Origin of the sequence: Ensifer sp. SL37 (genome assembly GCF_026672675.1) — a bacterium.
Classification (GTDB): Bacteria; Pseudomonadota; Alphaproteobacteria; order Rhizobiales; family Rhizobiaceae; genus Ensifer; species Ensifer adhaerens.
The window spans coordinates 443873-554666 of the sequence record NZ_JAPPRN010000006.1; the positions used below are offsets into that span (position 1 = coordinate 443873).

113 protein-coding genes and 2 tRNA genes (2 of these 115 cut by a window edge) are annotated in these 110794 nt (G+C 62.9%); 56 read left to right on the forward strand and 59 right to left on the reverse strand.

Translation table 11 applies throughout. The annotated features are described in order from the left end of the window. The 4 genes from OVA00_RS14355 to OVA00_RS14370 form a co-directional block, all read right to left on the reverse strand. Nucleotides 1-318, reverse strand: partial view of a L,D-transpeptidase family protein gene (locus OVA00_RS14355; protein WP_034789236.1) — the 5' portion only. 471 nt of this gene lie to the left of the window's left edge; 318 of the gene's 789 nt are visible here — the first part of the coding sequence; the start codon lies at nt 316-318; its stop codon lies off the left edge, out of view. A 139-nt stretch (nt 319-457) separates the two neighbouring features. Beyond that, nucleotides 458-2791: a putative bifunctional diguanylate cyclase/phosphodiesterase gene (locus OVA00_RS14360; protein WP_268089224.1), complete on the reverse strand. Its 2334-nt coding sequence runs from the start codon at nt 2789-2791 to the stop codon at nt 458-460. Nucleotides 2792-2965: 174 nt separating this feature from the next. After that, nucleotides 2966-4336 carry a PepSY-associated TM helix domain-containing protein gene (locus OVA00_RS14365; RefSeq protein WP_268089225.1) on the reverse strand — a complete coding sequence of 457 codons (1371 nt, stop codon included), beginning with the start codon at nt 4334-4336 and terminating at the stop codon, nt 2966-2968. 124 nt (nt 4337-4460) lie between these two features. Continuing rightward, nucleotides 4461-4829: a hypothetical protein gene (locus OVA00_RS14370; protein WP_268089226.1), complete on the reverse strand. Its 369-nt coding sequence runs from the start codon at nt 4827-4829 to the stop codon at nt 4461-4463. A gap of 197 nt (nt 4830-5026) precedes the next feature. Here OVA00_RS14370 and OVA00_RS14375 point away from each other — a divergent pair, with 197 nt between their 5' ends. Next, nucleotides 5027-5689, forward strand: coding sequence for a glutathione S-transferase family protein (locus OVA00_RS14375; protein ID WP_034789232.1), 663 nt, complete (start codon nt 5027-5029; stop codon nt 5687-5689). 28 nt (nt 5690-5717) lie between these two features. On the opposite strand, the gene OVA00_RS14380 is transcribed toward OVA00_RS14375, so the two are convergent. Continuing rightward, nucleotides 5718-6656, reverse strand: coding sequence for a LysR substrate-binding domain-containing protein (locus OVA00_RS14380; RefSeq protein ID WP_060516259.1), 939 nt, complete (start codon nt 6654-6656; stop codon nt 5718-5720). An 89-nt stretch (nt 6657-6745) separates the two neighbouring features. Between OVA00_RS14380 and OVA00_RS14385 the strand changes: the two genes are divergently transcribed. Both OVA00_RS14385 and OVA00_RS14390 read left to right on the forward strand, forming a co-directional pair. Then, nucleotides 6746-6940, forward strand: a complete 195-nt coding sequence (locus OVA00_RS14385; protein ID WP_034789229.1) for a hypothetical protein — start codon at nt 6746-6748, stop codon at nt 6938-6940. Between the two features lie 40 nt (nt 6941-6980). Next, the gene (locus tag OVA00_RS14390; RefSeq protein ID WP_034789228.1) at nt 6981-7361 is read left to right on the forward strand and encodes an MmcQ/YjbR family DNA-binding protein; all 381 of its coding nucleotides are present in this window, start codon (nt 6981-6983) and stop codon (nt 7359-7361) included. On the opposite strand, the gene OVA00_RS14395 is transcribed toward OVA00_RS14390, so the two are convergent. Next, a complete protein-coding gene (locus tag OVA00_RS14395) occupies nt 7337-7927 on the reverse strand; it encodes a dihydrofolate reductase family protein (RefSeq protein ID WP_268089227.1) in 591 nt (196 codons plus the stop codon). The two genes, OVA00_RS14390 and OVA00_RS14395, sit on opposite strands and share 25 nt — an antisense overlap. Before the next feature lie 164 nt (nt 7928-8091). Here OVA00_RS14395 and OVA00_RS14400 point away from each other — a divergent pair, with 164 nt between their 5' ends. Beyond that, a complete protein-coding gene (locus OVA00_RS14400) occupies nt 8092-8997 on the forward strand; it encodes a bestrophin family protein (protein WP_268089228.1) in 906 nt (301 codons plus the stop codon). 17 nt (nt 8998-9014) lie between these two features. Here the strand turns inward: OVA00_RS14400 and OVA00_RS14405 are convergent, their stop codons facing one another. Together OVA00_RS14405 and OVA00_RS14410 are read right to left on the reverse strand one after the other, a co-directional pair. After that, entirely contained in the window at nt 9015-9635 is a 621-nt protein-coding gene (locus OVA00_RS14405; protein WP_060604103.1) for a glutathione S-transferase family protein, read from the reverse strand. 260 nt (nt 9636-9895) lie between these two features. After that, nucleotides 9896-10267, reverse strand: coding sequence for a hypothetical protein (locus tag OVA00_RS14410; protein ID WP_060603962.1), 372 nt, complete (start codon nt 10265-10267; stop codon nt 9896-9898). A gap of 92 nt (nt 10268-10359) precedes the next feature. Here OVA00_RS14410 and OVA00_RS14415 point away from each other — a divergent pair, with 92 nt between their 5' ends. Then, a complete protein-coding gene (locus OVA00_RS14415; protein ID WP_060603959.1) occupies nt 10360-11112 on the forward strand; it encodes a DeoR/GlpR family DNA-binding transcription regulator in 753 nt (250 codons plus the stop codon). Between the two features lie 64 nt (nt 11113-11176). Here the strand turns inward: OVA00_RS14415 and OVA00_RS14420 are convergent, their stop codons facing one another. Next, nucleotides 11177-12184 carry an asparaginase gene (locus OVA00_RS14420; protein ID WP_034789224.1) on the reverse strand — a complete coding sequence of 336 codons (1008 nt, stop codon included), beginning with the start codon at nt 12182-12184 and terminating at the stop codon, nt 11177-11179. A 71-nt stretch (nt 12185-12255) separates the two neighbouring features. Between OVA00_RS14420 and OVA00_RS14425 the strand changes: the two genes are divergently transcribed. The 3 genes from OVA00_RS14425 (at nt 12256) to OVA00_RS14435 (ending at nt 13875) form a co-directional block, all read left to right on the forward strand. Continuing rightward, nucleotides 12256-12993 carry a DUF3750 domain-containing protein gene (locus OVA00_RS14425; protein WP_134886156.1) on the forward strand — a complete coding sequence of 246 codons (738 nt, stop codon included), beginning with the start codon at nt 12256-12258 and terminating at the stop codon, nt 12991-12993. A gap of 89 nt (nt 12994-13082) precedes the next feature. Beyond that, a complete protein-coding gene (locus OVA00_RS14430) occupies nt 13083-13568 on the forward strand; it encodes an NUDIX hydrolase (protein WP_060603950.1) in 486 nt (161 codons plus the stop codon). A 10-nt stretch (nt 13569-13578) separates the two neighbouring features. Then, the gene (locus OVA00_RS14435) at nt 13579-13875 is read left to right on the forward strand and encodes a hypothetical protein (protein WP_060603948.1); all 297 of its coding nucleotides are present in this window, start codon (nt 13579-13581) and stop codon (nt 13873-13875) included. Nucleotides 13876-13887: 12 nt separating this feature from the next. Here OVA00_RS14435 and OVA00_RS14440 read toward each other — a convergent pair whose 3' ends face one another. The 4 genes from OVA00_RS14440 to OVA00_RS14455 all read right to left on the reverse strand — a co-directional run bounded on the left by OVA00_RS14440 (nt 13888) and on the right by OVA00_RS14455 (nt 17867). Beyond that, the gene (locus OVA00_RS14440; RefSeq protein ID WP_268089229.1) at nt 13888-14886 is read right to left on the reverse strand and encodes an NAD(P)H-quinone oxidoreductase; all 999 of its coding nucleotides are present in this window, start codon (nt 14884-14886) and stop codon (nt 13888-13890) included. A 95-nt stretch (nt 14887-14981) separates the two neighbouring features. Then, the gene (locus OVA00_RS14445; RefSeq protein ID WP_268089230.1) at nt 14982-16778 is read right to left on the reverse strand and encodes a GGDEF domain-containing protein; all 1797 of its coding nucleotides are present in this window, start codon (nt 16776-16778) and stop codon (nt 14982-14984) included. Nucleotides 16779-16996: 218 nt separating this feature from the next. Continuing rightward, the gene (locus tag OVA00_RS14450; protein ID WP_051659152.1) at nt 16997-17431 is read right to left on the reverse strand and encodes a DUF3995 domain-containing protein; all 435 of its coding nucleotides are present in this window, start codon (nt 17429-17431) and stop codon (nt 16997-16999) included. Nucleotides 17432-17465: 34 nt separating this feature from the next. Then, nucleotides 17466-17867 carry a hypothetical protein gene (locus OVA00_RS14455; RefSeq protein ID WP_162770763.1) on the reverse strand — a complete coding sequence of 134 codons (402 nt, stop codon included), beginning with the start codon at nt 17865-17867 and terminating at the stop codon, nt 17466-17468. Between the two features lie 83 nt (nt 17868-17950). Here OVA00_RS14455 and OVA00_RS14460 point away from each other — a divergent pair, with 83 nt between their 5' ends. Next, the gene (locus OVA00_RS14460) at nt 17951-18523 is read left to right on the forward strand and encodes a TetR/AcrR family transcriptional regulator (RefSeq protein ID WP_268089231.1); all 573 of its coding nucleotides are present in this window, start codon (nt 17951-17953) and stop codon (nt 18521-18523) included. A 2-nt stretch (nt 18524-18525) separates the two neighbouring features. On the opposite strand, the gene OVA00_RS14465 is transcribed toward OVA00_RS14460, so the two are convergent. Beyond that, nucleotides 18526-19074: an HdeD family acid-resistance protein gene (locus OVA00_RS14465; protein WP_034789210.1), complete on the reverse strand. Its 549-nt coding sequence runs from the start codon at nt 19072-19074 to the stop codon at nt 18526-18528. Between the two features lie 146 nt (nt 19075-19220). Here OVA00_RS14465 and betI point away from each other — a divergent pair, with 146 nt between their 5' ends. The 6 genes from betI (at nt 19221) to OVA00_RS14495 (ending at nt 26656) form a co-directional block, all read left to right on the forward strand. Then, nucleotides 19221-19823, forward strand: a complete 603-nt coding sequence (gene betI / locus OVA00_RS14470) for a transcriptional regulator BetI (protein WP_134886160.1) — start codon at nt 19221-19223, stop codon at nt 19821-19823. Further along, a complete protein-coding gene (gene betC / locus OVA00_RS14475) occupies nt 19820-21355 on the forward strand; it encodes a choline-sulfatase (RefSeq protein ID WP_268089232.1) in 1536 nt (511 codons plus the stop codon). Before betI ends, betC begins: the two co-directional genes overlap by 4 nt. Before the next feature lies 1 nt (nt 21356). Next, nucleotides 21357-22820, forward strand: a complete 1464-nt coding sequence (gene betB / locus OVA00_RS14480) for a betaine-aldehyde dehydrogenase (RefSeq protein ID WP_060584210.1) — start codon at nt 21357-21359, stop codon at nt 22818-22820. A gap of 272 nt (nt 22821-23092) precedes the next feature. Beyond that, nucleotides 23093-24742, forward strand: a complete 1650-nt coding sequence (betA, locus tag OVA00_RS14485) for a choline dehydrogenase (RefSeq protein WP_060603925.1) — start codon at nt 23093-23095, stop codon at nt 24740-24742. A 219-nt stretch (nt 24743-24961) separates the two neighbouring features. Next, a complete protein-coding gene (locus OVA00_RS14490; RefSeq protein WP_113294585.1) occupies nt 24962-25855 on the forward strand; it encodes a sigma-70 family RNA polymerase sigma factor in 894 nt (297 codons plus the stop codon). A 165-nt stretch (nt 25856-26020) separates the two neighbouring features. After that, complete coding sequence (locus OVA00_RS14495) at nt 26021-26656, forward strand: flavodoxin family protein (protein ID WP_089043836.1); 636 nt, start codon at nt 26021-26023, stop codon at nt 26654-26656. An 8-nt stretch (nt 26657-26664) separates the two neighbouring features. On the opposite strand, the gene OVA00_RS14500 is transcribed toward OVA00_RS14495, so the two are convergent. Together OVA00_RS14500 and OVA00_RS14505 are read right to left on the reverse strand one after the other, a co-directional pair. Then, nucleotides 26665-27144: a DUF6644 family protein gene (locus OVA00_RS14500; protein WP_090294736.1), complete on the reverse strand. Its 480-nt coding sequence runs from the start codon at nt 27142-27144 to the stop codon at nt 26665-26667. After that, nucleotides 27141-27530, reverse strand: coding sequence for a DUF6152 family protein (locus OVA00_RS14505; RefSeq protein ID WP_034789195.1), 390 nt, complete (start codon nt 27528-27530; stop codon nt 27141-27143). The genes OVA00_RS14500 and OVA00_RS14505 overlap by 4 nt, the downstream gene beginning before the upstream one ends. A 382-nt stretch (nt 27531-27912) precedes the next feature. Between OVA00_RS14505 and OVA00_RS14510 the strand changes: the two genes are divergently transcribed. From OVA00_RS14510 to cysN, 4 genes are all read left to right on the forward strand, one after another. Next, nucleotides 27913-29826 carry a HAMP domain-containing methyl-accepting chemotaxis protein gene (locus OVA00_RS14510; protein WP_268089233.1) on the forward strand — a complete coding sequence of 638 codons (1914 nt, stop codon included), beginning with the start codon at nt 27913-27915 and terminating at the stop codon, nt 29824-29826. A gap of 231 nt (nt 29827-30057) precedes the next feature. Continuing rightward, nucleotides 30058-30816, forward strand: a complete 759-nt coding sequence (locus OVA00_RS14515) for a phosphoadenylyl-sulfate reductase (RefSeq protein WP_034789190.1) — start codon at nt 30058-30060, stop codon at nt 30814-30816. Nucleotides 30817-30859: 43 nt separating this feature from the next. Continuing rightward, nucleotides 30860-31813, forward strand: coding sequence for a sulfate adenylyltransferase subunit CysD (gene cysD, locus OVA00_RS14520; RefSeq protein ID WP_060516276.1), 954 nt, complete (start codon nt 30860-30862; stop codon nt 31811-31813). Next, a complete protein-coding gene (cysN, locus tag OVA00_RS14525) occupies nt 31813-33318 on the forward strand; it encodes a sulfate adenylyltransferase subunit CysN (protein WP_192370705.1) in 1506 nt (501 codons plus the stop codon). Before cysD ends, cysN begins: the two co-directional genes overlap by 1 nt. A gap of 130 nt (nt 33319-33448) precedes the next feature. Here cysN and OVA00_RS14530 read toward each other — a convergent pair whose 3' ends face one another. After that, a complete protein-coding gene (locus tag OVA00_RS14530; protein WP_268089234.1) occupies nt 33449-33592 on the reverse strand; it encodes a hypothetical protein in 144 nt (47 codons plus the stop codon). 488 nt (nt 33593-34080) lie between these two features. On the opposite strand from OVA00_RS14530, the gene OVA00_RS14535 reads away from it, so the two are divergent. Continuing rightward, on the forward strand, nt 34081-34260 hold the full coding sequence (locus tag OVA00_RS14535) for a hypothetical protein (protein ID WP_034789185.1): 180 nt from the start codon (nt 34081-34083) through the stop codon (nt 34258-34260). A gap of 68 nt (nt 34261-34328) precedes the next feature. Here OVA00_RS14535 and OVA00_RS14540 read toward each other — a convergent pair whose 3' ends face one another. After that, a complete protein-coding gene (locus OVA00_RS14540) occupies nt 34329-35165 on the reverse strand; it encodes a glycosyltransferase family 8 protein (RefSeq protein WP_268089235.1) in 837 nt (278 codons plus the stop codon). A 356-nt stretch (nt 35166-35521) separates the two neighbouring features. After that, the gene (locus OVA00_RS14545; protein WP_034789415.1) at nt 35522-35935 is read right to left on the reverse strand and encodes a hypothetical protein; all 414 of its coding nucleotides are present in this window, start codon (nt 35933-35935) and stop codon (nt 35522-35524) included. Between the two features lie 288 nt (nt 35936-36223). Between OVA00_RS14545 and OVA00_RS14550 the strand changes: the two genes are divergently transcribed. After that, nucleotides 36224-37156, forward strand: a complete 933-nt coding sequence (locus OVA00_RS14550; RefSeq protein WP_326494136.1) for a ribose-phosphate pyrophosphokinase — start codon at nt 36224-36226, stop codon at nt 37154-37156. A gap of 210 nt (nt 37157-37366) precedes the next feature. Here the strand turns inward: OVA00_RS14550 and OVA00_RS14555 are convergent. Then, nucleotides 37367-37443: transfer RNA gene (locus OVA00_RS14555), tRNA-Pro, on the reverse strand. Nucleotides 37444-37762: 319 nt separating this feature from the next. Here OVA00_RS14555 and OVA00_RS14560 point away from each other — a divergent pair. Beyond that, nucleotides 37763-38200, forward strand: coding sequence for a hypothetical protein (locus tag OVA00_RS14560; protein ID WP_034801335.1), 438 nt, complete (start codon nt 37763-37765; stop codon nt 38198-38200). Between the two features lie 63 nt (nt 38201-38263). Here the strand turns inward: OVA00_RS14560 and OVA00_RS14565 are convergent, their stop codons facing one another. Then, nucleotides 38264-38446, reverse strand: a complete 183-nt coding sequence (locus OVA00_RS14565) for a YegP family protein (RefSeq protein WP_034801332.1) — start codon at nt 38444-38446, stop codon at nt 38264-38266. A 123-nt stretch (nt 38447-38569) separates the two neighbouring features. Beyond that, a tRNA-Gln gene (locus OVA00_RS14570) sits at nt 38570-38644 on the reverse strand. 203 nt (nt 38645-38847) lie between these two features. On the opposite strand from OVA00_RS14570, the gene OVA00_RS14575 reads away from it, so the two are divergent. The 4 genes from OVA00_RS14575 to OVA00_RS14590 are packed head-to-tail and all read left to right on the forward strand — an operon-like array spanning nt 38848 to nt 41148. Then, a complete protein-coding gene (locus OVA00_RS14575; protein WP_034801330.1) occupies nt 38848-39144 on the forward strand; it encodes a cupin domain-containing protein in 297 nt (98 codons plus the stop codon). 17 nt (nt 39145-39161) lie between these two features. Continuing rightward, nucleotides 39162-40085 carry an MBL fold metallo-hydrolase gene (locus OVA00_RS14580; protein ID WP_060516280.1) on the forward strand — a complete coding sequence of 308 codons (924 nt, stop codon included), beginning with the start codon at nt 39162-39164 and terminating at the stop codon, nt 40083-40085. A gap of 2 nt (nt 40086-40087) precedes the next feature. Next, nucleotides 40088-40540, forward strand: a complete 453-nt coding sequence (locus OVA00_RS14585) for a thiol-disulfide oxidoreductase DCC family protein (RefSeq protein ID WP_268089236.1) — start codon at nt 40088-40090, stop codon at nt 40538-40540. A gap of 11 nt (nt 40541-40551) precedes the next feature. Continuing rightward, nucleotides 40552-41148 (forward strand): DUF4166 domain-containing protein, encoded by a 597-nt coding sequence (locus tag OVA00_RS14590; RefSeq protein WP_268089237.1) that lies wholly within the window; start codon nt 40552-40554, stop codon nt 41146-41148. Nucleotides 41149-41173: 25 nt separating this feature from the next. On the opposite strand, the gene OVA00_RS14595 is transcribed toward OVA00_RS14590, so the two are convergent. Continuing rightward, complete coding sequence (locus OVA00_RS14595; RefSeq protein WP_034801322.1) at nt 41174-42082, reverse strand: DUF1499 domain-containing protein; 909 nt, start codon at nt 42080-42082, stop codon at nt 41174-41176. Between the two features lie 72 nt (nt 42083-42154). Here OVA00_RS14595 and OVA00_RS14600 point away from each other — a divergent pair, with 72 nt between their 5' ends. Continuing rightward, nucleotides 42155-42733, forward strand: a complete 579-nt coding sequence (locus OVA00_RS14600; RefSeq protein ID WP_268089238.1) for a hypothetical protein — start codon at nt 42155-42157, stop codon at nt 42731-42733. 353 nt (nt 42734-43086) lie between these two features. After that, nucleotides 43087-43359: a hypothetical protein gene (locus OVA00_RS14605; RefSeq protein ID WP_034801317.1), complete on the forward strand. Its 273-nt coding sequence runs from the start codon at nt 43087-43089 to the stop codon at nt 43357-43359. A gap of 49 nt (nt 43360-43408) precedes the next feature. On the opposite strand, the gene ppdK is transcribed toward OVA00_RS14605, so the two are convergent. Further along, a complete protein-coding gene (gene ppdK, locus OVA00_RS14610) occupies nt 43409-46075 on the reverse strand; it encodes a pyruvate, phosphate dikinase (RefSeq protein WP_034801313.1) in 2667 nt (888 codons plus the stop codon). Between the two features lie 317 nt (nt 46076-46392). Between ppdK and OVA00_RS14615 the strand changes: the two genes are divergently transcribed. Together OVA00_RS14615 and OVA00_RS14620 are read left to right on the forward strand one after the other, a co-directional pair. Next, nucleotides 46393-48273: a caspase family protein gene (locus OVA00_RS14615; protein ID WP_034801311.1), complete on the forward strand. Its 1881-nt coding sequence runs from the start codon at nt 46393-46395 to the stop codon at nt 48271-48273. 59 nt (nt 48274-48332) lie between these two features. Next, entirely contained in the window at nt 48333-50102 is a 1770-nt protein-coding gene (locus OVA00_RS14620; protein WP_268089239.1) for a caspase family protein, read from the forward strand. 1 nt (nt 50103) lies between these two features. Here the strand turns inward: OVA00_RS14620 and OVA00_RS14625 are convergent, their stop codons facing one another. From OVA00_RS14625 to OVA00_RS14635, 3 genes are all read right to left on the reverse strand, one after another. Further along, complete coding sequence (locus tag OVA00_RS14625) at nt 50104-53565, reverse strand: chromosome segregation SMC family protein (RefSeq protein ID WP_268089240.1); 3462 nt, start codon at nt 53563-53565, stop codon at nt 50104-50106. A gap of 105 nt (nt 53566-53670) precedes the next feature. Next, complete coding sequence (locus OVA00_RS14630; protein WP_268089241.1) at nt 53671-54507, reverse strand: DsbA family protein; 837 nt, start codon at nt 54505-54507, stop codon at nt 53671-53673. A gap of 221 nt (nt 54508-54728) precedes the next feature. Beyond that, complete coding sequence (locus OVA00_RS14635) at nt 54729-55235, reverse strand: DUF721 domain-containing protein (RefSeq protein ID WP_268089243.1); 507 nt, start codon at nt 55233-55235, stop codon at nt 54729-54731. A 92-nt stretch (nt 55236-55327) separates the two neighbouring features. On the opposite strand from OVA00_RS14635, the gene mutY reads away from it, so the two are divergent. Genes mutY through OVA00_RS14650 form a run of 3 tightly spaced genes read left to right on the forward strand, consistent with a single transcriptional unit; the run spans nt 55328 to nt 58124 of the window. After that, entirely contained in the window at nt 55328-56416 is a 1089-nt protein-coding gene (mutY, locus tag OVA00_RS14640; RefSeq protein ID WP_442780508.1) for an A/G-specific adenine glycosylase, read from the forward strand. Between the two features lie 59 nt (nt 56417-56475). After that, nucleotides 56476-57093 (forward strand): HAD family hydrolase, encoded by a 618-nt coding sequence (locus OVA00_RS14645; protein WP_268089244.1) that lies wholly within the window; start codon nt 56476-56478, stop codon nt 57091-57093. Between the two features lie 32 nt (nt 57094-57125). Then, nucleotides 57126-58124 carry a hypothetical protein gene (locus OVA00_RS14650; protein ID WP_268089245.1) on the forward strand — a complete coding sequence of 333 codons (999 nt, stop codon included), beginning with the start codon at nt 57126-57128 and terminating at the stop codon, nt 58122-58124. Between the two features lie 57 nt (nt 58125-58181). Here OVA00_RS14650 and OVA00_RS14655 read toward each other — a convergent pair whose 3' ends face one another. The 4 genes from OVA00_RS14655 to OVA00_RS14670 all read right to left on the reverse strand — a co-directional run bounded on the left by OVA00_RS14655 (nt 58182) and on the right by OVA00_RS14670 (nt 60828). Beyond that, nucleotides 58182-58583 (reverse strand): YkvA family protein, encoded by a 402-nt coding sequence (locus tag OVA00_RS14655; RefSeq protein WP_268089246.1) that lies wholly within the window; start codon nt 58581-58583, stop codon nt 58182-58184. Nucleotides 58584-58824: 241 nt separating this feature from the next. Then, entirely contained in the window at nt 58825-59955 is a 1131-nt protein-coding gene (locus OVA00_RS14660; protein ID WP_034801293.1) for a site-specific DNA-methyltransferase, read from the reverse strand. 198 nt (nt 59956-60153) lie between these two features. Further along, on the reverse strand, nt 60154-60504 hold the full coding sequence (locus tag OVA00_RS14665; protein ID WP_034801289.1) for an antibiotic biosynthesis monooxygenase family protein: 351 nt from the start codon (nt 60502-60504) through the stop codon (nt 60154-60156). Nucleotides 60505-60507: 3 nt separating this feature from the next. Beyond that, nucleotides 60508-60828 carry an NIPSNAP family protein gene (locus OVA00_RS14670; protein WP_268089247.1) on the reverse strand — a complete coding sequence of 107 codons (321 nt, stop codon included), beginning with the start codon at nt 60826-60828 and terminating at the stop codon, nt 60508-60510. A 95-nt stretch (nt 60829-60923) separates the two neighbouring features. Between OVA00_RS14670 and OVA00_RS14675 the strand changes: the two genes are divergently transcribed. Next, nucleotides 60924-61604, forward strand: a complete 681-nt coding sequence (locus OVA00_RS14675; RefSeq protein WP_060516294.1) for an ArsR/SmtB family transcription factor — start codon at nt 60924-60926, stop codon at nt 61602-61604. A 20-nt stretch (nt 61605-61624) separates the two neighbouring features. Here OVA00_RS14675 and OVA00_RS14680 read toward each other — a convergent pair whose 3' ends face one another. Then, nucleotides 61625-62293, reverse strand: a complete 669-nt coding sequence (locus tag OVA00_RS14680; RefSeq protein ID WP_034801282.1) for a GntR family transcriptional regulator — start codon at nt 62291-62293, stop codon at nt 61625-61627. 179 nt (nt 62294-62472) lie between these two features. On the opposite strand from OVA00_RS14680, the gene OVA00_RS14685 reads away from it, so the two are divergent. Together OVA00_RS14685 and OVA00_RS14690 are read left to right on the forward strand one after the other, a co-directional pair. Beyond that, complete coding sequence (locus OVA00_RS14685) at nt 62473-63168, forward strand: HAD family hydrolase (RefSeq protein WP_034801280.1); 696 nt, start codon at nt 62473-62475, stop codon at nt 63166-63168. Between the two features lie 228 nt (nt 63169-63396). Next, nucleotides 63397-64503: an ABC transporter substrate-binding protein gene (locus OVA00_RS14690; RefSeq protein WP_034801278.1), complete on the forward strand. Its 1107-nt coding sequence runs from the start codon at nt 63397-63399 to the stop codon at nt 64501-64503. Between the two features lie 68 nt (nt 64504-64571). Here the strand turns inward: OVA00_RS14690 and OVA00_RS14695 are convergent, their stop codons facing one another. Then, on the reverse strand, nt 64572-65123 hold the full coding sequence (locus OVA00_RS14695) for a hypothetical protein (RefSeq protein ID WP_034801474.1): 552 nt from the start codon (nt 65121-65123) through the stop codon (nt 64572-64574). Nucleotides 65124-65404: 281 nt separating this feature from the next. Between OVA00_RS14695 and thrC the strand changes: the two genes are divergently transcribed. The 4 genes from thrC (at nt 65405) to OVA00_RS14715 (ending at nt 71950) form a co-directional block, all read left to right on the forward strand. Continuing rightward, a complete protein-coding gene (gene thrC, locus OVA00_RS14700; RefSeq protein ID WP_113504592.1) occupies nt 65405-66805 on the forward strand; it encodes a threonine synthase in 1401 nt (466 codons plus the stop codon). Nucleotides 66806-66821: 16 nt separating this feature from the next. Further along, on the forward strand, nt 66822-68123 hold the full coding sequence (locus OVA00_RS14705) for a M16 family metallopeptidase (protein ID WP_060516297.1): 1302 nt from the start codon (nt 66822-66824) through the stop codon (nt 68121-68123). 306 nt (nt 68124-68429) lie between these two features. Further along, on the forward strand, nt 68430-69041 hold the full coding sequence (locus OVA00_RS14710) for a GNAT family N-acetyltransferase (protein WP_034801272.1): 612 nt from the start codon (nt 68430-68432) through the stop codon (nt 69039-69041). Then, a complete protein-coding gene (locus OVA00_RS14715; RefSeq protein WP_034801269.1) occupies nt 69041-71950 on the forward strand; it encodes an EAL domain-containing protein in 2910 nt (969 codons plus the stop codon). The genes OVA00_RS14710 and OVA00_RS14715 overlap by 1 nt, the downstream gene beginning before the upstream one ends. A 115-nt stretch (nt 71951-72065) precedes the next feature. Here OVA00_RS14715 and OVA00_RS14720 read toward each other — a convergent pair whose 3' ends face one another. Next, nucleotides 72066-72671 carry a YqgE/AlgH family protein gene (locus tag OVA00_RS14720; RefSeq protein ID WP_034801471.1) on the reverse strand — a complete coding sequence of 202 codons (606 nt, stop codon included), beginning with the start codon at nt 72669-72671 and terminating at the stop codon, nt 72066-72068. Between the two features lie 169 nt (nt 72672-72840). Here OVA00_RS14720 and OVA00_RS14725 point away from each other — a divergent pair, with 169 nt between their 5' ends. After that, nucleotides 72841-73683: a protein-disulfide reductase DsbD domain-containing protein gene (locus OVA00_RS14725; protein ID WP_268089248.1), complete on the forward strand. Its 843-nt coding sequence runs from the start codon at nt 72841-72843 to the stop codon at nt 73681-73683. A 73-nt stretch (nt 73684-73756) separates the two neighbouring features. Beyond that, nucleotides 73757-74242 carry a peroxiredoxin gene (locus OVA00_RS14730; protein WP_060516299.1) on the forward strand — a complete coding sequence of 162 codons (486 nt, stop codon included), beginning with the start codon at nt 73757-73759 and terminating at the stop codon, nt 74240-74242. Nucleotides 74243-74292: 50 nt separating this feature from the next. On the opposite strand, the gene rnhA is transcribed toward OVA00_RS14730, so the two are convergent. From rnhA to coxB, 13 genes are all read right to left on the reverse strand, one after another. Next, nucleotides 74293-74760: a ribonuclease HI gene (gene rnhA, locus OVA00_RS14735; protein ID WP_060516300.1), complete on the reverse strand. Its 468-nt coding sequence runs from the start codon at nt 74758-74760 to the stop codon at nt 74293-74295. Next, nucleotides 74757-75737, reverse strand: coding sequence for a homoserine kinase (locus tag OVA00_RS14740; protein ID WP_268089249.1), 981 nt, complete (start codon nt 75735-75737; stop codon nt 74757-74759). Before OVA00_RS14740 ends, rnhA begins: the two co-directional genes overlap by 4 nt. 40 nt (nt 75738-75777) lie before the next feature. Next, nucleotides 75778-76788: a 4-hydroxy-3-methylbut-2-enyl diphosphate reductase gene (ispH, locus tag OVA00_RS14745; protein ID WP_034801247.1), complete on the reverse strand. Its 1011-nt coding sequence runs from the start codon at nt 76786-76788 to the stop codon at nt 75778-75780. 3 nt (nt 76789-76791) lie between these two features. Beyond that, nucleotides 76792-77157 (reverse strand): DUF1304 domain-containing protein, encoded by a 366-nt coding sequence (locus OVA00_RS14750; RefSeq protein ID WP_090294771.1) that lies wholly within the window; start codon nt 77155-77157, stop codon nt 76792-76794. A 54-nt stretch (nt 77158-77211) separates the two neighbouring features. Next, nucleotides 77212-77979: an SURF1 family protein gene (locus OVA00_RS14755; protein WP_034801243.1), complete on the reverse strand. Its 768-nt coding sequence runs from the start codon at nt 77977-77979 to the stop codon at nt 77212-77214. Continuing rightward, nucleotides 77948-78331 carry a DUF983 domain-containing protein gene (locus OVA00_RS14760; protein WP_034801241.1) on the reverse strand — a complete coding sequence of 128 codons (384 nt, stop codon included), beginning with the start codon at nt 78329-78331 and terminating at the stop codon, nt 77948-77950. Before OVA00_RS14760 ends, OVA00_RS14755 begins: the two co-directional genes overlap by 32 nt. Beyond that, nucleotides 78328-78816 carry a L,D-transpeptidase family protein gene (locus OVA00_RS14765; RefSeq protein WP_268089250.1) on the reverse strand — a complete coding sequence of 163 codons (489 nt, stop codon included), beginning with the start codon at nt 78814-78816 and terminating at the stop codon, nt 78328-78330. Before OVA00_RS14765 ends, OVA00_RS14760 begins: the two co-directional genes overlap by 4 nt. Nucleotides 78817-78915: 99 nt before the next feature. Beyond that, nucleotides 78916-79794, reverse strand: coding sequence for a cytochrome c oxidase subunit 3 (locus tag OVA00_RS14770; protein WP_034801236.1), 879 nt, complete (start codon nt 79792-79794; stop codon nt 78916-78918). A 64-nt stretch (nt 79795-79858) separates the two neighbouring features. Further along, nucleotides 79859-80452, reverse strand: coding sequence for a cytochrome c oxidase assembly protein (locus OVA00_RS14775; protein WP_034801235.1), 594 nt, complete (start codon nt 80450-80452; stop codon nt 79859-79861). 11 nt (nt 80453-80463) lie between these two features. Then, nucleotides 80464-80604, reverse strand: a complete 141-nt coding sequence (locus tag OVA00_RS14780) for a hypothetical protein (RefSeq protein WP_043619862.1) — start codon at nt 80602-80604, stop codon at nt 80464-80466. Further along, nucleotides 80604-81560, reverse strand: coding sequence for a heme o synthase (locus tag OVA00_RS14785; protein WP_268089251.1), 957 nt, complete (start codon nt 81558-81560; stop codon nt 80604-80606). Before OVA00_RS14785 ends, OVA00_RS14780 begins: the two co-directional genes overlap by 1 nt. A 98-nt stretch (nt 81561-81658) precedes the next feature. Beyond that, entirely contained in the window at nt 81659-83347 is a 1689-nt protein-coding gene (ctaD, locus tag OVA00_RS14790) for a cytochrome c oxidase subunit I (RefSeq protein ID WP_034801224.1), read from the reverse strand. A 20-nt stretch (nt 83348-83367) separates the two neighbouring features. Continuing rightward, entirely contained in the window at nt 83368-84249 is an 882-nt protein-coding gene (gene coxB, locus OVA00_RS14795; RefSeq protein WP_034801222.1) for a cytochrome c oxidase subunit II, read from the reverse strand. A 366-nt stretch (nt 84250-84615) separates the two neighbouring features. Between coxB and OVA00_RS14800 the strand changes: the two genes are divergently transcribed. Continuing rightward, nucleotides 84616-85146 (forward strand): invasion associated locus B family protein, encoded by a 531-nt coding sequence (locus tag OVA00_RS14800; RefSeq protein WP_034801218.1) that lies wholly within the window; start codon nt 84616-84618, stop codon nt 85144-85146. A 130-nt stretch (nt 85147-85276) separates the two neighbouring features. On the opposite strand, the gene ribB is transcribed toward OVA00_RS14800, so the two are convergent. The 3 genes from ribB to OVA00_RS14815 form a co-directional block, all read right to left on the reverse strand. Continuing rightward, complete coding sequence (ribB, locus tag OVA00_RS14805) at nt 85277-86377, reverse strand: 3,4-dihydroxy-2-butanone-4-phosphate synthase (protein ID WP_060516306.1); 1101 nt, start codon at nt 86375-86377, stop codon at nt 85277-85279. Between the two features lie 39 nt (nt 86378-86416). Beyond that, nucleotides 86417-87514 (reverse strand): chorismate synthase, encoded by a 1098-nt coding sequence (gene aroC / locus OVA00_RS14810; protein WP_034801213.1) that lies wholly within the window; start codon nt 87512-87514, stop codon nt 86417-86419. 114 nt (nt 87515-87628) lie between these two features. After that, nucleotides 87629-90808, reverse strand: coding sequence for a bifunctional diguanylate cyclase/phosphodiesterase (locus OVA00_RS14815; protein WP_268089252.1), 3180 nt, complete (start codon nt 90806-90808; stop codon nt 87629-87631). A gap of 296 nt (nt 90809-91104) precedes the next feature. On the opposite strand from OVA00_RS14815, the gene OVA00_RS14820 reads away from it, so the two are divergent. Continuing rightward, complete coding sequence (locus tag OVA00_RS14820; RefSeq protein WP_034801209.1) at nt 91105-91365, forward strand: DUF1344 domain-containing protein; 261 nt, start codon at nt 91105-91107, stop codon at nt 91363-91365. Between the two features lie 156 nt (nt 91366-91521). Here OVA00_RS14820 and OVA00_RS14825 read toward each other — a convergent pair whose 3' ends face one another. The 4 genes from OVA00_RS14825 to OVA00_RS14840 form a co-directional block, all read right to left on the reverse strand. Beyond that, complete coding sequence (locus OVA00_RS14825; RefSeq protein ID WP_060516309.1) at nt 91522-92106, reverse strand: histidine phosphatase family protein; 585 nt, start codon at nt 92104-92106, stop codon at nt 91522-91524. 47 nt (nt 92107-92153) lie between these two features. Next, a complete protein-coding gene (gene fabI, locus OVA00_RS14830; RefSeq protein WP_034801205.1) occupies nt 92154-92972 on the reverse strand; it encodes an enoyl-ACP reductase FabI in 819 nt (272 codons plus the stop codon). A gap of 208 nt (nt 92973-93180) precedes the next feature. After that, nucleotides 93181-94272: a DnaJ C-terminal domain-containing protein gene (locus OVA00_RS14835; RefSeq protein ID WP_268089253.1), complete on the reverse strand. Its 1092-nt coding sequence runs from the start codon at nt 94270-94272 to the stop codon at nt 93181-93183. A 219-nt stretch (nt 94273-94491) separates the two neighbouring features. Further along, nucleotides 94492-94944, reverse strand: a complete 453-nt coding sequence (locus OVA00_RS14840) for an RT0821/Lpp0805 family surface protein (protein ID WP_034801195.1) — start codon at nt 94942-94944, stop codon at nt 94492-94494. A gap of 71 nt (nt 94945-95015) precedes the next feature. Between OVA00_RS14840 and pdxH the strand changes: the two genes are divergently transcribed. Further along, nucleotides 95016-95705 (forward strand): pyridoxamine 5'-phosphate oxidase, encoded by a 690-nt coding sequence (pdxH, locus tag OVA00_RS14845; RefSeq protein ID WP_082566261.1) that lies wholly within the window; start codon nt 95016-95018, stop codon nt 95703-95705. A gap of 371 nt (nt 95706-96076) precedes the next feature. Next, complete coding sequence (locus OVA00_RS14850) at nt 96077-96316, forward strand: GNAT family N-acetyltransferase (protein WP_113554629.1); 240 nt, start codon at nt 96077-96079, stop codon at nt 96314-96316. Nucleotides 96317-96349: 33 nt separating this feature from the next. Here the strand turns inward: OVA00_RS14850 and OVA00_RS14855 are convergent, their stop codons facing one another. Then, the gene (locus tag OVA00_RS14855; RefSeq protein ID WP_268089254.1) at nt 96350-97381 is read right to left on the reverse strand and encodes a polysaccharide deacetylase family protein; all 1032 of its coding nucleotides are present in this window, start codon (nt 97379-97381) and stop codon (nt 96350-96352) included. Between the two features lie 245 nt (nt 97382-97626). On the opposite strand from OVA00_RS14855, the gene OVA00_RS14860 reads away from it, so the two are divergent. Then, on the forward strand, nt 97627-98904 hold the full coding sequence (locus OVA00_RS14860) for a D-alanyl-D-alanine carboxypeptidase family protein (RefSeq protein WP_268089255.1): 1278 nt from the start codon (nt 97627-97629) through the stop codon (nt 98902-98904). An 86-nt stretch (nt 98905-98990) separates the two neighbouring features. Here OVA00_RS14860 and OVA00_RS14865 read toward each other — a convergent pair whose 3' ends face one another. From OVA00_RS14865 to OVA00_RS14875, 3 genes are all read right to left on the reverse strand, one after another. Beyond that, nucleotides 98991-99587: a hypothetical protein gene (locus tag OVA00_RS14865; RefSeq protein ID WP_268089256.1), complete on the reverse strand. Its 597-nt coding sequence runs from the start codon at nt 99585-99587 to the stop codon at nt 98991-98993. A 6-nt stretch (nt 99588-99593) separates the two neighbouring features. After that, the gene (gene tldD / locus OVA00_RS14870) at nt 99594-101009 is read right to left on the reverse strand and encodes a metalloprotease TldD (protein WP_268089257.1); all 1416 of its coding nucleotides are present in this window, start codon (nt 101007-101009) and stop codon (nt 99594-99596) included. 136 nt (nt 101010-101145) lie between these two features. Then, nucleotides 101146-102342, reverse strand: coding sequence for a winged helix-turn-helix domain-containing protein (locus OVA00_RS14875; RefSeq protein ID WP_268089258.1), 1197 nt, complete (start codon nt 102340-102342; stop codon nt 101146-101148). A gap of 132 nt (nt 102343-102474) precedes the next feature. Here OVA00_RS14875 and OVA00_RS14880 point away from each other — a divergent pair, with 132 nt between their 5' ends. The 5 genes from OVA00_RS14880 to OVA00_RS14900 are packed head-to-tail and all read left to right on the forward strand — an operon-like array spanning nt 102475 to nt 107014. After that, nucleotides 102475-103155 carry an energy-coupling factor ABC transporter ATP-binding protein gene (locus tag OVA00_RS14880; protein WP_034801169.1) on the forward strand — a complete coding sequence of 227 codons (681 nt, stop codon included), beginning with the start codon at nt 102475-102477 and terminating at the stop codon, nt 103153-103155. Then, entirely contained in the window at nt 103149-103754 is a 606-nt protein-coding gene (locus OVA00_RS14885; protein ID WP_082566263.1) for an energy-coupling factor transporter transmembrane component T family protein, read from the forward strand. Before OVA00_RS14880 ends, OVA00_RS14885 begins: the two co-directional genes overlap by 7 nt. Before the next feature lie 36 nt (nt 103755-103790). Then, complete coding sequence (locus tag OVA00_RS14890; protein ID WP_060516319.1) at nt 103791-104354, forward strand: biotin transporter BioY; 564 nt, start codon at nt 103791-103793, stop codon at nt 104352-104354. A 4-nt stretch (nt 104355-104358) separates the two neighbouring features. Beyond that, a complete protein-coding gene (locus OVA00_RS14895) occupies nt 104359-105855 on the forward strand; it encodes a class I adenylate-forming enzyme family protein (protein WP_268089259.1) in 1497 nt (498 codons plus the stop codon). Further along, nucleotides 105833-107014 (forward strand): thiolase family protein, encoded by a 1182-nt coding sequence (locus tag OVA00_RS14900; RefSeq protein WP_268090335.1) that lies wholly within the window; start codon nt 105833-105835, stop codon nt 107012-107014. The genes OVA00_RS14895 and OVA00_RS14900 overlap by 23 nt, the downstream gene beginning before the upstream one ends. A 188-nt stretch (nt 107015-107202) precedes the next feature. Here OVA00_RS14900 and OVA00_RS14905 read toward each other — a convergent pair whose 3' ends face one another. After that, nucleotides 107203-107604 (reverse strand): acyl-CoA thioesterase, encoded by a 402-nt coding sequence (locus tag OVA00_RS14905; protein ID WP_034801160.1) that lies wholly within the window; start codon nt 107602-107604, stop codon nt 107203-107205. A 16-nt stretch (nt 107605-107620) separates the two neighbouring features. Between OVA00_RS14905 and OVA00_RS14910 the strand changes: the two genes are divergently transcribed. The 4 genes from OVA00_RS14910 to OVA00_RS14925 form a co-directional block, all read left to right on the forward strand. Beyond that, a complete protein-coding gene (locus tag OVA00_RS14910) occupies nt 107621-108592 on the forward strand; it encodes a zinc-dependent alcohol dehydrogenase family protein (RefSeq protein WP_326494148.1) in 972 nt (323 codons plus the stop codon). 62 nt (nt 108593-108654) lie between these two features. Then, nucleotides 108655-109584, forward strand: a complete 930-nt coding sequence (locus tag OVA00_RS14915) for a histone deacetylase family protein (RefSeq protein ID WP_060516323.1) — start codon at nt 108655-108657, stop codon at nt 109582-109584. A gap of 2 nt (nt 109585-109586) precedes the next feature. Then, nucleotides 109587-109838, forward strand: coding sequence for an exodeoxyribonuclease VII small subunit (locus OVA00_RS14920; protein WP_034801154.1), 252 nt, complete (start codon nt 109587-109589; stop codon nt 109836-109838). 165 nt (nt 109839-110003) lie between these two features. Then, nucleotides 110004-110794, forward strand: partial view of a pirin family protein gene (locus OVA00_RS14925; protein ID WP_060516327.1) — the 5' portion only. Its footprint extends 133 nt past the window's final position; the window shows 791 of its 924 coding nt (coding positions 1-791); it begins with the start codon at nt 110004-110006; its stop codon lies beyond the right edge, outside the window.

Consider the following 110794-nt stretch of genomic DNA (forward strand, 5'->3'; position numbering starts at 1 on the left):
GTCGATCTGGCGATAGGGAATTTCCGGCACCTGATAGCCACTGTCGCTCACAGAGGCATAGATGTCCGAGACATAGAGGCCCTGCGGCGGAAGACCGGTTGGAACTGGCCCTGGGCCATCCTGCCTTTCATAGATGCCTTCGGCGCGCGGATCGGTAAACCGTCCCTCGACCGCTGGATTGCGGAACACCGGCGCCGTCTCATAGCGAAAGACATCCGTGTTCATCGACGAAGTGCAGCTCGCAAGACCGGCGGAGGCGAGCGCCACGCCGGACGAGCGAAGAAACTGGCGACGGGAGAAAAGGACTGAAGAGGACATCGAACTCTGGGGGCTTGAGTGCGGCATGAGGAGTGCTGCATGAATTTGCTTAACGAAATGCTACGCACAGCCCCCACGGATTGGGGCGATGCTTGCATTTACGGCTGGAACGAAGCTTGCGTCGCGAGGGTGGCAGGGCTCAAACGCTGTAGATACTGAACCGCGGCTGCAGCATCAGCGCCTCGAAATCCGGAGCCGAGAGCGGCCGGCTGAAGAAGTAGCCCTGAATTTCGTCGCAACCGCTCTGGCGCAGGAATTCCACCTGGGCCTGGTTTTCCACACCCTCGGCAATGACACGAAGGCCGAGGTTCCGCGCAAGCGAAATGATCGCGGCGGTGATCGCGTTGTCGTCGAGATCCGTCGGAATGTCGGCGACGAAGGACCGGTCGATCTTCAGTCGGCGCACCGGGAAGCGCTTGAGCGCGCTCAAGCTCGAATAGCCGGTGCCGAAATCATCGATCGCCAGGTGCACCCCGATCGCCTGCAGCTCGTGCATGGTGGCGATCGCGCCAGGGACATCCTGCATGATCAGGCTCTCGGTCAGTTCCAGTTCGAGGCAGAACGGGTCAAGCCCGGTCTCTGTGAGAATTGCCGCGACATGGGCGGCCCAGTTGCGCTCACGGAACTGGCGCGCCGAAACGTTGACACTGATGATCAGCGGCGGCAGGCCGGCATCCTGCCAGGCCCTGGCCTGGCGGCAGGCCGCGCGCAGCACCCAGTCGCCGATCGGCACGATCAGCCCGGTTTCCTCGGCGAGCGGAATGAACGCCGCCGGCGAGACCGTGCCGCGTTCGGGATGGCGCCAGCGCAGCAAGGCTTCGGCCGCGAAAACGCGGCCAGTCGCCAGATTCATCTGCGGCTGGAACTGCAGGAAGAACTCTTGCCGCGCGAGCGCCTGGCGCAGCTCCTCCTGCTGCTTGAGCTTCTCATGCGCCTTGGCGGCCATCTCTTCGGTGAAGACCTGCAGGTTGTTGCGGCCGAGCTCCTTGGCCCGGTACATCGCCATGTCGGCATTGGCGAGCAGTTCGCCGACCGTCTTGCCCTGATTGGGAAAACAGGCGACCCCCATGCTGCAGGTGACCTGCAGGCTGCGGCCCTCGATCTGCATCGGCGCGGCGATCGCTCGCCGGATATCCTCGAGCCGAGCCAGCACGATATCGCGCTCGCAGGGAAGCCCGTTCAAAAGCAGGATGAATTCATCGCCGCCGACCCGCACGACCATGTCGGACTTACGCACCGAAGCGCGCATGCGCGAGGCCGTGACCTTCAAGAGTTCGTCGCCGGCGGCGTGGCCGAGCGTATCGTTGACCAGCTTGAAATTGTCGAGATCGAGGAAGGCGAGCACCGCCCACTGGCCGCTGCCGCGCAGGGCTTCCAGCGCCTCGGCGACCTGTTCCTCGAACTGTGCGCGGTTGGGCAGACCGGTCAGCGCGTCGTGGTGCGCCATGAAGCTGATGCGATCGTCCGCCTGCTTGCGCTCGATCGCGATGCCGGCGAGATGCGCCGCCATGGCGATCAGTTCCTTTTGTCCGTCGTCGGGCACGCCGACGACATCGGAATAGAGCGCGAAGGTGCCGAGCACCTTGCGCTCACGCGAATGGATCGGGGTCGACCAACAGGAGCGGAAGCCGTAGGGAAGCACCAGCTCGCGATAATCGTCCCAGAGCGGATCGACCTGAATATCCGAGACGATCACCTGCTCGCCGCGCCAGGCGGCCGTGCCGCAGGAGCCCATGCGCGGGCCGATCTCGACGCCGTGGATGGTCGCGCAATAGGCCTCGTCGAGGCTTGGCGCTGCGCCGTGGAAGAGATAGCGGCCATCGGGCGACAGCAGCAGCACCGAGCCCTTGATGCCCGGCATCAAGGCTTCGATCAACAGGATCATGTCGCGGAAGAAGGCGTCGAGCGGCCGGCCGTTGGCGATCATCTCAAGCAGGCGCGCCTGCCCTTCGAGCAGCCGCTCGGCCGCCTTGCGGTCGGAGATGTCACGCGAAACGCCGACGATGCCGACGATCTTGCCGCTCTTGTTGCGCAGCGGCACCTTGGAGGTCATCAGCCAGCGATCGCGGCCCTTGCTGACGATGGCCCGTTCCTCGATGCCGAAGATCGGCTCGCCGGTTTCGATGACGCGACGCTCAATGTCGGCAATCGCCTTGGCCATCTGCGGCGGATGGAGATCGAAATCGGTCTTGCCGACGATATCCTTCATGGCTTCGAGCCCGTTGTCGGCAACCGTCACCTGATTGGCGATCAGGAACCGCCCCTCCACATCCTTGGCGTAGATGTAGTCCGGCACGTGGTTGATGATCGTCTCCAACCAGTAGTGGCGATCGGCGATATCGGGTTCGCTCGGAAAGATGCGCGCGACCTCCTCGGCCAGCCGATTGCTGGCGTCGATCAGGCGGCGCGTTTCCGCGTTGCCGCCGGCATTGAGAGCGGCATATCGCGGATTGCGGGACGTGTTCTTCGCCAAGCAAGGCCTCCCGACGCTCTTCGCCGCGTCGCTGGTCGATCTTTCCCCACTTCACGTTAGACGAGCAAGAGTTAGCTCTTCCTAAATAACTGTAGAAAAATCGTGTAGAGGTTGCAACGGTCAAGTTGCAAGAGGCGATAGAAGGGGTGGACGACGCCACCCCTTAATGTCCGCTCAGGACAACCGCCGGCGCACCGGTGCAACGCGCATCAGCAATTGATCGACGATCACCATGACGACGATCGCGATGCCCGTCAACGGAAACGCCAGCCCGAAGACAATGGCCATGAGCCACAAGCCCACATAGACGCTGCGCCGCGGCGGCATCGGGGGCACGCCGATGCGTCCCGCCGGGCGCCGCTTCCACCACATGATGACGGCGGAAAGGGAAACGAGCACGATGGAAATGCAGGCGGCCAGCATCAGGAGCTGGTTGACGCGCCCCCATTCCTGCCCCTTGTGCACGTTGATGCTCCATTCGATGGCCTTGCCGAACGCCGGGTAATCGCCAAAGGAAATGTCGACGAGCGGCTTGCCGGAATATTGATCGATATGGATCGTGCGCTCCCGCGCAAGGTCGGCGGGAAAGATGGCGGCCGTATAGACGGCAGTCTCGTCGAGCGGGATCGCGAGCTCGTAGCCGGGCAGCATGCCCTCAGCATCCGCGATCGCGACGGCGCGATCGATCCCGACCGGCTCGCCCGCGCCACCGCTGGACGCCGGAACCGGCGCGTTTTCCATCAGCCAATTGGCCCTGGGCAACACGTCGGTCGACACCTTGCTGGAGGTCGGGACCTCATCCCAAAGCGCTGCCGGATAGCCGAGCCCCATCGCCGTCAGCTTGCCGTTGACCGTTGCACCCCAATAGCCGGACCACAGAAGCCCGGAGAAGGCGAGAAAGACGATCAGCAGGCCGGCGCCGATACCGGTCACCGCATGGAGATCGCGCCAGAACACCCGGCGTGCCGGCGTGCCGCGCACGGTCAACACACCGCCGGTCTGCTGGCGCGGCCACCAGAGATAGATGCCGGTGAAGACCAACAGGATGGCAAAGCCCGCAACGATCTCGATGATTGTTTCGACCGACTTGCCGAAATAGTCGAGGCTGTGCAGGTCCTCGACCACCTGGTTGAACTCCTCCGATGGCGCGACCCGGTCGAGGATCGCGCCGGTGTAGGGATCGACGAAGACCAGCATGCGCGCCTTGCCGATGCCGACAGTGACGCGTGCGGAGCGATCCACGCCGGCCGGCGTGCGATAGGAGACGGCAGCGCTGCCGGGCACGGACTCCACCGCCGTCGCGACGATCGCCGAGGGCGACATCCGTTCGGCGCCCACTGCCACGACGTTGCGGTAGGCAAAGACGGTATCGTCGATCTCGTCGTTGAACAGATAAAGCCCCCCGGTCAGCGCCAGGCTGATCATAAAGGGGATGACGAGCAGGCCGGCAAAGAAGTGCCAGCGCCAGATGGCACGGTAGAGCGAGATGCCGCGCTCTGTGGCCGCGGGGCTGTCCACGGCATTGGTGAAGGATGCGGTTGTCATGGTTTTCTCCGGGAAGGACCGTTTGCACGGCTTCGCCTCTTGGTGATCGGGACGACCGCCGATCACGGCAATGCGCGTCGAAGATGGACGCCTCAAGGCCAATCAGCTGTCGTTCAAGCGCGTATCAGGCGGAGAAAACCGTTGGTGGCGCCCTTGGCCCTGCTCCGGTTAAGAGCACCGAGCGAACGAAACCGAAATCGCCGGCTGGAACGGAAAGCGGGCGCGCGCGGGCTTGCGACGGCAAGACGATCGGGTAAGGCGCCGACAGGTCGGCGGGCGCAACCAGGCAGCAGGACTGGCAGCCGTGGCCCTTCGTGCCACCTTTTCCATCGGGATCGTCGTGGCCAGAGAGGCAAAGATCGGCAAGGCTGCCATCCGGGAGGACGTAGGCGATAGCATCCAGCGACCGCGGCATGGCGGCGGCCGGTTGCTGGATCAAGGCCGAAACGACGAGAACCAGCGCGCAAAGCATGCGCGCCGCCAAGTTCGTCAACCGATCCCCTAAAAGCCCTGCCAAATGCATCCCCAAATCGACGGGCGACAGCTAAAGATCTGCGACCGCAAACGCAAGTCGGCAAAGCGCCGCACGGACCATCAAAAGATTTCATGTGTGCTATCAGCGCCGCCCGCTTCCGTCACTCCCGGTGCTTGCCTAAGACAGGCGACAACACAGGACGGGAGGAACACGGCATGCTGACGATCTATGGGGTTTATCGCTCGCGCGCATCGCGCAATTACTGGATGGCGCGGGAACTCGGCATCCATTTCCAATCGGTACCGGTCATCCAGGCACGCCGCGTCGCCGATCCGTTGGCTGCTGATGCGCCGATCAACACCAAGTCGCTCGCCTTCCTCGCCGTCAATCCGATGGGGCTGATCCCGGCGATCGAGGATGATGGCGTGGTGCTGACGGAATCGCTTGCCAACAATCTCTATCTCGCGCGCAAGTATGGCGGCCCACTGGCGCCTGCCGATATCGCCGAGGAAGGCTTGATCGGCAACTGGACGATGTGGGCGGCGACCGAGGTCGAGCCGCACACCGTAGAGATCATCCTGACCTACGACTACGGCGCCGAGAACACGGATGAAGGCAAGGCGATGATCGCCAGATGCGTGACGTCGCTCGACAAGGTCTTTGCCCGCATGGAAAGCCACCTCGACGGACGCGACTATCTCGTCGGCGATCGCTTCACCGTCGCCGACCTCAATCTTGCGGAGGTCTTCCGCTACGCCATGAGCCAGACGCAGCTGTTCGACAAGCATCCGCGGGTTTCGGCCTGGCTTGCCCGTTGCCATGCCCGCCCGGCCTTCAAGGCGATGATGGAAGAACGCCTGAAAGAACTGGCGGACTGAGCGGTCAATAAGGGGGGCCTCCCTGCGATCAGCCCATGGTCGCCGCGTCGAAGCGAACGCGCGGCGCCTTGATGTCGAGCAGGCGCATGCCCTCCTCCACCTCATCACGAACCCAGCGCTTGAACGCCTTGGCGGCCTTGCTTTCGCGCCGTGACGGCGCGCTGACGAAGTAGTGGCCGAAGCCCGTCGGCACCCGGATGCCGAACGGTACCACAAGGCTGCCCTGCGCGATCGCAAAGCCGGCGAGTGTCTGCCAGGCGAGCATCACCCCCTGGCCGGAGATCGCGGCATCGAGCACCAGCGACGCCTCATTGAAGGTGTGGCGCACGTTCACTTCCGCGCCCGAGAGCCCGACTTCGCGGAGCCACACCTCCCAGCTGAACATCGAATGGCCGTCAATAACAGCGGGCAGTTTTAGAATATCTGCAGGCTTCCGAAGCCCTTCGGCCATGGCCGGCGAACAGACCGGAAAAACCTCCTGCTGCAACAGCGGCTCGGATTTCACGCCCGGCCACTCGCCCGTACCAACGCGAATGCCGACATCCACATCCGACGTGTCGAGATTGACGAGCTTTGTCGTCGCGTCGATGCGCAGGCGAATGTCGGGATGGCGTTCGGCAAAACGGTTGAGCCGATAGACCAGCCAGCGGGCGGCAAAGACCGGCGCGACCGAGATGGTCAGCACCGACTCGTCACGGCGGCGCGCTGAAGCCACGGCCTCTGCCAGCTCGTGAAAGGCGTTGCTGATGCGCGCGAGGAAGCGCTCGCCGAAATCGGTGGGCACGAGGCCGCGCGGGGTGCGCTCGAACAACACGCGGCCGAGCTGGGCCTCCGCCTTGGCAATCTGCTGGCTGACGGCGCCAGGGGTCACGCCCAATTCGTCCGCCGCGGCGGCCAGCGATCCCAGCCTGCCGGCAGCCTCGACGGCGCGCAGCCCGTTCAAATGTACCGTGTTCAGATCTCTCATATAGTTTTTCTAAACACGATCTCTGCCATTCTCAATTGAAAAGATGACAGGACAGGCGGATCATCCAAGCATCGAAAGGATGGTCCGCCATGTTTAGGCTTCTCTCGAAACTGACGCCGCTCAAAACATCCGACGACCGAAAGGACGATGCGCCGCTCGCCTGGGCGCGCGATCCGCTGCAGCATCCGGATCTCGAACGGATGGATGGGCGCGAACTCGGTGACCTGCCCTTCCCGGGCTGGCCGTGGCCACGCACGGCGGAGTGCACCGGCAGCCGCCTCTAGGACCTGCGGCTTTGAAGCTGCACTATGATATGCTGGCCGGATGAGCGACGATCTCGAGCGCAACTTCATCCGTGTCGTCAGGCTGGCGGAGGCTGCAGGCCTGCCCGAAGTGACGATCGGCACGTCCTACGGTACGCCGGCGCTGCTGGTGAAAGACAAGAGTTTTGTGCGCATGAAGGATGGCGAGACGCTGGTCGTCATGTGCGCGCTCGAAGAAAAGGAAATGCTGCTGGAGCTCGACCCGGGGCTCTACTTTCAAACGGATCACTACAAGGGCTGGCCCGCTATGCTGGTGCGGCTTTCGGAAATCGACGACCAAAGCCTAACCGGGCGGCTGGTTGCCGCCTGGCGCGAGAAGGCGCCAAGGCGGCTCGCCGCGAGCTTCCTCGAGCCAGGTCAGGCTCCGCCGCCGACCTTGTAGACTAGGCAGACTTTGCCACCATCCAGTCGCTTCACGTTATCGAGCTGCACATGATGGCGCTCCGCCACGGTGTCGAACAGCGCCTTGCCCTTGCCGACCACGAGCGGGTGGATGGTGAGACGCAGTTCGTCGATCAGGCCGTGGTCCATCAGGCTCGACACCGTGCGCGCGCCGCCGACGACATAGATGGTTCGGCCCGGCGCCTGCCTGAGCGTCTCGATTTCGGAGACGTCGCGCACGATCCTGGCGTTTTCCCATTCGACGTCAGAACGGGTTTTCGAGAGGACATAATGCGGCGTGCCAAGCGCAAAGTCCGCGTATTCGATTTCTTCGGGCGTCGGCAACTGGCCGGTGAACTCCAGCGGCGCATGCGGGTCGCGCTTGATCGCGCTCCAATACTGCTCGTAGCCCGAATACATGCCGTTCCCGAGGACGCAGGCGTCGATCTCGGGCAGGAGGTCGAACGTATCCGACCAGGAATCGACCCAGTCCGTATAGCCATCCGGCCCGTCGATCAGACCGTCGATGGACATCTGCATGCCTGCAACCACCTTGCGCATCGTCATTGTCTCCCTGTTGGCGTTACACGCCAAGGACGCGCGGCAGACAGGAAGCCCGACATCCCAGGCAAAATAATCCTGGCTACGCGGGGACTTCGCCGAACGGACGGCTCTTCCATTTCCAAGCCGGCGCCTATACCGGTTAAGCGAACAGCCGGACAGGTATTTCCATGATCGTTCGCAACCGCCCCACCCTTTTGAAACTCTTCTTCATCCTCCGGGGTTCGGTCATCCAGCGGATCTTTCCGCAAGTGCTGTTCGTCTTTGCGCTCTCCGCTTTCGTCGTCTGGGCGCACCGCGTCGATCCCGGCCTGGTGCCGAGCGTCAGCAGCGGCCCCTTCGCGTTGCTCGGCATCGCGCTCTCCGTGTTTCTCGGCTTCCGCAACAATGCCTGCTACGACCGCTGGTGGGAGGCGCGGAAGCACTGGGGACAGTTGATCTTCACCGCACGCGACCTCGCCCGCCAGACGCTGATCCTTGCCGGAACCGAGCGGCAGCGCCTGCTCGACATCACGATCGCCTTTGGCCACGCGCTGGTCTGCCATCTGCGGCCGGGAAGCGATGTCGGTAGACCGCTAGCGCGGCTGCCGACAGATCTCGTTGCCGGCTACAAGGCAAGCCGCAACGGACCGGACTTTCTGCTGCGCGAAATGGGCGGCATTCTCGCCGGACTGCACGGAACCGGCACGATCAGCGACTTTCAGTGGGCGCAGCTGGATGGCACGCTCGGCAAGATGTCGGCCATGCTTGCGGCCTGCGAGCGGATCCGCAACACCCCCGTGCCGTTCGGCTATACGCTGCTCCTGCACCGCACCGCCTATCTCTTCTGCTTTCTGCTGCCCTTCGGCTTTGCCGATGCGCTCGGCTGGGCGACGCCCTTCGTCACCGCGCTTGTCGCATACACCTTCTTCGGCCTCGACGCGCTCGGCGACGAACTGGAGGAGCCGTTCGGCGTGTTGCCGAACGACTTGCCGATCGTTGCGCTTGCCGAGACCATCGAAATCAACCTGCGCGAGGCGCTGGGCGAGACCAACCTTCCGCCTCTACCGCAGCCGAAGAACTACATCCTGATGTAGCCGCAACTGCCGAGGCGTCAGACCTTCAGCATCGCCAGCACCCGGGCGACGGCCGGACGTGCCGTCATGCGGTTGCGGTGATCGACGATTTTTGGGAAGCGCGCGGGATCCACACCGTCCGGCTCGATCCAGCCGGCGACGGTGAAGAGATAGGGATCGGCGATCGAATAGCTGTCGCCAAAAACGAACGGCCCTTCGAACATCTTGCTTTCGATCAGTTCGTAGCAGGCGGTCATGTTGGAGGCGACCTTGGCCTTCATCGCCTCATGCGCGGCCGGATCGTCGGCCCAGCGTGCGCCGCGGCGGCCATGGGCGTGGGCGATATGCACCGTCGAGCAGAGGTAATTCAGAAACGACTGCAACTGCGCGAAGGCGAAGGTGTCGTTCGCCGGAGCGAGCTTCGCAGCTGGGAAGGCCTGCGCGATATAGGTCAGGATCGCCGGCGTTTCGGTGATGACGCCCCTGTCGGTCACGAGCGCTGGGACCCGCGCCTTCGGGTTCACCGCGAGATAGTCGGGCTTGGTCTGCTCGGCTGTCGAAAAATCGACACGGCGCGCCTCGTATTCGGCGCCCGCTTCTTCCAGCGCGATATGCGAAGCCAGTGAACAGGTTGCGGGGGCGTAGAACAGTTTCAACACTTTGAGCTCTCCTCTGCGATCATGCGGACCGGTTGACGTGATGTCGATGGACCGAACCGGCTCTGTCAATTCCATGGATAGAAGCGGCATGCGCGCGGAGAACCGCACGCTTCCTGCCGTGTCGCCCCAAAGCAAAGACCGGCTGCAGAAGAAAGGAAGTCACCCCGATTGACAAGCAGAAGTGGCAAGGCGCCACAGATCGCTGCCGTCCGCCGTCGTTTAGGGGTGCCCGGCAGGCTACAACTGCCGGGCCTGCACGTTCACGCGACCAGCGGCTCGCTGCAGCCGGGTACGTCCTCCAGGCGATAATAGACGGGAATGCCACGCTCGCGGGCAATGCGCACGTCGTTATCGGCTCCCTTGCTGTCGCCCGGCAGGCGGAGAACGGCCTCGCAAAGCGCCAGCAACCGGCCCGCAACGGGATGAAAAATCTCCTCATAGAGATCGTCGCCGATCCGCGCGCCGCCAGCCGCATGCCAGACCGGCAGAGCCACCCACTCGCCGATGACAGGCACGTGGCCTGCCTTGAACAGCGCATAGGACGGCTCTTCCAGCCGCTTCAGGTTGGCGGCCATTTTCGCCGGTTCGTCCCCGGTTCCCGAACGATAGGGGCCTGCGATCAAGATCAGCATTTTTCTCTCCCGAGATGCTATGAACGATCCAGATTATTCTGGAATAATCGTGATATTTCGTGCAATATCGTGAAGAGTCAAGGAGACATTTCATGCTGACGATACAGAGGCGGGCTTTGATTTCGGCGCGGCTGGCGCGAGACGGCGAGGTCGTCGCCAAGAGCATGGCTGACGAGTTGAACCTGTCCGAGGACACGATCCGGCGCGATCTGCGCGAAATGGCGGCGGAGGGACTGCTGAAGCGCGTGCACGGCGGCGCGCTGCCTCTGGTGCCGCCGCTGCCCAACTTTGCGGCGCGTCAGGAGATCGCCGGCGATGTCAAACGCCGGCTCGGACAAAAGGCGGCTGCGATGATCGAAGCCGGTCAGACAATCTTTCTCGATGGCGGCACCAGCAATGCAGAGATTGCCCGGGCGCTGCCGCGCGACATGCGGCTGACCGTCGTCACCCACAGCCCGACGATCGCCGCCGAACTCGAGCGCCACGAAGCGGAGGTTATCCTGATCGGCGGGCGGCTCTACAAGCATTCGATGGTCGCGACGGGAGCAGCAGCGCTTGCAGCGATTGCCGGCATCCGAGCCGACCTGTTCTTCCTCGGCGTCACCGCCATTCACCCGGCTCACGGTGTTTCAACCGGCGACTTCGAGGAGGCGGCCGTCAAGCGGGCGATCCTCGGCCAGGCCGCGGAAACCTACGTGCTCGCAACGGTGGAAAAATTCGATGCGGTCTCGCCGCACCACGTGGCCGCGATCCCTGAGCTCTCGGGCTTCATCGTTCCCAACGAGATCAGCGACGACATGCTCGCCCCTTATGACGGCACGGACATTGCGATCATCGGCGCTTGATGGCGCGCCGCGCCAACAAGCGGAACGTCGGGAAAGTGAGCGGGCCGAGATGGCCCGCCACAGTTCAGGCGGCGAAAGCGTCGGTCACTCTGACGTCGCCGACATGGATGCCGTTCCAGTTGTGCATGGAATGGTTGGCCTGCGCCATCAGCGCCGCGTGCAGCTCGGGCTCGTCCCTGAAGAAGCGGGCAAGCGTTGCCGCGACCATGGCTTCGGCAGCCCGGGTCGTACCATCTTCGCACTTCAAAGCGATCGCGATGCCTTTTTCCGGAATGGCGGCGCAGAACACACCTTCCGCCCCGGTCTTGGCAAAGATGCGGCCGGGCGCCGTCTTCATCAGCCGCGTGCAGGCGCGCTTGGTGCCAGCAACGAAAAAGGGCTCGGCCATGCAGGCCTCGATCAGCCGCCGCGAGACGCGGGCGCGCTCGGCTTCAAGGCCGACGCCGGTCGCCATCTTCGCGAAACCGTGTGCGAGCCCCTTCAGCGGCACCGCATAGGTCGGGATCGAGCAGCCGTCGACGCCGCAATTGTCCTTGGCAAGGATCGCACCCGTCAGGCTTTCCATAGCGCCGCGGATTTCGCGCTGCAGCGGATGGTCGTAGCCGACATAACCCTTCACCTCCGTGCCCGAATGGCAGCAGGCACAGATGAAGCCGGAATGTTTGCCGGAGCAATTGTTGTGCAGCGCCGTCGGCGCTTCCAGGCTGCGGGCCTGGCCGATCAGGGTCTTCTGGTCGGACGACCAATGGGCGCCGCATTCGAGCGCCGAGACATCGCGGCCTGCGGCGGCCAGCATCTTGGCGGCCAGTTCCACATGTTCCGGCTCACCGGAATGGGACGAACAAGCAAGCGCCAGTTCCCGGTTGCCGAAGCCGTAGGCGTCGGCCGCGCCGCTTTCCATCAGCGGCAGCGCCTGCATCGCCTTGCAGGCCGAGCGCGGGAAGACGGCGCTGTCGGTTTCGCCCAGCGAGAAGACGGTCCGGCCGTCGCCGTCGACGGCAATGACCACGCCGCGGTGGCGGCTTTCGACGAGGTTTCCGCGGGTAACTTCGACGAGAACGGGATTTGACATGCCTTGCCCTCAAATATCCGAAATTGCTCCGTGCATTTAGCAGGATTTTACCGGCAAGGAACGGAGTTTTCATGAAATTCGCCCGCAGGCTGGCCGCTGCTTTTCTCGTCATTTACCTGCTGCCGGCGTTGGCCTCGGCCGGCTGGTGGTACATGCAGGACCGGCCGCAAAGCTGGCGCGACGCCGATTGGTCCTCGGCCGGGATCCTGCCGAAGGCAACGGAAAGCGCGGACGCGGCGATCTACGTGTTCTCGGCGACCACGGGCGGCATGAAGGGTGCTGTCGCGAGCCACGCCTGGATCGTGACCAAGAATGAGGGCGCTGCCACCTACGATCGCTACGACAAGGTCGGCTGGGGCAAACCGATCCGCAGGAACGGCTATCCGGCGGATGCACGCTGGTACTCGAATGAGCCGCGGCTGGTCGTCTCGGTGACCGGCGCTGACGCCACGCGGCTGATCCCGAAGATCGAGGCGGCGATCGCCAGCTACCCTTACGCTTCGCCTGGCGGCTACCGGATCTGGCCCGGCCCGAACTCCAACACCTTCGTCGCCCACGTGCTGCGAACCGTACCGGAACTCGGCGCCGTGCTGCCGCCGGACGCAGTCGGCCGCGACTATCTGCCGGAGGGAAAGCTGTTCCAGATCGATGCCGACGGGCGCGACCTGCACGCGACGCTCTATGGCCTGGCCGGTATCTCGGCGGGTGTTCGCAGCGGCCTCGAGCTGCATTTCTTCGGCCTTGTCGCCGGTTTCGACTTCGCCAATCCCGGCATCAAGGTTCCGGCGATCGGACGCATCGGCATATGATGGTCCAGGCTTGACGGGCCATCGCTTAGGTTGAGCGCCGGTGGTTTGCATTGCATGGTGCGCCAGTCGAATCAGGAGGACGCGCCCGCATGCATGAAATACCGATCAGGAGCTTTGCTGTTTCGGTTGTCGTTCTCCGCCCGGCTGGGAGCACCTTCGAGGTTCTCCTTCTCAAGCGCACCGGAACACTTGCGGGAACCTGGTGCCAAGTCGCCGGCGCGATCGAAGCGAATGAAACGGCCTGGCAGGCGGGCCTGCGCGAAGTCGAGGAGGAAACGGGCCTGCGGCCCGACCGTTTCTATTCCGCCGACATCTGCGAGCAGTTTTACGAGGCCGACCGCAATGCCATCAGCCTGCTGCCCGTCTTCGTCGGCTTTGCAGCCAAGGGCGCCACGGTCCGGCTCAATGCCGAACACAGCGCGTTTCGCTGGGTGAGCTTTGACGAAGCGCTCCGCATGGTGCCCTTTGCCGGGCAAAGGAAAGTGCTGAAGCATATCCGGGAGGAGTTCGTCGACAACGAACCGAACCCCTGGCTGCTGATCCAGGAAACGGCGCCGGTCGGATCGGCCGGTTAGGCGAGGCTTGATGCTGAGCCAAGTGCTAAAAATGGAAAAGGGCCGCGCGAGGCGACCCTTCCATGAGTTTTGGCCGTATGACTGGCCCGGGCTTTCAGACCCGAAGGAAGGCGGGGATTATGCCGAGGGCTGCCTCGACACCTTCACCTCTTCCATGCCCTTCACCAAGACCGAAATCTCATTAGACATTGGACCACCTTCCTTTCTGTTCGTTGCTGATGATTTGAAGGTAAGCGATCCACCAGCGATTACAAGGGCGACGATGGTCGAAGATCGTTTTCCTCTTCGCCGCCGATCACAGGCCTGACGATCGTTCCGATCACAGGGACATGATGATCTTGCCGACATGGTCGCCCTGCTCCATCTGGCGATGGCCGTCGGCAACCGCGCTGAAGGGCAGGACGGAATGGATGACCGGCGCGACCTTGCCAGTTTCCAGCAGCGGCCAGACCTTCTCAACCAGACCGTCGCGGATCGCCTGCTTTTCCGCCGCCGTGCGCGGACGTAAGGCCGAGCCCATGACATGCAGCCGCTTGGTCAGGATCGGCGCGATGTTCGCCCCTTCAACCTTGGCGCCGCCGAGGAAGGCGATGATCGACAGACGGCCGTCCTTGGCGAGCGAACCGATGTTGCGGTCGAAATAGCGGCCGCCGACCATGTCGAGAATGACATCGACGCCACGCCCGCCGGTCTCTTCGAGAACGACCGTCTTGAAGTCCTCGTCGCGATAGTTGATCGCGCGCTTGGCGCCGAGCGCTTCGCAGGCGCGGCATTTCTCGGCGCTGCCGGCGGTGACGAAGACCTCGGCGCCGAAGGCCTTGGCGAGCTGGATCGCCGTCGTGCCGATGCCGCTGGAGCCGCCATGGATGAGGATGGTTTCGCCCGCTTTCAGCCCGGCCATATCGAAGACATTGGCCCAGACGGTGAAGAAGGTTTCCGGCAGGGCGGCCGCCTTCACGGCGTCATAACCCCTAGGCCAGGCGAACGCCTGGGTCGCGGGCACCGCCGTATATTCCGCATAGCCGCCGCCATTGGCGAGCGCGCAGACCTTGTCGCCGATCCGGAAACCTTGAGCCCCCTCGCCGAGCGCCACGACTTCGCCCGCCACTTCCAGGCCGAGGATCGGGCTTGCGCCCGGCGGCGGCGGATAGTCGCCCTTGCGCTGCAAAACGTCAGGACGGTTGATGCCCGCCGCCTCCACCCGAACGAGGATGTCGCCCGGCTTGAGCTCTGGCAACGGCCCCTTCGCGAGCACCATGTTTTCAGGCCCGCCCGGGGCTGGAAGGTCGACGAATTGCATTTCCAATGGAAGAGACATGGCACTACCTCGCGAATTCTCAAGGCGCATAGGTAGCGCCGGAAACGCGAGGCGAAAAGGCTGATTGTCGAACGACCGGCCGTCGAAAGCGCAGCTCAGCCGCCGAGTGCATCCATGACAAGACCGGTATCGCTCGCCTTGGCGCGCGACTTGATCTCGGCGATGCGGGCGCTGACGGCCTGGGCGTCGGAGAAAACAAAGCCTTCGGGCAGCCCAAGGACGGCGATCGAGCAGCGCATCAGCGGAAAATCCTTCGCCGAGCCGTCACGGCCGTAGCCGCTGATGCGGCCCTCCGCCTGATGCTCTGGCGAATAGAGCTGGCCTACGTCGGAGCGAAAATCGTCGAGCAGGCGGTTCAGCACCGCTTCCAGCTCCTCGACCGAACAGCCGCTGACACCGACGAAGAAGTCGTCGCCGCCGACATGGCCGAGGAATTTCTCCTCGCCGATGAAATGGCGGCGCAGCAGGGCGGCAAAGAGCGTGATCGCGAGATCGCCCTTCTGGAAACCGTAGGTATCGTTGAAGGGCTTGAAGTCGTCGAAATCGCAATAGCAGAAGTAACGCGCATGATCGCCGTCGAGGATCGCGTCCTGGACATAGTCGCGGATGGCGCGGTTGCCGGGCAGACCCGTCAGCGGATTCTGCTCCTGGGCCATCTTCAATTGTTTTTCGTTGATAATCTTCAAGAGCGACGAGGCCGAGAGCGTGCCGGCGTAGCGCATGTTCTCCGTCAGGATCAGGCAATCGCTGCCGTCCATGCCGGCGAAGATCTTCAGCATTTCATCCGCCGGCGTGTCGAGATCGGCAATCGGCGCCGGGCTGGCGAAGTGCGAAATCCGCCGCTGGTAGATCCGGTTCTTCAGGAGATCGCGGCCGAAAGGGTGATAGATCAACTCCTTGACGTGATACTCGTGCAGGATGCCGCGCGGCTCGCCATTGGCGTTCAGGACCGGGAAGAATCCCTGGCGCGGATTGCGCCGGAAGAGATCGAAGACGGAATCGAGTTCGTCACTTTCGCGAACGGTCGGCAGTTGCTCGATCTGCTTGCGGATCAGGATGCCGTCCAGCGAAGACGAGGACCGCCGGCTGGCGACGCTATGGTCGAGATGCGGATAGGCAGGCAGAAGTTCGCTCAGATGCGTCGTCGGCCGGGCGACGTAATAACCCTGCACCAGATCGCAACCGAGGTCGCGACAGGTCAGAAACTCCGCCTCCGTCTCCACACCTTCGGCAATCACCCGCGTGCCGAGCACATGGGCGGTGTTGACCGTGTGGCGGACGAGATGGCGCTTGCGGGCATCGGCCTCGATGCCCGAGACGAAGTGTCTGTCGATCTTCACATAGTCGACCGGCTGGTCGCAGAGCAGCTTCAGCCCGTTGAAGCCGGCGCCGAAATCGTCAATCGCCAGCTTGAAACCGGCAAGCCGGAGATCACGCACGAGGGCCGAGAAATCCGGTATCTTGCCGCCATCGAAGCGCTCGGAAAGCTCGAAACAGAGTGCCGACGGGGCGATATTGGCGCGCTTCAAGTGGTTGACGAGGCGTTCGACGATGTCGCCTTCACCGCCAACGAGGCGTGAGTCGAAGTTGAGGAACAGCGTGCGTGCGGAATGATCGGGCAGCGTCGCAAAGCCGGCGACGGCGCGACTGTTGATCATGTGTTCGAGCGCCAGCAGCTGCCCTTCTTCTTCCGCCTTGTCGAGCAGCTCCAGCGGCGAGGCAAAGCCGAGTTTCTGAAAGCCGCGCATCAGGGATTCGTAGCCGAAGACGGTGCCGGTCGCCGCTTCTGCGATCGGCTGGAAGGCGGTTTCGATCACCAGCTTGGCGAGCGTTACGATCTGGTCGTCGCCAAACCGGCGCAACGAGAGAATTTCGGCGGGGGCGGCGGACATGCCGGGCTCCAGAAATATGGGACGGACGGTCGAACGCCGGCAGCATGGCCAGCAAGCGTCAACGAAGTCTTTCCCCATTATGAAGCTTTGATGAAAGCTATGTGACAGCCGCAACTGCGCCAATCAGATGCAAACACTCTAATGAAATCAGTAGTTTCATGAGCAAGTCCTGCGATCGGTCGGCGTCTGCCCCATCCTGACCGTCGCGCCAGGATGGTTCAGACGAGAACGAGCAATGTCAGGTATCCGGCACCGATGACCAGGCAGAGCGGACCGTAGATGCGACGGTCGAGCGTCACGAAGGGCTCCGTGCCGTGGCGTTGGTGGAACGCGGTGGTGAAGGCCAGGAGGCCACGGGCGACGAAGATGGCGGCAAGCCCCGCAAGGCCGCCATGGCCGAGGATCGGCGGCAAAAGCCCTGCAAAGACGGGCGTCACGGACAATGGCAGGAGCGCCGCCGCAAAGAGGAGTACGACGACGACCAGCGTCAGCCAGACCGGCGGCATCGCCGACCGGTGCTTCGTGCCGACCACCGTGCGGACAAGCGTTTCTTCGTCGTCACAGGGCCAAAGTCCGCCGAACGCCCAGTAGGCATGCAGCCCGGCGATACCGGAAAGAACGAGGAAAAGCAGGATCGCGATTGCCGCCAACATGATGGGTTCCTTGCTTGCCTGTGGGCGGACCGCCTCAAGCGGTTACGGTTGACGGAGACCCTTTGCCCGACCGCACGCCGATCGCCGCGAGCGCGGCCATGAGGAGAAAGGCCGCCCATTGCGGCGTGGTCGAGAGAGAACCGAGATAGGCAAACCCGTAGCCGATGAAGAGCACCGCATAGGCGAGATATTGCACGATCACCGCAGCGGCCAACGGCGCACGGTAACGCCCGTTCACGGCGGCAAACAGCAGGGCGATACTGTTGATCAGGAGGATGGCGCTCGTCGCGTGCCAGAGAAGCGAGACATAGGTTTTAAGCAGCGCCGAGGGGCTGCTTGCAAGCAAAGGCACATGCACCTCCGGCCCGCCGGCAAAGAGATGAATGCCCGATGTCGCCAGGGACAGGATGCCCGCTGCCAGAAGCCATTTGCTCATGCCTTCGCCTCCAATCTTCACCATACGGCAGCGTATGTACGCGACCTGGTTGCATCAGTCAATACGCTGACGTATGGAAGGCTATGACGACAAAAAGTACCCTCACGAGCGATGATTGGATCAAGGCCGCCTTCCGCGCACTGACGACCGGCGGCGTGCAGGCGATCCGGGCCGAGGCGATCGCCCGCGACCTGAAGGTGAGCAAGGGCTCCTTCTATTGGCATTTCAAGGATGTGCCGGATCTTAAGGCAAAGATGTTAGCCCATTGGGCGCGCGAAGCGACAGACGCGATCATCGCGGAAATCGAAGCCGTGGAAGTAACGGCGCAGGAGCGATTGCGGTTGTTGGTGCATGCCGCGACCGACGAACGCAGCCTTCCCTATGGCGGCTTGCTGACGGACGGCGCGGTCCGCGAATGGGCGCGCTTCGACACCATGGCCGCCATAACCCTTAAGTCCGTCGACGAACGCCGCCTTGGCTACATTGCCGACCTGCTCGGTCATTGCGGATTTTCGTCAAGTGAGAGCCACAGCGGCGCCAGCGCGCTCTACGGCGCGCTGATCGGACTTGAGGCGCTCGCTGCAAACGGTCTTGCCGATCTTCGCGGCGATCTGCTCCGGCTGCTCGAGGCGCTGCTCGGCAGCACCTCGCGCTAAACTCAGCCCTTGGCCAGAACGCCGAAGGCGATCAGCGACAAGCCCTGCATGACGAGGTCGACGGCGAGAAACAGGCCGAGGATCCAGAGGCTGTTGACCGGCCAGCCGGCAGCGATGATCAGGCCGGCCACAAGCGTGACCAGACCGCCGAGTGCAACCCAGCCCCAGCCCTGCAGCGGCCTGAGCTTCAGGCCAACCCAGATGCGGAAGCAACCCGCGACGATCAAGGCGATCGCCATGATAAAGGTGAGGAAGGACGAGGCGAGCACGGGATTGATGAAGGCAAAAAGGCCGGCGATCGTATAGCAGGCGCCGCTCAGGCCCCAGTAGAGCACGCTGTCCCAGCCCTTTACCTGAAAGGCGTGGGCGAGATTGAACAGCCCGCCGACCAGCATGATGATCCCGACATAATAGACGGACGCGACCGTCGCCATCAGCAGATTGCCGAAGGCAAGGCCGCCGCACATGATCAACAGCACGCCGAGGGCGACGAACCACCCCCATTTACCGGCAACCGCTGACTTGTCGGCTCGATCGAATGCGTGGGTCATCTCAACCTCCAGTCCTTTGCAACGCGAGATCGCTAACGCGGGGATTGAGCCGGATTTCTGCACAAAAGGAAAGTGAAAACACAGTCGATTTTTATTGATTGATGAGTCAATCAAAAATAGACTGATCATCGTCAAGGGAGAGACGGATGCCAAAGGTCGGGATGGAACCGGTGCGCCGCAAGGCGCTGGTCGACGCAGCGCTGCGCGTGATCGGCGATCAGGGCACGCTTGCCGTCACCATGTCCGAGATCGCCCGCCACGCCGGCGTTTCCCCTGCCCTTGCCCACCACTATTTCGGCAGCAAGGAACAATTGCTGATCGAGACCATCCGCAGCCTTCTAAGGCAATTGCGCGACGACACGGTGACGGCGCTCCGCACCGTGGCAGGCCCGCGCGAAAGGCTGAGCGCGCTCATCCGCGTCTCCTTCCAGGCAAGCCAGTTCGCCCCTGATACGATCGCCGCCTGGCTTGCCTTTTACTCGGAAGCGCAGCGCTCGGAAGAGGTGCGGCGGCTGCTCGTGGTCTATGCCCGGCGCCTGCGATCCAATCTGCTGGCGAGCCTCAAGACGCTTTGTGCCGATGATGACGCGGAACGCATTGCCGAAGGCGCAGCTGCGATGATCGACGGGCTCTATATCCGCCAGAGTCTGCGCTCCGCGCCGATCAGCATCGAAGCTTCGATCGCGCTTACCGAAGACTATGTCACCTCGCACATCGATCGGCTCACATTCCAGGGAACGGCCGCATGACCGCAAGACCGAACATCCTGATCATCATGGTCGACCAGCTGAACGGAACGTTCTTTCCCGACGGACCGGCCGCGTTCCTGCATGCGCCGCACCTGAAGGCACTCGCCGCCCGCTCGGCCCGGTTCCGCAACAATTACACCTCGTCGCCGCTCTGCGCCCCTGCCCGCGCCTCGTTCATGGCCGGGCAACTGCCGAGCCGCACCCGCGTCTACGACAACGCCGCCGAGTACCAGTCGTCGATCCCGACCTATGCACACCACCTGCGCCGCGCCGGCTACTACACGGCGCTGTCGGGCAAGATGCATTTCGTCGGCCCGGACCAGCTGCACGGCTTCGAGGAACGGCTGACGACCGACATCTACCCGGCCGATTTCGGCTGGACGCCAGACTATCGCAAGCCCGGCGAGCGCATCGACTGGTGGTACCACAATCTCGGCTCGGTCACCGGCGCCGGCGTCGCCGAGATCACCAACCAGATGGAATATGACGACGAGGTCGCCTTCCTTGCCAACCAGAAGCTCTACCAGCTGTCGCGCGAAAACGACGACGCGGAGCGCCGCCCCTGGTGCCTGACGGTCTCGTTCACCCACCCGCACGACCCTTACGTGGCGCGAAAGAAGTTCTGGGACCTCTACGAGGATTGCGAGCATCTGTTGCCCGAGGTCGGCATGCTGCCGGACGACCGGCAGGATCCGCATTCCAAGCGCATCATGCATTCCTGCGACTACGTCAATTTTGACCTGACGGAAGACAACATCCGCCGCTCGCGCCGCGCCTATTTCGCCAACATTTCCTATCTTGACGAAAAGGTCGGCGCACTTCTGGATACGTTGACGCGCACCCGCATGCTCGACGACACGCTGATCCTCTTCTGCTCGGATCACGGCGACATGCTCGGCGAGCGCGGCCTGTGGTTCAAGATGAACTTCTTTGAGGGTTCTGCCCGCGTGCCGCTGATGGTCGCCGGCCCCGGCGTCGCAGCCGGCCTGCATCTGGCGCCGACCTCCAATCTCGACGTGACGCCGACGCTTGCCGACCTCGCCGGCATTACCATGGACGAGGTCAAGCCCTGGACCGATGGCATCAGCCTGGTGCCCATGATCAACGGCGAGGAGCGCTCAGAGCCGGTGCTGATGGAATATGCGGCGGAAGCCTCCTACGCGCCGCTCGTAGCCATCCGCGAAGGCAAATGGAAATACATCCACTGTGCGCTCGATCCCGACCAGCTCTACGATCTCGAAGCGGATCCGCTGGAACTGACAAACCTCGCTGCCAAGCCCGAAACGCCGGTACAGGCGGCAACCCTGCAGGCGTTCCAGGACATGTGCGCCGCCCATTGGGACATGGAGGCCTTCGATGCCGCCGTGCGTGAAAGCCAGGCCAGGCGCTGGGTGGTCTATGAGGCGCTCAGGAACGGCGCCTATTACCCCTGGGATCACCAGCCGCTGCAGAAGGCATCCGAGCGCTACATGCGCAACCATATGAACCTCGACAATCTCGAGGAATCCAAACGCTATCCGCGGGGAGAATGACATGAAAGCCCAACCGCAAGCCTCGCACTTCATCGACGGCGAATATGTCGAGGACATCGAAGGCACTGTCATCGAGAGCATCTACCCGGCGACCGGCGAAGTGATCGCCCGGCTGCATGCGGCAACGCCGGCGATCGTCGAAAAGGCGATTGCCGCTGCCAAGCGCGCCCAGCCGGAATGGGCGGCTATGAGCCCGACGGCGCGCGGCCGGGTCCTTAAGCGCGCCGCCGAGATCATGCGCGAGCGCAACCGCGAGCTCTCCGAGCTCGAAACGCTCGACACCGGCAAGCCGATCCAGGAGACGATCGTCGCGGATCCGACCTCCGGCGCCGACAGTTTCGAGTTCTTCGGCGGTGTCATCGCCACCGCCCTCAATGGCGACTACATCCCGCTCGGTGGCGACTTCGCCTACACCAAGCGCGTGCCGCTCGGCGTATGCGTCGGCATCGGCGCCTGGAACTATCCGCAGCAGATCGCCTGCTGGAAGGGCGCACCGGCGCTTGCCGCCGGCAACGCCATGGTCTTCAAGCCCTCGGAAAACACGCCGCTCGGCGCCCTGAAGATCGCCGAAATTCTCGTCGAAGCCGGCCTGCCGAAGGGCCTCTACAATGTCATCCAGGGCGATCGCACCACCGGGCCCCTGCTCGTCAACCATCCTGACGTCGCCAAGGTGTCGCTGACCGGCTCGGTCCCGACCGGCAAGAAGGTGGCGGGTGCAGCAGCGGCCGAACTCAAGCACGTCACCATGGAGCTTGGCGGCAAGTCGCCGCTGATCGTCTTTGACGACGCCGACCTCGAAAGCGCCATCGGCGGCGCCATGCTCGGCAACTTCTATTCGACCGGCCAGGTCTGCTCGAACGGCACCCGCGTCTTCGTGCACAAGGGCATCAAGGAACAGTTCCTGACGCGGCTCAAAGCCCGCACCGAGGCGATCGTCATCGGCGACCCGATGGACGAGGCAACGCAGCTCGGGCCGATGGTCTCGGCGCCACAGCGCGACAAGGTCTTTTCCTATATCGAGAAGGGCAAGGCCGAAGGTGCGCGACTGGTGACCGGTGGCGGCATCCCGAACGCCGTGAACAGTGAAGGCACTTATATCCAGCCGACGGTCTTTGCCGACGTCACCGACGGCATGACGATCGCGCGCGAGGAAATCTTCGGGCCTGTCATGTGCGTGCTCGACTTCGACGACGAGGCCGAGGTGATCGCCCGCGCCAATGCCACCGAATTCGGCCTTTCGGCCGGCGTTTTCACCGCCGACATTACCCGCGCCCACCGCGTCGTCGACCAGCTGGAGGCCGGTACGCTGTGGATCAACACCTACAATCTCTGCCCGGTGGAAATCCCCTTCGGCGGCTCCAAGCAATCCGGCTTCGGCCGCGAGAATTCGGTCGCGGCGCTCAACCATTATAGCGAGCTGAAGACCGTTTATGTCGGCATGGGGCCGGTGCAGGCGCCGTATTGAGTATTGGGGCTGCGGCCGCCCCCCTAGCCCTCTCCCCGCTCGCGGGGAGAGGGGACGAGGCCTGCTCGCCAGACCACACGCGGCAACGCATAGGGACGTCAGAGAGGGAGCAAGACATATCCGCGTTTTCCTTCTCCCCGCCTGCGGGGAGAAGGTGGCGGCAGCCGGATGAGGGGGGGGGGGGATCCCTCACCGTGCGTATGAGCGGCGCATCCCGTCACTGCGGATGAGAGGCATGCCGAGGGGCAACGATTAAAAGAAAGACGACGCTTATGCAGGCAGATTACATCATCATCGGCTCCGGCTCCGCCGGCTCGGCGCTCGCCTATCGCCTCTCAGAAGACGGCAAGAATACCGTCCTGGTACTGGAATATGGCGGAACGGATGCGGGGCCGTTCATCCAGATGCCGGCAGCGCTTGCCTGGCCGATGAGCATGAAGCGCTATAACTGGGGCTATCTGTCTGAGCCTGAGCCGAACCTCAACAACCGCCGCATCACCGCGCCGCGCGGCAAGGTGATCGGCGGTTCCTCTTCGATCAATGGTCTCGTCTATGTGCGCGGCCATGCGGAAGACTTCAACCGCTGGGAAGAACTCGGCGCGCGCGGCTGGGCCTATGCGGATGTGCTGCCCTATTTCAAGCGCATGGAAAACAGCCACGGCGGCGAAGCCGGCTGGCGCGGAACCGACGGACCGCTGCACGTTAAACGCGGCCCGGTCCACAATCCGCTGTTCCATGCCTTTATCGAGGCCGGCCAGCAAGCCGGCTTCGAACTCACCGATGACTATAACGGCTCGAAGCAGGAAGGCTTCGGGCTGATGGAGCAGACCGTCTGGCAGGGCCGGCGCTGGTCGGCGGCAAACGCCTATCTGAAGCCGGCGATGAAGCGGCAGAACGTGTCGCTCGTGCGTTGCTTCGCCCGTCGGATCATCATCGAGAACGGCCGAGCGACCGGGGTCGAGATCGAGCGCGGCGGCAAGATCGAGGTCGTCAAGGCCAACCGTGAGGTCGTCGTCTCGGCCTCCTCGTTCAATTCGCCGAAGCTCTTGATGCTCTCGGGCATCGGCCCAGCCGAGCACCTGAAGGACATGGGTATCGAGGTGAAGGTTGACCGACCAGGCGTCGGCGCAAACCTGCAGGACCATATGGAGTTCTATTTCCAGCAGATTTCGACCAAGCCCGTGTCGCTCTATTCCTGGCTGCCCTGGTTCTGGCAGGGCGTTGCCGGCGCGCAGTGGCTGTTCTTCAAGAAGGGCCTCGGCATCTCCAACCAGTTCGAGGCCTGCGCCTTCCTGCGCTCGGCCCCCGGCGTCAAGCAGCCAGATATTCAGTACCACTTCCTGCCGGTGGCGATCAGCTACGACGGCAAGGCGGCCGCCAACACCCACGGCTTCCAGGTGCATGTCGGCTACAACCTCTCGAAGTCGCGCGGCAACGTCACGCTGCGCTCCTCCGATCCGATGGCCGACCCCGTCATCCGCTTCAACTATATGAGCCACCCGGAGGACTGGGAGAAGTTCCGCCACTGCGTGCGCCTCACCCGCGAGATCTTCGGCCAGAAAGCCTTCGACCACTACCGCGGTCCGGAGATCCAGCCGGGCGAGAAAGTCCAGTCGGACGAACAGATCGACGCGTTCCTGCGCGAGCATCTGGAAAGCGCCTACCACCCCTGCGGCACCTGCCGGATGGGTGCCAAGGACGACCCGATGGCGGTGGTCGATCCGGAGACCCGCGTCATCGGTGTCGAAGGCCTTCGTGTCGCCGACAGCTCGATCTTCCCGCACGTGACCTACGGCAACTTGAACAGCCCGTCGATCATGACCGGCGAGAAGGCGGCCGACCACATTCTCGGCAAGCAGCCCCTCGCCAGATCGAACCAGGAACCGTGGATCAACCCGCGCTGGCAGGTCAGCGACAGATAGTTCGCCGCAAGGCGAACTTTTTTGCCGGCGACCGACAGCCGCATGTCACATTCGCCGGTGTTATCTTGTCTTGTCTTCTCGAGTGCTTGAGATGAAGGAGACGAAGATGACAGCGAAGCCCGATCCGCATGGGACCGCCGCAGCGGTGATGCCATCATGGCCCCGTGTGCGCGCTAGCCATTTCGGGGCCGGCCGCGCCATATCGCAGCGGGGCGCGTGATGGCCGGGATGACCGACGAAGACGTCAGAACGACCTTCGGCGCGGTACGCCCGCGACTGATCCGCCTCGCCTATCGCATGCTGGGCTCCGTCAGCGAAGCCGAAGATGTCGTACAGGAAGCATTCCTGCGCTGGCTGAACGCCGACCGTGCGGCCGTCAAAGAACCATCGGCGTTTCTGGGCCGGATCGTGACACGCCTTTGCCTCAACCAGTTGAAGTCGGCACGGCGGCGGCGCGAAACCTACCTCGGGCCATGGCTGCCGGAACCGGTCGTCGAGCAGTGCGACGAACTAGACGACATTACCCTGCCTCTGATGATGGCACTGGAACGCCTGTCGCCGCTGGAACGAGCGGCCTTCCTGCTGCACGACGTCTTCGGTGTCAGCTTCGACGAAATCGGCGAGACGCTCGGCCGCAAGGCAGCAACCTGCCGTCAACTGGCCAGCCGTGCCCGTGTCAATGTCCGCGAGACCCGCCGCCGATTTGCGATGCCACGGGAACAGGGCATGGAAATCGCCGCCGCCTTCTTTGCCGCTTCCCGTGGCGGCGATTTGCACAAGCTTCGTTCGCTGCTTGCGACCGGCGCGATCGTCTATGCCGACGGCGGCGGCAAGACAGTGGCGCCAAGACGGCCGATCGTCGGAATAGACGAGGTGATAATGCTGCACGCCTCGCTGAGGCTGATCTTTGCCCGGGCGATGTCGCGGCTCGTGCGTTACGAGTTCATCAATGGGCTGCCTGGCTTTATCACCATCGAAGACGGGGTCCTGCAGACCACCGCGATCGAGATCGAGCGGGATAGAATCACCGTCATCTATGTCACGCGCAATCCGGACAAGCTAAAACACCTCCCAGAAGCGCTGACATATCTCGATGCTCCGGCCGTTCATTGAGCGACGGGTGACCGCGCCCTAACGATCGCGCCCCCGCGCGCAGGCACCAGAGCCGACAGCTCTGCTGATCGCCCCTGCTCCAAACAAACTTAACCTGCCACGCGCCGAAGGCGCGTGCCTCTACTCGCTCGGCAGGCCCAACACCAAACCATAGGAGACCAAACCATGAGCAACATATGCATTGCCGTCATCTACCACAGCGGATACGGGCACACGGCACGCCAGGCCAAGGCTGTTAAAGCCGGTATCGAGCGCGTCGACGGCGCACAAGGTCTGCTCCTAGCGGTTGAGGATGCACCGGCACGGTGGAACGATCTCCGCTCGGCCGAGGCGATCATTTTCGGCACGCCGACCTATGTCGGAGGCCAGTCAGCCGCGTTCAAGTCATTTCAGGAAGCGAGTTCCAGTGCCGTGATGGCCAAGGGCTACCTTTGGAAAAACAAGTTTGCTGCCGGTTTCACCAACTCGGGAACCGCCTCGGGCGATAAACTCGCGACGCTGATGCAACTTGCTCTCTTTGCTGCCCAGCATGGCATGCACTGGATCAACCTCGACCTACCACCGGCCAACCACTCGACCAAAGGATCACCTGACGATCTCAACCGGCTTGGCTTCTGGCTGGGCGCCGGCGCCCAGTCCTATGTCGACCAGGGCGCCGATCTGGCGCCGCCACCATCCGATCTTGAGACGGCAAGTCATCTCGGCCAACGCGTGGCCGAGACAACGCTGCAGTTCGTGCGAGGAAGAACGGTCGAACAGGAGCCTGCCCTTCCCGCGTGGAGAACGGCAGGCGAGCGATAGGATCAGCGTCAGAGAAAGCCGATCCAGCGGCCGGCGAGCAGAGCACCCAGCCATGTGACCAAGGAGGCAAGCGCCTGCGCACGCAGGCGCAACGCAACCGCTCCCCCTGCGCGCGCGACCGACCAGGCCGTACCCGCGCGGACCGACAGTGCATTGAGCGTTCCGATTGCCAGCAGCGCGAGCTTGGTCAGAAACGCCGGATTGGCGAGATAGGCCGAAGGCCTCACGCTGAAGAGGCAAAAGCCGGTGACGATCGCGATCGCCAGGCCGATCGCAGCCGCTTGCGCCAGAAAGGGTCCAAGCACCGCGACGGGCGCATCACCGACAAGCCCGAGCAGCCTCAGATCAAGCGGTACGATCGCGCCGATGAGCAGGCCGATCGCGAGAATATGAGCCGCGTTGACCACAAGATAGAGGATCGCCGAGCGTCTGAGCGCCGCGCCCACCGGCCAGCCGGCGATCCACTCGACGAGTTCCGCGCCGCTCATCCACCGGCCCGGATGCGTTCCGGATAGATGTCATAGGTCTTGCCGGCGACCGTGATGCGCACCGCCTTCATGCGCTTTTCGTTCGGGTCGAGCGAACGGTTGCCGAGAACGATGATCTCGTCACCGGCCTTGGCCGATCCCTCGACAAAGCCTGAGCGCTCCGTCTGGCGGGGATTGCCGAGTTCGACGTGCCACATGCCATCCGTGGACGACTCCACCTGTAAGGTCGGATGCGGCGGCGCCATCGAGATCTCGCGGATGGTGCCCTTGAGCTCGATCTGGTCGGCCTCGGCCCAGGACCATCCGTGATGGGCATAGGCGCCGGTAACCAGAAGCCCCGTCAGGATGATTGCGACAACGCCACGGCGTGAAATGGCATTCAACATGTCCCTGCTCCTTCGCCTGTTTCGGAGAGGTGGCAGCTTGAACCCGAAGAGCGTTTTGCGAAAGGACGCGGTCTTCAACACTTCTTGAGCATCGCAGACAGCCACCGCCTATGGTTGCGATAATCTTGGGTTGCGCTAACTTCAATCAACAGCTTAAAATTTAGCCATTCTTAATCTCCGGTTGTTATGTCTATATGAGACGGAGTGAACGCTGGGCGAACATGCCATGACGGCAGTTTCGCCGCGCAATATCGCGTGCTCCATCCCATCATCGACATCACTCCCCTGCCAAGGCGAGCTCGCTTACCGATGCCTTTGCGGCCGTGCCCGCGGCCATCGGCCGAGGATGATTTGCCTTGCGGGCAACCGCGGAGCGTTATTCATGACAATCAAAGCACGCCTGCTCGTCTGTCTGTCCCTGCTCGCCGTCGCCATGCTGGTCATGATCGTTACGGCCTTCAGTGCGCTGACTTCCATCTCCAAACGCACCGAATCGATTGTCGTCGACCGGTTGCTGCCGGTCGACCACTTGAAGACGGTGTCCGACATGTATGCGGTCGAAATCGTCGACACGACCCATAAGGTCCGCAGCGGCGCCCTGGACTGGGCGGCCGGCGCAAAAGCGATCGACGCGGCGCTTGCGACCATCGACACGCGCTGGCGCACCTACGAAGCCACACGGCTCACGCCGGAGGAAAAGACGCTGACCGAGATTTTCGACAGGGCGCGCATCGCAAGTGATGCGTCGATCCGCGATCTCGTGCAGATCATGCAGCGTCAGGACAAGGCCGAACTCGAACGCTTTGTCGATACCAAGCTCTACTCATCAGTCGATCCCCTCGCCGCGCCAATCAGCGACTTGATCAAGCTGCAGCTTTCCGAGGCTAACGGCGAGCTCGAAGCGGCGAATGCCGAGAAGGACAACCTGACACTCTGGCAAAGTGTGATTGCTGGCTTCGCCCTGCTCATGCTTGGCGCGACCGTCTGGTTCGTCATTGCCGGCCTGCTGCGCCCGCTGACGAGCCTGCGCGAAGCCATGCGCCAGCTTGCCGCCGGCAATCTCAAGGCACTGATCTTCGGCGAAGGTCGCCGCGACGAAATCGGCCAGATGGCCGGCGCTGTCGCCGTCTTCCGAGACAATGCGCTGGAACGCGAGCGGCTGGAGCAAGAGGCCGAAGCCGGTCGTTCGCTGTCTGAACGCGAGCGTGAACAGCGCGAGGCACAGAAGGCGAAAGAGGCGGCCGAGGTCCAGGCGGCAGTCAGCGCACTCGGCTTTGGTCTCGATCGCCTTGCCGAAGGTGATCTGACCTTCCGCATCGACACGCCGCTTGCCGAACGGCTCGACGCGCTGCGAACCAACTTCAACAGCTCGGCCACCAACCTCGAAGAGGCACTGCGCTCGGTCGGGGAGAATGCCCGCAGCATCAATGCCGGCGCCAGCGAAATCCGCTCCGCCGCCGGCGACCTCTCCAAGCGCACGGAACAACAGGCCGCCTCGGTCGAGGAAACAGCAGCTGCGCTCGACCAGATCGCCACCACCGTCGCCGATGCCAGCCGGCGCGCGGAAGAGGCGGGCACGCTCGTCACCCGCACCCGAGGCGCTGCGGAGAAATCCGGCGAAATCGTCGGCAATGCCGTCACCGCCATGAGCGGCATCGAAGCCTCGTCGCGGGAGATCTCCAGCATCATCGGCGTGATCGACGACATCGCCTTCCAGACGAACCTCCTGGCGCTCAACGCCGGCGTCGAGGCGGCTCGCGCCGGTGAGGCGGGCAAGGGTTTTGCCGTCGTCGCCCAGGAAGTGCGCGAGCTTGCCCAGCGCTCGGCTCAGGCTGCCAAGGAGATCAAGGTGCTGATCGCCACATCCGGCCAGCAGGTCAAATCCGGCGTCACCCTGGTGCGAGAGACCGGCGCGGCACTCGAAAGCATCATCGTCGAGGTCAAGGAGATCAACAACCACGTGACGGCGATCGTCGAAAGCGCCCGCGAACAGGCAGCCGGCATCCAGCAGATCAATACGGCGGTGAATGCCATCGACCAGGGCACGCAGCAGAATGCGGCGATGGTGGAGCAATCGACCGCCGCCAGCCACAGCCTTGCCCGCGAGGCCGGCGCGCTCAACGACCTCCTGATGCGCTTCAGGACCGGCAACGGCTCTTCGGCAGGACCACGCCTCGTGGCAAGTGGTGCCACGGAAAGTGCAGCCCCCTCGCCCGCACGTGCGTTGACCCGCAAGCTCGCCGGCGCCTATCGCGGCGGCGCGCGACCACAGGAGGACGGCTGGGCGGAGTTCTGACGATCGGGCTTCGGCCGCAAAACAAGGAGACGCGAGCCGCAGGGTTCGCGTCTCCAGCTTTTGCCACATACAGTATTAAATCTAGTAAATTACTAGTCTATATTCGGTTTTTCGCTGCTTTTCGATCTGAGAGGCAGATTTGCTCCAAACAAACAGCATTAGAAACCGCTATTTCTGTCCATTGTCCTGTTCGGCTGCGATATTCCGCCCAAGTTGGAACAGGACGCAGCCATGACCACGTCATCCCTCGAAACCACCGCCAAGGCACTGAACGAGAGGCTCGAAAGCCTGGATCTCGCCGGACGGCTGGCGCTCGTTGCAAGCCTTGAAGGGCGGGCAGTCTTCACGACCTCGCTCGGCATCGAGGATCAGGTGATTACCGCCGCGATCGGAAAGAACAAGCTTGCCGTCGATGTCGTCACGCTTCAGACCGGTCGTCTCTTCGATGAGACCGCGGCGCTGATCGACAAGACGGAAGAAGCCTACGACATCCTGATCAAGCGCTACCATCCGGAAAAGGCCGACATCGACGCCTATGCGGCGCGCTACGGTCTCAACGGTTTCTATGAAAGCGTCGAAGCGCGACATGCCTGTTGCGACGTGCGCAAGCTGAAGCCGCTTGCGCGCGCACTCGAAGGAGCAAGCTTCTGGGTTACCGGGCTGCGCCGCGGCCAGTCGGGCAACCGTGCCTCCACGCCCTTTGCCGAGGCAGATGCCGAACGCGGCCTGATCAAGATCAATCCGCTGGCCGACTGGGACATCGAGACCATCAACAGCTACGTCGCCACGCACGCCGTTCCGGTCAACCCGCTGCACGCCCGCGGCTATCCCTCGATCGGCTGCGAGCCCTGCACCCGCGCCATCAAGCCCGGCGAGCCCGAGCGCGCCGGCCGCTGGTGGTGGGAGAACGACGAGAAGCGCGAATGTGGTCTGCATGTTCCCGAGGCCGCCGCAAGCTCCATCATCCCCAATTCGAGCAGCGCCGCCTGAGGCTGGCGCGCTCATCCGAAGACAAATCTTCCCGGAGACTGAAATGCCCCACATCCATCCGGAAACGGAACTGCATAATCCGCAGAGTGCCAAGCCGCCGCTCGATCCGCATCTGAAGGCGCTGGAAAACGAAGCGATCCACATCTTCCGCGAAGTGGCCGCCGAGTTCGAGCGCCCGGTCATGCTTTATTCGATCGGCAAGGATTCCTCGGTTCTCTTGCATCTGGCACGCAAGGCCTTCTATCCCGGCCGCGTTCCCTTCCCGCTGCTGCACGTCAACACCGGCTGGAAATTCGCCGAGATGATCGCGTTCCGCAACGAGATCGTCGAGCGCTACGACCTTGACCTGATCGAGCACGTCAATCCGCGCGGTGCCGCCGAGAACGTCACGCCGTTCACCCACGGTTCGGCGCTCTATACGGACATCATGAAGACCGAGGCACTGCGCCAGGCGCTCGACGCCGGCCAGTTCGATGCTGCCTTCGGCGGCGCGCGTCGCGACGAAGAGGCGAGCCGCGCCAAGGAGCGCATCTACTCCTTCCGCACGCCCGACCACCGCTGGGACCCGCGCAACCAGCGTCCGGAACTCTGGAACGTCTACAACGGCATGATCCGCAAGGGCGAGAGCGTGCGCGCCTTCCCGCTGTCCAACTGGACCGAGGTCGATATCTGGCGCTACATCCAGGCCGAAGACATTCCGATCGTACCGCTCTACTTTGCTGAAAAGCGCCCGATCGTCGAACGCGACGGCATGATGATCCTCGCCGAAGACCCGCGCCTCGAACTTTTGCCTGGCGAGACCAAGCGCGAAGAAGTCATCCGCTTCCGCACGCTCGGCTGCTTCCCGCTGACCGGCGCCATCCGTTCGACCGCGACGACGCTCGACGACATCATCTCCGAACTCGAAACCGCGACCGTTTCCGAACGCCAGGGCCGCGCCATCGACCGTGACCAATCCGGCTCGATGGAAAAGAAGAAGCGCGAAGGATATTTCTGATGACCGCAACCGCAACCGCGAATGCCGTCGAGCACGTTGCAGCTGGCGAAGTTCTCGCTTTCCCGGCGCAGGAGCCGGCGCGCGCCACCCGTGACAGCCGTCCCCTTCGGCTCATCACCTGCGGCTCGGTCGACGACGGCAAGTCGACACTGATCGGCCGCCTGCTCTGGGACACCAAGGCGGTCAAGGAAGACCAGGCAGCGACGCTTCAGCGCGATTCCAAAGGCAAGCAGAACGATCTTGGCCTTCCCGATTTCGCGCTGCTGCTCGACGGGCTGCAGGCCGAGCGCGAACAGGGCATCACCATTGATGTCGCCTATCGCTACTTCTCGACCGACAAGCGCTCGTTCATCGTCGCCGACACGCCCGGTCATGAGCAATATACCCGCAACATGGCGACCGGCGCCTCGACCGCCGATCTCGCCGTGCTGCTCGTCGACGCCCGCGTCGGACTGCTCGAACAGACCCGCCGGCATGCGACGATCGCGACGCTGATGGGCATCAAGCAGTTCGTGCTGGCGGTCAACAAGATCGACCTCACCGACTACAACCGCGCCCGTTTCGAAGAGATCAGCCACGAGTTCCGCGAGCTGGCGCTGTCGCTTGGCGTGCGCCAGGTCATCGCCATCCCGGTCTCGGCGCTAAAGGGCGAGAACGTCGTCTACGACGGCCGCGCCTCGATGCCCTGGTATGACGGCCCGACGCTGATCGAGGTACTGGAGCTGGCAACCACCCGTTCGGCCCAGACCGTTGGTTTCCGCCTGCCGGTGCAGCGCGTCTCGCGGCCCGGCGAAAGCTTCCGCGGCTATCAGGGCACGGTTGCCGGCGGCTCGGTGAAGCCCGGCGACAGTGTTGTCATCCTGCCCTCGGGCATGGTTGCCAACGTCACCAAAATCGTCACCTTCGATCTCGTGCGCAACGCAGCGGTCGCCGGCGACGCGATCACGCTCGTGCTCGACCGCCAAGTGGACGTCTCGCGCGGCGACATGATCGTCGCGATCGACAGCCAGCCGCTGACCGGTCTTTCCTTCGACGCCCAGCTCGTCGCGCTGCAAGCCGAAGGCATCCAGCCCGGCAAGCGCTACTGGCTGAAGAGTGGCAGCCGACGCCAGCGCGTCCAGGTGCAGCCGGCAAGCCAGCTTGACCTCCAGACCGGTAAGTGGAACCAGGCCGATCAGCTGCCGATGAACGCCATCGGCAAGGTGCATCTTGCCTTCGACGAGCAGGCGATCTTCGACACCTACGAGCAGAACCGCACCACCGGCGCGTTCATCCTGATCGATCCGGACACCAACAACACGGTGGCGGGCGGCATGATCACCGCCAAGCGCTCGGCGCTCGGCGGCATCCACACGGAAGACGCCCGCGTCATCCTCTCGCTGCCGGCCGACCTTGCCGACCAGCTGATGGCGACCGAACTTTTCGCCGGTCGCCGCGAGGAAGCCGAAGTCCGCCGCGTCTCCGCCGGCAGGGCCGTGGAGATCATCGACGACATCGACGGGTGAGCGACATCGCACGCAGCAAAAAGGGGCCGGAGCGGCCCCTTTTTATTTTGCATGGACGGCTGAGAACCAGTGGTGATCGCCGTGGACGCATTTCGACAGCTTGCCGGAGGCGCAACTCCGCAGGCATCCATCAAACCTGCTGCTCGATCGCAGGAAGAGTGATCGTCAGCGGCGCAGGATCGGCGTGCTGCCAAAGCTGGTAGCCGACGACGCTGCCAAGAATAGCGGACCAAATGGCGATCTCGCGAAAGGTAAAAATTGGTTCCTTCAACATCTGAGCCTCTCGGGCAAAAACAAGTGTTGATGGAAATATCGCCCCGATTGTTCACGCTGATAAGACACCAATCTGCGAACACGTCGTTTCCATGTGAACAATAAACGGCCTGCGTCGGCGCCGCGATCGCCGAGGTCAAGGTTCCGTTGCGGCGTTATCAAGCCGGAGAGGCGTTGTTTCAAAATGAAACAACGCTGGTAATCGCTTCACCATGGCGCAATCCTCGCGCGATCACGACTATCAATCCAACGCCGCATTCGTAACTTGGCGCGTCGATCATGAGGATCGATAGGGCTGTTTCACCGTTTCCGAACGCCGTGGGACAGTCCGCCTGACCATGGACGAATGAAAGCGGACGCGACGTTCGCCTTCACCCTCGCCCGGAACATTTGCATCGACGGTCGCGCACCCTGCGGTGGACAGAACCGCTCTCCTCGGCGTATCTGGGCGGCCTTGGCGCAAGAATGCCGAATCAGGGAGACGACAGGGTGAGCACCGACAAGCAACCGGAAACCACCGTAAAGGTCGAGAAACGCATCAACGGCAAATGGTGCTTCGTCATCAAGTTCCGCGGCGTCACCTACCCCGCCCAGGGCAACTTCACGTCGATGCTGGAGGCACAGGCCGCCGCTCAATCCGTGCTGAACGGCCTGGAAAAGCGGGGCTGACCGAGCGGATGGCTGGCGGCGGTGCTATGCGGCCCGCGCCGCACTGCCGCTACACAAGTCAAGCGCAGCTACCGAGCAAACGCCGAGAGCCACTGCCACTTCTTTCTGATCGATAGCAGCAGCGTGCGAATGCGCCGGTCGCGATTTGTGATTAGTCGCGCCGAACGCCAGGGCGTTTGTTTCCGGTACTCCAGAAACGTCGCCTTCTCCGGGTGCTCGCATTCTTTCGTGTTCGGCTTGGCGTGAGTGAAGTGCACGATGGAAGCTTGAGAATAGTCTTCCCACCCCTTCTGCGCATTCCAGTGGCCGGGAAGATGAACGAAGTTCCCTTCGGTCGTAAGGTTCAGTACGTCCTGATCCAAGAAATCGAACGAACGCGCCTGAAGCAGCCTGGCAATGCGAGCCGTGTAGTCCTGCGCGTTCCAGGCGTCGATATCGACCAGCAGGACTCCCGCGTTGAAGTAGGGTGTGTTCGCCTCCCGGCCGAGCGACGGATTGAAACGCGTCGGGTCATCATAGGGAACGGCTGCAACGGCCCTGCCTTCAAACGACAGATCGGCCAGTGGTGCCAGGCTCTTTTTGATCAGCGTGTCAGCGTCCAGGTAGAGCAGACGGTCGTGCCGGTCGGCTAGCAATTCCGGCAGATACAGTCGAGCGTAGGTAGCGCGGCTCCAGTAGCTCGTCGTCTTCAGGCCTGAGATTTTTGAGAGAATGTCGCTTTCGACATCGATGAAGCACAGCTTCCGTTTGGCACAGGCTTGCAGCATTTCCTTGTCGGACGCCCGCAGCCCGTCACCTAGGATAAAGACCTGCGCATCTGGAATGCCACCGTTCTTTTCGAGCGAGTAAAGCATGACACCCGCGAGTTCCGCGAAGCGCCTGTCGATCGAGCATGCAACAATCATTTAAAGTCAATTTCAGCAATGCAACGCGCAGCCACAGGGCCGCATGCAGTGTCCAGGCCAAAAGCAAGATCGCGCTCGACCGGACATACCGGTAGACGCTTTGATTGCTTTCATTTGAAATGGCGTGACCCTCGCCAAGCGAGGGCCACGCTCATGGTGTCGCGCAATATGCGACGGAAGTATCAATGAAATTAATAGGTCATCTCTTACCCGAAAACACGCGGATGCACTGGTGTGCTTCTCTTCATGGCGAATGACTTCGCACACCATGCTTCCGCGTCAAGTGGGCAGAGCAGATAATAGTTGTTTGTCCGCAGAATCTCGCGCAGATCGTGTAAAAGACCTGCGCGCGGCACCTATTCGGTCGCGGACCGGATGATGTTGCAAAGGCCTTCCTGCACCACCTGCTTGGTGGCCACCTGCCCCACCTGAATATCAAACATCGCATCAACCCGCGTGCCTGAACCGCGCTTGCGGGCGACGACTCGCAATGTCTGCAGCCGCCCGGAGCCTGCCGTATCCTGGTAAGCTTCGATGGTTCCGAGTGCCTTGTTGATCTCGATCCCGGAAAAGCCTTCCGCCGCGACGCCCCGCGCCATCCGCTGCAGAGCGGTCTCGGGCTTCAGCTTCGGGAACTCCTGCCAGGTCTTATAGAAAACAGGCGTCACCAGCGGAACGCCGCTCGCCTTGAAATTCTTCTCGCAGCTCTGCGCCGCCGCCACCGAATGGCCGGCCACCAGCAGAACCGTCGCAATGGATAGATGCTTGATCGACATTCCCGTTCCCCGTCGTCCGTGATTGAATGGCGGGAACCTAGAGGCTTCGCCCGCATGCCGACAGAGCAACCCCGTTGCGAATACACCTCTATTCGACCAACGGCTTTTAAGCGGCGACGAACGGCATTTACGCAGACATTAAGGCACCGGAGTGCACCGTCGCGAATAGCCATCTCAAACAACCCAAACCGGTTGCGTCACAAAAATGTGCAGCACTGGTTGTGAATCCACCGGCGAGGCTCTAAAGCTGCCTCAAAGGCTCCCTGTAACAGGATTGCGCTCATGAAGCTGGTGACCGGTAACTCCAACCGCGCCCTTGCCGAAGCCATTGCCAGATATCTCAATCTTCCCCTCACGGACTGTACGGTCGGGCGCTTCGCCGACCAGGAAGTCAACGTTCAACTTCACGAGAACGTGCGCGGCGAGGATGTCTATATCCTCCAGTCGACCAGCGCTCCTGCCGACGGCAACCTCATGGAACTGTTGATCCTGACCGATGCGCTGCGCCGTTCGTCTGCGCGCCGGATCACCGCCGTCATCCCCTATTTCGGCTATGCCCGTCAGGACCGCCGCGCCACCGGCCGCACACCGATTTCGTCGAAGCTGGTCGCCAACATGATCGCCGGCGCGGGTGTTAACCGCGTTATGACGCTCGATCTGCATACGGACCAGATTCAGGGCTTTTTCGATATCCCGACCGACAACCTTTATTCGGCGCCGGTGACGACCCGCGACATCAAAGAGCGCTACGACGTCGGGAATCTCATGATCGTTTCGCCTGACGTCGGCGGCGTGGCGCGGGCTCGCGGCATCGCCAAGCGCATTGGCACCGATCTTGCGATCGTCGACAAGAGGCGCCCCCGCGCCGGCGTGTCGGAGGTCATGAACATCATTGGTGACGTCTTCGGGAAGACCTGCCTCTTGATCGACGACATCATCGATAGCGGCGGGACCTTGATCAATGCGGCTGACGCCTTGCTGGAAGCGGGCGCCAGAGAGGTCTCGGCATACATCACCCACGGCGTGCTTTCCGAGGGGGCTTGCGAGCGTATTGGCGCCAGCAACCTCAGGGAACTGGTGCTGACCGATTCCATTCAAGACACCGAAGCGCAACGCCAGACCGCCAACATCCGCCGCGTCACCGTCGCGCCGCTGCTCGGAGAAGCCCTTGCCCGAACCGCGCGAGAGCAAAGCGTTTCAAGCCTTTTCGACTGAACCACGCGAACAGTGCAAAGCCGTTTCGATTGAGCCAGGCGGCGTTTGCCGGTGAGAAAAGAACGTAATCCGCCCGCTCATCCGAAAAGACCACAGCGTCACGCGGCGCAAGATACAAATGCATTATAGAAGTGATGATTGAAGCAGTCCGCAGTCGATCCGCGCTTTGGCGCATATTTCGGGAAAGATCGGCTAAGCGGTTGATTTGGCTGGTCGGAGTGGCAAGATTCGAACTTGCGACCCCCACGTCCCGAACGTGGTGCGCTACCAGACTGCGCTACACTCCGTGACCAGCGGCGCCTCTATAGAACAGGCATTTTGATTTCACAAGCGCCTATCTCGAAAAACATTGCGCCTTTTCCAAAAATAATCGTGACGGTGGAAAACGTAGGCGCAAAATGGCCCTGGTCAGCACCAACGGCGCCCCGGAGATGCGCGTGATAGGGACTTTCTGCAACGCTTCATAATTTCCTGGAACCGGAACCGCTGCGTGCATTTCCTTTCGTCTCTTTTGGCGCTAGAGGCTCAACGGAAAGCGCGGAAAGCCAGGGGATACGGGCTTCCGTGCCATGCCGATTTCAGAACGAGAGCCAAAGGGGCAGAAACATGAACTTCCGCATGATGACGGTGGCGGGCCTCGCGCTCGTGCTCGCCGGCTGCACGACGACCGGGACGGGGATTTCCAGGAACGCAGTCGAAGCCCGTTGGCTCGGCCAGCCGGCCGGCGGCTTCTTCGCCCAGTACGGTCCGCCGATCTCCGACGTCGAAAGCGGCAGCTCCACGGTCTATAGCTGGAAGGGCGGCTACAAGACCCGCAAGATCCCGGCGCAGTACGAAACCACCAAGGACGGCAAGCGCGGCAAGCGCATTTCCTCGGCGCGCACCGAGTATCTGAGCTGCGCGGTGCAACTGACCGTCTCGTCCGACTACGTCATCCGCTCGATCCACATTGCCGGCGACCGCAAGCGTGCCGAAGGCCCGAGCTGGTGCGAAGAGTTCCTCGGCGCCCCGGCCCAGACCAAGCCGGCGGCAACTGCAGGCTAAACCAACAAACAAAAAACCCGCCGGTGAAAATCGGCGGGTTTTTTCTAGGGGATTGCGTCGAACTCAGCCGGCGCTGTTGTCCTCGACGGGCGCGTCGGGACCGTTCTTCTTGATCGAGTCGATGGCGTTCTGCGCGCTGGCCTTGGTCTTGTAGCCCTCGGTCGAGAACATCACTTCGCTGTTGTACTTGAAGCGAACACGGAACTCGCCAGCCTTGTCTTTGTAGATTTCGAATTTGTGAGCCATCTTCTCCCTCACACATGTTGGAATCAACGAAACTAGCGTGTCAGTTGCAAGATGACTTGACAAGAGTGCATGCAAATCCGGCGCGCGATCGCCCGCCCAATGGATCAACTGCCTGGAAAAATGTGGCTGGGGCGCCAGGATTCGAACCTGGGAATGCCGGTACCAAAAACCGGTGCCTTACCGCTTGGCGACGCCCCAACGGATTGACGGGACAATACGTCCGCCAAATCGAGCGCCTGATTATCAAAGCTCGCCGCCCGTCACAATCACTAAGTTGGCACTAAGTTGAATTTTCGGCGGATTTGTTGGCGACGACGCCGAAGGGCGCGCGCCGTGGGTACCGGATGTACCCTTCCCTTCGCTGACCGCACCTCCTATTGTCCCGGCAGATGGAGAATTTCATGAGCCAGTTTCGCGCCCGCCCCCCTGCCGTTCCAACCGTACTCGTCGACGACACGGTCGTCAGGATCACCCGTTGGGATTTCGAGCCCGGCGCCGACACCGGTCACCATGTGCACGGGCTCGGCTATGTGGTGGTGCCGATGACAGACTGCCAGTTCCTGCTCGAGGAAGAGGCGGGCAGCCGGCGGGTCGATATCGCCAAGGGTGCCGCCTACCGCCGTGAGGCGGGCATGGCGCACAACGTCGTCAATGCCGGCAAAGAGCCGATGTCGTTCATCGAGATCGAATACAAGTGAAATCCAGGAAGAGACGCATGCAGGGCCCGGACTTCGATCTCGATTTCAAGCCGGCCCATGGCGAGGCCGTGACGGTTGCGGACGATGTGCAGCGCATCACGGTCAACAATCCCGGCCCTTTCACCTTTCACGGAACCAACAGCTATATTGTCGGAAGACGTTCCGTTGCCGTCATCGATCCCGGCCCCGATGACGAGGCGCATTTCCAGGCGCTGATGGCGGCGCTCGCCGGCCGTGAGGTCACCCATATCGCCGTCAGCCACACGCATCGCGACCACTCGCCGCTGGCGCGCCGGCTGAAGGCTGCCACAGGTGCGGTGATCGTCGGCGAAGGCCCGCATCGCTCCGCCCGTCCCTTGCATGCGGGCGAGAGCAATCCTTTCGCCGAGAGTTCCGACATGGAGTTCGTCCCCGATCTCGGGCTTGCCGACGGCGGGCGCATCGAGGGCGACGGCTGGAGCCTGACGGGGCTTACGACGCCCGGCCATACGGCCAACCACATGGCCTTCGCGCTCGATGGCACCGGCATTCTCTTTTCCGCCGACCACGTCATGGCCTGGGCGACGACGATCGTCGCGCCGCCCGATGGCGCCATGGCCGATTACATGGCCTCGCTCGAAAAGCTGCTTTCCCGCGACGAGCATCTCTACCTGCCCGGCCATGGCGGACCTGTGATCGAGCCTGCCTCGTTCCTTCGCGGCCTGCGCGCCCACCGCAAGATGCGCGAGCGTGCCGTGCTCGAACGCATCCGCGCCGGCGACAGCCATATCCCTGACATGGTCAAGGTCATCTATGCGTCCACCGACGTGCGGCTGCATGGGGCGGCGGCACTTTCGGTGCTCGCCCATCTCGAAGACCTGATCGAACAGGGACGGATCGAAACCGATGGCCCGCCCTCGCTTCTCGGCGCCTACCGGCTGGCGCCCGGCGGAGCGGGCTGATCATGCGGCGCGAGACCTACAGCTATCGCAATGATGCTTCCGTGCCCACCTTTGCCGACGACAAGCCGGTGATCGTCTTCGACGGCGAATGCATCTTTTGTTCCGGCTGGGTGCGCTTTCTGCTTCGCCACGACCGACGGGCGCAATATCGCTATTTGACAGCACAGTCGCCGCTAGGCCAAGCGCTCTACCGGCACTACGGGCTCGATACCGTCCATTTCGAGAGCAACATGCTGATCGAGGACGGCATCGCCCGCGTCAAATCCGACGGATCGATCCGCACGCTTGCGCGGCTGGGTCTGCCGTGGTCGCTCGCCAACATCTGCCGGATCCTACCCGCTGCCCTTCGCGATCCGCTCTATGATCTCGTGGCGAGAAACCGCTACCGCATCGCCGGCCGCCGCCAGAGCTGCATGGTGCCGACGCCTGAGGAGCGTGGGCGCTTCATCGCATGACGATGGAAGACATGGTCCAAAAACAGAGCCTTTACCGCCAGATCCTCGGCCGGCAATGGAACCACCTGCCCGCGTCGATCCGCGCCCTGCACGACCTATCAGAGGGACATGCCACCTTTCGCGGACGTGCGGTCATCGAGCGCGGCAGCTCGATAGGGGCTCGGCTCGTCGCCTCCATGCTCGGCTTTCCCGGCGCAGGCGCTGACGTCCCTGTTGAAATCCACTTCGCATGCAGCAATGGTCGGGAAGTCTGGACCCGACGCTTCGGTGGGAAAGTCCTGCGCAGCTCGCAACGAAAGGCCGAGAGGCAGAACGAACCACTGCTCGCGGAAGATTTCGGACCGTTCCGTGTCCTGTGCGCGCTTGAGCCCGCCGAAAACCGCCTGCATCTCTTGGTTCGCGCCTGGTCCTTCCTCGGCCTTCCGCTTCCTTTACTGCTTGCGCCGGGTGGCCGGACGTTCGAGGAGGATCGTGACGGCCTGTTTCATTTCCACGTGGAGGTCGCAAGCCCGTTGACCGGCCTGATCGTGCGTTATCGCGGCTGGCTACGGCCAGCGGGCGAGCCGACAGCCGACTTGGGCCGTCGCAAAGCCCTCGTAGACGAATGACGTTTTCTGGCGGGCACTCCGCCGATCAGTCGCCGGCAATGCCCAACAGCTCGGCATCGAGCGCCCGCAGGAATTGATCGGCGAAGGCGGCGCCCATGCCGAGATCATGAGGCCCGTAACGCGAGGCGACGCGCAGGTCGACGAAGGTGGTCTCCGCCTCTTCGCGCAGCCGGATCAATACATCGAAACGAAAACCCGCGATCAGCGTGCGCCACTCGCCCTGCAGCACGACATCGCTGGCGCGGCGCCCTGCAATCGCGCCTTCGAGAGCCATCTCCGGGCGCGCCGCCGGAACGGGTACATTTTCCGGTTCGGCGTTCGTATCCGCGCCCGCATTCGGCCGTACTGCCAGATCCTCCAGATCGGCGCGGGCGTTCTCGACACCAAGTTCTTCGGTGATGCCGACGCGGCTCTGTTCGATGACGTTGCGCACCCCCTGATAGACGCGGTCGAGTGCGCCATCGTAGCGCCGGCCGGTCAGAGCCGGATAGGCGAGGATCTGCGCTTCACGGTCCTGAGGCGTTACCGCCGCCTTGCGCTTCAGCCAGCTCTCTTCCGCCTGCGGCACCTTGAGCCACGGCGGCGGCGTCACCGTATCCGTGCTGACGTCGTAGATTTCCGGGCGGGTCAGATATTGGACGACGCCATAGCCGATAAAGCCGAGCGTCGGCGCGGCGTAGACAAGCGCCGCAGCAGACGCCAGGCCACCAATCGCCGCAACCTGCCACAAGCGCGCCAACCCGACGACGGCAAACAGCACGCCCAACAGCGCAAAGGCGCCGGCGAGGCCGACAAGGGCGAGGAAATGCGGTGTCGTCAGCGGACCGAAGCGGTGCGCCAGCAGCGAGAGCGCAAAAAGCAGGAACGAGACACGGGCGAAGCGGCGCGCCCAGTGGGCGGCAAAGGAATAGGGGCGCTCGTACCGGACCATCATATAGTTGAATCAATTCCCTGCCGCGAAACAGACCGCATTCTTAGACCATGCCCCGTGCCGAGGGAACAGGCAATGCGGCAGTCCGCCACCGCGCTCCGGGCCTACCTTGCAGTTCGCCGCAAAATCGCCATTCTCGTTAACCACCTATCAACACATGGGAATGTGCCCGCGCGCCCGGGATTCAAAGGGCACGCGGAGTTTCAATCGGAGGCAACGGCCAGCGCGCAACATCAATCGAGGGCGCTCGGCAATCGACGGAGAACCGACATGGGCGCATCGCAAGCAGCCGTGGCCATCGCCACCCCCTCTGCCCTACCGGCCGGAGACGGCGGCATCCCCATGGGGCTCCTTGAGCTCGAACTCTCCCTCGATGGTTTCTCCGGCAACAATGCCGATTTCACCAGCTTCGTCCGCACGGTTGCTGACAACGTCGGCGGTGAGTTTCTGTTTGCCCTGCCCGCTTCTGATCTGATCGAAGACTGCCGCAGCATTGCCGTGCTCCGTCTGGCTGATGCCGGAGGCGACGCTTCGATCCTGTTTGCCTGCCTCGACGAACAAGGCCGAGCCGTCCGTATCGAACATCCGAGCGACACCACGCGCGACCTCGAGCGCTTCGCCGAATCCTTTGTCGGCGTGCTCGAACGCATGTAGCACTGCAGGCCTCTCACAGGGACAACTCCAACCACATCCCTGGGCGAGGCAGCAAGCGACGGTGAATGCGTTTTGGCAGCGGATTACGCGCAATCGGACCATCGCGCAGGGATCACACCCCGACACCCCTCCGGAACAGGCTCACACACACACGTCAACGACGGGTGTGAGGTGCCCTCGCCTACAACCGCGACATGGCACAGAATTGGCATCGTTCGTTTCGATTCTCGATACAAGTCCCTATATTGATTGTGATTCGAGGCGTTGAGTGGTGTGCCGCTCGATTGCTCACGGCGAGACGCAGACCGGTACGGCCTCACACGACCCGGTTGCGCCCAGGAGGCGCGAGAACCATGATGAAACGACTGTCCATCCTTATCGCAGCCGCGCTTCTCTTGACGGCATGCCAGACGATGACGCCGGAGGAACGGCGCATCGCCGACGGCAACACCTGCGCGTCCTACGGCTTCCGCCGCGGCACCGATGCGTTTGCCACCTGCCTGCAGCGGATCGAACTCGACCGCCGCGCCGAATCGCGCGCATTCCGCTACCAGAACGACATGATGATGTGGGGCTGGGACCGGCCGGTCATCGTCTCACGACCGGTGATCGTCCAGGCCAGGTAAAGCGGATCATGCCGAGCCAACGCCGCTTGGGCGGCGTTGGCGATAGACGTTACCCCTTGCCGTTGATCGCGGCCTGGGCCGCGGCGAGCCGGGCGATCGGCACGCGGAAGGGTGAACAGGAGACGTAGTCGAGGCCGGCGTCCTCGCAGAAGCGGATCGAGGCCGGATCCCCGCCGTGTTCGCCGCAGATGCCGAGTTTCAGACCGTTCTTGGTGCGACGACCACGCTCGGCTGCGATCTGGATCAGTTCGCCGACGCCGTCGAAATCGAGCGAGACAAAGGGGTCCTGCTCGATGATGCCCTTCTGCTGGTAGGTCGCCAGGAACTGCGAGGCGTCGTCGCGCGAGATGCCGAAAGTCGTCTGCGTCAGGTCGTTGGTGCCGAAGGAGAAGAAGTCGGCCGCTTCGGCGATGACGCCGGCGCGCAGGGCTGCACGCGGCAATTCGATCATAGTACCGACGAGATAGTCGATGTCGATACCCGCCTCACCGATCACCTCCTTGGCGACCGCATCGATGCGCGCCTTGACGTAATCGAGCTCTGCCTTGAGGCCGACAAGCGGCACCATGATTTCGGGAACGACGGCCGCTCCGGTCTCGTGCGCCGCTTCAACGGCGGCTTCGAAGATGGCACGCGCCTGCATCTCGGCGATCTCCGGATAGGAGATGGCCAGCCGGCAACCACGGTGGCCGAGCATCGGATTGAATTCGTGCAGTTCGTCGACGCGCTGGCGCAGTTCCGACGGATCGAGCGAGAGCGCGCCGGCAACGTCGGCGATCTCCTCGTCGGTCTTCGGCAGGAACTCGTGCAGAGGCGGGTCGAGCAGGCGGATCGTTACCGGAAGGCCGTGCATGATCGAGAACAGCTCGGCGAAATCCGAGCGCTGCATCGGCAGAAGCTTGGCGAGCGCTGAACGGCGACCTTCTTCGTCGTCGGCGAGGATCATTTCGCGCATGACATTGATGCGGTCGTCCTCGAAGAACATGTGTTCCGTGCGGCAGAGGCCGATGCCCTCCGCACCGAAGGAGCGCGCGGCGCGTGCGTCCGCCGGCGTTTCGGCGTTGGTCCTGACGGTCATCCGGCGGGTGGCGTCCGCCCAGGCCATGATCTTGCCGAAGTCCCCGGAAAGTTCCGGTTGCAGCATGGCGATCGCGCCCTTCAGCACCTGGCCGGACGAGCCGTCGATGGTGATGACGTCGCCCTTCCTGAGCGTCACGCCTCCGGCGGTCAGCGTTTCGTTGCGAAGGTCGACACGAATGCTGCCGGCGCCGGAAACGCAAGGGGTACCCATGCCGCGGGCAACCACGGCGGCGTGGCTGGTCATGCCGCCGCGGGTCGTCAGAATGCCTTCGGCGGCATGCATGCCGTGGATATCTTCAGGGCTGGTCTCGACGCGGACGAGGATGACCTTGCGGCCTTCCTTGTCGGCCTGCACCGCTTCCTCCGAGGTAAAGACGATCTCGCCCGTCGCAGCCCCCGGCGAGGCCGGAAGGCCCGAGCCGATGATGTCGCGGCGCGCATGCGGATCGATCGTCGGGTGCAGCAGCTGGTCGAGCGAGGCGGGATCGATGCGGGCAACGGCCTCCTGTTCGGAGATCAGCCCCTCCTCCGCCATATCGACCGCGACCTTCAGCGCCGCCTTGGCGGTGCGCTTGCCGGAGCGCGTCTGCAGCATCCAGAGCGTGCCGCGCTCGATGGTGAATTCCAGATCCTGCATATCGCGATAGTGGCGTTCGAGCGTATCGCAGATCGAGCGAAACTCGGCGAAGGCCTCCGGCATCAGCTTTTCGAGCGAGGGCTTGTCGGAGCCGGACCCAAGGCGCGCCGCTTCGGTAATGTTCTGCGGCGTGCGGATGCCGGCAACGACGTCCTCGCCCTGTGCATTGACCAGAAACTCGCCGTAAAGCTCGTTCTCGCCGGTCGAGGGGTTGCGGGTGAAGGCAACGCCAGTCGCCGACGAATTGCCGAGATTGCCGAAGACCATCGCCTGGACGTTGACGGCGGTGCCCCAGGCGGCGGGGATGGCGTGCAGGTGGCGATAGGTGATCGCCCGCGGGTTCATCCAGCTCGAAAACACGGCGCCGATCGCCCCCCAGAGCTGCACTTCCGGATCCTGCGGAAAGGGTTCGCCCAGCGCTTCCTCGATCGCTTCCTTGTAACGGGCAATGACGCTCTGCCACTCCACCGCCGAAAGCTCGGTATCCTGCTCATGGCCGAGGCGCGCCTTTTCGTCCTCAAGGATTTCCTCGAAGACGTCGTGGTCGACGCCCATGACGACGTCGCCATACATCTGGATGAAGCGACGATAGCTGTCCCAGGCAAAACGGGCATCACCGGCGTCATGGCCAAGCGCATGTACCGACTGATCGTTGAGACCGAGGTTGAGAACCGTGTCCATCATGCCGGGCATGGACGCGCGCGCGCCTGAGCGAACCGAAAGCAGCAGCGGACGGGAGGTGTCGCCGAAGACGCGGCCGGTCACCTCTTCCATCCGGCTGATCCCCTCGCGCACCTGGTCGCGCAGGCCATCCGGCATCTGCCTGTCATTGTCGAAGAAGCTGTTGCAGGCATCGGTTATGATCGTCAGGCCCGGCGGAACCGGCAGGCCGAGGTTGCACATCTCGGCAAGGTTGGCGCCCTTGCCACCCAAGCGCTCACGATCACCCGCACGTCCCTCGGCCTTGCCCCCACCGAAGGTGTAAACCCATTTCGTCATGCCTGCTCTCCACCCAGAAACAGTCTTTAATGACGATTTACAGTATATGCTTCAGGCTGAAAATGCACCCGGCGAAGATTTATGCTGCAGCGCATCATTTTCTGTAACATTGCTACACATCGCGCTTGACCTCCCACAAATCGTGTCGATGGCTTTAAATTGCAGCCGAAATTCCTGAAAAGGCTGCGCCAGGCGGCCCGATCCGACATTGCCCGAAACATAACAATTATCTAATATACAGATGTGCGATGGGGGTGCATCCAGGAATATCCCGTCATGGCAATCCGTTTCCGTCTCGATGGCTCGGAGGGTCGGTCATGAGGTGGCGTGCAAATCTGACAACCTGGCTCCTTTCGGCGGCGCTCATGGTCCTTTTCACCATGGGAAACGCCTTTGCCGAAGGAAACGGCAAGCGGCTGGCGCTCGTCGTCGGCATGAGCAACTACGTGCTCGCTGGAACGCTGCCCAATGCTTCACGCGATGCAGAAGCCTTCAACACCTTTCTCAAGGACCAGGGCTTCGAAACGAACCTCGTGCTCAACGCCGATCGCCGCGGCCTTGCCGGTGCACTTTCAAACTTCTCGCGCAAGATCGGGCCTGACGATACCGCCCTGTTTTACTACGCCGGCCACGGGATGCAGTTGCACGGCGAGAATTTCCTTGTTGGCACCGATGCCAAGCTCGAAAGCGAGTTCGACGTGCCGGCCGAGACCGTGGCGCTGTCCGAGATCATCGGCGCGATGGAAAAACGTGCCCGCATCTCGATGGTCTTCCTCGATGCCTGCCGCAACAATCCGCTCGCCGAGCGGCTGACACGCGAAGTCGAAGGTGCGACCCGCGGTGCGGCGACCCGCGGGCTGGCGCCGATCGAAACGCAGGGCGGCGGCACGCTCGTCGCCTTTGCCGCAGCCCCCGGACAGGTCGCCGCCGACGGCACCGACGGGCATTCGCCCTTTACGCGGGCGCTGATCGCCAATCTCTCGGGCGCCGGCCTCGAAGTCGGCACCGCCTTCAAGCGGGTCGTGCGTGACGTGCGCAAGGAGACGCAGGGCAAGCAGCAGCCGCAGATCCTGTCATCCCTGTCGCTGGAGTTCTACTTCGGGCCGGAAACCGCAGCGCCCCAGACGACCCCAGCGGTACAAACCCCGGCGGTACAGACGGCCATGCCGCAGACTGCGGCGGTTCAGCCGGTGCAGCCGGCACTCACTGTGCCGGCCATGGATCCCGAAGCGCTTGAGGCAGAGAAGGACTTCAAAAAGGCGCTGAAGATCGGAACGGCGCGCATCTGGCACTTCTTCGTCGAAAAACACCGCACCGGCGAATATGCCGACCTCGGACGCCAGGCGCTGGCGCAGATCGAACCCGCCGCCGTGCGCAACCAGTCGCATCTGCCTCAGTCCGTCGAAGCGCGGCTATTGCCGGACAAGGACAAGCGACGAAACGTCCAGGTGGCACTCGCCTCGCGCGGATTTGCGGCGGGCACGGCCGATGGTGTTTTTGGTGGACAGACGCGCGAAGCGATCAAGCGGTTCCAGAGCACCAACCAGCAGCCAGCAAGCGGCTTCATCACAGAGCGCACGGCAGAAGCCCTCGGCATCAAAGTCAACGACAGAGCCGAGGGCATATACAGCTCTCCGAAGGCCCGACGCTATGATGTTGCCAACCTCGAGGGTCTGGAAACCGATCAAACCGTCCTGCGGGCGCTGACCTGCCTGCGCCACTTCGAAACCGTATATGGCGTGTTCGAAGGGCACCTCTATGTCGCAGTGCGGACGGGAATAATTTTGGCCGTTTATGCGCGGGGGATCGCCGGCGGTTGCGGCGCGCACCTCGCGTCGATTTCGTCTCAAGAGGAGAACGCCTTCGTCGCGTCGCTTTTCAACGCCGATCAGACCTTTTTCAACACCGGCTACGACCCCTCAGGCAATGTCAGCTACAAGATGGGCCCCTGGATCGGCCTGACGCAGGACCCACAGGGCAAGGAGCCCAGAGGCGGCTGGCGTTGGGACACCGGCGCGCCCCTGACCTACACGAAATGGTTCCAGGACATGCCGAACGAAGGCAAGAAGGGCGACGATATCGGCATGTACTACGCCCATCGCAACGGCAGAGCCGACACGAAATCCGTCTACGTCGATAGCTGGGACGATATGGGGCCAACCGATGGAACGGGCGGTCTGATCCTCGAATTCGAGTGACCGCTTGGGGCAATTCAACACCTGCACGGCTGAGTCAATCATAAGCAGGAGGCAAGGTCATGAACTGGCGTGTGAAGCTGCTATGGCTGGTTCTTTGCGCTCTGATCGTGCCCTTCACCACAGGGAATGCCCCCGCCGAAGGCAATGGCAAACGACTGGCGCTTGTCATCGGCATGAGCAACTATGTGCTTGCGGGAACCCTGCCCAACGCCTCGCGCGACGCTGAAGCGTTCAATGTCTTCCTCAAAGGCCAGGGTTTTGAAACCGACTTGATCCTCAACGCCGATCGCCGTGGTCTTGCCGGCGCACTTTCAAACTTCTCGCGCAAGATCGGGCCTGACGATACCGCCTTGTTTTACTACGCCGGCCACGGCATGCAGTTGCGCGGCGAGAATTTCCTTGTTGGCACCGATGCGCGGCTCGAAAGCGAGTTTGACGTTCCGGCAGAAACCATGCCGCTGTCGGAGATCATGAACGCGCTGGAACAACGCGCGAAAATCTCCCTGATCTTCCTCGACGCCTGCCGCAACAATCCGCTCGCAGACAGACTCAATCGTGACGTGGCGGGCACAAGCCGCGGCGGCGCCACCAGAGGTCTGGCACCGATCGAGACACAGGGCGCCGGCACGCTCGTTGCCTTTGCTGCGGCGCCCGGACAGGTAGCGGCTGACGGAACCGACGGGCATTCGCCCTTCACCCGGGCGCTGATAACCAACCTCTCCGGCCCAGGGATCGAAATCGGCACCGCCTTCAAGCGCGTGATCCGTGAGGTGCGCTCGGCAACGGGCGGCAAACAGTCGCCGCAGATCCTCTCCTCTCTCGATCTGGAATTCTACCTCGACGGCAGCGCCACGCTTGAAGCGCCCCGACCCTTGAAAGTTGACAACGTCGATATCGCCGCGCTCGACTTCAACAAGGCGATGCGCGTGGACACGGCCAGGACCTGGAAGCGCTTCATCGCCAAACATGGCGAGAGCAGCTACGCCGACGCGGCGCGTCAATCCATTCAGCGGCTCGGCAAAAGCGACGACTTCAGATCATCCCTGGCTGCGATGGCACAGGAACAGAAGATGCTCGATAGCAAGGACAAGCGCGCAGCCGCGCAACAGGCCCTGCAGAGCAAGGGTTTTGACACGGGCGCGACGGACGGCGCCTTCGGTGGCCAGACACGCAGGGCGGTCACGGCATTTCAGGCGGCCCGCGGGCTAAAGCAATCCGGATTTCTCGATCAGGAGACCGGAGCGAGCCTGGGTCTCACCTTTGCCCGCATCGATCAGGACATTCTCTCGGCTACCAGCGCACGCCGCTATGACGCCACCGATCTCGAGGGACTGGAGGACGAACCGGTGATCGCCATGGTGCGGTGTCTTTCGCCTCTACCACTGACCTATGGCACCTTTGCCAGACACCTCTATGCAGCGGTCTATGACGGGCAGCAAGTCGGCTGGCAGGAAGCGAAGGCGATCGTCGAGCGCTGCGGCGGTCACCTTGCCACGATCGATTCCAGCGATGAAAATACGTTCGTCGCCTCACTCGCGAATACGGATGACCGGTTCTTCAGCAGTTCGTTCGAAGGCGGCGAGCACCGGCGGGTCGGGCCATGGCTCGGGCTCTCCAACGAGAACGGCAGTGCCGAAGGGTGGAGATGGACGACGGGCGCTGCCGTCACCTTCGGCAGGTGGTTCAGGCGGCCGCCGGAAAAGGCTGGGGCGGCAACGCTTTACGCAGCCTATCGAGCAAACAAGGTCCCCCTCGCCGCCTACGTCGACACCTGGGAAGCGCGCGACCCATCGCGGCCGGTATCCGGTTTCATCGCCGAATTTGAGTGAATCAGACGACTTCGCGCAGGCGTTCCGCCGTCTGCAGGTCGACGGAAACGAGTTGGGAGACGCCCTGCTCGGCCATGGTCACGCCGAACAGGCGGTTCATGCGGGCCATGGTGATCGGGTTGTGGGTGATGATGATGAAGCGTGTCTCGGTCGACGCCGCCATTTCGTCCATCAGGTTGCAGTAGCGCTCGACATTGTGGTCGTCGAGCGGTGCATCGACTTCGTCCAGCACGCAGATTGGCGCGGGATTGGTCAGGAACACGGCGAAGATCAATGCCATCGCCGTCAGCGCCTGCTCGCCGCCGGAAAGCAACGTCATGGTCTGTGGCTTCTTGCCCGGCGGGCGGGCGAGAATTTCAAGGCCGGCCTCCAGCGGATCGTCGCTCTCGATCAGTTGCAGCTCGGCCGTGCCCCCCCCGAAGAGGTGGGTGAACAGCCGCTGGAACTGTACGTTGACGACGTCAAATGCGGCGATCAGGCGCTCGCGGCCCTCGCGGTTCAGGTTCTGGATGGCGCTCCTGAGCTTGCGGATCGCCTCGATGACGTCGTCGCGCTCTCTGAGCAGCAGGGCGAGCTTTTCCGAAAGCTCCTTCTGTTCTTCTTCGGCACGCAGGTTGACGGCACCAAGCCGCTCGCGCTCGATCTTCAGCCGTTCGAGTTCGCGCTCGATGTTGCGCATGTCCGGCAGTGCCTCGTCGACGGCAAGCCCCGTCAATCGCATGACCTCGTGCGGCGCGCAGGAGAGCGCTTCCTGAATGCGGGCCTCGATCTCGACGCGACGTTCGCGGGCGGAGACCAGCCGCTCTTCGGCGCGGCCGCGCTTTTCGCGCGATTCCGCCAGTTCGGAGAGCGCGGTTGCCGCCAACCGGTCCGCCTCGCGCTGACGGTTTTCAGCCTCGGCAAGCAGATCGGCCGCTTCGCGTCGGGCCGCTTCCGCCTTCTGCAACTCGTTCATCAGCGCCCGGCGCTTGTCCTCGAACTCGTCGGGCGCATCGATCAGCTCTTCGACCTCGTCGCGGGCTTCTGCCTCGCGGTCGCGCAGGGTCGCGATGTGCTCATTGGCGCTCGCCGCGCGCGCCTTCCAGGTCTGTCGTTCACTGGCAATCGCCGCGATGCGCCGCTGACGCGCCTCGTTCTCGCGCGCCAGGCCATCATGGGCGGCACGGGCCTCGGCGACGGCGGCACGATCGGCTGCGACATCGGCCGTCTGTGTGCGCAGCGTCAGTTCCAGTTCGGAGAGATCGGGCGCATCGGCGAGCGCGTCGTTGGCCGTCTCGATCTGCTCGGCCACCTCTTCGACCTGCGCCTCGATCTGGCTGCGCGATTCGGCAAGCACCGCGCGGCGGCGGGCAAGGTCGCCCGAGGCGCGTTCAGCGGCAGCGAGCGCGTCGCGGGCTTCGCCGAGCTGTCGAGTGATCATGCGCTGCGCGTCGCGGGCAAGCCGCAACCGCTCGTCCTCGGCGCGGATGCGACTGCCCGCAGAGGCAAGTTCGGCCTCCGCGAGGCGCAGCGCCTCAGCGGCGCCGTCGGCCTCGGTATCGAGTTCGGCCAACCGGTTCTTCTGCGCCAGCCGCAATGCGGCAGCACTTGGCGCCTCGGAGCCAGTCACGTGGCCGTCCCAGCGCCAGACGGAGCCCTGCTTGGTGACAAGGCTCTGGCCGGGTTTCAGCAGGGGCAGCAGCCGCTCGGCTTCCGCCTCGCTTGCGACGATGCCGATCTGCTTCAGGGCGCGGGTCAGCGCGTCGGGCGCCTTCACATGGGCAATCAGCGGGCTCACGCCTTCCGGCAAATCGCCGTCCCCGACATGATCCCCCGGCGCGCGCCAATGGGCCGGCGCGTCGGTTTCGAGCGGCGAGTCGAGATCGTCGCCAAGGGCCGCGCCCAATGCGGTCTCGAAGCCCCGGTCGACCTTCATCTCCTCGACGACGGCGGGATAGGCGCCACCGGCCACCGCCTCCAGCATGCGCCGGATGGTGCGTGCCTCGGTCTCGATGCCGTTCAGCGTCGCGCGCGTCCGATCGACGGGCTGACGCGCCTCGACCTCCATGCGCCGCGCTTCAGCGAGGCTTTCCTCGATCGCGAGCACATTGCTTTCGGCTTCTTCCAGCGCAGCTTCTGCGACCTCGACCTGACCCTGCTTTTCGTGCGGATCGGGAAGGGCCGCCATCTGGCGGTCGAGTTCATCGAGATCGCGCGACTGGTCGCCAAGTTGGCGGGCAAGACGTGCCTGGCGCTCCGACAGGTCGCGCAGCGTGCGCTCCAGCTGGTTGCGGCCGGCCTGTGCCTCGGCGCGTTCCGCCGTTAGACGCGCCAATAGCGCCTCGCTGCCGGCGAGCTTTTCGTTTGCGTCTTCGAGGCGCTCGCGCGCTTCCGTCGCACGGTCGTCGGCCTCCGCGAGCATGTCGCTGAGTTCGGCTTCCTCTTCGTCGAGACGCGAAAGAATGCCGGCATTGTCGACGACAAGGCGCTCCTCGCGGGCGATATCCTCGGCAAGCTGCGCCAGCCGGCGCTGCAACTCGTCGCGGCGCCTGAGGATGCGGCCGGCATCCTCTTCGAGCTGTGAGCGGGCAATCTGCAGACGCTGGAGGGCGGCGGCGAACTTCGCTTCGTTTTCGCGCAGCTCCGGCAGCTTCAGGCTGGCGATCGCCTGGTCCTTGGCCGCCTGCATCTGCTGCTGCGCCTTTTCCGCGACCAGCGCAGTCACCTGGTTGAGCTGGCTCGTCGCCTCGCCCTCCGCCTCCTTGGCCTGCACCCAGCGAATATGGAACAGGATCGCCTCGTGCTTGCGGATATCGGCCGAAAGCATTTTGAAGCGGTTGGCCTGGCGCGCTTGGCGCTTGAGGCTCTCGATCTGGCTTTCGAGCTGCGAGGTGACGTCGTCGAGACGCTCGAGATTGGTCTCGGCGGCACGCAGACGCAGCTCCGCTTCGTGGCGGCGAGAGTGCAGGCCAGAGATGCCGGCCGCCTCTTCCAGGAGCTGGCGACGGGCCTGCGGCTTGGCGGCGATCAGTTCGCCGATGCGCCCCTGCCCGACCATCGACGGCGAGCGTGCACCAGTCGACGCGTCGGCGAAGAGAAGCTGTACATCCTTGGCGCGCGCTTCCTTGCCGTTGATGCGGTAGACCGAGCCCTGCTCGCGCTCGATGCGGCGGCTGACCTGGATCTCGTCGCTGTCATTGAAGGCAGCGGGTGCCGTGCGGTCGCTGTTGTCGAGATAAAGGCCGACCTCGGCCGTGTTACGCGCGGGACGATTGCCGGATCCGGAAAAGATCACGTCGTCCATGCCGGAAGCGCGCATGTTCTTGTAGGAGTTCTCCCCCATCACCCAGCGCAAGGCTTCGACGAGGTTCGACTTGCCGCAACCGTTCGGTCCGACGACACCGGTCAATCCGCGCTCGATGATGAATTCGGTCGGTTCGACGAAGGACTTGAAGCCGAGCAGGCGAAGCTTGTTGAACTTCATGGAGCGGACGCTGGGGCTACGAGGTCCCCCCCTCTACCATCAGCCCAGACAAGAAAAACGGGCGCACAGCTGCTGCCGTCGCCCGTTTTCAGGAAAAGCGAAGGATCAGAGCTTGCTGTCGATGAGGGCCGACATAACGTCAACCGACATGTCCCCCGAATAGTGCTCGCCATTGACAAAGAAGGTCGGCGTCGACTGAACCCCGAATTCCTTGGCGCCCCGTTGCATAACAGTATTCACATCATCCAGAAGTTTTTGGTTCGTCAAGCAGGCCTCGAAGCTCTCCTGTGTAAAACCAGCGAGTTTGGACATCTGCAGCAGAGCGTCGCGACCATTCTGGGCTGCGGCCCACTGCTGCTGCTGCTTGAACAGCATCGAGATCATCGGGAAGTACTGGCCTTCCGGAGCGCAGCGCGCCAGCATGAAGGCAGCCGCCGCGCGCGGATCGAACGGGAATTCGCGCAGCACGAAGCGGACCTTGCCGCTGTCGACATACTTGGTCTTGATCGCCTCGAAGGTGTTGTTGTGGAAGGCGGCGCAGTGCGGGCAGGTCATCGACATGTATTCGACGATCGTCACCGGCGCGTTGGCGTCGCCGATCGCCATTTCCGGCAGGGCGCCCGGTTCCATCAGCTTGGCGACGTCGACGGACCCTTCCGACGAGGGGAGCTCGACCTTGACGGGAGCAGCCGTCGTCTGGGCGACTTCGGTGCCGGCAGAGGGCTTGGCTTCGGCGGTGGCCGGGGTCGCGGTCGTCGATGCAGTCGTGGTCGCGTCCGTTGCCGGCTTGGTTTCAGCCTTGGCGGCTTCGGTGGTCGCGGCCGGTGCGGTGGAGGCCGTTTCCTTCTTTTCGTCGCTGCAGGCAGCAAGCACCAGGGCGACAGTTGCGATGGCGGCACCGCTGAGCAGGCGCTTGGTAAGGTTCATTGCGGAAGCGGACATGATTTGACCCGTGTTCGGAGGGAATTGCAGTGCGGATTCGATATCTTGCCCCGCGCAGGGCGGCAAGTGGCGCGGCGTCAACAGAATTCAAAGAATTGTGACCGAGCGATGGCCGCCCAAAAGCGCGTCGCGATCTTTCCGATGCGCTGCTTGCGCTTTAAGCCTCTGGTTTTCGCGTCTCGTAGTCGCGAAAACCGCTGCATAGTTTTGCGCGCCGTGCCTTAGCGGCGCCGGGGATTGAGCACGGCGGTCCCCAGCCGACGCAAGGCGGCCTTCAGCTCCTCGCTTTCGATGCCTTCGACCATGGCCTCGAGCCGCCGGGCGGGTTCGCCCGAAAGCGGCTTGGGCTTGCCACGATGTTTCGGCTGCTGGGAGACGGGCTTTTGAACGATGCGCAGCTGCCCGATCGCATAGAAGCCGAAGAAGCTGTTGATGCGCTGGATCAATTCGCCCTGGGCGTGGGTCAAAAACAGCGCGCGCGCGCCCTCGCAGGCAACCGTCAGGACGCCCGGCTGATGTCCGCCCTCGCCCATGATCTCGGAGGCCCGTCGCGGCCAGGCGATCTTTTCGGGCCGCGTGCAATCGGCAAAGTCCTCGCCGGCGATTTCGTCCCAGGAGCCGAGCAGCATGGTGTTGATGCCTGCCCGCTTGGCGAGCACCGGGTCGATCAGGCCGTTCGCGACTTCGCTGATCTGGACGACGCCCTTCCGGGTCTTCTGCTCGCTCACGTATGGACTTTCTGTAGGCAATGTCGATTGAGCCTTGATGCCGCGGCTCCGCTTCGCCAAGTATAGGCCGGAAACGGAACTCCCGGCAAATCATGCACGATACGATACCGGCGGCGGACGCTGCACCCCTGCTTTTGGAATGGTACGACAGGCACCATCGCGACCTGCCCTGGCGGGTTTCGCCGCCGATGGCGCGCCGAGGCATCGTCGCCGATCCCTACCATGTCTGGCTTTCCGAAGTGATGCTGCAGCAGACGACGGTGCAGGCGGTAAAGGCCTATTTCGAAAAGTTCCTGTCACTGTGGCCGACCGTCGAGGACCTGGCGCGCGCCGACAATGAGGACGTGATGAAGGCATGGGCCGGGCTCGGCTATTATGCGCGCGCCCGCAACCTGAAGAAATGCGCCGAGGCCGTCGCGAACGATCATGGCGGCCGCTTTCCCGACACGGAGGACGGGCTGAAGTCCCTTCCCGGCATCGGCGACTATACCGCCGCCGCGGTCGCGGCGATCGCCTTCAATCGCAGAAGCGCCGTGCTCGACGGCAATGTCGAGCGGGTGATTTCCCGCCTCTATGCAATCGAAACGCCGCTGCCGGCGGCAAAGCCCGAGATGCGGGCCCGCGTCGCCGCGCTCACCCCTGAGAGCAGGCCGGGTGATTTCGCCCAGGCGATGATGGATCTCGGCGCGACGCTCTGCACGCCGAAACGGCCCGCCTGCTCGCTCTGTCCCTTCCGCGCCCACTGTCGCGCGCTTGTCGTCGCCGATCCGGAAACCTTTCCGCGCAAGGCGCAGAAGAAGGACAAGCCGCTTCGGCGCGGCGCCGCCTTCGTCGCGATCGACGCCGACAACGCGGTCTATCTGCGCAAGCGGGCCGAGACGGGCCTGCTTGGCGGCATGACCGAAGTGCCCGGCACCGACTGGACATCGCGGCAGGACGGCGACACCTCGCTTGCCTCCCAACCCTTTGCAGCGGCCTGGGAAGATTGCGGCACCATCAGCCACGTGTTCACGCATTTCGAGTTGCGTCTCTCGGTCTACCGCGCCAATGTCGCGCGCGCCGGGACGCAGGGCAACGGCTGGTGGGAGCCGGTTCACTCGCTGAGTGCCCAGGCGCTGCCGACGGTGATGAAGAAGGCGATCGCCCAGGCGATCCCGCATGCCTTCAAGGCGGAACGCTAGCACGGTACGGGCCCACCCGTCCCGCTCCAACTCCGAAAGTTCAAGCAGGGAATACGTTCATGAGCAGCATCGATATCCGCCACATCGTCTTCGACATCGGCAAGGTGCTTATCCACTACGACCCCAACCTGCCCTACAGTCGCATCATCCCCGACGAGGCCGAGCGCGAGTGGTTCTTTGCCAATGTCTGCACCCACGACTGGAACATCGAGCAGGACCGCGGCCGTTCCTGGGAAGAGGCGGAAGCGCTGCTGATCAAGGACTTTCCCGAGCGTGAAGAACAGATCCGCGCCTTCCGCAAATATTGGCAGGAGATGGTGCCGCACGCCTATGTGGAGACGGTGTCACTCCTGGAGCGACTGATCGCCGAAGGACGCGACGTGACGATGCTGACCAACTTCGCCTCCGACACGTTCCGCGAGGCGCAGGTCCTTTATCCCTTCCTGACGCTGCCACGCGGCGTCACCGTTTCGGGCGACGTCAAGCTGATCAAGCCCGATATCGCCATCTATGAGACGCACACGCGGGCCTTCGATCTCGACCCATCGGCCACCCTCTTCATCGACGACAGCATTCCCAACGTCGAAGCCGCGCGGCTTGCCGGCTGGCATGCGGTGCATTTCGTCGATCCGGAAAAGCTGAAGGCCGATCTCGCCGGCTGCGGCATTCATCCGTAGGCTGAACTGCCGATCGACGATGGCTCCTGCTCGTGGCGGCACGATTCCGCCACGAATCATATTTACTACCTGTGATTGCGCAATCGCAGAGGCAATATATGAATAGTTTAGAATTTTCAGTAATTCCAGACGGCGCCGCCAAGGACGCCTTCATCGACGAGCTCTACGCGACGACCGAGGCCAGCTTTCGCGACGAGGTGCCTCCGGAAGAGTTTGGAGAACGGTTTTCAGATACCCGTTTCGTCGTCGCCAGACGCGATGCCAAACTGGCGGGCTGGCTCAGCCTTCGGCCGCCGACTGAAGGCGACGACAAGAGAGCGGCCGATCGAGGCTGGCACGCCATGCCGTCGCACGACCTGCACGACGCCGAAATTCTCGCGCGGCTCTTTCGGCTTGCAGCCGTAGAGGCCGGTTCAGAAGGCATCATCTGGCACTCCCGAAAAACCGCCCTCAACCAGCAGGTCGTCGAAATGACCGGCGCGACCGCGCTTCGGGATCTGTTCAGGACCTGGCAGGCGTCACCCAAGCGCTGGCCGGCCGCAATCGCAAAACCCAAGGACGGTGCCGTCGTTTACGCCGTCCAGGCGCCTCTCCCAGAAAATCTCCTCGCAAAGTTCGTGGACTTCCTCACACGCGCGGGGATATCGGACTGCAGTGGAGAAACCTGCACCACGACCTGGGACGCGGACTCCGTCGCCCAACGTATCGCTGACTGGGATGAGGGCGGGCTGCTGATGCAGTGGCTGGAACATCACGACCTCGTGGTCGCCGAGGCCTACGCCTTTGTCTGGAGCGATGAAATGATGATCCACATCACCGAACATCATGCCCCGTCTTGCGGGCTGATTGCCCTGGTTGCCGCCCTGCTTCAGCGCATACCCGCGGCCTATCCCGATATCAGGGTCGCCACCGTCGAGTTACAGGAAGACGAAAGAGCACGCCTCGAGCCTGTGCTCGCCAGTTGCGGCTTCGAGGATAAGGGCGCCCGAACCCTCTACCACTTGCGCCCACAGGGGACGCCGGCTCTCTAAAGGCGGCGTATCCTCCATTCGGCGCGCGGCGGCGGCACGGGTCGCCGCCGCCCATTGTCAGGGCCTGACCGCGATGAAGCCCCATGCCAGCCAGGCCGCAATGACTGCGGCCACGAACCAGATACTCAGGATCGCGAGGAGGCCGCTGCGGCTGGACGGGCGTCCTTCCAATGCCGCCGCCCGCTCTCGGAATTCTTCCATCAGCGCTGGCGGCACCAGACGTACGGCCAAGAGGATGCCGAGCGGAACGAGAATAAGATCATCGAGGTAGCCGAGTATCGGAATGAAATCGGGGATCAGGTCGACCGGCGAAAGTGCGTAGGCCGCCACAGTGCCGGCAACGAATTTCGCCGAAAACGGCGTTCGACGATCTCGCGCGGCGAACCAGAGCGCAACGACGTCGCGTTTGATTTGCCGCGCCCATTGCTTCGCGCGCTGGAGACGATCGGGCACGGCCATGCGGATAACACTCTTGTTCGGATGAAGGTTGCTCTGTCCGAACCCTATGAGCGGATGCGAAGATTGGCAATCGACCTCAGGGCCCTAGAGCTCGCTTCAAACGCTCCATCGGATGGCCCAAACATACAAATGCCCGGAATCCTCACATTGAGGATTCCGGGCATTTAAAGCTCTCTTTCCGGGACTGAAGGTACAAAAACCGGTTAGAGCGCTTTTCGAAGGATCCGGCGGAACTGGTTGATCAGTTCAGTTTTGCCAGATCATTTCGAATGACGCTTCTGAGTTCGTCGATGGGCTTCAGGGTGTTCCCCTCTTCGAAGTGCCAGAATGTCCATCCGTTGCAGGCATCAAGCCCCTGGACCTTGGCGCCCAGGCGATGAATTGAACCGGCCTCGCCGCCGGAGGCGACCGTGCCGTCGGCACGAACGATCGCGCTGTAGCGGCGCTTGGCGTCTGTCAGAACCGTGCCGGGCTTGATCAGCCCGCTTTCGATCAGCGTGTTGAAGGCGACGCGCGGCTCGGCCTTCTTGCCGGTCATGACCGAGAGCATCGCCTTGCCGAGCGGTTCGACCGCGTCGATGCGTGCCGATGCCGCGTCGATGTAATCCTGCTCGCGCTCAATGCCGACGAAGTGGCGGCCGAGGCGTTTGGCGACGGCACCGGTCGTGCCGGAACCGAAGAAGGGATCGAGAATGACGTCGCCCGGCTTGGTCGAAGCCATCATGATACGGGCGAGCAGCGCTTCCGGCTTCTGGGTCGGATGCACCTTCTTGCCGTCATCACCTTTCAGGCGCTCGTGACCGGAGCAGATCGGGAACAGCCAATCGGAGCGCATCTGCACGTCGTCATTGGCCGCCTTCATCGCATCGTAGTTGAAGGTGTAGCCCTTGGCATTGGCATTCGGCGTCGCCCAGATCAGCGTCTCATGAGCGTTCTGGAACCGCCGACCCTTGAAATTCGGCATCGGGTTGGTCTTGCGCCAGATGATGTCGTTGAGGATCCAGAAGTGCAGATCCTGCAGGATGGCGCCGACGCGGAAGATGTTGTGGTACGAGCCGATGACCCAGAGGGTGCCGGTCGGCTTCAGCACGCGGCGGCAGGCCAGCAGCCAGGCACGGGTGAAGGCGTCGTAAGCTTCGAACGACGCGAACTGGTCCCATTCGTCGTCGACGGCGTCGACCACCGACTGATCGGGACGGGTCAGCATGCCGCCGAGCTGGAGGTTGTAGGGCGGGTCGGCGAAAACGACGTCGACCGAATTGTCGGGAAGCGCATTGAGCGCCGCAACGCAGTCACCCTTGATGATGCTGTCGAGCCAGCCCAACGGACGGGTGGAACGGGAGACTTCGGCAAGCGAAACAACTGAAGACATGGACAACTCGCAAATACGCTTACTCGGAACGGATCATGGAGCGTATGGTTACCGAAGATGGTTACCAAAGCCTGAAGGCCGTTTCGAAAAAGTGCGTAGTCGCGCTATGTTAGAGAGGTCTTCTGGAGTGGACAGGAAAGGCGGGAACGGGCGTTCACCCGCCTCCCGCCGCCCCGTTCAAGCGTCGCGGACGCCGTTTCACCGGGCGTCGTGAAAGGCGCGGCTGTCTGAGGGGGCCTCATGGCGCTCGTTCAGCCCGTAGTCGCGGATCACGGAGGCGATGCGCAGGCGGTAATCGGCAAAGACGCCGTGGCGCCCCGCATCCTGGGCGGCACGATGTTCGGCGCCGTTCCGCCAGGCCTTCACCGCCTCCTCGTCGCGCCAGAAAGACAGGGACAACACCTTGTCGGGATTGGCCAGACTCTGGAACCGCTCGATCGAGATGAAGCCATCGATGTCGTCGAGCAGCGGACGCAGGTCGGCGGCAATGCCGAGATAGGCGTCACGCCGGCCCTCGGCCGGTAGGACTTCGAAGATGACGGCAATCATGTTTCACTTTCCTCCGATGGGCATCGAGACGTTCTTCAGGAAAATACGATCCTCCTTCAGGATAAACCGCTCGCGGCGGGAGAAGGCATAATTTTCCCGGCCGAGCGGATCGGCGGCAGGCCGGGCGCGATAGGCCTCGTAGGCCGCGAGGCTCTCGATGTTGTAAACGCCGTAAGCCGTCGTCGCAGATCCCTCATGCGGACCGAAATAGCCGATGAGATCGGCGCCGCAACGCGGGATGACCTCGCCCCAGTTGCGCGAATAGGTGGCGAACTCGTCCTTCTTGAAGGGATCGATTTCGTAGCGGATGAAACAGGTGATCATCATCATCTCCAGGTCTTTTGGGGCCTTTCGCCCGGTCTTCGATGAAGTGACTATGCCCGCTTGAAGTGCGAGAATGCTTCGATTACGATCGAAGTATGAAGGAAGGCCCAGACATCGCTCTCATCGGATCGCTGATCGGCGATCCCGCCCGCGCCAACATGCTGACGGCGCTGATGGGGGGTAGTGCGCTGACCGCAACCGAGCTTGCCACCCATGCTGGCATCACGCTGCAGACCGCCAGTTCCCACCTGGCCAAGCTCGAGGCCGGCGGTCTGCTCAGCCAGCGCAAGCAAGGCCGTCACCGATATTTTCAGCTGGCAGAAGACGAAGTCGGGCTGATGCTCGAGAACCTGATGGGCTTTGCCGCCAGCCGCGGCATGAACCGGCACCGCCCCGGGCCGAAGGATCCGGCGCTGAGAAAAGCGCGCGTCTGCTACAATCACTTGGCCGGCGACTATGGCGTGCGCATGTATGACAGCCTGATTGCCGAAAAGCAGATCGAAGTCACCGGCGACGACCTGGCGCTGACGCCCGACGGGCAGAACCGGATCGAGGCGCTCGGCATCGACTATGCGGCGCTGAAAAAATCCCGCCGCCCGATCTGCCGCACCTGCCTCGACTGGAGCGAGCGCCGCTCGCATCTGGCCGGTTCGCTTGGCGAAGCGCTGCTGACGCTATTCATCGACAAGGGCTGGGCGAAGCGCGAGGCGAACAGCCGCGCCATCCGCTTCACCGCCAATGGCGAGAAGGCTTTCTCCGAGCTGTTTCCGCAGTAGCTGCTGCCAGCAAAACCACTCTAGCCGACGATGGAAAAGGCCTCGCGGGTTTCGCCCGCGGCGGTCCTGACCGGCGTCTTGCCGATCCAGCCCACATGGCGTTCGAGGATCTTTGCCGCCTCGTCGCCTCGGCCTTCGCGCAAGGCGGCGAGGATCGCGCGGTGATCGTGGTCGGTGCGTGCCTCCCAGCTCGTGCGCCAGGCGGAAAACAGGAAGCGGGCGCTCGCTGCATGCAGATCATCGATCGCCGCCAGCAGCCGCGGCATGCCGCAGGGTTCGAGGATCAGCCGATGGAAGGCGCGGTTTGCCGCCTCCCAGGAGCGCACGTCGCGCGAAGTATCGGCGGCGGCCGTGGCCATCTCGGCCCGATCGAGGATCGCCGGCGTCAGATGCGGGATGGCATGGCGAAGCGCCAGAACCTCAAGAACAGCGCGCATTTCGGCGACCTCCCTCACCTCCTTCAGGTCGAAAGAGGCGACGCGAACGCCGCGGCGCGGCTCGCTGACGGCAAGGCCCTGGGCCTCCAGCCGTCGAAAGGCTTCGCGTACGGGAACGTGGCTCGCACCGAACTCCTCGGCGATATGATCCTGCCGCAAGCGCTCCCCGGGCATGAGCATGCCGGAGATGATCCGCTCGGCCAGGGCCTTGCTGATGCGACTTGCGAGCGTGTCGTCCTGCTGCTTTTCCATCGCCTACTGATAGAGCCGCGAAACAATGCTGTCGAGCAAGCGCACGGGCGGTTTCGATAATTTCCAATGGTTGAGCTTTGGCCTACCATCGTATAAAAGCTCTGCCGTACGAAAGCCCGCGCCGCGCGAAGATTCCTCCCCCCGCCTGCGGCGCCTCTCCTCCCAGGGAACTGTTCCATATGACCGGTATCGATCTCATCATTTTTGATTGCGACGGCGTTCTCGTCGATTCCGAAATCATCGCGTCGGAAGTCGAAGCAGCACTGCTGACAGAAGCGGGTTACCCGATCAGCGTCGAGGAAATGGCGGAGCGTTTTGCCGGCATGACCTGGCACAACACGCTGCTGCAAATCGAAAAGGAAGCAAGCATCCCGCTTTCGGCCCAGCTCATCAGCAAGGTCGACGTCATCCTCGACGAGCGCCTTGCCCGCGACCTCAACATCATCGACGGCGTCAAGCCGATGCTGGCGCAGCTGACGCTGCCGCACTGCATCTGCTCCAACTCGACCTCGGCGCGGCTTGCCATGATGCTCGGCAAGGTCGGCATCAAGGACCATTTCGGCCGACACATCTATTCCGCGCGCGACCTCGGCGCCGACCGCGTCAAGCCGAAGCCGGATATCTTCCTGCACGGCGCCAAGCAGATGGGCGTCGACCCGTCGCGGGTGCTGGTGATCGAGGACTCCGTGCACGGCATCCACGGTGCACGTGCCGCTGGCATGCGCGTCGTCGGCTTCACCGGCGGTTCGCACACCCATCCCTCGCATGCCGACCAGCTGACCGAAGCGGGTGCGGAAACGGTGATTTCGCGCATGACGGCGTTGCCGGGCGTGATCGCGGCCCTTTCCGCATGGTCGGAGTCGATGACGGCCTGATTGGCCGCAGGCGGTCGCACACCGCCATGCCCCTTTCGCTCCGGCTTTCGGCCGGAGCGGGAAAGAAGCCTTCGGCCAACACGGCAGACGTCCAATTAGACGCCGAGGGACATGATGACACATTGCAGTGGCGTCACGTCCCCTAGAAAATCTTCCCGGTTTTCGAGGAGCCGCGCACGAGGGCCGTACCAAGCAAGCCCCATCGGGGTATTTTTAGGAGGAAACACAATGCGTCTTTCAATGTTGACCGGCCTGACCCTGGCGGCCAGCGTCGCCTTTGGCCCGCTCGCCTTCGCCGACATCACCATTGGCGTGATCACGCCGCTCACCGGCCCGGTCGCGGCCTATGGCGAGCAGGTGAAGAACGGCGCGGAAACGGCTGCAGACGAGATCAACAAGGCTGGCGGCATCAATGGCGAGAAGATCGTGCTGAAGATGCTCGACGACGCCGGCGATCCGAAGCAGGCCGTTTCGGTTGCCAACCAGGCTGCTGGTGAAGGCATCCGCTACGTCGTCGGCCCGGTTCTGTCGGGCACCTCGATGGCGGCTTCGGACATCCTTGCCGAAAACGGCATCCTGATGGTGACGCCGACGGCAACCACGCCTGACCTCACCACCCGCGGTCTCTGGAACGTGCTGCGCACCTGCGGCCGCGACGACCAGCAGGCCGAAGTCGCCGCTGCCTATGTGGTCAAGAACCTCAAGGACAAGAAGATCGCCGTCCTCCACGACAAGGCGCCTTACGGCAAGGGCCTTGCTGACGGCTTCAAGAAGGCGATCAATGCCGGCGGAATCACCGAAGTCGTTTATGAAGGCCTGAACCCGGGCGACAAGGACTTCAGCGCGATCGTTACCCGCCTGAAGTCGGAAAACGTCGATGTCGTCTACTTCGGCGGCTACCATCCGGAAGGTGGCCTGCTGGCACGCCAGATGCACGACCAGGGCGTGAAGGCGCAGATCTTCGGCGGCGACGGCCTGTCCAACACCGAGTTCTGGGCAATCGGCGGCGAAGCTGCGACCGGCACGGTCTACACCAATGCCAGCGACGCGACCAGCAACCCCGCCTCGGCTCCGGCTGTCGAAGCGCTGAAGGCGAAGAACATCCCGGCCGAAGCCTTCACGCTCAACGCCTATGCTGCCGTCCAGGTGCTGAAGGCCGGCATCGAGAAGGCAGGCTCCGCCGAAGACGCGACCGCGGTTGCAACTGCGATCAAGTCGGGCGAAGCCATCGACACGGTTCTCGGCAAGCTGACCTACAGCGAAGCCGGCGACCTGACCTCGCAGGCTTTCTCGCTCTACAAGTGGGAAGGCGGCAAGAGCGTTCCGGCTGAATAAGCCGCACACGACGGAAATGAAAACGCCGGGGCAAGCCCCGGCGTTTTTTTTGCGGCATAGGCCGCTGCCTACTTCTTCTTGCCCTTGGCCGGCGGGCCTTCGTCGAAGCCCACATAGACGGTGACATTGGATCCGGCGCCGGCCGGCAACGTGACGTCGGCCTTGGTGAAGACGAACTGGGCCGAACCGGTTGCAGGGATTTCCACCGCATGCTGCGTCAGTTCGGAATAGAGCGTCTTGTCTTCGTCGGTTGCAGCCACGCGGATCGGCATGGTGACCTTGCCGGGACCACCGGCAGGACCGCTGACGACGCGGCCCTGGACCACGACGGTTATCGTCAACGCGCTCTCGCTCTGCACGCATTGCCGCGTGGTGTCTGCCAGGGAGGCCTGATAGACGAGCTTCGTCGGGTCGTTCTTGGCCCCCTTTGCGTAGCTGGCATGCACATTTGTGCCGTCACGAATGACGACCTGCGGGCATGCGGCCTGAACGACGGCCGGCGTCGGAGCAGCGGCACTGCCGCCTGCGTCGATCGCCCCACCGGATTGCGTCTTATTGCAGCCGGCTAGGACTGCGAGAAAAGATATTGCGAGAACAGGCCGGGAAACTTTGCCAAACACGTTGAACAACCTCTGCTGGACCGGTTGAAACTCCTTGACCGAAATCTCGGCCGGAAGACCTTTCATGGCCTTCGGGCATCGTCTATAGCAGCGACAAACTGAAAAATCGATTGGGTCAGTCCGTCCCTTCCGAATTTTCCGAAGCTAGTTTTGCGACCGGAAATTGGGTCGGTGACAAGAATAAATGCAGACTTTGTCAAGGACTGACGCAATAAGACGAGCGTGTCGCGACGACGTTTCCCAAGGTCGCCGCAATCCTTGAGGTGGGACGAAGGACAACGATGGTGAAGTATATCTCGACGCGCGGCGAAGCCGCTCCTCTCGGCTTCTGCGACGCGCTGCTTGCCGGTCTTGCGCGCGATGGCGGTCTCTATCTCCCCAAGGAATGGCCGAAGTTTTCCAAGAAGGAAATTCGCGGCCTGCGCGGCAAATCCTACCAGGACATTGCCTTTACCGTGCTCGAACCCTTCATCAATGGCGAGATCCCGGCGGCCAAGTTCCGCGAAATGATCGACGAGGCCTATGCCACCTTCCGCCACCCGGCGGTGGCGCCGCTGGTGCAGACCGGACCTAACGCCTTCGTCATGGAGCTCTTCCACGGCTCGACGCTCGCCTTCAAGGACGTGGCGATGCAACTGCTCGCCCGGCTGATGGACTATGTGCTTTCCGAACGCGGCGAGCGCGCCACCATCGTCGGCGCGACTTCGGGCGACACCGGGGGCGCCGCCATCGACGCCTTTGCCGGTCGTGAGCGCACCGACATCTTCATTCTTTTCCCGCACGGCAAAGTCTCACCGGTGCAGCAGCGGCAGATGACGACCTCGAGCGCATCGAACGTCCATGCGATTGCAGTCAACGGCAACTTCGACGACTGCCAGAACCTCGTCAAAGCGATGTTCAACGACGTCGCCTTCCGCGACCGCGTCAAGCTTTCGGGTGTCAACTCGATCAACTGGGCGCGCATCATGGCCCAGATCGTCTATTACTTCACGACGGCGGTCGCGCTCGGCGGCCCAGACCGCAAGATTTCTTTCACGGTCCCCACCGGCAACTTCGGCGATATCTTCGCCGGCTACGTCGCCAAGCGCATGGGCCTGCCGATCGATAAGCTGATCATCGCCACCAACGAAAACGACATTCTCGCCCGCACGCTGAAGACCGGCCGCTACGAGATGCGCGACGTCAAGGCGACCACCGCACCGTCGATGGACATCCAGATCTCGTCGAACTTCGAACGGCTTCTGTTCGAGGCGAACGATCGCGACCCGGGCGAAATCCGCTCGGCGATGGACGGGCTGAAGCAGTCCGGTTCCTTCACCATCCGCGAAAAGGCGCTGAAGGCGATCCGCAAGGAGTTCCGCGCCGGTCGCGCCTCGGAGAAAGAAGTCGCCAAGACGATCGCAAAGACGCTTGCAGACACGGGCTATCTGCTCGATCCGCATAGCGCCGTCGGCGTCTTCGTCGCCGCCAAACACGAGAAGGCATCCGCTCCCATGGTGACGCTTGCCACCGCCCATCCGGCGAAATTCCCGGACGCGGTAAAATCGGCAAGTGGTATTGACCCGGCGCTTCCGACGTGGCTTGCTGACCTGATGAACAGGGAGGAGCGTTTCGATATCCTGGATCCGGACCTGAAAACCGTCGAAACCTTTATCGGCGAGCGTACCCGTCTCCGGGGGTAAGAACGAGAAGAAACGTATGATGAAAGTTGAGTGCACCCGGCTCCCTTCCGGGTTGACGGTGGTAACCGAGCAGATGCCGCATCTCGAAAGTGTGGCGCTCGGCGTGTGGATCAAGTCCGGTTCGCGCAATGAAACTCTCGGCGAACATGGCATTGCCCATCTGCTGGAGCACATGGCTTTCAAGGGCACCGCGCGGCGCACCGCCCGCCAGATTGCCGAAGAGATCGAAAACGTCGGTGGCGAGGTCAATGCTGCGACCTCCACCGAAACGACCTCCTATTATGCCAGGGTTCTCAAGGACCACGTGCCGCTTGCTGTCGATATTCTCGCCGACATTCTGACCGAGTCCAGCTTCGACGAGGAAGAACTGCGCCGCGAGAAGCACGTGATCCTGCAGGAGATCGGCGCTGCCGACGACACACCCGACGATGTCGTCTTCGACCGCTTCGCCGAGACCGCCTATCGCAATCAGACCGTCGGCCGGCCGATCCTCGGCACGCCGGACACGGTCATGTCGTTCTCCGCCGACCAGATCCGGCACTATCTCGGCCGCAACTACACGACCGACCGCATGTTCGTGGTCGCCGCCGGCGCCGTCGAACACGAATCCTTTGTTCGCCAGGTCGAAGAACGCTTCTCGTCATTGCCGCGCACACCGATCGCAACGCCCGTGCTCGAAACTGCCCTCTACACCGGCGGCGAGAGCCGCGAAACCCGCGACCTGATGGACGCGCAGGTGCTGCTCGGCTTTGAAGGCAAGGCCTACCACGCGCGCGACTTCTATTGCTCGCAGATCCTCGCCAACATTCTCGGCGGCGGCATGTCCTCGCGCCTCTTCCAGGAAGTGCGCGAGCATCGTGGCCTCTGTTATTCGGTCTATGCCTTCCACTGGGGTTTCTCCGACACCGGCATCTTCGGCGTGCATGCTGCGACCGGCGGCGAGAACCTGCCGGAGCTGATGCCCGTCATCGTCGATGAACTGCGCAAATCCTCGATGAACATCGAGCAGCAGGAAATCGAGCGCGCCCGTGCCCAGATCCGCGCACAGCTTTTGATGGGTCAGGAAAGCCCGGCGGCCCGTGCCGGCCAGATCGCCCGTCAGATGATGCTCTACGGTCGCCCGATCCCGAATGAAGAACTGATGGAGCGCCTCTCCGGCATCACCATCGAACGCCTGACCGACCTTGCCGGTCGGCTGTTCTTCGACACCACGCCGACGCTTTCGGCGATCGGCCCGCTGGAACAACTTGCCCCGATGGGCGACATCCTGTCGTCACTGACCGGCAAGGCCGCCGTCCCGCACGCCGTCGCAAGCTAAGACGAAGGCTGAACGGCCGGGCTCCATTTCATCAAAACGATGAAGCGATCCCGGCCTCCCAAGCATTGCGCAATTTCGCAATGGAGGCGCTTTCAAGCGTCGCCTGGAAACTGCGTTCGGCCAGCCGGCGCGCCACGGATGATGACCGCATGTCCGAATGGTGAAGTCTTTGCGACTTTTCGCAAAATCGGATTCGATTTGCGCGCAAAGTTGTGCAACGTTTCGATTTGTGACGGCGCAAAGACGTGCCGTCGGGCGGATGGTACAAGGTCCTCGCGCGTAAACGGAACGGCCTCGGAGGCAGCTATGACACGATCGGTTTTTCGGTTCCTGTCGCGGCAGCCGGAGACGGTCGAAATCGCCGACCAGAATTACCTGCTCCGCCTCCCCCGCTATTCCGATTATCGCCAGTGGTATCAGCTCAGAAGCGACAGCCGCGCCTTCCTGGAGCCGTGGGAGCCGACCTGGCGCACCGACGAAATGACCGAGAGCGCCTTCCGCGGCCGGGTCGTCCGCAACGAGCAGGAATATGCCTCCGGCCAGGCGGTGCCGCTCTTCCTTTTCCACAAGCCAGGCGAGGTCCTGCTCGGCGGACTGACGATCGGCCACATTCGCCGCGGCGCCGGGCAAAACTGCATGATCGGCTACTGGATGGGCGCGCGCCACGCGGGCAAAGGCCACATGTTTGCGGCCCTCAGGCTCGCGATCCCCTACATCTTTTCGACCCTTGAGTTGCACCGTATTGAAGCAGCCTGTATTCCGGACAACTCAAGAAGCATCCGGCTCCTTGAAAAGGCCGGTTTTGAGCGTGAAGGCTATTTAAGACAGTACTTGAGAATCAACGGCCAGTGGCGAGACCATCTGCTCTTTTCTCTCCTGTCCGACGATGCCCTACCGAACAGGAATATGCCCCTTTGATGCCTCTAGCCCGCTCGCCCTTCGCCTGGTCAGCCTCCAAGCTGGCAGCGTTTCTGATAACGCTCACGACGATTTTCTGTGCGCTCGGCGGCGCGGCCCAGGCTTTGGAGCCGGTCAAGATTTCGCGTGAAGACACGGCGCTCGACCTGACGGCAACGACCGAAATCTACAGCGGCCGCAACGAAGCCTTTCAGGTTTCGACAGCACCCGGAACCGACGGCATCGTGCGCCGCATCGAAGTGCGCTCCAACAGTGCGGATCATCAGGGCGACTGGGCTGTGTTCGCGCTCGCCAACGTTTCGGCCGAACCGCTCGACCGCGTGATCGTCGCACCGCATTTCCGACTGGTGAATTCCAAGCTCTTCTGGCCGGACCTCGGCTCCAAGCGCATTCTTTCGATCACGCCGAGCGAAGGCTCCGCGCTCAGCCGCGAACCGAGCGACGAGGCGGACGTTTTCCGCATCACGCTGGCGCCGGGCGTCATCATCACCTTCGTCGCCGAGCTGGCAACACCGGAACTGCCGCAGATCTATCTCTGGGAGCCGGACTCCTACAAGGACACGGTCAACGCCTTCACGCTCTATCGCGGCATCGTGCTCGGCATTGCCGGCCTGCTTGCGGTGTTCCTGACCATCCTTTTCGTCGTCAAGGGAACCTCGATGCTGCCGGCAACGGCAGCCCTTGCCTGGGCCGTTCTCGCCTATATCTGCGTCGACTTCGGCTTCCTGTCGAAGCTCATCAGCGTGACGGCGGGGGACGAGCGAATATGGCGCGCGGGCACAGAGGTCTTCCTTGCGGCCGGCCTCGTGATCTTCCTGTTCACATACCTCAATCTCAACCGCTGGCACCAGCATCTCGGCTATGCGACGCTCGCCTGGATCCTCGGCCTCGGCCTGCTCTTCGGCGTCGCCGTCTACGACCCGGCGATCGCATCCGGCATCGCCCGCCTCTCCTTCGCGCTGACCGGCACGGTCGGCATCGTCCTGATCGCCTATCTCGGCTTCAACCGCTACGACCGCGCGATCCTTCTCGTTCCCGCCTGGCTGCTGATCCTCGTCTGGCTCTTCGGCGCCTGGCTGACGGTCACCGGCCAACTCGCCAACGACATCGTGCAGCCGGCGCTCGGCGGTGGTCTCGTGCTGATCGTTCTGTTGATCGGCTTTACCGTCATGCAGCACGCGGTCGCCGGCAGCGGCTACCAGCAGGGCCTGTTCTCCGATCTCGAGCGCCAGTCGCTGGCGCTCACCGGCTCCGGCGACACCGTCTGGGACTGGGACGTCGCGCGCGACCGGGTGGTGACGATGCCCGATATCTCAACGCAGCTCGGCCTGTCGCTCGGCAGCATGCACGGCCCCTTGCGCAACTGGCTTCCGCGGCTTCACCCTGACGATCGCGACCGCTTCCGCGCCACGCTCGACGTGTTGCTGGAACGCCGCCGCGGCAAGCTGAACCATGAATTCCGCGTACGCGCCGAGGACGGCCACTATCACTGGCTCTCGATCCGTGCCCGGCCGGTGCTCGGCGCCAACGGCGAAATCATCCGCTGCGTCGGCACGATCATCGACATTACCGAACAGCGCAACTCGGTCGAACGGCTGCTGCACAACGCCCTGCTCGACAATCTGACCGGGCTTCCGAACCGTCAGGTCTTCCTCGACCGGCTGCAGGCGATGCTCTTGATGGCCGACGGCAGCAACTCGGTCCGCCCGACGGTGCTTGCGATCGACATCGACCGCTACAAGCAGGTCAACGATCTCTTGGGCATTGCCGCCGGCGATAACATCCTCATCGCGCTGACGCGACGCCTGCGCCGGCTGCTGCGCCCGCAGGATACGCTGGCCCGCCTCGGTGGCGACCAGTTCGGCCTGATCCTGATGTCCGAGCGCGATCCGGCCAAAGTCGCCGATTTCGCCGATGCGGTGAGCAAGGCGATCATGGTGCCCCTCAACTACGGCAACCGCGAAATCAACCTGACCGCATCGATCGGGCTCGTCTCCTGGCTCGACCAGGAACAGAGTGCGACCGGCCTTCTCGACGACGCAGAGCTCGCGATGTTCCGGGCCAAGAAGGAAGGCGGCAACCGCGTCGAGCCTTTCCGCCCGGCCTTCCGCACCTCCGGCTCGGACCGCATGCAGCTTGAAGCCGATCTCAAGAAGGCAATCGAGCGCAAGGAACTTTCTCTCGTCTACCAGCCGATCGTGCGATTGAACGATGCCGAGATCGCCGGCTTCGAGGCCCTGATGCGCTGGGATCACCCCAAGCGTGGCAACATCTCGCCGACCGAGTTCATCCCGATCGCCGAGAATTCCGACCTCATCAACCAGCTCGGCATGTTCGCCTTCGACCGGGCGACCAGCGACCTGACGGAATGGCAGCTGCAGACCGGCGACCTGCCGATCTTCGTCTCGATCAACCTTTCGAGCGCGCAGCTTCTCAACAACGAGCTCTATGACGACGTTCGTGCCATTCTCACCAAGAACCGCTGCGACCCGGGCAAGGTGAAGATGGAGCTGACGGAATCGCTGGTAATGGAAAATCCGGAGCAGGCCCGTCTCGTTCTCGAAAAGCTGAAGGAAGCCGGTCTCAAGCTGGCACTCGACGACTTCGGCACAGGCCACTCGTCGCTCTCCTACCTCACCCGCTTCCCCTTCGACACGATCAAGATCGACAAGGCGCTGGTGCGCGACCCAAGCGACAAGCGCGGCATCCTCTTGCGCTCCGTCATCACGATGGCGCGCGAGCTCGACATGCAGGTGGTGGCCGAGGGCATCGAATCCGAGGACGACGCAATCCAGCTGTCGCAGATGGGCTGCGACTATGGGCAGAGCTTCCTCTTCGGTCCGCCGATCGGTTCGGAATCGATCCAGCGCCTGCTGAAGGAACGCTTTCCACTGATGAAGCGGGCGTAATCGCCAAGGCGACGCCGCTCAGCGCGCAGACCAACGTCTCCAGGCCCGTCGGTTACAATCCGACGGGCTTTTCATTTCTGCATCAAGGATCTGGGAAAGGTCGGTCAGCCGCCAATCAGGCGTGACCGGCATCCATGGAGAGCATCGCGGCCGAAACACCCATCAGCGCCAGCGCCCGATCGTATTTGTCGTCGAGCGCCTTGTCGAAGATCAGTTCATCGCGCGCCGGGCATGTGAGCCAGCCATTCTGGGTGATTTCCGATTCGAGCTGGCCCGGTCCCCACCCGGCGTAGCCGAGCATCATTGTCGCGCGCACAGGCCCCTCCCCGCGCGAAATGGCGCGGACGATGTCGAGCGTCGCCGTCAGGCAGATATCGTCGCTGACGGGAATGCTGGAATCGCTCAGATAATCGTCGGAATGCAGCACGAAGCCACGCCCGGTCTCGACCGGACCGCCCGCCTGAATCTGAAAATCCCGTGTTACCTGCGGGAGTCGGATCGCCTCGTCCTCATCGAGAAGATCGAGGTGAAGCAGCACGTCGGGGAAGGTCAGTTGCTGCGGCCGGTTGAGAATGAAGCCCATGGCGCCATCGTCCGAATGGGCGCAGATGAAGATGACCGTGCGAGCGAAATTGGCGTCAAACATCCCGGGCATGGCGATCAGGAACTGACCGTCAAGAAAGCCTCGCTCGCGTCTCTTTTGCGCCATCGGAGTAGCCATCATGCGAACAGCCTATCAATTCGCCGCGAAATGAAAAGCGCCTCAGCGTCGCGGCCCATAATTATTGCACGCACGGCGTTCACTTCGCCGTGTCCGATCAAGCAATTATGATCGTTGCGTCCGTCGCAGCGTCTGGAGCGGTTTTGGCAAAAGCGATATTGCTTGCCGTATGATCCAGTGCTTCACCTACCAGAAAATGGCCCAGTTCATCGGCGCGGCAAGCCTTGCCGGCTGTTTTTTTCTCCCCTTCGGCGCCAACGCGGCCACCAGCGAGTGGGTCACCTCCCCCGGCGGCATGATCCGTCTGGTCGCCGCCCAGCCCAAAGAGGATGGCACGATCCCGGCGACGCTGGAGGTCAAGCTCAACCCTGGCTGGAAGACCTATTGGCGCGAGCCGGGCGCAAGCGGCATTCCCCCGCAGGTGACGCTCGACCCGGCAGGCGATGTGGAGCTGGAAAAGATCGGGTTCCCGGTGCCCAAGACGTTCGACGACGGCGTCGTGCGCTACATCGGCTATGACAGGCCGGTCGCCTTTCCGCTGACCTTGAAGCGCGTCCACGGCAGCGGCGACGTTACCATTCGCGCCTCCGTGTTCCTCGGCATCTGCGAGGACATCTGCATACCGGTTCAGGGCGAGCTAACGCTCGCCATCAAGCAAGGCGGCTTCGACAATCCGCTCGACGGCGCGCGGATCGACGATGCCGTTGCCGCGTTGCCGGAGGCGCCGTCGGCTGATTTCTCGGTGACGGCGAGCCGCTACGATGCCGACAAGGCGCTGATGCATCTGTCGGTTCGCCTGCCCACCGACGACAAGGATCCGGAACTCTTTCTCGCCGGACCTTCGGGCATTTCGTTCGGCAAGCCCGAGATCCAGCCTGCAGGCGACAGGGCGTTAAACGCAGCCGTTCCGGTGAGGCTCACGGGCAAGGACAGGGAACTCAAAGGCAAGCCGATCGTTTTGACTGTGCGCGCCCAGGGCCGCAGCATGGAGACGACCCTTGCCTTTGATTAGGGCGCATCTATAGTCCGCCGAGTTCTCCGACGAGTGCGGAGAAGCGAGACGCAAGCAACGCAAGGAGAGTGCCGTGACCATTGCCGTCGGAGACAAGCTGCCAGCCGCAACCTTCAAGGAAAAGACCGCCGACGGTCCCGTCGAGGTCACCACCGATCAGCTCTTTTCCGGCAAGCGCGTCGTGCTCTTTGCCGTTCCCGGCGCGTTCACGCCCACCTGCTCGCTCAACCACCTGCCCGGCTATCTCGAAAACCGCGACGCGATCCTTGCCCGCGGTGTCGACGACATCGCCGTGGTCTCGGTCAACGACCTGCATGTGATGGGTGCCTGGGCGACCACGTCGGGCGGCATGGGCAAGATTCACTTCCTCTCGGACTGGAACGCCGCCTTCACCAAGGCGCTCGGTATGGACATCGACCTGTCGGCCGGCACGCTCGGTGTGCGCTCCAAGCGCTATTCGATGCTCGTCGAGGACGGCGTGGTGAAGTCGCTCAATCTCGAAGAAAGCCCTGGCCAGGCGACCGTTTCGGGCGCCGCGGCCATGCTCGAGCAGCTCTGAGCACAGAAGCGAGTGCAAATGAAAAACGGGCCTCAGCGGCCCGTTTTTTTTCATTTCACGAGAAGTGAGTCCGAACGACGCCCCTTCTTGTAGGGTTCCATGCCCTTGCGGGCGAGCTCGTCGGCACGTTCGTTTTCCGGATGACCGGCATGGCCCTTGACCCAGTGCCATGTCACCTTGTGGCGGCGATTGGCTTCGTCCAGCCGCTGCCAGAGCTCGCCGTTTTTCACCGGCTTCTTGTCCGCAGTCTTCCAGCCGTTCTTCTTCCAGCCGTGGATCCACTTGGAGATACCGTCCATCACATATTTGCTGTCGGTGTAGAGATCGACCTCGCAGGCGCTTTTCAGGGCGTCGAGCGCCGAGATTGCCGCCAGCAGCTCCATGCGGTTGTTGGTGGTCTCGGCCTCGCCGCCGGACAGCTCCTTTTCCAACTCGCCATAGCGCAGCACAGCGCCCCAGCCGCCCGGACCCGGATTACCCGAGCAGGCACCGTCGGTGAAGATATCGACATGTTTCATGCCTGACCCCCGTCCCGGCGCAGGCCATATTCGGCGCTGGACGTAATCGCCCGGTGGAACCGGATCTTCGTCAGATATTCGAGCGGATCTTTCTTGACCACCAACGCGCCCGCGGGCGTCATCAGCCAGTCGTAGAGGCGCGTCAGGAAGAAGCGCAGCGCCGAGCCGCGGCAAAGCAGCGGCAGGGCGTCGACCTCGGCGGGCGTCAGCTTGCGCACGCTCTCGTAGCCCGAAAGCATCGCCATGCCCTTGGTGATGTTGTAGGAGCCGTTCTTCTCGAAGCACCAGGAATTGAGGCAGACGGCGACGTCATAGGCGAGATAGTCGTTGCAGGCGAAGTAGAAGTCGATCAGCCCGGAGAGCTGGTCGCCGAGGAAGAAGACGTTGTCCGGAAAGAGATCGGCGTGGATGACGCCTTCCGGCAGCGATTTCGGCCAATGGCGCTCCAGATGTTCGAGCTCCGCCGATATCTCGTCCTTGAGACCTGCCTGAACCTCATCGGCGCGCACTTCGGAATTGACCCAGAGCGGCCGCCAGCCGCCGACGGAGAGCGCATTGGTGCGCTTCAGCGCAAAGCCTTCGCCGGCGACGTGCATGGCCGCCAGCGCCTTGCCCACTTCGTGGCAGTGCTTGGCTTCAGGCTTTCTCAGCCACATGCCCTCGAGGAAGGAGATGACGGCGGCAGGGCGGCCGGAGAGCTCACCGAGCAACTCGCCGTCGACGCGCGGCAATGGCAGCGGGCAGGACAACCCACGCTCGGCCAGATGATGCATGAGGCCCAGGAAGAACGGCAGGTCGCCGGCATTCACGCGCTTTTCGTAGAGCGTGAGGATGTAGGAGCCTTTGGTCGTGTGCAGCAGGAAATTGGAGTTCTCGACACCCTCGGCGATCCCCTTGTAGGAGGTCAGCTGGCCGACGTCGTAAGCGGTGAGAAAACGGGCGAGATCGTCTTCCGTAATATCGGTGTAAACGGCCAAGGGTGTCCACTCTCAAGAAAATGCGGGCAGGGAATGCGGCTTATTCGCCGTTGACGAAGGCCATGTCGGCAGCCGTCAGCGGCACGTGGCGGATCTCGCGGTTGACGAGGAAGTTCTCGTTCTCCTCGACCGTATCCGCAAGCTCCACCGAAGCGTCGTAGCGTTCGCGAAACGCCTCGATGATCTCGTTGACGATTACTTCCGGCGCAGACGCGCCGGCCGACAGGCCGACCGTAGAGATATCGCCGATTTCGTCCCAGTCGATTTCCGACGCCCGCTGGACCAGCACGGATTTTTTCGCACCGGCCCGAAGGGCCACCTCGACAAGCCGCTTGGAATTGGACGAGTTGGGCGCGCCGACGACCAGGAACAGGTCGCAACCGGGTGCTGCCTGCTTCACCGCCTCCTGGCGATTGGTGGTGGCGTAGCAAATCGAATCGGCGGCGGGCGCCGTCAGGTTCGGGAAGCGCTCGTGCAGCCGCTTGATGACGCCGGCGGTGTCGTCGACCGACAGTGTCGTCTGGGTGACGAAACCAAGATTGTCCGGGTCCGGCGGCTGATAGACGTCGGCGTCCTCGACGGTCTCGACCAGCGATACCGTGCCTTCAGGCAATTGGCCCATAGTGCCGATCACTTCCGGATGGCCGGCATGGCCGATCAGGACCACATGGCGGCCGAGGCGGTTGTGGCGCATCGCCTGCTTGTGGACTTTCGAGACCAGCGGACAGGTGGCGTCGAGATAGAAAAGGTTGCGGGCATCCGCGTCGGCGGGCACCGATTTCGGCACGCCGTGCGCCGAAAAGACGACCGGTTGCTTGCGGTGCTCCGGCGGGATCTCGTCGAGCTCTTCAACGAAGATTGCGCCCTTGGCTTCGAGGCCTTCGACGACGTAGCGATTGTGGACGATCTCATGGCGGACATAGACCGGTGCGCCGAATTCCTTCAGCGCCAGGACGACGATCTGGATCGCGCGGTCGACGCCGGCGCAAAAGCCGCGCGGGCCGCAAAGGCGGATAGTGATCGGGGATTTTTCTGCCGCTGATGATGCCATGGATCAGGATGCCATTAGTAGGAAAACGAGCGCTGCGATTGCCGGGCCGCCCTGGATGAGGAGGATGCGCGGCTTGACCGACCACGCGCCATATATAGCGGCAACGACCACGCACACAAGGAAGAACACCTTTAGCTGAAAGGCAAAGGCGGCTTCCGCCTGGATCAACGACCAGAACAGACCGGCGGCAAGAAAGCCGTTGTAGAGCCCCTGGTTGGCCGCGAGCACCCGTGTTGTCTCGGCCTGCTCGGCCGTCATGCGGAACACGGCCCTTCCCTTCGGCCCGGTCCACAGGAACATTTCCAGCACCAGAAAACCGATATGCAGCAAGCCGGTCAAAGCAATCAATGTGTTTGCAATGATCGTCATAATTGCTCCCACCGCCGTTCGTCCCACACGGTTAGCATGACGGCAAACGCGAGACTATCGCCCGCGCCGCATAGCATAGATGCCGCTGACCAACACCAGAGCCGCTGCCAGCCCATACCAGGTCAGCGCATATTGCAGGTGGTTGTTGGGCAGGTCGAACTGGGTGACACCGCCAATCGGCAGACCGCCCGGATTGGGCGTCGCATCGGCATCGACGAACAGCGGCACGACCTTGTCGGCGGGAAGGCCGACCGAAGACGCCATCGTGTCGAGATCCTTCCAGTAGAAGATGTTCTTGGCGAGGTCGTTGTCGGGAACGAGTGACGACGGCTTTCCGTCAAGCTTCGGCCTTGCAAGACCATGAACGCCTACGAAGGCGGGAAGCTCGCCGGCAAGCCGGGTCGATGCATCCTTCTGCTCGAAAGGCACGAAACCGCGATTGACGAAGAGAAAACGGTCGTCGTCCAGCCGTAGCGGCGTGAAGACGTAATAGCCGGTGCGGCCATTGAACGTCGCGAAGAAATGCCGCTCCTTGGTGTGGTCGAACCCACCGGTCACCGAAACCGTGCGGTAGTCGATGTCGCCACCATCAGCGAGGATCTTCTCGATCTCGGCAAGCGTCGCCGGCGGCGCAGACCTGCGCTCGGCCATGGCTGAAAGCAAGCTTTCCTTCCAGTGTAGCCGCTGCATCTGCCAGGTACCGAGAGAGACAAGAATGGCAAATGTCGCGACGAGCAGCAGCAACGTGCCGATGCGGCCGATCAGGCCACGCTTTTTGCTGGTCGCGATCTCAGCCACGGTCGATCTCGCCGGGACGCGCATTGTTGCGATATTGCAGGTTGATCAGGATACCCTTCAGCATCCGCGTCAGGCCGAGGCTGAAAATCACCGCAAGCGGGATCCACAAGATGAAATGCAGCCAGAGCGGCGGGTTGAAGTTGACCTCCGCCCAGAGCGCCGCGCCGACGACAATGAAGCCGACGATCAGGATCACGAAGACCACCGGACCGTCGCCGGCATCGGCGAACTTGTAGTCGAGATCACAGCTTGCGCAGGCAGGCTTGACCTTCAGAAACCCGTCGAAAAGCTTGCCCTGGCCGCAGCGCGGGCAAAGCCCCTTGATCCCGGTCATCACCGGGTCAACCGGCGGGAAATGTGCCTTGTCTTCACTCACGGCTTGATCTCGATTGGCGTGTTGTTGGGAACCATGGCCCAGATTTCTTCCATTTCGGCATTGGTAACGGCAATGCAGCCATTCGTCCAATCGAAGCGCTGCGTCAAAAAGGCCAGCCAGCCGAAATAATTGGGCTGGCCATGGATCATGATCATGCCGCCCGGTTCGACACCGTTCGCGGCAGCGGCAGAGACATCGGCCGGCGCCGGATAAGAGACGCGGATGGACTTGTAGTAACCGCTGCCGGGATTGCGCCAGTCGAGAGAATAGAGCCCTTCCGGCGTCCTCTGGTCTCCCTCCTGACGCTTGTGACCGATGGGGTTGCCGCCGAGTGCAATCGTGTATTCACGGATCACCTGGTCACCTTGGAAGAGCTGCAACAGCCGCCGCTCCTTGTGCACGACAACCCTGTCCGCGCTATCGGCCGCCGCAGCGGGAAAACCGCCGGATACCACTAACGTCGCAGCCACCAAGGCCAACCTCATTTCCGTCTCCCATCAAGCCGATCGGCGGCACACCACCAAAAGAACAAGGCGGCTGCATGACTGCAACCGCCTTGTTCCTTGACTTAGATGCTCGCGCTATCAGCCGTGCGCGATCGGCGCGCCCCAGCTTCCCCAGATGTAGATGGAGAAGAACAGGAACAGCCAGACGACGTCAACGAAGTGCCAGTACCAGGCGGCCGCTTCGAAGCCGAAGTGCTGCTTCGGTGTGAAGTCACCACGCAGTGCACGGAACAGGCAAACGAGCAGGAAGATCGTGCCGACCAGAACGTGGAAGCCGTGGAAACCGGTCGCCATGAAGAAGGTCGCGCCGTAGATCGAGTCCTTGAAGGCGAAGGGAGCGTGGGCGTATTCGTACGCCTGGACGAAGGAGAACAGCACGCCGAGCACGACCGTCAGCGTCAGGCCGTTGATCAGGCCCTTGCGGTCATTGTGCAGCAGCGCGTGATGCGCCCAGGTCACCGTCGTGCCCGACAAAAGCAGGATGACGGTGTTGTAGAGCGGCAGGTGCCACGGATCGAGCACTTCGATGCCCTTCGGCGGCCAGACGCCACCGGTGAAGGTAGCGCGGGTTGCCTGGATGGCTTCGCCCGGGAACAGGCTCGCATCGAAGAAGGCCCAGAACCAGGCCGCGAAGAACATCACTTCAGAAGCGATGAACATGAGCATGCCGTAGCGCAGATGCAGCGAAACGACGCGGGTGTGGTGGCCCTCGTGCGCTTCCTTCACCGTGTCCGACCACCAGCCGTACATGGTGTAGAGCACGATGATGAGGCCTGCGAGCAGGATCCAGACGTTGGCAAGCTCGAGGCCGAAGATCTTCAGCGAGCTACCCGACAGGTAACGCATGTAGCAGATGCCGCCGAACGCCATGACAAAGGCGCCGATGGAAGCAAGCAGCGGCCAGGGGCTCGGGTCGATGATGTGGTAGTCGTGATTCTTCTGATGCGCACCGGCCATGTCAGTAATCCCCGATATGTCTCTCTCTTGTCGCCCTTCCGGCATAGCCGAAAAGGACCTCCAGTCAAAGTTTGTTCTGTTCCGTCTTCACCTGTGCGACCGGTTTCGACGGTTCGCGCGGATAGAAGGTGTAGGAGAGGGTCAGCGTCTTGATGTCCTTGGTCTCCACCGCCTTGACCATGTCCGGATCGACGAAGAATACCACCGGCATCTCCATCTCCTCTCCCGGCTGCAGGGTCGTCTCGGTGAAGCAGAAGCACTGGACCTTGTTGAAATAGGCGCCCGCCTGCATCGGCGTGACGTTGAAGGTCGCCTGGCCCGTCGTCGGCTTCGACGACAGGTTCTTTGCCTTGTACATCACCTGCACAGTTTCACCGATGCGGATGTCGATGTCGCGCTGGACCGGCTTGAACTCCCAGGGCAGGCCCCCCGAAGTGTTCGCGTCAAAGGTGACCTTGACCTTCTCGTCGAGGATGACGTCGGACGCCTGCTCGACGCGCTGCGTCGTGCCGTTATAGCCGGTGACGCGGCAGAACATGTCGTAAAGCGGCACAGCCGCATAGGCCATGCCCACCATGCCGCCAACGAAAGCGAGGCAAGTGCCGACGACGACGCGGTTGGAGCGCTGCGAGCTTGTGGTCTGCGGTGATTTCGTCATGCCATTTCGCCTCAGTTGACCATGCCGTTGCCGAACTTGATCAGCGTGACGATGTAGAAGAGGACGACGAGGCCGAAGAGCACGAAGCCGAGCGCGATGTTGCGGCCGCGGCGCGATTTCTTCTGGGCATCAGTGAGCTTGACGGTTTCCATCAGGCAATACTCCCGGCATTCAGCCAGATATTGACGATCAGGTGATCCGCCATCAGGGCGGAGAAGATCACGAACAGATACATGATCGAGAAGGCAAAGAGCTTCTTGGCCGGCAGCATGCGCTCATCTGATTCCGGCATGCGCAACACGCCGATAGAGTACCACACGAAGCCAAGGCCGAGGGCCGCTGCGACTGCGCCGTAACCAATGCTCGCAAAACCGAGCAAGGTGGGACAGATGCCGATAAATGCGGTCAGAACGGCGTAGATGACGATTTGCTTCTTGGTGGTCGCCTGGCCGCAGACATTTGGCATCATCGGTACGCCGACAGCGCCGTAGTCGCCCATCTTGAAGAGGGCGAGCGCCCAGAAATGCGCCGGGGTCCACAGGAAGGTGATCAGGAAAAGCACGATGCTCTCCACCGACACGGCGCCGGTCACGCAGGCCCAGCCGATCATCGGCGGGAAAGCGCCGGCAGCACCGCCGATGACGATGTTCTGTGGCGTCGAGCGCTTCAGCCACATCGTGTAGATGACCACGTAGAAGAAGATGGTGAAGGCGAGCAACCCGGCTGCGAGCCAATTGACGGCGAGCCCGAGGATGATCACGGAAAAAGCAGACAGCGTCAGGCCGAATGCCAGCGCTTCCTGCGGCAGGATCTTGCCTGCCGGGATCGGGCGCTTGGCGGTGCGGGTCATGACCGCGTCAATGTCGGCGTCATACCACATGTTCAGCGCGCCCGAGGCGCCAGCGCCGACGGCGATGCAGAGGATGGCGATGAAACCGATGAAAGGATTGATGTGTCCTGGTGCCAGCACCAGCCCGGCGAATGCCGTGAAGACGACCAGGGACATGACACGCGGCTTCAGAAGCTCGAAGTAATCGCGCGCAGAGGCTTCGGACAGGCGCGGTACGCCTTCCATGCCGACTGCTTCGTGATTGTCGATGACCGTCATGTCCTGTCCCTGCAAAAGTCCCGGCCGCAAGGGCCGTGTGTCGCCGGTTGCCCGGCGGGGTGAAGCCGCCGGAACCGGCGGCTTCTGTTCGTTGCCCGTCACTTGATGCGCGGGAGCTGTTCCCACTGGTGGAACGGCGGCGGCGAAGACAGCTGCCATTCCAGAGTGTTCGCGCCCTCGCCCCACGGGTTGTCGCCAGCGACGCGCTTCTTGGCGAAGGCTTCGAAGACGCCGAAGAGGAAGATCAGGACGCCGACGGCTGCGATGTAGGAGCCGTAGGACGAAACCATGTTCCAGCCGGCATAAGCATCCGGATAGTCGATGTAACGGCGCGGCATGCCTGCGAGGCCGAGGAAGTGCTGCGGGAAGAAGATCAGGTTCACGCCGATGAACATGACCCAGAAGTGCAGCTTGCCGACGAACTCGGAGTACATGTAGCCGGTCATCTTCGGGAACCAGTAGTACCAGGCAGCAAAGATTGCGAAGACAGCGCCGAGCGACAGAACGTAGTGGAAGTGAGCAACCACGTAGTAGGTGTCGTGCAGCGAGCGGTCGAGGCCGGCGTTGGCGAGCTGAACGCCCGTGACGCCACCGACGGTGAACAGGAAGATGAAGCCGATCGCCCAGACCATCGGGGTCGTGAAGCGGATCGAACCACCCCACATCGTCGCGATCCACGAGAAGATCTTAACGCCCGTCGGAACAGCGATGACCATCGTCGCGAAGACGAAGTAGCGCTGCGTGTCGAGCGACATGCCGACTGTGTACATGTGGTGTGCCCACACGATGAAGCCGACGGCGCCGATCGCGACCATGGCGTAGGCCATGCCGAGGTAGCCGAAGATCGGCTTGCGCGAGAAAGTGGAAACGATGTGGCTGACGATGCCGAAGCCCGGCAGGATCAGGATGTAGACTTCCGGGTGACCGAAGAACCAGAACAGGTGCTGGAACAGGATCGGATCGCCGCCGCCTTCAGGCGCGAAGAAGGCCGTGCCGAAGTTGCGGTCGGTGAGCAGCATGGTGATGCCGCCTGCCAGAACCGGCAGCGAGAGCAGAAGCAGGAAGGCGGTGATCAGAACCGACCAGGCAAAGAGCGGCATCTTGTGCAGCGTCATGCCCGGAGCGCGCATGTTCAGGATCGTGGTGATGAAGTTGATCGCACCGAGGATCGAGGACGCGCCGGCAATGTGCAGGCCGAGGATGACGAAGTCCATCGCCGGTCCTGGCATGCCCGATGTCGAGAATGGCGGATAGATCGTCCACCCTCCCCCTGCGCCGTAGGCACCGGCCGGGCCTTCGACGAACATCGAAAGCAGCACGAGCAGGAAGGCAGGAATGATCAGCCAGAAGGAGATGTTGTTCATGCGCGGGAACGCCATGTCCGGCGCACCGATCATGATCGGAACCATCCAGTTGGCGAAGCCACCGATCAGCGCCGGCATGACCATGAAGAAGATCATGATGAGCGCGTGCGCGGTCGTGAACACGTTGAACATGTGCTTGCCGCCGTCGATGGCAGCATCGCCCTCGAAGCCGTAAACCATCTGCGCCAGGCCGTGGAAGATCTGGATGCCTGGCTCCTGGAGCTCGGCGCGCATGAAGATGGACAGCGTGCCGCCGATGATGCCCGCGAAAATCGCGAAGATCAGGTAGAGCGTGCCGATGTCCTTGTGGTTGGTCGACAGGAACCAGCGCTGGAAGAAGCTCAAAGGCTTATGCGCATGGTCTGCGTGGCCATGATCGGAGTGATCATGGCGTTGGTCGTGATGAACGGCTGTTCCAGCCATGGGTCGAGCTCCCCTTCCGATTACTGTGCGGCGTTAGCGGCGACGTCGACGGTCTTGGCCGAGTCGATGGACGCCATGAGCGCCTTGTTCGCATCGCCAACATTCGTTGCGGCGGCTGCGAGCCAGGTGTCGTATTTTTCCTGCGAAACCACGCGGATGGCGATCGGCATGTAAGCGTGGTCCTTACCGCAGAGCTCGGAACACTGGCCGTAGTAGAGACCTTCGCGCTCGGCCTTGAACCAGGTTTCGTTCAGGCGACCGGGAACGGCGTCGATCTTCACGCCAAAGGCAGGCATTGCAAAAGCGTGGATCACGTCAGCAGCGGTGACGAGAACACGAACCGTCTTGCCGACCGGCACGACGACTTCGTTGTCGACGGCGAGCAGGCGCGGATATTCTTTCTTGTCTTCCTTGCCGAGCGTCGCGCGATCTTCTTCCTTCATCATGATGCTGTCGAAGGTGAGCGGGCTTTCGCCGACTTCATACTCGTAGGACCAGTACCACTGGTTGCCGGTCGCCTTGAGCGTCAGGTCCGGATTGGCCGGCGGCGTCAGCTGCGCGGTCAGGAGCTGGAAGGACGGAATGGCGAGGAAGAGAAGGATGACGACCGGACCGACGGTCCAGACGACTTCGATCGCGGTGTTGTGGCTGGTCTTGGACGGAACCGGGTTCGCGCTTTCGCGGAACTTGATCACAACGATGATCAAAAGGAGGAGAACGAAGAGAGTAATCGGAATGATGAACCACAGGGTATAATGTTCAAACCACGTGATTTCTTCCATGATGCCCGTAGCGGCCGTCTGAAAATTCGTCTGCCATTCGACAGGCTTGTCAGCAAAGGCGCTCGAAGCAAAAAGCAGACAGGCAAGCGCTGCCAGAACTGCATAAGCCTTGTTTTTCACAATGTGTCTCCCCAATGCGCTTGATCAGGATCAAACCGGAACGCAGAATCCCTGCGATACTGCTGCGCTTCAAACCACAGTTTGTCCGATGCCGCAACATCTGACCAATCAACCCCATGCGGCATTTTTGCACAAACGCAGCTTTTCACACAGGCACCCCTCGAAACCCGTGGCGAAACCACCTATAGGGGCTCTTCTGCGCGCTTGGCGATCCGATTGCACAGCGCTTTGACGGCGGCGCGCCGGATAGGGCGCCCAACCCGCCCAATTTCCGCCATATGGCGCTGGAATGTGCCCCGCAGGGCTTTTCATTTATTCCTGCGCGCTTCAAGAATAGCCCTGATGATTCGACGTTTTGAGGTTTACATGGGCCTGCCCCTCTTTTCCCGACTGTCGGCCTTCGCCGCCTTCGGCCTTGCCGTTCTCGCTCTCCCGGCTCAAAGCCTGGCCCAGCAGCCCGCCGGAACACCCGGCACGGTCAAGTCCAACCATGGCGCATGGTCGATCGTCTGCGATCAGCCGCCGGGCGCCTCCGCTGACCAGTGCGCGCTGATGCAAAACGTCATCGCCGAAGACCGGCCCGAAGTTGGCCTGTCGGTGGTCGTTTTGAAGACTGCGGATCGCAAGGCCAAGATCCTGCGCGTACTCGCTCCGCTCGGCGTGCTTCTGCCGAACGGCCTCGGCCTGAACGTGGACGGCAAGGATATCGGCCGCGCCTATTTCGTGCGTTGCTTCTCCGACGGCTGCTACGCAGAAGTGGTGCTCGAGGACGAACTCTTGAAGACCTTCCGTTCCGGTGCGACGGCGACCTTCATCGTCTTCCAGTCACCCGAAGAAGGCATCGGCATCCCTGTCGACCTCAAGGGCTTCGGCGAAGGCTACGACGCGCTGCCCTGAACGGCGACAAATTCAAAGACAAACAAAAAGCCGCGCTTCGAGCGCGGCTTTTTTGTTGGCTGCCGCCGAGCATAAAAGACAAGGCCCGGATCGATGATCCGGGCCTGATGCATGCGAGAGCGACGCGTCTTTAGATGATGTCAGTCCCGACGATCTTGATGCCGAAGCCTTCGAGGCCGACATAGTGGCGTTCGCGCGAAGCGAGCAGCCTGATGGAGCTGATGCCGAGATCCTTCAGGATCTGCGCGCCGAGGCCGATTTCCAGCCACTCGTTTTCGCGCGCCTGCGCCTCGTCGTGCGCTTCGCGCTCGTGCTTGCCCTTGCGCGCCGTCTGCGACACGCCGACGCCGACCGAGCCTTCGCGCAGATAGACGATGACCCCCCTGCCCTCATCGGCAATGCGCTTCATGATGCGGTCGATCTGGCAGTCCCTGCCGAAGACGTCGGCGCCGACATTTTCGAGATGCAGGCGAACCGGGATATCGACGCCGTCACGGATGTCGCCAAAGACGACGGCGAGATGCTGCATCGGATCCCAGGGCAGAGAATAGGAATGTCCCTTGGCCGCACCATAGGGCGTCTCGATATCGAAGGAGCCGCCATGCTCGATCAGCGTTTCCTTGCGCTGGCGATAGGCGATGAGATCGGCGACCGAAACCTGCTTCAGGCCATGGGTGTCGGCGAAGCTCGCCACCTGCGGCCCACGCATGACCGTTCCGTCGTCATTGACGAGTTCGCAGATGACGCCGATCGGCGGCAGGCTGGCGAGCCTGCAGAGGTCGACGGCAGCTTCCGTATGGCCGGAGCGCATGAGAACGCCGCCTTCGCGCGCGACCAGCGGGAAAATGTGGCCGGGGCGAACGAAGTCTGTCGGCCCGACATTGGGATTGGCGAGGTTACGCACCGTCAGCGTGCGGTCGTCGGCGGAAATGCCCGTCGTCGTGCCGTGCTTGAAGTCGACCGAGACTGTGAAGGCGGTGGTGTGCGCGGAATCGTTTTCCGCCACCATGGCGTTGAGGTTCAGGCGCTTGGCCTCCTCGCGCGGCATCGGCGTGCAGACGATGCCCGAGGTGTGGCGCACGATGAAGGCCATCTTTTCCGGCGTGCAATGCACCGCCGCGACGATCAGGTCGCCCTCGTTCTCGCGGCCGTCGTCATCGGTGACGACGACGATTTCGCCGGCCTCAAAGGCGCGAATGGCATCGACGACACGCTTCTGATCATAGGACATGGTGTTCTTCCCGAGTTGTCTGGGCTGGTTGAAGCCGAATTACTTGAGGCGGCCGGTCTGGCCGCGGTCACGCAGGTAGTGATCGGCGATCGTGCAGGCAAGCATCGCCTCGCCGATCGGCACGGCGCGGATGCCGACGCACGGATCGTGGCGACCCTTGGTACGCACATCGACCTCGTTGCCGTCGCTGTCGACCGAGCGTCGCTCGGTGAGGATCGACGAGGTCGGCTTGATGGCGAAACGCGCGATCACCGGCTCGCCGGTGGCGATGCCACCAAGAATACCGCCAGCATGGTTCGACAGGAAGACAGGCTTGCCATCGGCGCCAATGCGCATCTCGTCGGCGTTTTCCTCGCCGGTGATTTCGGCCGCACCGAAACCGTTGCCGATCTCGACACCCTTGACGGCGTTGATCGACATCAGGTTCGAGGCGATGTCCTGGTCAAGCTTGGCATAGATCGGCGCACCGATGCCGGCGGGCACGCCCTCGGCAACCACTTCGACGACGGCGCCGATCGAGGATCCGGACTTGCGGATGCTATCGAGATATTCTTCCCAGACCGGCACGATCTCCGGATCCGGTGCGAAGAAGGGGTTGTTGTCGACCTCGGTCCAATCCCAGTTGGCGCGGTTGATCTTGTGTTTGCCGATCTGCACGAGCGCGCCGCGCACGACGAGACCCGGCACGACCTTGCGGGCGACACCACCGGCAGCGACGCGCGCCGCGGTCTCGCGCGCCGAGGAACGGCCGCCACCGCGATAATCGCGGATGCCGTATTTCAGATCGTAGGTGTAATCGGCGTGGCCCGGGCGATAGCGCTTGGCGATCTCGGAATAGTCCTTCGAGCGCTGGTCGGTGTTTTCGATCAGCATCGAGATCGGCGTTCCGGTCGAGATCATCGTCTCGCCGTCCTCGTCGAACATGACGCCGGAGAGAACCTTGACCAGATCGTCCTCGCGGCGCTGTGTCACGAAGCGCGACTGGCCGGGTTTGCGCTTGTCGAGCCAGACCTGGAGTTCGGCGAGCGTGAAACGGATGCCGGGCGGGCAGCCGTCGATGACGCAGCCGAGCGCCGGCCCGTGGCTTTCGCCCCAGGTGGTAACGCGGAAGAGATGACCGAAAGTGTTATGCGACATGAAGGCAACCGACCCTAAGCAAGCAACGGCCGTACGTTTTGTACGCGGATGCCTTCTCTTAGTGGAAAGCCGGAGATGGGGAAAGGCTTTTGCGACCCGACGCGACCTCCTTCATCACGACGCCAGGCGCAAGCCGCGTTCGGTTGCAAAGGCGAGAAACTTCTCCGCGCTCAACGGCCGGGCAAATGCGTAGCCCTGCAGCACATCACAGCCCAGAATGCCGAGCATTTCGGCATGCGCCATGGTTTCCACGCCCTCGGCCACGGTCTCGATATTGAGCGAGCGGGCAATCTCGATAATCGAGCGCACCAACGCCTGCTCCCTGCGGGCGCTCAAAACCGGAACGACGAGCTGGCGGTCGATCTTCAACCGCTTCGGCTTGATCTTCAAAAGGCTGACGATCGAGGTATGGCCGGTGCCGAAATCGTCGAGTTCGATATCGATCCCGAGCTTCTTGATGCCCTCGATGTTGGCGGCGACGATATCGTCGCTTTCGTCGAGGAAGATCGACTCCACCAGTTCGAAACAGATCTGTCCGGGCGTGATGCTCAAGCCTTCAAGCGAGGACAGCAGGTCGTCGTCCTGCAGCCGCTTGGCCGAAACATTGACCGAGATCTTGGGAACCCGAATGCCGGCCGCTGCCCATCGCATCTGATCGGTGAGAGATTTCTCCAGAACGAGACGGTCGAGCATCGCCGTCACGTTGAGTTCGTCGGCGATGCCGAGAAAACGATCCGGCGTCAATATGCCCTCGCGCGGATGCCTCCAGCGCACCAGTGCCTCGACGCCGCAAAGCGCGAGCGTCGTCGCATCGAACTGCGGTTGATACCAGGGTTCGAATTCGTCGCGCTCGATGCCTTCCAAAATCTCGTCGGCAATGCGCTTGGCGGTCACCACTTCCGCCTGCAGCACCTCGGTGAAGAACTGGTAGCGGTTCCGGCCCGCCTCCTTGGCGCGATAGAGCGCGATATCGGCGTTGACGAGCAGTTTGCGCGCGTCGATGTCGGCGCCATGCCCGACTGCCACGCCGATGCTGACACCAAAGCGGCAGGGAAATCCGTTGTAGTCGACCGGCTGCCGCATCGCGGCAATGATCCGGTCGCAACGGGCAGCAAGCGTCGCCTCGCCCTGTTCACCGGTAACGGCGACAACGAACTCGTCGCCACCGATGCGGGCAATGATGTCGCCCGCCGATGTGTTCGCCCGCAGGATCTCCGAGGCATGGATCAGCATGGCGTCGCCGGCTGCGTGACCCAGGGTGTCGTTGATCTGCTTGAACCGGTCGAGATCGATATGAAGGATGGCGATGTCCTCACGGTCGCTGCCGGCGTCCAGGGTCAGTCGCTCCAGCGCCTTGTCGAGCATGCGGCGGTTGCCGAGCCCTGTCAGCGGGTCATGCAGTGCGTTGTGCTCGATGCGAACCCGGGCCTGCTCCAGCTCGGCGTTCTTTGCGTCCGCCATGGCCTTGGCCGCGCGCAACTGTTCCGTCATCAGCACGTCGTCGGTAACATCGAGCGCCATGCCGACGAATTTCCGTGCACCGTCCGGGGCGACGTGCAGCTTGCCGACCGAGCGGATGTGGCGAACCGTTCCGGCCGACAATATCACCCGCACCTGATGCACATAGGTTTCGTCCGCTTCGATGGCGCGATTAACCGCGTTGAGCGCCGGCTGCCGGTCATCGGGGTGCAGCGCTTGAAGCCATGTCTGCTCGTTGGTGGCGCCGTCGGTATAGACCAGCCCGTAGAGCTGATGCATGCGCTCGTCCCAATAGGCGACGTTGTTGTCGAGATCGGCCTCCCACATGCCGCAGCGATAGGAATCAAGAGCGAGGTCGAGACGTCGTGACAGGAGTTCTAGATCCTGTTCACGCTCGTAGAGACCCTTCAGCGCCTGCTCGAGCTCAAGGTTCTGCTGGTCGACCTGTGCCTTGGCCGCACTCAGCCGCTCGTTCTTCAGCACATCGTCGCTGACATCCCAGCTGATACCGGTGACCTTGGCGCGGCCATCGGCGCCGCGGTGGCTGGACCCGACATTGCGGATGTGGCGCACCGTACCGTCGTGCAGAATGACACGATACTGCGATCGGTACTCGAGGCCGTCATCGAGACTACGGAACAGCGCATTGGCGGCAATACCTATGTCGTCGGGATGCACGGTCGCGCGCCACTCGTCGTACGTGGGCTCGTCCAGATGCACCTCCAGTCCATGCAGGTGGAACATCCGGTCGTCCCAGGAACGCTGCTGGCTCTCGACGTCGATTTCCCAGATGCCGATCTTCGACGCGTCGAGCGCGAGGTTCAGGCGGTGAGACAGCGTCATCAGCTCCCCTTCCCGCGCCTTCAGCTTGGCGATGTTGCGCTGTCGCTCGTTGACCAGGCCGCCAGCCAGGAGGATCGGGATAACCACCACCGTGACGGCGACGGCGATCGCCAATTGGATGAAGCTGCTGTTTCCGGGAAGCTGCTGCCATCCACCGACGGGCATGGCCGCTAGCTCCCACACGCCGCCTGCGAGCTCCAACCGGCGGTTGACCGGCGCGGCGCGAAAAAGAGCGCCGTCGCCATAGAACGCATCCTGTATGCGGTCCGGCTCGGAAATATCGCGGATCGCCAGGTGAACGTCGACATGGCGGTGGTCCCGCGCCAGTTCCGGCGCCTCGCCGCCCGACTCGAGCAGGCGCGCAGCGCGGTACAGCGCCTTCTCGTCGAGTATGGCCTCGACGTAACCCCAACGCTCCATGCGTCCCTGGATCTTGGAAAAGACTGGCAGGAACAGCTCGAAACCATTGCGGCCGCTTGGCAGCCGGATCGGGCCGATCATCACCGGCCTGACCGTCGAGGACGCGCGCTCGATGGCATGTCTTGTCGCGCCGAATCGGTTGAAGTCGCTGCCGACGAACCATTGCTGACTCTCGCGCGGAAAGGCGATCCGCACGACGCCGCCGGGCGCTGCCGAGGCGCGCACCATCTGCGGATTCTGCAGGAGGAGCTTCGTCGCCATGACGGTGAAATCGTCTGTTGTCATGGCCGGATGCACGCCGATGCTGTTGGCAAAACCGTTCAGCGCGGCAATGCTGGTGTTAACCTCCGATTGCAGGCGGTTGGCAATGAGGTTCAGTTCGTTCTCGACGTCGATCCTGAGGTCGTTCTGGAAGTTTTCACGGTTTTGCCGCTCATAGACATGCCCGCCCGTAAACACGACGAGGCCCGCGATCGCCGCAGGAATGAGCGAGGGTTTCGCAAATCTGGCGGCGGCCCGAATGCGCTGGCGCAGAACATCAATGATCTTCAATCTCTTCCCCTCGATCCCCAACCAAAGGTAGCGAGCGAGTCTTAAGATTGGCTTTCGTCACAATTCCTTGGCAAACCCTATAATTCATGGGGAAACCACCCCGCCGATACCCGGAGTTCGGCCCCTGCCCGCTTGAAAAATACGGTACCGCCGTCCAGTCTCCAGAGTTCGGATAGACCATCAAAAAAGCGGGGGCGTCCGGCCAAAAGCCACGCCGCAAGGCAATTTTTGCCACAATCGGGGATCAAAGGGGAGTGACAAGGATGTTCGCAGAAACGTTGAAGAGGGCAAGAAGAATGCGTTTTGTTATTGCCGCACTCATGGCCACCGCAGGGCTGCTCTCCCCCTTGTCCGCCCTTGCCGAAAGCGCCGACGTTGAAGCTACCATTACGGGTGTTGATACCGAAAGGCTGAGCCTGTCGCTTGACGACGGCAAGAACTATCAGGCGCCCGAGGAATTCAATTTCGAGGGCCTGAAGGCCGGCGTAAAGGTTCTCGTCTTCTACACGGAAGTGGACGGCAAGCGGGTCATCAACGATCTCGAAATCGTTCAATAGAAAGCGCGGCCTTTCCTACAGGCCGCTGCGCGGTTCGCCCGAACCGGATTTTCACATTTCTGGAAAATGACCTTTTATCGGATGCCCCTCGCGCGGGCATCCATGTGAAGCGCTTTGCGCGTCGCTGCGCCAATCTACGCCCTACGCTTCAGGCTATCAGACCCAGCCGATGGCATTGCCGGAGATGCGCAGAAGGCGGTCCTGCGGGATCGCCGCGGTCGCGGCCTCCTCGGCTTCCATTTCCCCGAAAAGCTTGAAGAGCACGCGAATGACGCCGCCGTGGCTGATGCAGACCGTCGGCTTCGTCACGTCCCTGAGCCAGGCGGCTATGCGCCAGGACAGAATTTCGTAACTCTCGGCATCCTCACCGGGCGGAATGAAGTCCCATTTCACCGCGCGCCGCTCGGCGATCCTCTGTGGCGCCGAGCGCTTGAGTTCGGGCAGCGTGTGCCCTTCCCAATCGCCGAAGGAAACTTCCTTGAGCCGCTCGTCGGTGCGGTAGGCGGCCGGATCGAGCCCCATGGCCTGCCGGACACGCTCCATGGTCTCGCGCGTGCGGCCGAGCGGACTGGCGACGAAGTCGAAGTGCCGGGCGTCTGCGCCGAGGATGCCTCCAAGCGCCACGCCGTTGCCGGTCGCCTGCTGGCGACCGAAGTCATTGAGAGGGATATCCTTTTGCCCCTGGAGCCGGCTTTCGGCGTTCCAGTCTGTCTGTCCGTGACGGATCACATAGATCAGCACAACATGTCTCCGGGCAGCAGGCTGCCGAATCCGCCTTGGCGGTTCGGTCAGTCCTTGATCACGGAGATATCGGGCGCGTCCACAGCCTTCATGCCGACGACATGGTAGCCGCTGTCGGCGTGGTGCACTTCACCGGTAACCGAGCGCGACAGGTCCGAAAGCATGTAGAGGCCGACGTCGCCGACTTCCTCGATGGTGACGGTGCGGCGCAGCGGCGCGTTGTACTCGTTCCACTTGAGGATATAGCGGAAGTCACCGATGCCGGAGGCGGCCAGCGTCTTGATCGGGCCTGCGGAAATCGCGTTGACGCGGATGTTCTTGGGGCCGAGGTCGACGGCGAGGTACTTGACGCTTGCTTCCAGAGCAGCCTTGGCGACACCCATGACGTTGTAGTTCGGCATGACCTTTTCGGCGCCGTAATAGGTCAGCGTCAGCATCGATCCGCCGTCCGTCATCAGCTTTTCAGCGCGACGGGCAACCGAAGTGAAGGAGTAGACCGAGATCTGCATCGTCTTGGCGAAGTTGTCGGCCGAGGTATCGACGTAGCGGCCGGTCAGTTCGTCCTTGTCGGAGAAGCCGATCGCATGCACCACGAAATCGATCTTGCCCCACTTCTTCTCAAGCGCGTCGAAGACCGCGTCGATGGTGGCTTCGTCGCTGACGTCGCAATGGCCGGCCATGAAGCCGTCGATTTCCGCGAGCAGCGGCTCGACGCGCTTTTTCAGAGCGTCGCCCTGATAGGTCAACGCAACTTCACCACCCTGCGCGTGGATGGCCTTGGCAATGCCCCATGCGATGGAACGGTTGTTTGCAACGCCCATGATGACGCCGCGCTTGCCCTTCATCAGACCGGATGCCTGAGCCATGGTAAGTCCCCAATACTATTCCAGCATCGGCCGTCGCCGGTGCCAAAGATCAAAAATGTCACAGACGCCCCACGAGAACGGGTGCGGCAAAATGTCGAGAATTGCCTATGGCATAGCCGCAAGGGTGGTTCAAGCACGGCTGAGATCAGGAACTGTTAGTCCCCGTAATATTGGTTCAGTGTGTCAGCGAACTGTCACAAATGGCCTGTCACAGATAGAGGCCGTCGCGCTGCGACTTCATCAGATCGGTGATCTTGTCGTCGGGCGCCTCGGGCAGGACCAGCCGCAATTCGACCAGCAGATCGCCATGCGTACCATAAGCACCGGGCATCCCGCTGCCCGCAAGGCGGATGACCTTGTCGGAGCCGGACCAGGCCGGCACGACCACCGTAACCTGCCCGACCGGGGTTTCGAGCACCTGTTCGCAGCCGAGCACGGCGCCCTGCAGATCGATCGGCAAGGTGGTCATGAGATCGAGGCCGCGGGCGCGGAACGTCCCGCCCTGGTCGACCCTGAGCGTGACGACGACGTCGCCACGGGTCATGCCGGTCACCCGATAGCCCTGCTCCGCCAGACGAATGCTCTGACCGTCGACGGCGCCCGGAGGGATCTGCACCTTCAGGCTTTCGCCGTCGGGAAGCTCGACGCTGAGGCGCTGGCGATTGATCAGGTCGTCAATACTGACGGCGAGATCGACGGGAAGATCCGGGACCTTCTCGGCCGTCTTTGCCGCGCGACCCCGGATGCGCCGGACGATCGCCGCCACAAGCTCGGCGGCCGGTGCTGCTGCACGCTGCATCAGCGGAGTCTCTGTCTTGAGAGCGTTTTCCTGCTGCGGTTCGGGGGCTGGTTCCGGCTTGCTTTCGGAAGCCTGGGCCGGGCGCTCCGGCTCCTTTGCTGCCGCAGCCGGCTTGGGCGATGGTTTCGGCGTCGGCTTCGGCGATGGGCGGGCCGACTTGCTGCGGGTCTCCGCGCCGAAAATCTGTGAAATGGCGTCCTCGGCGGTCTCGGCGTCGACCGGCGCCTCTTCCTGAGGCCGCATCTTTGCCTTCATCGCCTCCATGCGACGAAGCTCGGCTTCGCGGCGCGCGTAGTCGTAGCGGCTTCTGAGCTTCGGGTCGCGCAGCAGCTCATAGGCCTTGCCGGCCTCGGCAAAACGCTCCGCGGCGTTGGGATCGTCCTGGTTATGGTCCGGATGCACGGCCTTTGCCAGCGAACGCCAGGCGGCCTTGATTTCATCCTGCCCGGCATTGCGCCGGACCCCGAGGATCACATAGGGATCACGCATGGTTTCTACCATCTTCTCTGATCGGCGGCCTCTCCCTGATGCCCGCCTTTGCCCCGATTGCAGGCGCCATTGTCGCCCGTCCACTGAACGCCGATGATCCGGAGAAGTTGCTAAATAGTGGTTAGCCACGCGGCCTCATGTGGCCGTTGAGACGGCAACTCCGGCCGTCATGCGCGCATTTGCCAAAACGTGGTTAATCACCGATTTCAACGGCTTGCGTCGAACGCTCGCTCAGGCGCGCGGGCCGAAGCTCGTCAGATACCAGGCGCCGTCGCCGCCCTGGCAAGTGCTGCCGTCGAACTTGGCGATGCCTTCGTAGGAATGACGCGTCGTGGTGAATCGGCGGCAGAGCATGCCGCTGGCGCGGTCTTCCTGGATGCTGCTGATGACACCGGCACTGCCGGAGGTCGCATTGGCCCAGGGAATAGGATTGATGGCGCCGCTGTTGAGCTCGGCCGATGTCACGGCGTTGCGAACCATCACCGCATCGGAAAGGCCATCGGAGGTCTTGGCAACGGGAACTGTGCCCGTCGAAACCGTGCGGTCGACTCCGCTGCCGAAAAGGTCGAGGCCAGCCCCCATGCAGCCGGACAGCGCCAGGACCGGCAGGCAAATTGCCGCGCTACGCAGCAAGGCGAAGGAATACCCCTTCTTGGCGTCGATCCACTTTGCTATGTCTTGCACGGCAATCCTGTCAGACTCGCTGGAGCCGCACGTTTCTCGACAAGGTCAACATACAGGCTCCGACATTTTCGATGCGGAAACACCGGTCGGGCTCATCCCGAAGTATTTCCGCGCCAGACATCACGGCATTGGAACGCAATATGGCGGCGAATGAGTTAACAAGCGGTGACTTCACCGAATCAAATGAACCCTTTTCCCTGTTTGGCACATGGCTGAAGGACGCGGAAGGTAGCGAGATCAACGACCCGAATGCGGTGGCGCTCGCAACCGTCGATGCCGACGGACTGCCGAATGTCCGCATGGTGCTGCTTAAGGGTTTCGACGAGCGCGGCTTCGTTTTCTACACGAATTTCGAAAGCCAGAAGGGTGAGGAGATCCTCGGCGCCCGCAAGGCGGCGATGTGCTTCCACTGGAAATCGCTGCGTCGGCAGGTGCGCGTGCGCGGCCCGGTCGAGATCGTCACCGACGAGGAGGCCGACGAGTATTTCAAGAGCCGGCCGCGCGGCAGCCGCATCGGCGCCTGGGCCTCGAAGCAGTCGCGGCCACTCGAAGGCCGCTTCGCGCTGGAAAAGGCCGTTGCCGAATACACGGCCCGCCACGCGCTCGGCGAAATCCCGCGCCCAAGCTATTGGTCAGGCTTCCGCATCTGCCCGACGTCGATCGAATTCTGGCACGACCGCCCCTTCCGGCTTCATGACCGGATGGAGTTTCGCCGCGAGGCACCCGAAGGCGGCTGGGAAAAGGTGCGTATGTACCCATAAGCCGCGCGTCCGTCGCAAGAGAGGCGCCAGATGCAATCACGACGCTCGGCCATGCAGGTGGCCGAGCGGATTTTGTCTTTTGCCCGGCCCGAGCCGGGCATTTTCGTTGAGTGCCTATTGATGACAATCGATGTTCGTGACGCGACGCTCGACGATATAGCCGGCTGTCACCGCTGCCTCGATGACGTCGCCCAGGAAGGCCGCTGGCTTTCACGGCTAAGCGCACCACCCTTCGACGGATTTGCCGCATACATGACAGTCCTGCATCGTGCCCGGGCGCCCCAGATCGTTGCTGTCGACGATCGCGTGGTCGGCTGGTGCGATATCCGGCTGGATGCCTCACCCGTTCGGCGCATGTCGGGACCGTGGGCATGGGGCTCCTCGGTATCTATCGTGGGAAGGGAATTGGACGCCGCCTCCTGCAACTGGCGATGCAACGCGCTCGCGAATGCGGATTGGAACGCATCGAGCTTTCCGTCCTTCATGAGAACGCCGCTGCCCGGGCGCTCTACGCGCAGTTTGACTTCCAGATCGAAGGCCGTCGTGTTCGCGGCTGGAAACACGACGGTGTTTACCAGGACAGCATTCTCATGGCTTTTGCCTTCAATTGACGTCGAAGCACTCGGCTGCCCAAGTCGCCTTTTCTAGCCGGCCGCCAGGCGGAACGGTATGCCGGAGGCCAGAGCCGAAACGTAGCGGGCGCGCTGGAAATGGCCGTTCAGAGAAATGCGCGGTAGCGCATAAAGGCTGGCTTTCGCGCGAGCGATGAGCGTGCCGGGTTGGGTGGTGACGGCCAGGGTGAAACCCAAATCGGCGACGATGCGATGGTCGCGCGCAGATACCGCCGGCGCGTCGCCATAGGGATAGGCGAAAGTCTGGGGCGGCCGGCCGGTGATCGCCTCGACGCGCCGCAGCGATCCCTCGATCTCCCGCCGCGCCTCAGCATCCGTCAGGCGCGCGACCGCGCGGTGGCTGATCGTGTGGGCGCCGAGGCTCGCGATAGGACTTTCGATCAGGCGCCGCAAACCGGCCTCGTCCAGTGTGAGGCGTTCGGTTATCGCCTGCGGATCGATGCCGCCATCGAGGGCCGCAGCGTTCAAGGAAGCGAGCGCCTTTGCCTCATCATGGCCGTGAATGAACGCCGCAATGCGATTGAAGACGGCCTGCCTTTCGGCCGTGGTCGACGCCTGCAATGTTTCTACGCCACGGCCGAAATCAAAGCGCAGCTTCTCGCTCGTTGCGAGCATATCGGCAAGCGTCTCCCACCAAAGCGTATGGGTGCGATCGACGAAACCGCCGGTAACGAACACCGTGAATGGCGCCTGGTGGCGTTGGAAGACCGGCAACGCGTGCTCGAGATTGTTCCGGTAGCCGTCATCAAGGGTAAAGCAGGCGACCCGCCCACCTTTGGCGGCCAGCGCCTCCGGCAATTGTTCGAGCGGGATGAAGCGATAGCCGTCGCGCTTCAGCGTCCTCAACGCGACATCGAGGAATTCCGGCGTGATTTCCAGGTGCGCATTGGGATCGAAGGCACGGGCAGATTTCGGCCGGACATGATGCAAGGTAAAGATCGCCCCCTGCCCGCGTGCGCCGGCAATCAGCCCGGCGCGGCTCAGCCCCCCCGCGACTTCCAGCCCACCGGCAATTGCGGCGCGGCGAACAATTGTCGTGATCATGCCCTTGATGGTCGCCCCCAAATCTGGCCCGCGTGGTTCCGGCGCGGACTAACAGCCTGGAAAGTTAACGGCGAGGGCGTTAAACCTTGTTGAACGGGGAGAGCGTTCATCGGCCATTTACCACAACCTCGAAAACAAGGTCGGCTCGCCACATTCCGCCCTAAAGTTGCAGCAAAGACACGGATCTTGTCACAAAACGAAACAGCTTTGCGCCTTGCCGAGGGCGCTACTCGACGGGGATCGATATGAAAACTTTGCGCTGCCTCCTGCTGGCGACCTTCGCACTGGCGCTCGGGACGGCGACAGCCGTCGCCGGAAGCGCCTCGCTGGTGCTCGATGCGCGCACCGGCAAGGTCCTCTCGTCTGAAAACGCCGATGTCCTCAATCATCCTGCCTCCCTGACCAAGATGATGACGGTCTATATGGCCTTCGAGGCGCTGAAGAGCGGCAAGCTTTCCTGGGACAGCAAGATCAAGGTTTCGAAGGCGGCGGCCGCCAAGCCGCCGATGCGGCTCGGCCTCAAGTCCGGCATGACGATCACGGTGCGCGAGGCGGTCCTCGGCATGATCGTGCGCTCGGGCAACGATGCCGCGGCAGCGATGGCCGAGAAGCTCGGCGGCTCCGAGGCGAATTTCGCCCGCATGATGACCGCCAAGGCGCGTCAGCTCGGCATGAGCAAGACCATCTTCATCAATGCCTCCGGCCTGCCTGCCAGCAAGCAGGTGACGACGGCGCGTGAAATGTCGACGCTCGCCGTGGCGCTGATGCGCGACTTCCCCAGGGAGTACCGGCTGTTTGCGACCGAAAGCTTCAATTTCCGCGGCCGCAAGGTGCGGGGGCACAACAACCTGATGTACCGCTACGACGGCATGGACGGCATCAAGACCGGCTACACCAATGCCTCCGGCTTCAACCTCGTCAGCGCCGTCAAGGACGGCAATCGCCGGGTGGTCGGCGTTGTTCTCGGCGGCAAGACGGCGCGCAGCCGCGACGCCAAGATGGCGGCCCTTCTCGATCGCCATGTCGGCAAGGCAACCAAGGGCGGACGGCAGCTGGTGGCATCCACGCGCAGCGGCAAGACGGTCGAAGCCCCCGTCGAAGTGGCCGCGGTCGCGACATCAGAGGTTCCGATGCCCTACACCGCACCGCAGCGGGCCAAGCGGGATTCGGTTGCTGCCCTGATTACAGCGACATCGACGGCCGCCATCCCCGCGGAACGACCGACGGAGCTTGCCGAGATCGAAACGACGGCTGCAGTTCCGGCTGCGTCAGGCGGCTGGCAGATCCAGATTTCGGCGGCACCATCAGCCGAGGCTGCGCGCATGCTGCTGGCGCAGGCGCGCTCGGAAGCCGGTGCGCCGCTCGCGGGCGCCACGCCCTACACGGAAGCCGTCGGTAAGGGTGCCAAAGCGATCTACCGCGCCCGCTTCGTCGGCTTTTCGAGCCGCGACGCGGCAGCAGCAGCCTGCGATGCCCTCAAAGAGCGCTCCTATGACTGTATGATGCTGCCGTCGCGCGGCTGATTGGCCGCCGGCCTCAGAGCCTTCGTCACTCTTGCACGACGGCTCTACGGAAGCGGTTGGCGAGCCACCAGTCGCACTGCTCCTGGCTATAGCCAAGCAGCAGCCCCTCCTCGCACTCGTCTTCTGCCGTCCATGGGCGCCAATTGCAAAAGAGCTGGTGGCAGCGTTGCCTGAAGCGCTCGAAACGCCACTCTTCCCCCGGCAACGCATAGGTGAGGTAGAGAACCCCTCTGCTCCTTCTCGCCACCGGTCGTTGTCGGGCACATCCGCGAGAACTCGAACATGTCCGCAAGCAAAGTTCCGTCGGCAACGTGCGGCGCGAACAACTCTTTGGTTTCGGCAAGCCAGGGCGACGCGGCATCGTCGCTGAAGAAGGCGAAGGGCTTGCGCCCTTCCAGCATCAGCGGAAGCTCATAGCCGGTGTGCACCAGATAGGGCACGGTATCGAGCGCATGCGGCCGCCGAAGCTCAGCTTCCTCGCCTGTTTCTGGCAAGGCAAGCCCGACGGCCGACGCCAGCAGCGTCAGGTCGTCTTGATCCAGACGGTAGCAGGCATGATCCAGGAAGACGCCGTTTTGCAGGTCCAACGCCCGCGCGATCTCGGCGGCATCGCGATCAAACCTCAGTTCGTGCGTCGGTGTGGCGGTCTTCGGCGACAGAAAGGACAGCTTGAAGACCGCCATCGGACCTTACGCCTGCGTGCCGCCGACGGTGATCTGATCCATGCGCAGATGCGGCTGACCGACGCCGACCGGTACCCATTGGCCGGCCTTGCCGCAATTGCCGATGCCGGTGTCGAGCTTGGTGTCGTTGCCGACCATGGTCACGCGCTTCATCGCATCCGGGCCGTTGCCGATCAGCATGGCGCCCTTCACCGGTGCGCCGATCTTGCCGTTTTCGATCAGGTAAGCCTCGGTGCAGCCGAACACGAACTTGCCGGAGGTGATGTCCACCTGGCCGCCGCCGAAGGAGACGGCATAGATGCCCTTCTTGACCGAGGCGATGATTTCCTCCGGCGTGTTGCCGCCGGAGAGCATGTAGGTATTGGTCATGCGCGGCATCGGCACATGGGCATAGCCCTGGCGACGGCCGTTGCCGGTCGGCTGCATGCCCATCAGCCGGGCGTTCTGCCGGTCCTGCATGTAGCCGACGAGCTTGCCGTCCTCGATCAGCACGTTGTAGCCCGACGGCGTGCCTTCGTCGTCAATCGAGATCGAGCCGCGGCGCGCCTCGATCGTGCCGTCGTCGACGACGGTGACGCCCTTGGCAGCCACCTGCTGGCCCAGCAGGCCGGCAAAAGCCGAGGTCTTCTTGCGGTTGAAGTCCCCTTCCAGGCCATGGCCGACGGCTTCGTGCAGCATGACGCCCGGCCAGCCGGAGGCAAGCACCACGTCCATGGTGCCGGCGGGCGCATCGATCGCTTCGAGATTGACGAGTGCCTGGCGCAGCGCCTCGTCGGCGCCCTGCTTCCAGCTTTCCGCGGTGACGAAATCGCCGAAGCCGCGACGCCCGCCGGTGCCGAAGGAGCCGCTTTCCTGGCGATCGCCTTCGCCGGTGACGACGGAGATGTTGATGCGGGTCATCGGCCGGACGTCATGGACGCGGTGGCCATCGGCGCGAAGGATATCGACGACCTGCCAGCTAGCGGCGATGGTCGCCGTCACCTGACGGACCTTCGGATCCTTGGCGCGCAGATAGGCGTCGATTTCCTGGAGCAGCGCGACCTTCGCCTCGAAGCTCGGCTCGCCGATCGGGTTTTCGTCGCCGTAGAGTTTCTTGTTGGTGCGCTGAGGGGCTGCGGCATAGGAGCCGGCATAACCGCGCGTCACCTGCGCCACGGCATCGGAAGCACGGCGGAGCGCCGAAAGCGAAAGTTCGCCGGAATGGGCGTAGCCGACCGCTTCGCCGGCAACGGCGCGCAAGCCAAAACCCTGGTCGGTATTGAAGCTGCCGCCCTTGAGCCGGCCGTTGTCGAAGGAAAGCACCTCGGCCTGCGCATGTTCGAGGAACAGTTCGCCGTCGTCGGCACCGGCGAGCGTTTCCGAGAGAACCTTGCGGACCGTTGCCTCGTCGGCATCGAAGAGGCTCATCATATCGGTGTTCATAGTGGCACGCTCCCGCGTCAGGAATTTCTATCGCCTCCATTTAGGAAGGCGGCGGGTTCAAGCCAAGGAAAATATCACGGGCCGCATGTTTCCTCGATCCGCACCGATCGACGCAAGCATGCAGCAGCTCAAGTCGCTACAGCGACGTATTCCAGCCGTCGAGCCGTTCCACCCGCTCGACGCCGGCGAAGCGGGCAACCCGATCGAGCTCGGCATCGATGCGTTCCAGGCGCCCTGTCGAGGCGCGGACGCCCTTTTCGAGCCAGAGCTTGCGGACATCGAGGCTGCCGCGCTTGCGGTCCGCCTTCATGTCGATGCGGCCGATCAGCCGGTCGCCCTCGATCAGCGGGAAGACGTAATAGCCATATTCGCGCTTGGCCTCGGGCACGAAGATCTCGATGCGATAATAGAACCCGAACAGGCGCTCGGTACGATTGCGGTCGCGCAGCAGCGGATCGAAGGGGCTCAGCACCCGCACCCGGCCCGGCGGCTCAGGGATATCGCCAAGTGCGTCCGGGAATCCAGCGAAGGCGTAGGCGACACGCGGGCGTCCACCATCGATCGCTTCGATCTGCACTTCCACGAGTTCGTCGCGATGCTCGGCCACCCAGGTCTTGGCCTCCTCGGGCGACACCAGATCCCAGAAGGCGGCAATCTCGCCATGGGTGGCAAAGCCGAGACGCTCCAGCGCACTGCGGCAAGCCCAGTCGATGAACTCCGGATGGCTGACGTCATCCTCGTTGTGGTGCGGCGGGATCACTCTTTCCGTGAGATCGTAGACCTTCTGGAAATTCTCGCGCCGCGCGATCGCCAGCTTGCCCGTGCGCCACAGCACTTCCAGCGCCGTCTTCGACGGATGCCAGTTCCACCAGCCGCCAGACTGGTGTTCGGCTTCCTTCAAGTCTCGGGCGAGCACCGGGCCGCCTTCGGCAATACGCTGATAAGTGTCGTCGCAGCCTTTTTCAAAGCCTTCGCCACGCCACGCCTTCCACCGCTCGACGATCGTCTCACCTTCCCATTTGAAGCGGTGCTTCCAATAGCGGAAGAAGCTGCTTGGAATGATCGAGGCATCGTGGGTCCAATGCTCGAAGAGGTCGCGATCGTCCTCCAGCAGCGCCGTCAGATGCTCTCGACGATAGGTCTGGTTGCGGGAAAACAGGATCTGGTGATGGGCGCGCTCCACCGTGGCGATGCTGTCTACCTGCACGAAGCCGATGTCGTGGATGAGCTTCAAGAGGCCTTCCTTGCCGAGCGCGCGGTTGGGCGCGCCTGAAAGGCCCTGCTTGGCGAGGAAGATGCGACGGGCGTCGCTGTTGGAAAGGCGAATCGTCATGACGATAACAATAGGCTTTTATTCCCATAATTCAAATGCCGCATCGGTCCGCGGACTGCATTGCCCTTGTTGTCGCACTTGGCCTATAGAGCAACCCGAAAACGGCGCGGGCCGGAGACAGCGAGGAACGGAATGGACATCCGCTTTACCGATTGCGCGGTCCGCTTCGGCGAGCGGGTGGCTTTGCACCCCTTGACGCTCACGCTCAACGAAAAACGCATCGGCATCATCGGCCTCAACGGTTCCGGCAAGACAACCTTCGCCCGACTGATCAACGGTCTGGTGAAGCCTTCCTCCGGCGGCGTTACGGTCAACGGGCTCGATACGATCAAAGACGACCGCGCCGTGCTTTCCGAGGCCGGCTTCATCTTCCAGAACCCGCACAACCAGCTGATCATGCCGATCGTCGCCGAGGACATCGCCTTCGGGCTGAAAAACCGCGGGCTTTCGCGCGAAGAAGTCGACCGCCGCATGCAGGCAGCACTTTCGCGCTTCGGCATCGAACACCTGGCAAGGCGACGCGTGCATGAGCTTTCGGGCGGAGAAACGCAGCTCGTCGCCATGGCGAGCGTCGTCGTTACCGATCCGAAAATCCTGATCCTCGACGAGCCGACGAACCAGCTTGACCTGAAGAACCGCCGCCGTGTCGCTGTTGCGATCGACGACCTGCCGGAGGATACGGTGGTGATCACCCATGATCTCGGGCTCGTCGAGAATGTCGAACGGCTATTGCTCTTCCATGAGGGCCGTCTTGCCTTCGACGGCAACCCGCAAGACGCGATCCGCCGCTATCACGAGATCGCCGGATGCTGACGAGCCTGCACATCGAGGGCAACAGCTTGCTCCACCGGCTGCCGGTCAGGGTCAAGCTGATGGCACTCGTGGCGTCGAGCATCGGCCTTTTTTTGAGCGCTTCGCTCGCGGTTCAGGCGATCGCCTTCATCGTGGCCGCCGCTCTTTACCTCTGCGCCGGCCTTACGCCCAAGGAGGCGCTGAAGCGCGTCGGCTTCGTCTTCCTGACGATCTTCTTTCTGGCGGCCGTCAATCTCTTTTACCTGTCCATTGCCGAGGTCGCCGCGTTAACCTTGCGGCTGATGGCGCTGGTTCTGTTTGCAGCCGCCGTCACGGCGACGACGACGATCAGCGCCTTCATGGACGAGATCACCATCCTCTTGAGCCCGCTGGAACGGCTGGGCTGGCTGAAGGCGGCCGATGTCAGCCTGGCGCTCGGGCTCGTACTGCGCTTCGTCCCGGATATCTTTGCGCGCTATCAGGCAATCCGCGAAGCCCATCGCGCCCGCGGACTGCCCGTCCGGCCGTTGACGATCATAGGGCCGCTGATCATCCTGACGCTGAAAGATGCCGACACGATTGCTGCCGCGATTGACGCGCGCGGATTTCGCCGTCAATAAATTCGCGAATTCTAAAAAACAGGGAAGCGGAACTACATGAATACCAGAGATCTCGTGCTCATCGCCCTCTTCGCCGCGATCGTCGTCGTGCTCGGCTTCATTCCGCCGATCACGCTCGGCTTCATTCCGGTCCCGATCACTGCGCAATCCATGGGCGTCATGCTCGCCGGCTGCATTCTCGGCGCCAGGCGCGGCGCGCTCGCCTTCCTGCTGTTCCTGCTGCTGGTCGCCATCGGCCTGCCGGTGCTTTCGGGCGGCCGCGGCGGTCTTGCGGTCTTTGCCGGCCCGTCGGGCGGCTTCATCATCGGCTGGGTCGTTGCCACCTTCGTCACCGGCCTGATCGCCGAGCGCACCGTGCGCGAAGGCCAGGCCGAAACGCGCCAATTCATCGGCTTCTTCCTCGCCTCCGTCCTCGGCGGCATCGTCCTGCTCTATGCGATCGGCATGCCCTGGGTTTCTGCCGTCACCGGCACCCCGCTCATGACCGTTGCAGCCGGCTCGCTCGCCTTCATTCCGGGCGACCTGCTGAAGGCTGCGATCGCGACGCTTGCCGCACGCGCGGTCTACGCCGGCTATCCGCTGTTGCCGGCCCGCGCCTGAGCCCATGCCGTTTGCCGCCGCGATCCATCGCCACGCGCAAGACCATCCGCATGCCCCGGCCTTCCAAATCGAGGGCCGGGTTTTCACTTTTGGTGACCTCGCTCGCATCGCCGGCGCACTTGCCGAACGTTTCGGAGATTTGGTTGCCGAACGCCGCAGCGTGCTCGGCGACCGCTCTCGCCTGATCGCACTGGAGACGGGCAATCATCCGCTCTTCGCCGCTTCCTTCTTTGCCGCCACCAGCGGCGGCAACTGCGTCGCGCTGATCGATCCGCATCTGCCGGAGGCGACGCGCCAGACGATGCACGATCGCTTGTCGCCCGATCTCATTGTTAGGGCCGATGGCGCCAACCTTTCGCTCCATGCGCCCGCAAGCGGCAAAACGCGAACCTTTCGCGAGACCGACGGCAGCGAGCGAAAGCCGCTCGCAATCGGCGACGACACGGAACCATTCCTGATCGTCTTCACCTCGGGCACAACAGGAACGCCGAAAGCGATCATCCGCGATCGCGGTTCGTGGCGCAGGAGCTTGGCCACAGGCGAAGCCTTCTTCGGCATCGACCGCGCCACCCGCACCTTTGCGCCCGGTCCGCTCGCGCACGGGCTGACACTTTATGCGCTTGCCGAAACCCTTGTCGCCGGCGCCGAATTCATCGGGGCCGCACATTTCGAGGCTTCCCGGGCGATGTCCATCGTCGAGGCGAAAGAGGTCAAGCGACTGGCGCTGGTGCCGACGATGCTGCGGCGGCTCTGCGCTGCAGCCGCCGGCCGGCCGCAAACATCCGTCACCCAGATCACCGTCGCCGGCGCCAAGCTGACCGAAAACGATCGCGACAGCGCGGCACTCGCGTTTCCGAAAGCCGATATCATCGAATATTACGGCGCCTCGGAACTGGGCTTCATCAGTGTTGCTACCAACGGCGACACCGCTTCGGCCACCGCCGTCGGCCGTGCCTTCCCGGGTGTTACGCTCAGCATTCGCGACGACAGGGGGGGCGAAATGCCAACCCGTGAGACGGGCACGATCTTCGTCGACAGCGCCCTCATATCCGACGGGTATGTCGGCACCACCGATGGTGCCGGCTTCCGTCGTCTCGGGTCGCTGGCGACGGTCGGCGATCTCGGCTTCCTCGATGAGTGCGGCACCCTGCACCTCCTCGGCCGGTCCGGCGGCATGGTGCTTTCGGGCGGCAACAACATCTACCCGCAGGAAGTGGAAGCCGCGCTGACCGCGGATCCCGGCGTGCACGCCGCTCTCGTCCTCGGGCTCGACCACCCGGATCTCGGCAGCGAACTCGTCGCCGTCATCGAGCCGGAAGGCGGTATGTTTGATCGAGAAGCGCTTGAGCGTCATCTCGCCGCCCACCTGCCGCGCTATAAGCATCCGCGCCGCATCTGGCTCTGCCTGAATATGCCGATGACGCAGTCGGGCAAGGTGGCGGCGGGCACGCTCAGACAATGGATCGCGGATGGAAACGATGCTCTCGAACTCATCGACTGACCCGGCACGCATACCTGTCATTATCGCCGCTCTCCGCACACCGATCGGCCGCGTCAACGGCACGCTTCGCGATATCGAACCGTCGCAGCTGGCGGCACCGCTGATCGCCCGTATTCTCCGCGATACCGGTGTAGAGGCGAGCGAGATCGACGACGTTCTTCTCGGCAACGCCGCCAACAGCGCCGGCAATCTCGCCCGGCTCGCCGCCCTCGAAGCCGGCCTGCCGGTCTCGACGCCGGGTGTCACCGTCGACCGCCAATGCGGTTCCGGGCTGGAGGCGATCACCCTTGCCGCACGGATGATCCAGGCGGGCGCCGGCCGTTTCTATCTGGCCGGCGGGACCGAGAGCGCCAGCCGTGCGCATATCCGCCTGAGACCGCCGCTGGAGCGCGGCGGCGAACTCGCGCCGGTCAAGCGCGCCCGCATGGCACCAGACGAGATCGGTGATCCGGATATGGGCGTCGCCGCCGAAAACGTCGCGACCGCCTGCAAGATCTCCCGTGAGCGTCAGGACGCCTTTGCGCTTCAAAGCCACCGTCGCGCGGTCGAGGCCGCCGTTGCCGGCCGCTTCGCCCGCGAAATCGTGCCGGTCGAAACGGCGGCAGGCTCTGTGTCGCGCGATGAGTGCCCTCGTGCCAATGCTTCGCTGGAGACGCTGCAACGGCTGAAGCCGGTCTTCGTCGAGGGCGGGACGGTAACGGCCGGCAATGCCTGCCCGATCAACGACGGCGCGGCGGTGGTGCTGGTGACGAGCCTTGCCGAGGCCCAACGACTTGGCGTTTCCTTCGCACTCGAATTCGTCGATGCGGCGACCGCGGGCGTCGATCCCAATCTGCTCGGGCTTGGCCCGGTCCCGGCAATGCAGAAGCTGAAGGCACGGCAATCCGCGCTCGATCCGGCAAAGGTCGATTTCATCGAATTCAACGAGGCCTTCGCCTCGCAGGTGCTCGGCAGCCTCGACCAACTCGATATCGCCGCGGAAAGGGTCAATCTCGACGGCGGCGCCATCGCACTCGGCCATCCCTATGGCGCCTCGGGGGCGATCCTCACCGTCCGGCTTTTCTCGCAGATGCTGGCATCGCCGAAAGGCACGGAAGGACTGGCGATGATGGGCGTCGGCGGCGGCATGGGTATCGTTACCCTGTTTCGCGCGGTTTAGGCGGCGCAATTCCGGACGGAAAACCGCTTCGCATAGTACGCGACACTGGTCTGGTAACGAGATAGATACCCCCTCTGCTCCGCCGGACAGAGGGGGTGGCGCCTTTTGCCTGGACGGGCCAAAAACACCATGAAAGCTGGAGCGTCGTCTATTGTGACGGCTTCGCGCTTTTCCTGGAATTGCTTTGGCTAGACCGAATAGGCCGCCAGCCATTCGCGCGTCGCCGTCGGCAGCGGCAGCGGCGTGTGTCGCTGCGGATCGACCGCGACCCAAACGACCTCGACTTCGGCAGCAAGTTGGCCGCGTGCTTCGACCTTGACGACAAAACTGATCGAGCTGCCGCCGACCTTCGCCACGTTGACGGTAAGACGGGCCGGTTCGTCGTAGCGCAGACCACGGTGATAGACGCAGGCCGAGCGGCGCACGAGATAGCTCGGCTCGTTCACCACATGCGGACGGTGACGCCAGAGGCTGGAAAGCGCGGCCTCGGCGTGGGCATAATAGGCGGCATTGTGCATGTGGCCGTGCATGTCTATATCGCGAAACGGAATACGGATTTCCGTGACGTTCTCCAGCTCCCTGCCGTCCATGCGAGGCTCCCTGACGATGCGCTCCACCCTCGTTAGCCAGTTCGGTGATCCCCGGCAAGTGATTGCGATGGTCGACGCCGGGCGCGTGGCGCCTGCGGCGGGCGAAGTCGAGGTTGCGCTGTCGCTTGCCGCCATCAACCCGTCCGATCTCATCCCGGTGACTGGCGCCTATAGCGCCCGCACCACGCTGCCCTTCGTGCCGGGCTTCGAAGGCTTCGGCACGGTGACGCGCGTCGGCCCTGGCGTGACGTCGCTGAAACCCGGTGATCGCGTGGTGCCCATCGGTGCCAGCGGTCTCTGGCAGGAATATCTGATCCGGCCGGCCGAATGGTGTTTCGCCCTGCCCGACGACATCGGCGAGACCGATGCGGCCACCTGCTACGTCAATCCGCTGACGGCGCTGCAACTGGTCAAGGCGCTGCGCCAACATTTCGGCCCGCTCGGTGGCCGCCGTATCGGCGTCACCGCGGCAGGGTCGGCGATCGGCGGCATGCTGATGAAGCTGCTGGCCGGCGAAGACGCGGATGCCACCGGGATCGTCCGCAGCGCGCGCAGCGCCGAGCGGCTGGCAACCGGGGCCCCCGGCCACATCGTGTTTGGCGACGAGGGCCGCGTGCCGCAGCTTCGCCTCGACGCAATCATCGACGCCGTTGGCGGTCCGTTTGCCGGCGATCTTATTCTGCGCACGCTCGAACCGGGCGGCGCCTTCATCCAGTATGGGGCGCTCAGCGGCGTTCCGGTGCCGCAGGCGGCGATCCAGGCGCGGCCGGACATCCGCTTCTCCTTCCTGTGGCTGCGGACCTGGGTGCATTCGGCCGGGCGACCCGTGATCGAAGCGGCCTTTGCCAAGAGTTTCGAAGGTTTGCGATCGGGTCTCTTTTCCAGCCGCATCGCCGAAATCTATCCCCTAAGCAAGCTCGACGCGGCGCTCGCGCATCAGGCGGATCCGAGCCGCGACGGCAAGCTGCTCATCGATCCGCGCTGTTGAAAATTGCGCCTTTCGACCGGCTCGCCATGGACCTTGCAGGGTGGGCGCACTAGGTTCCGGGCATGACCACGTTCCTCTATGAAAATCCGGTCTTTCTGGAACACGAGGTTCCGGAAGGGCATCCTGAGCGGCCGGACCGGCTGAAGGCGCTGAACCTTGCGCTCGAACATCCGAACTTCTCCGATCTCAAGCGGATCGAGGCGAAGAAGGCGAGTGAGGATCTCGTCCTGCTCGCACATCCGGAAGAGCATCTCGCTGCCGTCAGGCGCGCCATTCCGGAGGAAGGCCTCAACCATTTCGAGGCCGACACCTATGCCAGCCCCTTGAGCCTCGACGCGGCGCTAACCGGGATCGGCGGAGCGACCGCAGCGGTGGACGCCGTCTTTACCGGCGAGACCGACAACGCCTTCGTCGCGGCGCGGCCACCAGGACACCACGCCGAAAAGAACAAGGCGATGGGGTTCTGTCTTTTCAACACGGTGGCGATCGCCGCCCGCTATGCCCAGAAGGTCCACGGCGCAGAGCGGGTCGCGATCGTCGACTGGGACGTGCACCACGGCAACGGCACGCAGGACATCTTCTGGGACGACCCCTCGGTGCTCTTCTGCTCGACGCACCAGATGCCGCTCTATCCCGGCACCGGCGCCAAGGACGAGACGGGTATCAAGGGCAATGTCGTCAACGCGCCGCTGTCGCCGAACATGGGCAGTGAACATTTCCGCGAGGCGTTCCGCAGCCGCGTGCTTTCAGCACTCACCAATTTCCGGCCAGACTTCATCCTGATCTCCGCCGGCTTCGACGCGCATCACCGCGATCCGCTGGCGCAGATCAATCTCGTCGCCGAGGATTTCGACTGGGCGACCGGGCGTCTGCACGAGATCGCCGATCGCAGCGCTGGCAACCGCATGGTCAGCCTGCTCGAAGGCGGCTATGACCTTCAGGGCCTGGCCGAATCGGCCGGCCTGCACATCTTGAGACTGATGAGAGGGTAGACATGAACACCACTACGCAACCGGACGTTTCCGCCCTCTCCTTCGAGCAGGCCGTCGAGGAACTGGAGCGGATCGTTTCGGCGCTGGAGCGCGGCGATGTCGCCCTCGACAAGTCGATCGAGATCTACGAGCGCGGCGAAGCGCTGAAGAAGCATTGCGAGGCGCTGTTGAAGGCCGCCGAGGACCGCATCGAAAAGATCCGCCTCGACCGCGCCGGCAGACCGCAGGGCGTGGAGCCGCTCGACGCCGACTGATCGTTTCATCGCAATTCCGGGCGGAAAACCGCTTCACGCTTTTCCCGGAATTGCCAAGATCGGATTGATCGTCGCGCGGAAACACTGCGTCCTTGCTTCGCCCCTACCCGCCTGATGTCATAGGCGTTAGGACTTGAAGCGACAGCAAAAACGGGAGCACGCGCCATGTCTTTCTTTCCAGGCCCCGACCCGCTCGCCGGCGACAAGCCCGCCTGCGACGCCATCGAACATCTGATCGTTCCGCGCACCAGCGACATCGGCGGGCTGCAGGTTCGCCGCGCTTTGCCGACGGCCAAGCGCCGCCTGGTCGGCCCCTTCATCTTCTTCGATCGCATGGGCCCGGCATTGCTTCGCGCCGGCGAGGCGATCGACGTGCGCCCGCACCCGCATATCGGCCTTTCGACCGTCACCTACCTCTTCGACGGCGAGATCAAGCATCGCGACAGCCTCGGCACCGAGATGGTCATCCGTCCCGGCGACGTGAACCTGATGACGGCCGGCCGCGGCATCGTGCATTCCGAGCGCTCGCCGGAGAACCAGCGCGGTCACGACCGTTCGATCTCGGGCCTGCAGACCTGGCTGGCGCTGCCCGATCACAAGGAAGAAATCGACCCGATCTTCAGCCATACCGAAGAGCGCATGCTGCCGCATATGAGCGACGACGGCATCAAGGCGCGGGTGGTGATCGGCAACTTCGAGGGCGCGAAGTCGCCGGTCTCGGTCTTCACCGACACGATCTATGTCGATCTCAACATTGCACCCGGCAAGAGCGCCCCCTTCGCGGCGCAATGGGAAGAGCGCGCGCTCTATATCCTCTCCGGCGAGGCGATCATTGCCGGCGATCATTTTGCAGACAACCAGCTGCTCGTCTTCCGCGCCGGCGACGAGATCACGGTCACGGCCGGACCGCAGGGTTGTCACGTGATGCTTTTCGGGGGTGCTGCGCTCGGGTCGTC

What these genes read in the sequence shown, in the direction of transcription:
- OVA00_RS14400 (WP_268089228.1), top strand. Translation starts at nt 8,092, where the DNA reads ATGATCGTTCGCAACCGCCCCACCCTTTTGAAACTCTTCTTCATCCTC.
- OVA00_RS14895 (WP_268089259.1), top strand. Translation starts at nt 104,359, where the DNA reads ATGCCGTTTGCCGCCGCGATCCATCGCCACGCGCAAGACCATCCGCAT.
- OVA00_RS14645 (WP_268089244.1), top strand. Translation starts at nt 56,476, where the DNA reads ATGAGCAGCATCGATATCCGCCACATCGTCTTCGACATCGGCAAGGTG.
- OVA00_RS14875 (WP_268089258.1), bottom strand. Translation starts at nt 102,342, where the DNA reads ATGACGATTCGCCTTTCCAACAGCGACGCCCGTCGCATCTTCCTCGCC.
- rnhA (WP_060516300.1), bottom strand. Translation starts at nt 74,760, where the DNA reads ATGAAACATGTCGATATCTTCACCGACGGTGCCTGCTCGGGTAATCCG.
- fabI (WP_034801205.1), bottom strand. Translation starts at nt 92,972, where the DNA reads ATGGCTCAGGCATCCGGTCTGATGAAGGGCAAGCGCGGCGTCATCATG.
- OVA00_RS14865 (WP_268089256.1), bottom strand. Translation starts at nt 99,587, where the DNA reads ATGGCGGTCTTCAAGCTGTCCTTTCTGTCGCCGAAGACCGCCACACCG.
- OVA00_RS14720 (WP_034801471.1), bottom strand. Translation starts at nt 72,671, where the DNA reads ATGGCTACTCCGATGGCGCAAAAGAGACGCGAGCGAGGCTTTCTTGAC.
- OVA00_RS14550 (WP_326494136.1), top strand. Translation starts at nt 36,224, where the DNA reads ATGAAGCTGGTGACCGGTAACTCCAACCGCGCCCTTGCCGAAGCCATT.
- OVA00_RS14530 (WP_268089234.1), bottom strand. Translation starts at nt 33,592, where the DNA reads ATGTTGAAGGAACCAATTTTTACCTTTCGCGAGATCGCCATTTGGTCC.
- OVA00_RS14765 (WP_268089250.1), bottom strand. Translation starts at nt 78,816, where the DNA reads ATGAGGTTGGCCTTGGTGGCTGCGACGTTAGTGGTATCCGGCGGTTTT.
- OVA00_RS14420 (WP_034789224.1), bottom strand. Translation starts at nt 12,184, where the DNA reads ATGTCAAATCCCGTTCTCGTCGAAGTTACCCGCGGAAACCTCGTCGAA.
- OVA00_RS14880 (WP_034801169.1), top strand. Translation starts at nt 102,475, where the DNA reads ATGGACATCCGCTTTACCGATTGCGCGGTCCGCTTCGGCGAGCGGGTG.
- OVA00_RS14915 (WP_060516323.1), top strand. Translation starts at nt 108,655, where the DNA reads ATGACCACGTTCCTCTATGAAAATCCGGTCTTTCTGGAACACGAGGTT.
- tldD (WP_268089257.1), bottom strand. Translation starts at nt 101,009, where the DNA reads ATGAACACCGATATGATGAGCCTCTTCGATGCCGACGAGGCAACGGTC.
- OVA00_RS14850 (WP_113554629.1), top strand. Translation starts at nt 96,077, where the DNA reads ATGGGGCTCCTCGGTATCTATCGTGGGAAGGGAATTGGACGCCGCCTC.
- OVA00_RS14820 (WP_034801209.1), top strand. Translation starts at nt 91,105, where the DNA reads ATGCGTTTTGTTATTGCCGCACTCATGGCCACCGCAGGGCTGCTCTCC.
- OVA00_RS14605 (WP_034801317.1), top strand. Translation starts at nt 43,087, where the DNA reads ATGATGAAACGACTGTCCATCCTTATCGCAGCCGCGCTTCTCTTGACG.
- OVA00_RS14560 (WP_034801335.1), top strand. Translation starts at nt 37,763, where the DNA reads ATGAACTTCCGCATGATGACGGTGGCGGGCCTCGCGCTCGTGCTCGCC.
- OVA00_RS14425 (WP_134886156.1), top strand. Translation starts at nt 12,256, where the DNA reads ATGAAATTCGCCCGCAGGCTGGCCGCTGCTTTTCTCGTCATTTACCTG.
- OVA00_RS14435 (WP_060603948.1), top strand. Translation starts at nt 13,579, where the DNA reads ATGCTGAGCCAAGTGCTAAAAATGGAAAAGGGCCGCGCGAGGCGACCC.
- OVA00_RS14750 (WP_090294771.1), bottom strand. Translation starts at nt 77,157, where the DNA reads ATGACGATCATTGCAAACACATTGATTGCTTTGACCGGCTTGCTGCAT.
- OVA00_RS14655 (WP_268089246.1), bottom strand. Translation starts at nt 58,583, where the DNA reads ATGGCCGTGCCCGATCGTCTCCAGCGCGCGAAGCAATGGGCGCGGCAA.
- OVA00_RS14890 (WP_060516319.1), top strand. Translation starts at nt 103,791, where the DNA reads ATGAATACCAGAGATCTCGTGCTCATCGCCCTCTTCGCCGCGATCGTC.
- OVA00_RS14905 (WP_034801160.1), bottom strand. Translation starts at nt 107,604, where the DNA reads ATGGACGGCAGGGAGCTGGAGAACGTCACGGAAATCCGTATTCCGTTT.
- OVA00_RS14910 (WP_326494148.1), top strand. Translation starts at nt 107,621, where the DNA reads ATGCGCTCCACCCTCGTTAGCCAGTTCGGTGATCCCCGGCAAGTGATT.
- cysD (WP_060516276.1), top strand. Translation starts at nt 30,860, where the DNA reads ATGCCCCACATCCATCCGGAAACGGAACTGCATAATCCGCAGAGTGCC.
- OVA00_RS14580 (WP_060516280.1), top strand. Translation starts at nt 39,162, where the DNA reads ATGCAGGGCCCGGACTTCGATCTCGATTTCAAGCCGGCCCATGGCGAG.
- OVA00_RS14800 (WP_034801218.1), top strand. Translation starts at nt 84,616, where the DNA reads ATGGGCCTGCCCCTCTTTTCCCGACTGTCGGCCTTCGCCGCCTTCGGC.
- betB (WP_060584210.1), top strand. Translation starts at nt 21,357, where the DNA reads ATGAAAGCCCAACCGCAAGCCTCGCACTTCATCGACGGCGAATATGTC.
- OVA00_RS14505 (WP_034789195.1), bottom strand. Translation starts at nt 27,530, where the DNA reads ATGTTGAATGCCATTTCACGCCGTGGCGTTGTCGCAATCATCCTGACG.
- OVA00_RS14755 (WP_034801243.1), bottom strand. Translation starts at nt 77,979, where the DNA reads ATGCGCGTCCCGGCGAGATCGACCGTGGCTGAGATCGCGACCAGCAAA.
- betA (WP_060603925.1), top strand. Translation starts at nt 23,093, where the DNA reads ATGCAGGCAGATTACATCATCATCGGCTCCGGCTCCGCCGGCTCGGCG.
- OVA00_RS14900 (WP_268090335.1), top strand. Translation starts at nt 105,833, where the DNA reads ATGCTCTCGAACTCATCGACTGACCCGGCACGCATACCTGTCATTATC.
- OVA00_RS14630 (WP_268089241.1), bottom strand. Translation starts at nt 54,507, where the DNA reads ATGTCCGCTTCCGCAATGAACCTTACCAAGCGCCTGCTCAGCGGTGCC.
- aroC (WP_034801213.1), bottom strand. Translation starts at nt 87,514, where the DNA reads ATGTCGCATAACACTTTCGGTCATCTCTTCCGCGTTACCACCTGGGGC.
- ispH (WP_034801247.1), bottom strand. Translation starts at nt 76,788, where the DNA reads ATGGCATCATCAGCGGCAGAAAAATCCCCGATCACTATCCGCCTTTGC.
- OVA00_RS14780 (WP_043619862.1), bottom strand. Translation starts at nt 80,604, where the DNA reads ATGGAAACCGTCAAGCTCACTGATGCCCAGAAGAAATCGCGCCGCGGC.
- ppdK (WP_034801313.1), bottom strand. Translation starts at nt 46,075, where the DNA reads ATGACGAAATGGGTTTACACCTTCGGTGGGGGCAAGGCCGAGGGACGT.
- OVA00_RS14415 (WP_060603959.1), top strand. Translation starts at nt 10,360, where the DNA reads ATGCTGACGATACAGAGGCGGGCTTTGATTTCGGCGCGGCTGGCGCGA.
- cysN (WP_192370705.1), top strand. Translation starts at nt 31,813, where the DNA reads ATGACCGCAACCGCAACCGCGAATGCCGTCGAGCACGTTGCAGCTGGC.
- OVA00_RS14785 (WP_268089251.1), bottom strand. Translation starts at nt 81,560, where the DNA reads ATGACGGTCATCGACAATCACGAAGCAGTCGGCATGGAAGGCGTACCG.
- OVA00_RS14445 (WP_268089230.1), bottom strand. Translation starts at nt 16,778, where the DNA reads ATGTCCGCCGCCCCCGCCGAAATTCTCTCGTTGCGCCGGTTTGGCGAC.
- OVA00_RS14385 (WP_034789229.1), top strand. Translation starts at nt 6,746, where the DNA reads ATGTTTAGGCTTCTCTCGAAACTGACGCCGCTCAAAACATCCGACGAC.
- OVA00_RS14565 (WP_034801332.1), bottom strand. Translation starts at nt 38,446, where the DNA reads ATGGCTCACAAATTCGAAATCTACAAAGACAAGGCTGGCGAGTTCCGT.
- OVA00_RS14855 (WP_268089254.1), bottom strand. Translation starts at nt 97,381, where the DNA reads ATGATCACGACAATTGTTCGCCGCGCCGCAATTGCCGGTGGGCTGGAA.
- OVA00_RS14450 (WP_051659152.1), bottom strand. Translation starts at nt 17,431, where the DNA reads ATGTTGGCGGCAATCGCGATCCTGCTTTTCCTCGTTCTTTCCGGTATC.
- ribB (WP_060516306.1), bottom strand. Translation starts at nt 86,377, where the DNA reads ATGTCCTATGATCAGAAGCGTGTCGTCGATGCCATTCGCGCCTTTGAG.
- OVA00_RS14495 (WP_089043836.1), top strand. Translation starts at nt 26,021, where the DNA reads ATGAGCAACATATGCATTGCCGTCATCTACCACAGCGGATACGGGCAC.
- thrC (WP_113504592.1), top strand. Translation starts at nt 65,405, where the DNA reads ATGGTGAAGTATATCTCGACGCGCGGCGAAGCCGCTCCTCTCGGCTTC.
- OVA00_RS14500 (WP_090294736.1), bottom strand. Translation starts at nt 27,144, where the DNA reads ATGAGCGGCGCGGAACTCGTCGAGTGGATCGCCGGCTGGCCGGTGGGC.
- OVA00_RS14585 (WP_268089236.1), top strand. Translation starts at nt 40,088, where the DNA reads ATGCGGCGCGAGACCTACAGCTATCGCAATGATGCTTCCGTGCCCACC.
- OVA00_RS14690 (WP_034801278.1), top strand. Translation starts at nt 63,397, where the DNA reads ATGCGTCTTTCAATGTTGACCGGCCTGACCCTGGCGGCCAGCGTCGCC.
- OVA00_RS14860 (WP_268089255.1), top strand. Translation starts at nt 97,627, where the DNA reads ATGAAAACTTTGCGCTGCCTCCTGCTGGCGACCTTCGCACTGGCGCTC.
- mutY (WP_442780508.1), top strand. Translation starts at nt 55,328, where the DNA reads ATGCACGATACGATACCGGCGGCGGACGCTGCACCCCTGCTTTTGGAA.
- OVA00_RS14710 (WP_034801272.1), top strand. Translation starts at nt 68,430, where the DNA reads ATGACACGATCGGTTTTTCGGTTCCTGTCGCGGCAGCCGGAGACGGTC.
- OVA00_RS14440 (WP_268089229.1), bottom strand. Translation starts at nt 14,886, where the DNA reads ATGTCTCTTCCATTGGAAATGCAATTCGTCGACCTTCCAGCCCCGGGC.
- OVA00_RS14540 (WP_268089235.1), bottom strand. Translation starts at nt 35,165, where the DNA reads ATGATTGTTGCATGCTCGATCGACAGGCGCTTCGCGGAACTCGCGGGT.
- OVA00_RS14615 (WP_034801311.1), top strand. Translation starts at nt 46,393, where the DNA reads ATGAGGTGGCGTGCAAATCTGACAACCTGGCTCCTTTCGGCGGCGCTC.
- OVA00_RS14600 (WP_268089238.1), top strand. Translation starts at nt 42,155, where the DNA reads ATGCGGCAGTCCGCCACCGCGCTCCGGGCCTACCTTGCAGTTCGCCGC.
- OVA00_RS14515 (WP_034789190.1), top strand. Translation starts at nt 30,058, where the DNA reads ATGACCACGTCATCCCTCGAAACCACCGCCAAGGCACTGAACGAGAGG.
- OVA00_RS14460 (WP_268089231.1), top strand. Translation starts at nt 17,951, where the DNA reads ATGACGACAAAAAGTACCCTCACGAGCGATGATTGGATCAAGGCCGCC.
- OVA00_RS14705 (WP_060516297.1), top strand. Translation starts at nt 66,822, where the DNA reads ATGATGAAAGTTGAGTGCACCCGGCTCCCTTCCGGGTTGACGGTGGTA.
- betC (WP_268089232.1), top strand. Translation starts at nt 19,820, where the DNA reads ATGACCGCAAGACCGAACATCCTGATCATCATGGTCGACCAGCTGAAC.
- OVA00_RS14380 (WP_060516259.1), bottom strand. Translation starts at nt 6,656, where the DNA reads ATGAGAGATCTGAACACGGTACATTTGAACGGGCTGCGCGCCGTCGAG.
- OVA00_RS14770 (WP_034801236.1), bottom strand. Translation starts at nt 79,794, where the DNA reads ATGGCCGGTGCGCATCAGAAGAATCACGACTACCACATCATCGACCCG.
- OVA00_RS14465 (WP_034789210.1), bottom strand. Translation starts at nt 19,074, where the DNA reads ATGACCCACGCATTCGATCGAGCCGACAAGTCAGCGGTTGCCGGTAAA.
- OVA00_RS14455 (WP_162770763.1), bottom strand. Translation starts at nt 17,867, where the DNA reads ATGAGCAAATGGCTTCTGGCAGCGGGCATCCTGTCCCTGGCGACATCG.
- pdxH (WP_082566261.1), top strand. Translation starts at nt 95,016, where the DNA reads ATGCGGAAACACCGGTCGGGCTCATCCCGAAGTATTTCCGCGCCAGAC.
- OVA00_RS14595 (WP_034801322.1), bottom strand. Translation starts at nt 42,082, where the DNA reads ATGATGGTCCGGTACGAGCGCCCCTATTCCTTTGCCGCCCACTGGGCG.
- ctaD (WP_034801224.1), bottom strand. Translation starts at nt 83,347, where the DNA reads ATGGCTGGAACAGCCGTTCATCACGACCAACGCCATGATCACTCCGAT.
- OVA00_RS14835 (WP_268089253.1), bottom strand. Translation starts at nt 94,272, where the DNA reads ATGGTAGAAACCATGCGTGATCCCTATGTGATCCTCGGGGTCCGGCGC.
- OVA00_RS14430 (WP_060603950.1), top strand. Translation starts at nt 13,083, where the DNA reads ATGCATGAAATACCGATCAGGAGCTTTGCTGTTTCGGTTGTCGTTCTC.
- OVA00_RS14365 (WP_268089225.1), bottom strand. Translation starts at nt 4,336, where the DNA reads ATGACAACCGCATCCTTCACCAATGCCGTGGACAGCCCCGCGGCCACA.
- OVA00_RS14920 (WP_034801154.1), top strand. Translation starts at nt 109,587, where the DNA reads ATGAACACCACTACGCAACCGGACGTTTCCGCCCTCTCCTTCGAGCAG.
- OVA00_RS14395 (WP_268089227.1), bottom strand. Translation starts at nt 7,927, where the DNA reads ATGACGATGCGCAAGGTGGTTGCAGGCATGCAGATGTCCATCGACGGT.
- OVA00_RS14680 (WP_034801282.1), bottom strand. Translation starts at nt 62,293, where the DNA reads ATGGAAAAGCAGCAGGACGACACGCTCGCAAGTCGCATCAGCAAGGCC.
- OVA00_RS14660 (WP_034801293.1), bottom strand. Translation starts at nt 59,955, where the DNA reads ATGTCTTCAGTTGTTTCGCTTGCCGAAGTCTCCCGTTCCACCCGTCCG.
- OVA00_RS14665 (WP_034801289.1), bottom strand. Translation starts at nt 60,504, where the DNA reads ATGATTGCCGTCATCTTCGAAGTCCTACCGGCCGAGGGCCGGCGTGAC.
- OVA00_RS14510 (WP_268089233.1), top strand. Translation starts at nt 27,913, where the DNA reads ATGACAATCAAAGCACGCCTGCTCGTCTGTCTGTCCCTGCTCGCCGTC.
- OVA00_RS14490 (WP_113294585.1), top strand. Translation starts at nt 24,962, where the DNA reads ATGGCCGGGATGACCGACGAAGACGTCAGAACGACCTTCGGCGCGGTA.
- OVA00_RS14670 (WP_268089247.1), bottom strand. Translation starts at nt 60,828, where the DNA reads ATGATCACCTGTTTCATCCGCTACGAAATCGATCCCTTCAAGAAGGAC.
- OVA00_RS14575 (WP_034801330.1), top strand. Translation starts at nt 38,848, where the DNA reads ATGAGCCAGTTTCGCGCCCGCCCCCCTGCCGTTCCAACCGTACTCGTC.
- OVA00_RS14390 (WP_034789228.1), top strand. Translation starts at nt 6,981, where the DNA reads ATGAGCGACGATCTCGAGCGCAACTTCATCCGTGTCGTCAGGCTGGCG.
- OVA00_RS14715 (WP_034801269.1), top strand. Translation starts at nt 69,041, where the DNA reads ATGCCTCTAGCCCGCTCGCCCTTCGCCTGGTCAGCCTCCAAGCTGGCA.
- OVA00_RS14775 (WP_034801235.1), bottom strand. Translation starts at nt 80,452, where the DNA reads ATGACGAAATCACCGCAGACCACAAGCTCGCAGCGCTCCAACCGCGTC.
- OVA00_RS14885 (WP_082566263.1), top strand. Translation starts at nt 103,149, where the DNA reads ATGCTGACGAGCCTGCACATCGAGGGCAACAGCTTGCTCCACCGGCTG.
- OVA00_RS14625 (WP_268089240.1), bottom strand. Translation starts at nt 53,565, where the DNA reads ATGAAGTTCAACAAGCTTCGCCTGCTCGGCTTCAAGTCCTTCGTCGAA.
- OVA00_RS14725 (WP_268089248.1), top strand. Translation starts at nt 72,841, where the DNA reads ATGATCCAGTGCTTCACCTACCAGAAAATGGCCCAGTTCATCGGCGCG.
- betI (WP_134886160.1), top strand. Translation starts at nt 19,221, where the DNA reads ATGCCAAAGGTCGGGATGGAACCGGTGCGCCGCAAGGCGCTGGTCGAC.
- OVA00_RS14590 (WP_268089237.1), top strand. Translation starts at nt 40,552, where the DNA reads ATGGTCCAAAAACAGAGCCTTTACCGCCAGATCCTCGGCCGGCAATGG.
- OVA00_RS14685 (WP_034801280.1), top strand. Translation starts at nt 62,473, where the DNA reads ATGACCGGTATCGATCTCATCATTTTTGATTGCGACGGCGTTCTCGTC.
- OVA00_RS14675 (WP_060516294.1), top strand. Translation starts at nt 60,924, where the DNA reads ATGAAGGAAGGCCCAGACATCGCTCTCATCGGATCGCTGATCGGCGAT.
- OVA00_RS14410 (WP_060603962.1), bottom strand. Translation starts at nt 10,267, where the DNA reads ATGCTGATCTTGATCGCAGGCCCCTATCGTTCGGGAACCGGGGACGAA.
- OVA00_RS14375 (WP_034789232.1), top strand. Translation starts at nt 5,027, where the DNA reads ATGCTGACGATCTATGGGGTTTATCGCTCGCGCGCATCGCGCAATTAC.
- OVA00_RS14620 (WP_268089239.1), top strand. Translation starts at nt 48,333, where the DNA reads ATGAACTGGCGTGTGAAGCTGCTATGGCTGGTTCTTTGCGCTCTGATC.